This is a genomic window from Cupriavidus sp. CP313, assembly GCF_054072015.1.
This window is the reverse complement of sequence record NZ_JBSVZB010000007.1, coordinates 55,185-166,542: the sequence shown is the minus strand read 5'-3', so window position 1 is coordinate 166,542 and position 111,358 is coordinate 55,185. Positions and strand designations below refer to the sequence as shown.

Annotated in this window: 106 protein-coding genes and 1 tRNA gene (2 of these 107 only partly in view); 53 read left to right on the top strand and 54 right to left on the bottom strand. The window is 67.2% G+C overall.

The window, feature by feature from the left end; genetic code table 11:
- Both ACW4E8_RS12920 and ubiA read left to right on the top strand, forming a co-directional pair.
- Positions 1–366, top strand: partial view of a Dps family protein gene (locus tag ACW4E8_RS12920; RefSeq protein ID WP_041228123.1) — the 3' portion only. 120 nt of this gene lie to the left of the window's left edge; only the last 366 of its 486 coding nucleotides appear in the window; its start codon lies off the left edge, out of view; it ends in the stop codon at positions 364–366.
- A gap of 141 nt (positions 367–507) precedes the next feature.
- Positions 508–1,365, top strand: coding sequence for a 4-hydroxybenzoate octaprenyltransferase (gene ubiA / locus ACW4E8_RS12915; protein ID WP_041228121.1), 858 nt, complete (start codon positions 508–510; stop codon positions 1,363–1,365).
- A 506-nt stretch (positions 1,366–1,871) separates the two neighbouring features.
- Here ubiA and proC read toward each other — a convergent pair.
- A complete protein-coding gene (gene proC / locus ACW4E8_RS12910) occupies positions 1,872–2,708 on the bottom strand; it encodes a pyrroline-5-carboxylate reductase (RefSeq protein WP_456804873.1) in 837 nt (278 codons plus the stop codon).
- 46 nt (positions 2,709–2,754) lie between these two features.
- Complete coding sequence (locus tag ACW4E8_RS12905; protein WP_456804872.1) at positions 2,755–3,450, bottom strand: YggS family pyridoxal phosphate-dependent enzyme; 696 nt, start codon at positions 3,448–3,450, stop codon at positions 2,755–2,757.
- Positions 3,451–3,514: 64 nt separating this feature from the next.
- Between ACW4E8_RS12905 and ACW4E8_RS12900 the strand changes: the two genes are divergently transcribed.
- The 3 genes from ACW4E8_RS12900 to ACW4E8_RS12890 are packed head-to-tail and all read left to right on the top strand — an operon-like array spanning position 3,515 to position 6,275.
- A complete protein-coding gene (locus ACW4E8_RS12900) occupies positions 3,515–4,558 on the top strand; it encodes a type IV pilus twitching motility protein PilT (protein ID WP_456804871.1) in 1,044 nt (347 codons plus the stop codon).
- Between the two features lie 26 nt (positions 4,559–4,584).
- A complete protein-coding gene (locus ACW4E8_RS12895; protein ID WP_456804870.1) occupies positions 4,585–5,724 on the top strand; it encodes a PilT/PilU family type 4a pilus ATPase in 1,140 nt (379 codons plus the stop codon).
- A 56-nt stretch (positions 5,725–5,780) separates the two neighbouring features.
- Entirely contained in the window at positions 5,781–6,275 is a 495-nt protein-coding gene (locus tag ACW4E8_RS12890; protein WP_456804869.1) for a glutathione peroxidase, read from the top strand.
- Positions 6,276–6,277: 2 nt separating this feature from the next.
- Here ACW4E8_RS12890 and ACW4E8_RS12885 read toward each other — a convergent pair whose 3' ends face one another.
- The 11 genes from ACW4E8_RS12885 to ACW4E8_RS12835 form a co-directional block, all read right to left on the bottom strand.
- Positions 6,278–6,967, bottom strand: coding sequence for a helix-turn-helix transcriptional regulator (locus ACW4E8_RS12885; protein WP_456804868.1), 690 nt, complete (start codon positions 6,965–6,967; stop codon positions 6,278–6,280).
- 22 nt (positions 6,968–6,989) lie between these two features.
- Positions 6,990–7,361, bottom strand: a complete 372-nt coding sequence (locus tag ACW4E8_RS12880) for a VOC family protein (protein ID WP_456804867.1) — start codon at positions 7,359–7,361, stop codon at positions 6,990–6,992.
- A gap of 85 nt (positions 7,362–7,446) precedes the next feature.
- Positions 7,447–8,172, bottom strand: a complete 726-nt coding sequence (locus ACW4E8_RS12875; RefSeq protein ID WP_078197799.1) for an LrgB family protein — start codon at positions 8,170–8,172, stop codon at positions 7,447–7,449.
- Complete coding sequence (locus tag ACW4E8_RS12870; protein WP_456804866.1) at positions 8,169–8,546, bottom strand: CidA/LrgA family protein; 378 nt, start codon at positions 8,544–8,546, stop codon at positions 8,169–8,171. The genes ACW4E8_RS12875 and ACW4E8_RS12870 overlap by 4 nt, the downstream gene beginning before the upstream one ends.
- A gap of 79 nt (positions 8,547–8,625) precedes the next feature.
- Positions 8,626–9,879 carry a glycolate oxidase subunit GlcF gene (gene glcF / locus ACW4E8_RS12865; RefSeq protein ID WP_456804865.1) on the bottom strand — a complete coding sequence of 418 codons (1,254 nt, stop codon included), beginning with the start codon at positions 9,877–9,879 and terminating at the stop codon, positions 8,626–8,628.
- Positions 9,880–9,921: 42 nt separating this feature from the next.
- Complete coding sequence (gene glcE / locus ACW4E8_RS12860; RefSeq protein ID WP_456804864.1) at positions 9,922–11,025, bottom strand: glycolate oxidase subunit GlcE; 1,104 nt, start codon at positions 11,023–11,025, stop codon at positions 9,922–9,924.
- A gap of 27 nt (positions 11,026–11,052) precedes the next feature.
- Positions 11,053–11,970 carry an ion transporter gene (locus ACW4E8_RS12855; RefSeq protein WP_456804863.1) on the bottom strand — a complete coding sequence of 306 codons (918 nt, stop codon included), beginning with the start codon at positions 11,968–11,970 and terminating at the stop codon, positions 11,053–11,055.
- Positions 11,971–11,978: 8 nt separating this feature from the next.
- Complete coding sequence (locus tag ACW4E8_RS12850) at positions 11,979–13,493, bottom strand: FAD-linked oxidase C-terminal domain-containing protein (RefSeq protein WP_456804862.1); 1,515 nt, start codon at positions 13,491–13,493, stop codon at positions 11,979–11,981.
- Positions 13,494–13,745: 252 nt separating this feature from the next.
- Positions 13,746–14,276, bottom strand: a complete 531-nt coding sequence (locus tag ACW4E8_RS12845) for an N-acetyltransferase family protein (RefSeq protein ID WP_456804861.1) — start codon at positions 14,274–14,276, stop codon at positions 13,746–13,748.
- A 12-nt stretch (positions 14,277–14,288) separates the two neighbouring features.
- The gene (locus ACW4E8_RS12840) at positions 14,289–15,179 is read right to left on the bottom strand and encodes a LysR substrate-binding domain-containing protein (protein WP_456804860.1); all 891 of its coding nucleotides are present in this window, start codon (positions 15,177–15,179) and stop codon (positions 14,289–14,291) included.
- A gap of 14 nt (positions 15,180–15,193) precedes the next feature.
- Positions 15,194–16,624, bottom strand: coding sequence for an FAD-binding oxidoreductase (locus ACW4E8_RS12835; RefSeq protein WP_456804859.1), 1,431 nt, complete (start codon positions 16,622–16,624; stop codon positions 15,194–15,196).
- A gap of 328 nt (positions 16,625–16,952) precedes the next feature.
- Between ACW4E8_RS12835 and ACW4E8_RS12830 the strand changes: the two genes are divergently transcribed.
- The 4 genes from ACW4E8_RS12830 to pabB all read left to right on the top strand — a co-directional run bounded on the left by ACW4E8_RS12830 (position 16,953) and on the right by pabB (position 23,015).
- Positions 16,953–17,519 (top strand): cob(I)yrinic acid a,c-diamide adenosyltransferase, encoded by a 567-nt coding sequence (locus ACW4E8_RS12830; RefSeq protein ID WP_456804858.1) that lies wholly within the window; start codon positions 16,953–16,955, stop codon positions 17,517–17,519.
- 190 nt (positions 17,520–17,709) lie between these two features.
- Positions 17,710–19,662, top strand: coding sequence for a molecular chaperone DnaK (gene dnaK / locus ACW4E8_RS12825; RefSeq protein WP_456804857.1), 1,953 nt, complete (start codon positions 17,710–17,712; stop codon positions 19,660–19,662).
- A 171-nt stretch (positions 19,663–19,833) separates the two neighbouring features.
- Positions 19,834–20,970, top strand: a complete 1,137-nt coding sequence (gene dnaJ / locus ACW4E8_RS12820; RefSeq protein ID WP_456804856.1) for a molecular chaperone DnaJ — start codon at positions 19,834–19,836, stop codon at positions 20,968–20,970.
- A gap of 107 nt (positions 20,971–21,077) precedes the next feature.
- Positions 21,078–23,015, top strand: coding sequence for an aminodeoxychorismate synthase component I (gene pabB, locus ACW4E8_RS12815; protein WP_456804855.1), 1,938 nt, complete (start codon positions 21,078–21,080; stop codon positions 23,013–23,015).
- Between the two features lie 9 nt (positions 23,016–23,024).
- Here pabB and ACW4E8_RS12810 read toward each other — a convergent pair whose 3' ends face one another.
- From ACW4E8_RS12810 to ACW4E8_RS12770, 9 genes are all read right to left on the bottom strand, one after another.
- Positions 23,025–23,723 (bottom strand): ATP-binding cassette domain-containing protein, encoded by a 699-nt coding sequence (locus ACW4E8_RS12810; RefSeq protein WP_456804854.1) that lies wholly within the window; start codon positions 23,721–23,723, stop codon positions 23,025–23,027.
- Positions 23,720–24,418, bottom strand: coding sequence for an ABC transporter permease (locus tag ACW4E8_RS12805; protein WP_456804853.1), 699 nt, complete (start codon positions 24,416–24,418; stop codon positions 23,720–23,722). The genes ACW4E8_RS12810 and ACW4E8_RS12805 overlap by 4 nt, the downstream gene beginning before the upstream one ends.
- Before the next feature lie 4 nt (positions 24,419–24,422).
- Positions 24,423–25,244: a 3-methyl-2-oxobutanoate hydroxymethyltransferase gene (panB, locus tag ACW4E8_RS12800; protein WP_114133772.1), complete on the bottom strand. Its 822-nt coding sequence runs from the start codon at positions 25,242–25,244 to the stop codon at positions 24,423–24,425.
- A gap of 99 nt (positions 25,245–25,343) precedes the next feature.
- A complete protein-coding gene (locus ACW4E8_RS12795; RefSeq protein ID WP_456804852.1) occupies positions 25,344–25,985 on the bottom strand; it encodes a deoxynucleoside kinase in 642 nt (213 codons plus the stop codon).
- Between the two features lie 56 nt (positions 25,986–26,041).
- Positions 26,042–26,581, bottom strand: coding sequence for a 2-amino-4-hydroxy-6-hydroxymethyldihydropteridine diphosphokinase (gene folK / locus ACW4E8_RS12790; RefSeq protein WP_456804851.1), 540 nt, complete (start codon positions 26,579–26,581; stop codon positions 26,042–26,044).
- Positions 26,582–28,123 (bottom strand): polynucleotide adenylyltransferase PcnB, encoded by a 1,542-nt coding sequence (gene pcnB / locus ACW4E8_RS12785; RefSeq protein ID WP_456804850.1) that lies wholly within the window; start codon positions 28,121–28,123, stop codon positions 26,582–26,584.
- Between the two features lies 1 nt (position 28,124).
- Positions 28,125–28,799 carry a histidinol-phosphatase gene (locus ACW4E8_RS12780; protein ID WP_035817273.1) on the bottom strand — a complete coding sequence of 225 codons (675 nt, stop codon included), beginning with the start codon at positions 28,797–28,799 and terminating at the stop codon, positions 28,125–28,127.
- A 93-nt stretch (positions 28,800–28,892) separates the two neighbouring features.
- Entirely contained in the window at positions 28,893–29,600 is a 708-nt protein-coding gene (gene hda / locus ACW4E8_RS12775; protein ID WP_456804849.1) for a DnaA regulatory inactivator Hda, read from the bottom strand.
- Positions 29,601–29,644: 44 nt separating this feature from the next.
- Positions 29,645–30,715, bottom strand: coding sequence for an AI-2E family transporter (locus ACW4E8_RS12770; protein ID WP_456804848.1), 1,071 nt, complete (start codon positions 30,713–30,715; stop codon positions 29,645–29,647).
- A 195-nt stretch (positions 30,716–30,910) separates the two neighbouring features.
- Between ACW4E8_RS12770 and purM the strand changes: the two genes are divergently transcribed.
- The 5 genes from purM to ACW4E8_RS12745 all read left to right on the top strand — a co-directional run bounded on the left by purM (position 30,911) and on the right by ACW4E8_RS12745 (position 37,277).
- Positions 30,911–31,963 (top strand): phosphoribosylformylglycinamidine cyclo-ligase, encoded by a 1,053-nt coding sequence (gene purM / locus ACW4E8_RS12765; RefSeq protein WP_013957906.1) that lies wholly within the window; start codon positions 30,911–30,913, stop codon positions 31,961–31,963.
- 330 nt (positions 31,964–32,293) lie between these two features.
- Positions 32,294–33,625, top strand: a complete 1,332-nt coding sequence (locus ACW4E8_RS12760) for an MFS transporter (RefSeq protein WP_456804847.1) — start codon at positions 32,294–32,296, stop codon at positions 33,623–33,625.
- A gap of 34 nt (positions 33,626–33,659) precedes the next feature.
- Positions 33,660–35,096 (top strand): dihydropyrimidinase, encoded by a 1,437-nt coding sequence (hydA, locus tag ACW4E8_RS12755; RefSeq protein WP_456804846.1) that lies wholly within the window; start codon positions 33,660–33,662, stop codon positions 35,094–35,096.
- A gap of 28 nt (positions 35,097–35,124) precedes the next feature.
- A complete protein-coding gene (locus ACW4E8_RS12750; RefSeq protein ID WP_456804845.1) occupies positions 35,125–36,528 on the top strand; it encodes an amidase in 1,404 nt (467 codons plus the stop codon).
- 5 nt (positions 36,529–36,533) lie between these two features.
- Entirely contained in the window at positions 36,534–37,277 is a 744-nt protein-coding gene (locus ACW4E8_RS12745) for an aspartate/glutamate racemase family protein (RefSeq protein WP_456804844.1), read from the top strand.
- Between the two features lie 28 nt (positions 37,278–37,305).
- Here the strand turns inward: ACW4E8_RS12745 and ACW4E8_RS12740 are convergent, their stop codons facing one another.
- The 4 genes from ACW4E8_RS12740 to mutL all read right to left on the bottom strand — a co-directional run bounded on the left by ACW4E8_RS12740 (position 37,306) and on the right by mutL (position 41,830).
- Positions 37,306–38,043 (bottom strand): GntR family transcriptional regulator, encoded by a 738-nt coding sequence (locus tag ACW4E8_RS12740; RefSeq protein ID WP_456804843.1) that lies wholly within the window; start codon positions 38,041–38,043, stop codon positions 37,306–37,308.
- A gap of 101 nt (positions 38,044–38,144) precedes the next feature.
- Positions 38,145–38,645, bottom strand: coding sequence for an N-acetyltransferase family protein (locus ACW4E8_RS12735; protein ID WP_456804842.1), 501 nt, complete (start codon positions 38,643–38,645; stop codon positions 38,145–38,147).
- Positions 38,646–38,726: 81 nt separating this feature from the next.
- Positions 38,727–39,695: a tRNA (adenosine(37)-N6)-dimethylallyltransferase MiaA gene (gene miaA, locus ACW4E8_RS12730; RefSeq protein ID WP_456804841.1), complete on the bottom strand. Its 969-nt coding sequence runs from the start codon at positions 39,693–39,695 to the stop codon at positions 38,727–38,729.
- Between the two features lie 149 nt (positions 39,696–39,844).
- Entirely contained in the window at positions 39,845–41,830 is a 1,986-nt protein-coding gene (gene mutL / locus ACW4E8_RS12725; RefSeq protein ID WP_456804840.1) for a DNA mismatch repair endonuclease MutL, read from the bottom strand.
- Between the two features lie 165 nt (positions 41,831–41,995).
- On the opposite strand from mutL, the gene ACW4E8_RS12720 reads away from it, so the two are divergent.
- On the top strand, positions 41,996–42,649 hold the full coding sequence (locus ACW4E8_RS12720; protein ID WP_018311548.1) for a VTT domain-containing protein: 654 nt from the start codon (positions 41,996–41,998) through the stop codon (positions 42,647–42,649).
- Between the two features lie 27 nt (positions 42,650–42,676).
- On the opposite strand, the gene ACW4E8_RS12715 is transcribed toward ACW4E8_RS12720, so the two are convergent.
- Both ACW4E8_RS12715 and murJ read right to left on the bottom strand, forming a co-directional pair.
- On the bottom strand, positions 42,677–43,525 hold the full coding sequence (locus tag ACW4E8_RS12715) for a SirB1 family protein (protein ID WP_456804839.1): 849 nt from the start codon (positions 43,523–43,525) through the stop codon (positions 42,677–42,679).
- Between the two features lie 96 nt (positions 43,526–43,621).
- Positions 43,622–45,172 (bottom strand): murein biosynthesis integral membrane protein MurJ, encoded by a 1,551-nt coding sequence (gene murJ, locus ACW4E8_RS12710; protein ID WP_456804838.1) that lies wholly within the window; start codon positions 45,170–45,172, stop codon positions 43,622–43,624.
- 327 nt (positions 45,173–45,499) lie between these two features.
- On the opposite strand from murJ, the gene rpsT reads away from it, so the two are divergent.
- The gene (gene rpsT, locus ACW4E8_RS12705; protein ID WP_456804837.1) at positions 45,500–45,766 is read left to right on the top strand and encodes a 30S ribosomal protein S20; all 267 of its coding nucleotides are present in this window, start codon (positions 45,500–45,502) and stop codon (positions 45,764–45,766) included.
- Positions 45,767–45,879: 113 nt separating this feature from the next.
- Here rpsT and ACW4E8_RS12700 read toward each other — a convergent pair whose 3' ends face one another.
- Positions 45,880–46,179, bottom strand: a complete 300-nt coding sequence (locus ACW4E8_RS12700) for a DUF3579 domain-containing protein (RefSeq protein WP_012353767.1) — start codon at positions 46,177–46,179, stop codon at positions 45,880–45,882.
- Positions 46,180–46,617: 438 nt separating this feature from the next.
- Between ACW4E8_RS12700 and argF the strand changes: the two genes are divergently transcribed.
- Both argF and ppnP read left to right on the top strand, forming a co-directional pair.
- Positions 46,618–47,541, top strand: a complete 924-nt coding sequence (gene argF / locus ACW4E8_RS12695) for an ornithine carbamoyltransferase (RefSeq protein WP_035821233.1) — start codon at positions 46,618–46,620, stop codon at positions 47,539–47,541.
- Between the two features lie 79 nt (positions 47,542–47,620).
- Positions 47,621–47,932 carry a pyrimidine/purine nucleoside phosphorylase gene (gene ppnP, locus ACW4E8_RS12690; RefSeq protein ID WP_456804836.1) on the top strand — a complete coding sequence of 104 codons (312 nt, stop codon included), beginning with the start codon at positions 47,621–47,623 and terminating at the stop codon, positions 47,930–47,932.
- A 33-nt stretch (positions 47,933–47,965) separates the two neighbouring features.
- Here the strand turns inward: ppnP and murB are convergent, their stop codons facing one another.
- Positions 47,966–48,976, bottom strand: a complete 1,011-nt coding sequence (gene murB / locus ACW4E8_RS12685; protein WP_456804835.1) for a UDP-N-acetylmuramate dehydrogenase — start codon at positions 48,974–48,976, stop codon at positions 47,966–47,968.
- A gap of 124 nt (positions 48,977–49,100) precedes the next feature.
- Between murB and ACW4E8_RS12680 the strand changes: the two genes are divergently transcribed.
- Positions 49,101–49,586, top strand: coding sequence for a YajQ family cyclic di-GMP-binding protein (locus ACW4E8_RS12680; RefSeq protein WP_316151388.1), 486 nt, complete (start codon positions 49,101–49,103; stop codon positions 49,584–49,586).
- A gap of 52 nt (positions 49,587–49,638) precedes the next feature.
- On the opposite strand, the gene ACW4E8_RS12675 is transcribed toward ACW4E8_RS12680, so the two are convergent.
- From ACW4E8_RS12675 to ACW4E8_RS12665, 3 genes are all read right to left on the bottom strand, one after another.
- A complete protein-coding gene (locus ACW4E8_RS12675; RefSeq protein WP_456804834.1) occupies positions 49,639–50,097 on the bottom strand; it encodes a DUF192 domain-containing protein in 459 nt (152 codons plus the stop codon).
- Positions 50,098–50,286: 189 nt separating this feature from the next.
- On the bottom strand, positions 50,287–50,487 hold the full coding sequence (locus tag ACW4E8_RS12670; RefSeq protein WP_456804833.1) for a hypothetical protein: 201 nt from the start codon (positions 50,485–50,487) through the stop codon (positions 50,287–50,289).
- Positions 50,488–50,592: 105 nt separating this feature from the next.
- Entirely contained in the window at positions 50,593–51,255 is a 663-nt protein-coding gene (locus ACW4E8_RS12665) for a pseudouridine synthase (RefSeq protein WP_456804832.1), read from the bottom strand.
- Between the two features lie 270 nt (positions 51,256–51,525).
- On the opposite strand from ACW4E8_RS12665, the gene icd reads away from it, so the two are divergent.
- Both icd and ACW4E8_RS12655 read left to right on the top strand, forming a co-directional pair.
- On the top strand, positions 51,526–52,776 hold the full coding sequence (gene icd / locus ACW4E8_RS12660) for an NADP-dependent isocitrate dehydrogenase (protein WP_456804831.1): 1,251 nt from the start codon (positions 51,526–51,528) through the stop codon (positions 52,774–52,776).
- Between the two features lie 148 nt (positions 52,777–52,924).
- Positions 52,925–53,386, top strand: a complete 462-nt coding sequence (locus ACW4E8_RS12655) for a VOC family protein (RefSeq protein ID WP_340524293.1) — start codon at positions 52,925–52,927, stop codon at positions 53,384–53,386.
- A 214-nt stretch (positions 53,387–53,600) separates the two neighbouring features.
- Here the strand turns inward: ACW4E8_RS12655 and ACW4E8_RS12650 are convergent, their stop codons facing one another.
- Complete coding sequence (locus ACW4E8_RS12650) at positions 53,601–53,807, bottom strand: cold-shock protein (protein WP_063240199.1); 207 nt, start codon at positions 53,805–53,807, stop codon at positions 53,601–53,603.
- 514 nt (positions 53,808–54,321) lie between these two features.
- On the opposite strand from ACW4E8_RS12650, the gene clpS reads away from it, so the two are divergent.
- From clpS to ACW4E8_RS12630, 4 genes are all read left to right on the top strand, one after another.
- The gene (gene clpS / locus ACW4E8_RS12645; RefSeq protein ID WP_010814998.1) at positions 54,322–54,648 is read left to right on the top strand and encodes an ATP-dependent Clp protease adapter ClpS; all 327 of its coding nucleotides are present in this window, start codon (positions 54,322–54,324) and stop codon (positions 54,646–54,648) included.
- A complete protein-coding gene (clpA, locus tag ACW4E8_RS12640) occupies positions 54,645–56,939 on the top strand; it encodes an ATP-dependent Clp protease ATP-binding subunit ClpA (RefSeq protein ID WP_456804830.1) in 2,295 nt (764 codons plus the stop codon). Before clpS ends, clpA begins: the two co-directional genes overlap by 4 nt.
- A 176-nt stretch (positions 56,940–57,115) precedes the next feature.
- Complete coding sequence (locus ACW4E8_RS12635) at positions 57,116–58,123, top strand: tripartite tricarboxylate transporter substrate binding protein (protein ID WP_456804829.1); 1,008 nt, start codon at positions 57,116–57,118, stop codon at positions 58,121–58,123.
- A 42-nt stretch (positions 58,124–58,165) separates the two neighbouring features.
- Entirely contained in the window at positions 58,166–59,014 is an 849-nt protein-coding gene (locus ACW4E8_RS12630) for a VOC family protein (RefSeq protein ID WP_456804828.1), read from the top strand.
- 53 nt (positions 59,015–59,067) lie between these two features.
- Here the strand turns inward: ACW4E8_RS12630 and dut are convergent, their stop codons facing one another.
- The 5 genes from dut to ACW4E8_RS12605 all read right to left on the bottom strand — a co-directional run bounded on the left by dut (position 59,068) and on the right by ACW4E8_RS12605 (position 65,518).
- Positions 59,068–59,568, bottom strand: a complete 501-nt coding sequence (dut, locus tag ACW4E8_RS12625; protein ID WP_456804827.1) for a dUTP diphosphatase — start codon at positions 59,566–59,568, stop codon at positions 59,068–59,070.
- Positions 59,569–59,639: 71 nt separating this feature from the next.
- Entirely contained in the window at positions 59,640–60,842 is a 1,203-nt protein-coding gene (coaBC, locus tag ACW4E8_RS12620) for a bifunctional phosphopantothenoylcysteine decarboxylase/phosphopantothenate--cysteine ligase CoaBC (RefSeq protein ID WP_456804826.1), read from the bottom strand.
- Between the two features lie 131 nt (positions 60,843–60,973).
- Positions 60,974–61,504: a signal peptidase II gene (gene lspA, locus ACW4E8_RS12615; RefSeq protein ID WP_456804825.1), complete on the bottom strand. Its 531-nt coding sequence runs from the start codon at positions 61,502–61,504 to the stop codon at positions 60,974–60,976.
- Entirely contained in the window at positions 61,504–64,398 is a 2,895-nt protein-coding gene (gene ileS / locus ACW4E8_RS12610; RefSeq protein WP_456804824.1) for an isoleucine--tRNA ligase, read from the bottom strand. Before ileS ends, lspA begins: the two co-directional genes overlap by 1 nt.
- A 124-nt stretch (positions 64,399–64,522) precedes the next feature.
- Positions 64,523–65,518: a bifunctional riboflavin kinase/FAD synthetase gene (locus tag ACW4E8_RS12605; RefSeq protein WP_456804823.1), complete on the bottom strand. Its 996-nt coding sequence runs from the start codon at positions 65,516–65,518 to the stop codon at positions 64,523–64,525.
- A gap of 227 nt (positions 65,519–65,745) precedes the next feature.
- On the opposite strand from ACW4E8_RS12605, the gene ACW4E8_RS12600 reads away from it, so the two are divergent.
- On the top strand, positions 65,746–67,560 hold the full coding sequence (locus tag ACW4E8_RS12600; protein ID WP_456804822.1) for a hybrid sensor histidine kinase/response regulator: 1,815 nt from the start codon (positions 65,746–65,748) through the stop codon (positions 67,558–67,560).
- Between the two features lie 38 nt (positions 67,561–67,598).
- Here the strand turns inward: ACW4E8_RS12600 and ACW4E8_RS12595 are convergent, their stop codons facing one another.
- Positions 67,599–68,258: a response regulator gene (locus ACW4E8_RS12595; RefSeq protein WP_011615962.1), complete on the bottom strand. Its 660-nt coding sequence runs from the start codon at positions 68,256–68,258 to the stop codon at positions 67,599–67,601.
- Between the two features lie 257 nt (positions 68,259–68,515).
- On the opposite strand from ACW4E8_RS12595, the gene purN reads away from it, so the two are divergent.
- From purN to nadC, 6 genes are all read left to right on the top strand, one after another.
- Complete coding sequence (purN, locus tag ACW4E8_RS12590; protein WP_456804821.1) at positions 68,516–69,184, top strand: phosphoribosylglycinamide formyltransferase; 669 nt, start codon at positions 68,516–68,518, stop codon at positions 69,182–69,184.
- Positions 69,181–70,575 (top strand): RsmB/NOP family class I SAM-dependent RNA methyltransferase, encoded by a 1,395-nt coding sequence (locus ACW4E8_RS12585; RefSeq protein WP_456804820.1) that lies wholly within the window; start codon positions 69,181–69,183, stop codon positions 70,573–70,575. The genes purN and ACW4E8_RS12585 overlap by 4 nt, the downstream gene beginning before the upstream one ends.
- A gap of 65 nt (positions 70,576–70,640) precedes the next feature.
- On the top strand, positions 70,641–72,047 hold the full coding sequence (locus ACW4E8_RS12580) for a mechanosensitive ion channel family protein (protein WP_456804819.1): 1,407 nt from the start codon (positions 70,641–70,643) through the stop codon (positions 72,045–72,047).
- Positions 72,048–72,432: 385 nt separating this feature from the next.
- On the top strand, positions 72,433–73,623 hold the full coding sequence (locus ACW4E8_RS12575) for a DesA family fatty acid desaturase (RefSeq protein WP_013957873.1): 1,191 nt from the start codon (positions 72,433–72,435) through the stop codon (positions 73,621–73,623).
- Positions 73,624–73,750: 127 nt separating this feature from the next.
- Positions 73,751–74,905, top strand: a complete 1,155-nt coding sequence (gene nadA, locus ACW4E8_RS12570; RefSeq protein ID WP_456804818.1) for a quinolinate synthase NadA — start codon at positions 73,751–73,753, stop codon at positions 74,903–74,905.
- Complete coding sequence (nadC, locus tag ACW4E8_RS12565) at positions 74,902–75,765, top strand: carboxylating nicotinate-nucleotide diphosphorylase (RefSeq protein WP_456804817.1); 864 nt, start codon at positions 74,902–74,904, stop codon at positions 75,763–75,765. The genes nadA and nadC overlap by 4 nt, the downstream gene beginning before the upstream one ends.
- A gap of 73 nt (positions 75,766–75,838) precedes the next feature.
- On the opposite strand, the gene nadB is transcribed toward nadC, so the two are convergent.
- From nadB to radC, 4 genes are all read right to left on the bottom strand, one after another.
- Complete coding sequence (gene nadB / locus ACW4E8_RS12560) at positions 75,839–77,431, bottom strand: L-aspartate oxidase (protein ID WP_456804816.1); 1,593 nt, start codon at positions 77,429–77,431, stop codon at positions 75,839–75,841.
- A gap of 194 nt (positions 77,432–77,625) precedes the next feature.
- A complete protein-coding gene (gene rpmG, locus ACW4E8_RS12555) occupies positions 77,626–77,796 on the bottom strand; it encodes a 50S ribosomal protein L33 (protein ID WP_010814980.1) in 171 nt (56 codons plus the stop codon).
- A 13-nt stretch (positions 77,797–77,809) separates the two neighbouring features.
- Positions 77,810–78,043: a 50S ribosomal protein L28 gene (gene rpmB / locus ACW4E8_RS12550; RefSeq protein ID WP_006575661.1), complete on the bottom strand. Its 234-nt coding sequence runs from the start codon at positions 78,041–78,043 to the stop codon at positions 77,810–77,812.
- 191 nt (positions 78,044–78,234) lie between these two features.
- Positions 78,235–78,921: a RadC family protein gene (gene radC, locus ACW4E8_RS12545; protein ID WP_456804815.1), complete on the bottom strand. Its 687-nt coding sequence runs from the start codon at positions 78,919–78,921 to the stop codon at positions 78,235–78,237.
- A gap of 104 nt (positions 78,922–79,025) precedes the next feature.
- Here radC and ACW4E8_RS12540 point away from each other — a divergent pair, with 104 nt between their 5' ends.
- From ACW4E8_RS12540 to ACW4E8_RS12510, 7 genes are all read left to right on the top strand, one after another.
- The gene (locus ACW4E8_RS12540; RefSeq protein WP_456804814.1) at positions 79,026–79,514 is read left to right on the top strand and encodes an FKBP-type peptidyl-prolyl cis-trans isomerase; all 489 of its coding nucleotides are present in this window, start codon (positions 79,026–79,028) and stop codon (positions 79,512–79,514) included.
- Between the two features lie 39 nt (positions 79,515–79,553).
- The gene (gene ispH / locus ACW4E8_RS12535) at positions 79,554–80,519 is read left to right on the top strand and encodes a 4-hydroxy-3-methylbut-2-enyl diphosphate reductase (protein ID WP_456804813.1); all 966 of its coding nucleotides are present in this window, start codon (positions 79,554–79,556) and stop codon (positions 80,517–80,519) included.
- Positions 80,520–81,085: 566 nt separating this feature from the next.
- Positions 81,086–82,282, top strand: a complete 1,197-nt coding sequence (locus tag ACW4E8_RS12530) for a branched-chain amino acid ABC transporter substrate-binding protein (RefSeq protein WP_456804812.1) — start codon at positions 81,086–81,088, stop codon at positions 82,280–82,282.
- Between the two features lie 214 nt (positions 82,283–82,496).
- Positions 82,497–83,432 (top strand): branched-chain amino acid ABC transporter permease, encoded by a 936-nt coding sequence (locus tag ACW4E8_RS12525; RefSeq protein ID WP_022536455.1) that lies wholly within the window; start codon positions 82,497–82,499, stop codon positions 83,430–83,432.
- Positions 83,433–83,445: 13 nt separating this feature from the next.
- On the top strand, positions 83,446–84,603 hold the full coding sequence (locus ACW4E8_RS12520; RefSeq protein ID WP_456804811.1) for an ABC transporter permease subunit: 1,158 nt from the start codon (positions 83,446–83,448) through the stop codon (positions 84,601–84,603).
- 13 nt (positions 84,604–84,616) lie between these two features.
- Entirely contained in the window at positions 84,617–85,393 is a 777-nt protein-coding gene (locus ACW4E8_RS12515) for an ABC transporter ATP-binding protein (RefSeq protein WP_456804810.1), read from the top strand.
- A 14-nt stretch (positions 85,394–85,407) separates the two neighbouring features.
- Positions 85,408–86,124: an ABC transporter ATP-binding protein gene (locus tag ACW4E8_RS12510; protein WP_456804809.1), complete on the top strand. Its 717-nt coding sequence runs from the start codon at positions 85,408–85,410 to the stop codon at positions 86,122–86,124.
- 226 nt (positions 86,125–86,350) lie between these two features.
- Here ACW4E8_RS12510 and ACW4E8_RS12505 read toward each other — a convergent pair whose 3' ends face one another.
- Together ACW4E8_RS12505 and ACW4E8_RS12500 are read right to left on the bottom strand one after the other, a co-directional pair.
- Positions 86,351–87,538: an acetylornithine transaminase gene (locus ACW4E8_RS12505; RefSeq protein ID WP_456804808.1), complete on the bottom strand. Its 1,188-nt coding sequence runs from the start codon at positions 87,536–87,538 to the stop codon at positions 86,351–86,353.
- A gap of 284 nt (positions 87,539–87,822) precedes the next feature.
- The gene (locus ACW4E8_RS12500) at positions 87,823–88,887 is read right to left on the bottom strand and encodes a CDP-6-deoxy-delta-3,4-glucoseen reductase (protein ID WP_456804807.1); all 1,065 of its coding nucleotides are present in this window, start codon (positions 88,885–88,887) and stop codon (positions 87,823–87,825) included.
- Between the two features lie 9 nt (positions 88,888–88,896).
- Between ACW4E8_RS12500 and ACW4E8_RS12495 the strand changes: the two genes are divergently transcribed.
- The 11 genes from ACW4E8_RS12495 (at position 88,897) to hutG (ending at position 101,117) form a co-directional block, all read left to right on the top strand.
- Entirely contained in the window at positions 88,897–89,904 is a 1,008-nt protein-coding gene (locus tag ACW4E8_RS12495) for an NAD-dependent epimerase/dehydratase family protein (RefSeq protein ID WP_456804806.1), read from the top strand.
- Positions 89,905–90,213: 309 nt separating this feature from the next.
- On the top strand, positions 90,214–91,182 hold the full coding sequence (locus tag ACW4E8_RS12490; protein WP_456804805.1) for an ABC transporter substrate-binding protein: 969 nt from the start codon (positions 90,214–90,216) through the stop codon (positions 91,180–91,182).
- A 27-nt stretch (positions 91,183–91,209) separates the two neighbouring features.
- On the top strand, positions 91,210–92,079 hold the full coding sequence (locus ACW4E8_RS12485; RefSeq protein ID WP_456804804.1) for an ABC transporter permease: 870 nt from the start codon (positions 91,210–91,212) through the stop codon (positions 92,077–92,079).
- Positions 92,076–92,855: an ABC transporter ATP-binding protein gene (locus ACW4E8_RS12480; protein ID WP_340530174.1), complete on the top strand. Its 780-nt coding sequence runs from the start codon at positions 92,076–92,078 to the stop codon at positions 92,853–92,855. Before ACW4E8_RS12485 ends, ACW4E8_RS12480 begins: the two co-directional genes overlap by 4 nt.
- 16 nt (positions 92,856–92,871) lie before the next feature.
- Complete coding sequence (hutC, locus tag ACW4E8_RS12475) at positions 92,872–93,633, top strand: histidine utilization repressor (RefSeq protein WP_456804803.1); 762 nt, start codon at positions 92,872–92,874, stop codon at positions 93,631–93,633.
- 62 nt (positions 93,634–93,695) lie between these two features.
- The gene (hutH, locus tag ACW4E8_RS12470; protein WP_456804802.1) at positions 93,696–95,270 is read left to right on the top strand and encodes a histidine ammonia-lyase; all 1,575 of its coding nucleotides are present in this window, start codon (positions 93,696–93,698) and stop codon (positions 95,268–95,270) included.
- Between the two features lie 48 nt (positions 95,271–95,318).
- Positions 95,319–97,019 (top strand): urocanate hydratase, encoded by a 1,701-nt coding sequence (gene hutU / locus ACW4E8_RS12465; RefSeq protein WP_456804801.1) that lies wholly within the window; start codon positions 95,319–95,321, stop codon positions 97,017–97,019.
- Positions 97,016–97,618: a HutD/Ves family protein gene (locus tag ACW4E8_RS12460; protein WP_456804800.1), complete on the top strand. Its 603-nt coding sequence runs from the start codon at positions 97,016–97,018 to the stop codon at positions 97,616–97,618. The genes hutU and ACW4E8_RS12460 overlap by 4 nt, the downstream gene beginning before the upstream one ends.
- Positions 97,615–98,868 (top strand): imidazolonepropionase, encoded by a 1,254-nt coding sequence (gene hutI, locus ACW4E8_RS12455; protein ID WP_456804799.1) that lies wholly within the window; start codon positions 97,615–97,617, stop codon positions 98,866–98,868. Before ACW4E8_RS12460 ends, hutI begins: the two co-directional genes overlap by 4 nt.
- Positions 98,865–100,271, top strand: coding sequence for a formimidoylglutamate deiminase (locus ACW4E8_RS12450; RefSeq protein WP_456804798.1), 1,407 nt, complete (start codon positions 98,865–98,867; stop codon positions 100,269–100,271). Before hutI ends, ACW4E8_RS12450 begins: the two co-directional genes overlap by 4 nt.
- Before the next feature lie 33 nt (positions 100,272–100,304).
- Positions 100,305–101,117 (top strand): N-formylglutamate deformylase, encoded by an 813-nt coding sequence (gene hutG / locus ACW4E8_RS12445; protein ID WP_013957849.1) that lies wholly within the window; start codon positions 100,305–100,307, stop codon positions 101,115–101,117.
- A 42-nt stretch (positions 101,118–101,159) separates the two neighbouring features.
- Here the strand turns inward: hutG and ACW4E8_RS12440 are convergent, their stop codons facing one another.
- From ACW4E8_RS12440 to loiP, 5 genes are all read right to left on the bottom strand, one after another.
- Positions 101,160–102,068 carry an SMP-30/gluconolactonase/LRE family protein gene (locus tag ACW4E8_RS12440; protein WP_456804797.1) on the bottom strand — a complete coding sequence of 303 codons (909 nt, stop codon included), beginning with the start codon at positions 102,066–102,068 and terminating at the stop codon, positions 101,160–101,162.
- Between the two features lie 40 nt (positions 102,069–102,108).
- Complete coding sequence (locus ACW4E8_RS12435) at positions 102,109–103,482, bottom strand: GntT/GntP/DsdX family permease (protein ID WP_456804796.1); 1,374 nt, start codon at positions 103,480–103,482, stop codon at positions 102,109–102,111.
- A 2-nt stretch (positions 103,483–103,484) separates the two neighbouring features.
- A complete protein-coding gene (locus ACW4E8_RS12430) occupies positions 103,485–104,342 on the bottom strand; it encodes a cytochrome b561 domain-containing protein (RefSeq protein WP_456804795.1) in 858 nt (285 codons plus the stop codon).
- Between the two features lie 37 nt (positions 104,343–104,379).
- The gene (locus ACW4E8_RS12425; protein WP_456804794.1) at positions 104,380–105,309 is read right to left on the bottom strand and encodes a YncE family protein; all 930 of its coding nucleotides are present in this window, start codon (positions 105,307–105,309) and stop codon (positions 104,380–104,382) included.
- Positions 105,310–106,261: 952 nt separating this feature from the next.
- A complete protein-coding gene (gene loiP / locus ACW4E8_RS12420) occupies positions 106,262–107,005 on the bottom strand; it encodes a metalloprotease LoiP (RefSeq protein ID WP_456804793.1) in 744 nt (247 codons plus the stop codon).
- A gap of 217 nt (positions 107,006–107,222) precedes the next feature.
- On the opposite strand from loiP, the gene ACW4E8_RS12415 reads away from it, so the two are divergent.
- Positions 107,223–108,296 carry a type IV toxin-antitoxin system AbiEi family antitoxin gene (locus ACW4E8_RS12415; protein ID WP_456804792.1) on the top strand — a complete coding sequence of 358 codons (1,074 nt, stop codon included), beginning with the start codon at positions 107,223–107,225 and terminating at the stop codon, positions 108,294–108,296.
- Complete coding sequence (locus tag ACW4E8_RS12410; RefSeq protein WP_456804791.1) at positions 108,284–109,156, top strand: nucleotidyl transferase AbiEii/AbiGii toxin family protein; 873 nt, start codon at positions 108,284–108,286, stop codon at positions 109,154–109,156. Before ACW4E8_RS12415 ends, ACW4E8_RS12410 begins: the two co-directional genes overlap by 13 nt.
- A 79-nt stretch (positions 109,157–109,235) precedes the next feature.
- On the opposite strand, the gene ACW4E8_RS12405 is transcribed toward ACW4E8_RS12410, so the two are convergent.
- Positions 109,236–109,320 (bottom strand) — tRNA-Leu (locus ACW4E8_RS12405).
- A 150-nt stretch (positions 109,321–109,470) separates the two neighbouring features.
- Here ACW4E8_RS12405 and ACW4E8_RS12400 point away from each other — a divergent pair.
- On the top strand, positions 109,471–110,391 hold the full coding sequence (locus tag ACW4E8_RS12400; protein WP_456804790.1) for an alpha/beta hydrolase: 921 nt from the start codon (positions 109,471–109,473) through the stop codon (positions 110,389–110,391).
- Positions 110,392–110,413: 22 nt separating this feature from the next.
- Here ACW4E8_RS12400 and ACW4E8_RS12395 read toward each other — a convergent pair whose 3' ends face one another.
- Together ACW4E8_RS12395 and ACW4E8_RS12390 are read right to left on the bottom strand one after the other, a co-directional pair.
- A complete protein-coding gene (locus tag ACW4E8_RS12395; RefSeq protein ID WP_340528281.1) occupies positions 110,414–111,295 on the bottom strand; it encodes an NAD(P)-dependent oxidoreductase in 882 nt (293 codons plus the stop codon).
- Between the two features lie 29 nt (positions 111,296–111,324).
- On the bottom strand, positions 111,325–111,358 hold the final stretch of the coding sequence (locus tag ACW4E8_RS12390; RefSeq protein ID WP_456804789.1) for an ABC transporter substrate-binding protein. 1,130 nt of this gene lie beyond the right edge of the window; only the last 34 of its 1,164 coding nucleotides appear in the window; its start codon lies beyond the right edge, outside the window; the stop codon is at positions 111,325–111,327.

Here is a 111,358-nt window from a genome sequence, read left to right as displayed (position 1 = left end):
AACTTCCACTGGAACGTGACGGGTCCCATGTTCAATACGCTGCATCTGATGTTCGAGACCCAGTACACCGAGCTGGCGCTCGCCGTGGACTCGATCGCCGAGCGTATCCGCGCGCTGGGCTACCCGGCACCGGGCACCTACAAGGAATACGCCCGCCTGTCATCGATCGCGGAGGAAGAGGGCGTGCCCGAGGCCACCGACATGATCCGCAAGCTGGTCGAAGGCCAGGAAGCCGTGGTGCGCACCGCGCGCTCGCTCTTCCCGGTAATCGACGCCGCCGGCGACGAGCCGTCGGCCGACCTGCTGACCCAGCGCATGCAGACGCATGAAAAGACCGCGTGGATGCTGCGCGCGATGCTGGCCTGAGGCCTGCTGGCCACCTCCGGCTGCCCTTCTGCGGCGGCCGGCACTGCGCGTCGCAACCGTCCGGGCTGCGGCGCGTTTTCATTGAATCCTCCTTCCCGGATCCGCGCTGTGCAGACCCTCTCGCCGTTGCCGCCCACGCCCATGCTTGAACGCCTTTCCCTCTACGCGCGCCTGGTGCGCATCGACAAGCCGATCGGCACGCTGCTGCTGCTGTGGCCGACGCTGTGGGCCATGTGGATGGCTGCGGGCGGGCCGCCGGCATGGGGGCTGTTCTGGATCTTCGTGGCGGGCACCTTCCTGATGCGCTCGGCTGGCTGCGCCATCAATGACTGGGCCGACCGCGACTTCGACAAGCACGTCAAGCGCACCAGGGAGCGGCCGCTGACCGCGGGCAAGATCGCCGCATGGGAAGCGCTGGCCGTGGCCGCCGTGCTGGCGCTGGTGGCCTTTGCGCTGGTGCTGCCGCTCAATGCGCTGACCAAATGGCTGGCGGTGGTGGCGGCGGTGGTGGCGGGCACTTACCCGTTCTTCAAGCGCTTCTTTGCGATTCCGCAGGCTTATCTTGGCATCGCGTTTGGCTTTGGTATCCCGATGGCGTTTGCCGCGATCCAGGACCAGGTGCCGCCGGTGGCGTGGATGATGCTGCTGGCCAATGTGTTCTGGGCGGTGGCGTATGACACGGCGTATGCGATGGTCGATCGTGACGACGACCTCCTGATCGGCATGAAGACTTCAGCCATTACCTTTGGCCGCTTCGACGTGGCGGCGATCATGCTCTGCTACGCTGCTTTCCTGGCGCTGATGGCGTGGGCGGGGGTGCTGCTGGGGCTGGGGTGGCCTTACTGGGTGGGGCTGGTGGCGGCTGCGGGTTGCGCCGGGTATCACTACACGCTGATTCGCGATCGGGACCGGATGCGGTGTTTTGCGGCGTTCCGGCATAACAACTGGCTGGGGGCCTGTGTGTTTGCGGGGACGGCGGTGGCTTATGCGATTCGGTGATGCTTGCCGGGTGGTTTGAGTTGTTGTCGTCCTTGGCGGGCGTGGCTGTTTCGCCGGCGTAGCCGGCGAGTCACTTTCTGTCCGAGCGACAGAAAGCTGGAATGAACGCGCCCCGCTCTCGGGCCGTGAGATGTCGTGGGAGCTGGCAAGCGCCCAATGACCGTCAACGCATATTGAGCCTGCGTAGCAGCCGTAGGCGTCCCCGCGATGCCGTTTGCAGCAGGCGGCCTACACCCTGCATGGGGATCGTTCAATAGTGGGTTAACGGAGGCACTGTCCCTGACTCACATGGCGTAGCAGGGTCGAACGGGCAACCACGCCAGAACGGCAAGCACCACCGTGTGAACTACCAACGCCGTGCAATTGATTGCCAGCCGCATAGGCGACGCGTTTTTGCCTACTTTTGTCGCTTGGACAAAAGTAGGTCGCCCCTTTAGGGGCGAAACCGGGGCCGGCAACTCATCGCCAGATGCCCGCCGCAAGCACAGCGCCCCGAAACCACACCCTCAATCCTTCCCGAACTCCGTCCCCATCTCCTTGCCGCGTGCGGCAGCCGCATGCATGGCGCGCACGAAGGAATCACTGATACCCGAAGCCTCCATCGCCGTCAGCGCCGCATAGGTGGTGCCGCCCTTGGACGTCACGCGCTCACGCAGCGTCGACACCGGCTCGGAAGACTGCCCGGCCAGGGTAGCAGCGCCACGGAAGGTCTCCACTGCCAGTTCGCGGCCTTGCTCCGCCGTCAGGCCCAGCTCCGTGGCAGCGCGTTCCATCGCCTCGATAAAGTAGAAGACATAGGCCGGCCCACTGCCGGAAATGGCGGTGACCGCATCGATCTGGTCATCCCCATCCACCCACACGCACTTGCCGACGGCCCCGGCCACGGCGCTGGCAATCGCGCGGTCTTCGGCCGACAGCCCGGCCGGCGCGGCCAGCCCCGTCATGCCCATGCCAGCCAGCGCCGGCGTATTCGGCATTGCCCGCACCAGCCGGGTGCGCCCGTCCAGCCAGCGCTGCATGTCCTGCAGCCGGATGCCGGCGGCCACGCTGATCACCAGGTTGCCCTTGCCGCTGGCCGGCAGGATCGGCAGCAACTGCGCCGCGGCGTCGCGGAACTGCTGCGGCTTGACCGCCAGCACCAGCACGTCGCTGGCGCCGAAGGCGGCATCCGGCGCCCCCGCGGCATGCACGCCGAGGTCGCGCGCCAGGCGTTGCTGGGCCTCGGGGAAGGGGTCGACCACGCGGATCGAGCCGGCCGGCACGCCGCGGGCGATCAGGCCGCCGATCAGTGCGGTGGCCATATTGCCGCCGCCGAGAAAGCCAAAGGTAAGGGTATCGAGCATGGGGATCCGTTGGGGGCTTTGAAGGGAATGGACTGGGCGCGCCGGGCTACCGGTACTGGCGCGCTCCGAAGATGGCGGTGCCGATCCGCACCAGGTTGGCGCCCTCGGCGATGGCGGCTTCCATGTCGCCAGACATGCCCATCGACAGCGTGTCGAGATGCAGGCCGTCGGCGCGCAGCGCCTGCAGCATGGCGCGCATGGCCGCGAACGGGCGGCGCTGCGCGGCGGGTTCGTCCTCGGGCTCGGGGATCGCCATCAGCCCGCGCAGGCGCAGGCCGGGCAGCGCGGCGACGGCATGTGCCAGGGCGGGTACCTCTGCCGGGGCGACGCCGCTCTTGCTGGCTTCGCCGCTGATATTGACCTGGATGCAGACCTGCAGCGCCGCCATGCCGGCCGGGCGCTGGGCCGACAGCCGCTCGGCGATCCTGAGCCGGTCGACGGCGTGCGCCCAGTCGAAATGCTCCGCCACCAGGCGGGTCTTGTTGCTTTGCAGCGGGCCGATGAAATGCCATTGCAGGCGGTGGCGCAGGTCGGCCAGCGCGGCGATCTTGTCGACGCCTTCCTGGACGTAGTTTTCGCCGAAGGCAAACTGTCCGGCGGCGTATGCGGCCCTTATGCGGTCGGGGGGAACGGTCTTGGAAACGGCCAGCAGGGCGATGTCCGCGGGCTGTCTGCCGGCTTGTTGTGCGGCCGCCGCGATGCGCTGGTGAACGGCTTGCAAGTTGGCGGCAATTACAGACATAATCCGGCGAACATACAAAAGAAAGTACGCAAAGTACTGATAACTCAGGGTGGGGTCATTATAGATGGACATCGCGCAGCTATTGGCTTTCGCTGTCAAGAACAAGGCGTCTGATCTTCATCTCTCCGCGGACATGCCGCCGATGGTGCGGATCCACGGCGACATGCGCCGGATCAACGTCGCCTCGATGACGCACAAGGATGTCCACGCCATGGTGTACGACATCATGAGCGACACCCAGCGCAAGGCCTACGAAGAACGCCTCGAAATCGATTTCTCGTTCGAGATCGCCGGCCTGTCCCGCTTCCGGGTCAATGCCTATAACACCCAGCGCGGCGCCGCCGCGGTGTTCCGTACCATTCCCTCCAAGGTGCTCTCGCTCGAAGAGCTGCGCGCGCCCGCGGTGTTTGCCGACCTGTGCATGAAGCCGCGCGGGCTGGTGCTGGTGACGGGCCCGACCGGCTCGGGCAAGTCCACCACGCTGGCGGCGATGGTCGACCATCGCAACGACAACGACATGGGCCACATCCTCACGGTTGAGGACCCGATCGAATTCGTGCACAGCTCCAAGAAGAGCCTGATCAACCAGCGCGAGCTGGGGCCGCATACGCATTCGTTTGCCAACGCGCTGCGCTCGGCACTGCGTGAAGACCCCGACGTGGTCCTGGTGGGTGAGTTGCGCGACCTGGAAACCATCCGCCTGGCGCTGACCGCGGCCGAGACCGGCCACCTGGTCTTCGGCACGCTGCACACCAGTTCCGCGGCCAAGACCATCGACCGCGTGGTCGATGTGTTCCCGCCCGAAGAGAAGGACATGGTGCGCACCATGCTGTCGGAATCGCTGGAGGCGGTGATCTCGCAGACGCTGCTCAAGACCCGCGACGGCAATGGCCGCACCGCCGCGCACGAGATCATGATCGCCACGCCCGCGATCCGCCACCTGATCCGCGAGAACAAGATCGCGCAGATGTACTCGATGATGCAGACCAGCAGCGGGCTGGGCATGCAGACGCTGGACCAGTGCCTGTCTGACCTGATCAAGCGCAGCGTCATCAGCTACAACGACGCGCGCGCCATCGCGAAGAACCCCGACGCGTTCATGGGCTGAGGCCCGCTCCCTTGCAGGACACCGCCATGCTCGATCGCGAATCCGCCGCCAAGTACATCAACGACCTGCTGGAGCTGATGGTCAGCAACCGCGGCTCGGACCTGTTCATTACCTCTGACTTCCCGCCTGCGATCAAGGTCGACGGCAAGATCAAGCCGGTGTCGCAGCAGCCGCTGAACCCGACCCAGGCGCTGGGCCTGGTGCGCTCGGTGATGAACGAGCGCCAGGTGCAGGACTTCGACACCAGCCGCGAATGCAATTTTGCGATCACCGCGCCCAAGGCCGGGCGCTTCCGCGTGTCGGCCTTTATCCAGCAGGGCAAGGCCGGCATGGTGGTGCGCACCATCAATACGCGCATCCCCTCGGTGGCCGACCTGGACCTGCCGGCGACGCTGCATGAGGTGGTGATGGGCAAGCGCGGGCTGGTGATCGTGACCGGCGCCACCGGCTCGGGCAAGTCGACCACGCTGGCGGCAATGCTCGACCACCGCAACGCGCATTCGTACGGCCATATCATTACCATCGAGGATCCGATCGAGTACGTGCATGCGCACCAGAACTGCATCGTCACGCAGCGTGAGGTCGGCATCGATACCGAGTCCTGGCACGTGGCGCTGAAGAACACGCTGCGCCAGGCGCCCGACGTGATCCTGATCGGCGAAATCCGCGACCGCGAGACCATGGAGTACGCGATGCAGTACGCCGAGACTGGCCACCTGTGCCTGGCCACGCTGCACGCCAACAACGCCAACCAGGCGATCGACCGCGTGGTCAACTTCTTCCCCGAGGAAAAGCGCCAGCAGCTGCTGATCGACCTGTCGCTGAACCTGAAGGCGATGATCTCGCAGCGCCTGCTGCCGCGCGCGGGCCGCAAGGGGCGGGTGCCGGCGGTGGAGATCATGATCGGCACGCCGCTGGTGGCCGACCTGATCTTCAAGGGCGAGATCCACGAGCTCAAGGAAGTCATCAAGAAGTCGCGCGAGCAGGGCATGGTCTCGTTTGACCAGGCGCTGTTCGACCTGTACGAGGAAGGCAAGATCACCTACGAGGACGCGCTGCGCAACGCCGACTCGCTCAACGACCTGCGCCTGATGATCAAGCTGCACAGCGCGAGCGCCAAGGACACCGACCTGGGTGCCGGCACCGAGCATCTCAACGTCATCTGATTCGTGCACGCCAGTGCGCATGGCGGTATGCTTGGGCCACGCACAAGGAGTCTGCCATGACCAATGTCTACCAGTTCGAAGCCAACTCGCTGGCCGGCCAGCCGGTACCGCTGTCGCAGTTCCAGGGCAAGGTGATGCTGGTCGTCAACACCGCCAGTGAATGCGGGTTCACGCCGCAGTACGAGGGCCTGCAGAAGCTCTACGACGAATACCACGGGCGCGGCCTGGCGGTGCTGGGCTTCCCGTGCAACCAGTTCGGCAAGCAGGAACCGGGCGATGCGCAGCAGATCGGCCAGTTCTGCGAAACGCGCTTTGCGGTGCGCTTCCCGATGTTCGCCAAGATCGACGTGAACGGCGCCGACGCCCATCCGCTGTACCAGTGGCTGACCACGGAGAAGCGTGGCGTGCTCGGTACCCAGGGCATCAAGTGGAACTTCACCAAGTTCCTGCTGCGCCGCGACGGCACGGTGTTCAAGCGCTATGCGCCGACCACCAAGCCCGACGAGCTGCGCGCCGATATCGAGAAGCTGCTGTCCGACCCGGCTGCCTGAGCCTAGGTGCCGCTGGCGCGCACCGCGCGCAGGAAACCATTGAGCGAGCGGTCGGGCGTTTCGTGGAAGTGGTCGTCCAGCATGCGGATGGCACGGCAGCGGTCCAGCCGGAAGCTGCGGTAGTCCGAGCGCGTGGTGCACCACGCCGCCAGCAGCCAGGCATTGCCCCAGAAGAACAGGCCCAGCGGCATCACCACGCGTTCGGTGATGCGCTGCTGCACGTCGCAGTAGTCGAGCAGCAGCAATTTCTGCTCGCCCAGCGCGCCATGCACCACGTCGAAGGCCTCGCGCACATGCGCCTGGTTGACGTATTCCGGTGCGAACACGCGGCTTTGCTGCGCCGCCAGCCGGCGCGGCGGCGGCAGCGCGGCCATCAGTTTTTCAAGCGCGGGATCGGCCGCGGCGGCCAGCGCGCCGCCGCCCCAGGCTTTCAGCAGGCGCAGGCCGGCGACCAGCGCTTCCACTTCCATGGCGGTGAACATCAGCGGCGGGACATCGAAGTCGGCGCGTAGCCGGTAGCCGATGCCGGCCTCGCCCTCGACCGGCACGCCTGACAGCGACAGCGCCTGGATATCACGGTAGACGGTGCGTTCCGACACCCCGAGCCGCTGCGCCAGCAGCGCCGCCGTGGTCAGGCGGCGGCCGCGCAGCACCTGCACGATCTGGAACAGGCGGTCGGCGCGGCGGCTCATCGGGGGTGGCTTGCCATCGGGGTCAAGCGGCCACGGGCTCGTGCAGCCCGATGCGGTTGCCTTCGCTGTCGGTGATATGGGCGATGCGGCCGATCTCGCCCGGCAGGCGCAGCGGCCCGAACACGGTCTTGCCGCCGGCGCGCGCGGCGCGCTCCAGCAGCACATCCAGTTCCGGCGCATGCAGGTATGGCACCGCGCCGTAGTAGTTGCTGGGGCGGTAGCCCTCGCCGGCCACCAGCGCGCCGCCCGGGTCGGGGTGCGGGAACACGGCCATATCGACCTGGCTCATGGTCTCGCGGCGCAGCTGGATATTGAACACCTCCTCGTAGAAGCCGACCGCGCGGTTCATGTCGACGACGGGGATTTCCAGCCAGTTGATCAGACGGTTGCTCATGACAGACTCCTTGGTTCCAGGTGAAGGGGAGTGAGGAGTTCGCATCATGCGCGGGGGCTGCTGACAGCGTCCTGTCAGGAGCGTGTCAGTGTGGCATCCACGCCGCCATCACCGGCACCATGATCGCCGTCAGCACGCCGTTCAGGCCCATGCCCAGCGCGGCAAAGGCGCCGGCTTCCTGGTTGACCTGGAAGGCCCGCGCGGTGCCGATGCCGTGCGCCGCCACGCCGGTGGCGAAGCCGCGCACGGTGTAGTCGCGGATGCGCAGCAGGTTCAGCACGCTGGTGGCGCTGACCGCGCCGATGATGCCGGTGGCCATCACCAGCACCGCCGTCAGCGACGGCAGCCCGCCGATCTTCTCGGCCACGCCCATGGCGATCGGGATCGTCACCGACTTGGGCGCGAGCGAGCGCACGGTCTCGGGCGATGCGCCCAGCAGCCAGGCAATGCCCACCGCCGACACCACCGCCACCACCGAGCCCGCCACCAGCCCCGCCAGCAGCGGGAACACATGGGTGCGCAGCTTGGGCAGCTGCAGGTACAGCGGCACCGCCAGCGCCACCGTGGCCGGCCCCAGCAGGAAGTGCACGAACTGCGCGCCGTCGAAGTAGGTCTTGTAGGGCGTGCCGGTGACGGTCAGCACCGTGACCAGCAGCGCCACCGCGATCATCACCGGATTGGCCAGCGGCGAGAAGCGCGAACGCTCATAGATGCGGAAGGCGAACACGTAGGCCAGTAGCGTAGCGGTCAGCCCGACCAGCGGGCTCGCGGCCAGGTAGACCCAGATCTCGTTGAGGCGGGGCGTCATCATGCCTGCTCTCCTTTCGCATCGGCGGGCGGGACATCGGCGCGCTTGCGCATCAGCATGCGCGTGACCACGGCGGTGGTGGCGATGGCCAGCCACGTGGACACCAACAGCGCCACCAGGATCGGCATCCATTCGCCCTCGATGCGGTTGGCATGGACCATGATGCCGACGCCGGCCGGCACGAACAGCAGCGACAGGTGCTTGAGCAGCTCAGTGGTGGTGCCCTGGATGATGGGCAGCAGGCGGTCGTCGAAGGCGAGCCAGCCGAACAGCAGGATCATGCCGAGCACGGGGCCGGGCACGGGCAGGGTCAGCGCGTAGCTGATCACCTCGCCGACGGACTGGAAAACCAACAGGATTGCAAAGCTTTGGAGCATGGGGGCGTGGCGTTTGGTCGCAGGTGCGCGGCGCGCGTCCGGAAGGGATGCGCGCTGCCGCCCATGCTGCCCGCCCGCACTAGCCGAGCATCTTGTCGACCAGTTCGATCCAGTGCATCACCGGGGTGCCGGTGCCGCTCTGCAGGTGCGAGATGCAGCCAATATTGGCCGAGACGATGGCTTCAGGCTGCGTGGCCTGCAGTTTGGCGAGCTTGTCGTCGCGCAGGCGGTAGGCCAGTTCCGGCTGCAACACCGAATAAGTGCCTGCCGAGCCGCAGCACAGGTGGCTGTCAGCGCAGAGTTTGACTTCCACGCCGAGGCCGGTCAAGAGCGCTTCGACTTTGCCGCGGATCTGCTGGCCGTGCTGCAGCGTGCAGGGCGGGTGGTAAGCCACGCGCCGGTTGTCGCGCGGGACTGCGCCGGCCAGGGCGTGCAGCGCTTCGGCAAAGTCCGGCAAGACTTCGGACAGGTCGCGCGTCAGCGCCGATACGCGGCGGGCGCGCTCGGCGTACTTCGCATCGTTGCGCAGCAGGTGGCCGTAGTCCTTGACCATCGCGCCGCAGCCCGAGGCGGTCATCACGATGGCTTCGGCGCCGTCCTCGATATGCGGCCACCAGGCGTCGATATTGCGGCGCATATTGTCGAGGCCGCCGTCGTGGTCGCCGGTGTGGAAGCGGATCGCGCCGCAGCAGCCGGCTTCGCGTGCCACCAGCAGTTGTACGCCAACACGGTCGAACACACGCGCAGTGGCGGCATTGATGTTGGGCGACATTGCCGGCTGCACGCAGCCGTCGAGCAACAACATCTTGCGTGCATGCACATTGCGCGGCCACGTGCCGGGCGCGGCGGTGCTGGACAGCGCCGGCACCTTGTTGCGCAGCGTGCCCGGCAGCAGTGGCCGCACCATCTGGCCCAGGCGCAGCGCCGTGCCGAACAGCGCCGGGCGCGTCAGTCCCTCGCGCAGCGCCCAGCGCGTGATGCGCTCGCTGGCGGGGCGCTGCACGCCTTCGGCCTTGAGCTTGTCGTCGACCAGCTTGCGGCCGATATCGACCAGGCGCCCGTAGCGCACGCCCGACGGGCAGGTCGATTCGCAGTTGCGGCAGGTCAGGCAGCGGTCCAGGTGCAGGCGCGTGCTTTCGGTGATGGCATGGCCTTCCAGCACCTGCTTCATCAGGTAGATGCGCCCGCGCGGCCCGTCCAGCTCGTCGCCGAGCAACTGGTAGGTGGGGCAGGTGGCGGTGCAGAAGCCGCAATGCACGCAATTGCCGACGATGGATTTGGCTTCCTCGCCTTCGGGCGTGTTGCGAAGAAAATCGGCCAGGTTCGTTTGCATGGTGTGGGGAGGTTGTGCCTGGGGGTGCCTGGACGTGCCGGATCAGAGCCCGGGGTACATGCGCTGCGGGTTGAAGATGCCGGCCGGGTCGAAGGTCTCTTTCAGGCGGCGGTGGATCGCGGCTAGCGGCGAGGCCAGCGGCGTAAACACGCCCACTGACTTGTCGCCGTTGCGGAACAGCGTGGCATGGCCGCCGGCGGCCTGCGCCACGGCGCGCACGCTTTCGGCATCGGTTTTGTCGGTGCCGTCCTCGGGCAGCCACCAGCGCTGGCCGCCGCCCCATTCGATCAGTTGTGAGCCGGGCAGCTCCAGCGGCGCGGCGATGGTGGGCACCGCCAGGCGCCACAGCGCGCGGCCCGCCTGGGCGGGGGCGAAGAACGGGTGGGTCTGGTCGCGCAGCGATTGCCACAGCGCCGCGGCTTGCCCGGCGTCCACGCGCTCGCCGCCCAGCCTGGCGCACGCGGCACGCACGGCGGCGGTGGCACCGGCCAGGCGCACATGCAGCACGCCCCCGTGCCAGGCCGAAGATGCCAGCGGCAGCGGCTGGCCGCCCCACAGGTTCAGTTGCCGGATGGCCTCCGCCTGCGCCAGCTCGAAGCGCAGCGTGGCCTCGTCGAACGGTGCCGGCAGCACCTTGACCGACACCTGCAGGATCAGCCCGAGCGTGCCGAGCGAGCCCGCCAGCAGCCGCGACACGTCATAGCCCGCCACGTTCTTCATCACCTGGCCGCCGAAGTCCATCACCTCGCCGCGTCCGTCCATCAGCTGCGCGCCCAGCATGAAGTCGCGCAGCGCGCCCACCGACTGCCGGCGCGGGCCCGACAATCCCGCGGCCACGGCGCCGCCCAGCGTCGCGGTGCTGGCCTGGCCCGGCAGTGCGAAATGGGGCGGCTCGAAGGCCAGCATCTGGCGCTTTTCGGCCAGCGCCGCCTCGATCTCGGCCAGCGGCGTGCCGCAGCGCGCGGTGATCACCAGCTCGGCCGGGTCATAGTCGACGATGCCGGCATAGGCGCGCGTGTCCAGCAGCTGGCCTGCGGCGGGCTGGCCGTAGAAGTCCTTGCTGCCGCCGCCGCGCAGCCGCAGCGCGGTGCGGGTCTCGGTGGCTTGCCTGACGGCGTCGCGGATGGCGTCGAGGGTGGCTTGCATATGCGTCGTGGGGTAGGGAAGGCCGGCTCAGGAGCCGGCAGGTCCGCCGGGCACTTCCGGCCGGTCGTTCTGGTATTCGGGCAGTTGGCTGCCGCAATGCTTGCAGTAGCCGGCGTCGGGTTCGTGGCCCTCGGTCAGGCAATGGGTACAGTTGCGCGTGGTGAGCGGCCGCTTCAGGATGCTGGCAGCCAGCTCGGCGCCGACGATGCCGGTGGGGAAGGCGATGATGCCGTAGCCCAGCAGGATGGTCAGCGAGGTGATGAACTGCCCCAGCGGGGTCTTGGGCACCATGTCGCCGAAGCCCGTGGTGGTCAGCGTCACCACCGCCCAGTACATGCTGACCGGGATGCTGGTGAAGCCGTGCTGCGGACCTTCCACCACGTACATCACCGTGCCCAGGATCACCGTGATGATGAACACCGTGCCCAGGAACACGAAGATCTTGCGCCGGCTGTTGACCAGTGCGCGGTACAGGATCTCGGCTTCCTCGAAGTACACAGTCAGCTTCAGGATCCGGAACACGCGCAGCAGCCGCAGCAGGCGCACGTCGATCAGGAAATGCAGCTCGGGCAGGAAGAAGGCCAGCCAGGTCGGCATGATCGAGACGAAGTCGATGATGCCGTAGAAGCTGAACACATAGCGCCACGGCCGGCGCACCACCAGGATGCGCATCACGTACTCGGCCGTGAAGAACAGCGTGAACATCCATTCCAGCACGGTGAACGGCAGCCCCAGGCGGTTGTTCACCGCGGGCAGGCTGTCGAGCATCACCACCATCACGCTGGCGACAATGGCCAGCAGCAGCGCGACATCGAAGAGCCGGCCCTCGCGGGTATCGGCCTCGAAGATGATGGTGTACCAGCGCTGGCGCCAGCCGGTCTCGGGCTGGCCCAGGCGCTGGCGGATGAACGCTTCCTGCTGCTGGCGTCGGCGTGGGCTGGACATGGCGTGGCTCAGAAGCGCGGCAGCTCTGGGTGCGGCAGCAGGCCCCGCTTCACATGCATCTTGCCGTATTCCGCGCAGCGCGCCAGCGTGGGGATGGCCTTGTCCGGGTTGAGCAGCCGTGCCGGGTCGAAGGCGGCCTTGACGCCGAAGAAGGCGTCGCGCTCGGCGGGCGAGAACTGCACGCACATCGAGTTGAGCTTCTCCACGCCCACGCCGTGCTCGCCGGTGACGGTGCCGCCCAGTTCCACGCAGGTTTCAAGGATGTCGGCGCCGAACAGCTCGGCGCGGTGCCATTCGTCCTGGTCCGAGCCATCGAACAGCACCAGCGGGTGCATGTTGCCGTCGCCGGCATGGAACACGTTGATGCAGCGCAGGCCGTACTTGCGCTCCATGGCTTCGATGCGCCTGAGCAACGTGCCGATGTGCTTGCGCGGGATGGTGCCGTCCATGCAGTAGTAGTCCGGCGAGATCCGGCCGGCTGCGGGGAAGGCGTTCTTGCGGCCGCTCCAGAAGCGCAGGCGCTCGGCTTCGTTCTGCGAGACCACGATGCGGGTGCAGCCCGATGCCGTCAGCACCGCGCTCATGCGTTCGATCTCCTCGGCCACTTCTTCCGGGGTGCCGTCGGATTCGCACAGCAGGATGGCGGCGGCATCCAGGTCATAGCCCGCATGCACAAACTGCTCGACCGCGGCGGTGGCGGGCTTGTCCATCATTTCCAGCCCGGCCGGGATGATGCCGGCGGCGATCACGTCGGCCACCGCATTGCCACCCTTCTCGACATCGTCGAAGCAGGCCATGATCACCTGCGCCAGCTGCGGCTTGGGAATCAGGCGCACCGTGACCTCGGTGACCACGGCCAGCATGCCTTCGGAGCCGATCAGCACCGCCAGCAGGTCCAGGCCCGGCGAGTCGGGGGCCTCGGAGCCGAATACCACCACCTCGCCCTCCATCGTCACCGCGCGCACGCGCAGCACGTTATGCACGGTCAGGCCGTACTTCAGGCAGTGCACGCCGCCGGAGTTCTCGCTGACGTTGCCGCCGATGGTGCAGGCGATCTGCGAGGACGGGTCCGGCGCGTAGTACAGGTTGTGGGGTGCGGCGGCGTCCGAGATCGCCAGGTTGCGCACGCCCGGCTGGACCACCGCGGTGCGCGAGTACGGATCGACCGACAGGATGCGCTTGAACTTGGCCAGCGACAGCACCAGGCCCTCGGCGATCGGCATGGCGCCGCCCGACAGGCTGGTGCCGGCGCCGCGCGGCACCACCGGCACGCCCAGCTTGTGGCACAGGCGCAGGATCGCGCAGACCTGTTCCTCGGTATCGGGCAGGGCCACGGCCATCGGCACCTGGCGGTACGCGGCCAGGCCGTCGCATTCATAGGGGACGGTGTCTTCCGGCTTCCACAGCAGCGCGGCATCCGGCAGGATCTGCGCCAGGCCGGCCAGCAGCGCGCTGCGGCGGCCTTCGGCCGTGGCATGGGCGCCGTCGGGGGCGATGGTTTGGGCTTCGTGCGGGGCATTCATGAACGACTCCTGTGGGGCCTCCTGGATGGCGGCCGGTGCGCGGCCTGCCGGTCGCGGCAATGCAGGGCCTGCCGCGGGGGACGGGTGACTATAGCGCAGGGCACCTGGCGCGGGCACCACGGGAGACGTGAATTCCGCATGGCAGGCCGATCAAAAATGCTCATCATGGCTGCGCGGGAAATCACTCCTGGCATGGGACGCAAGTCCAGCGTACACCGCGGCGCGGGTGCAGGGAAGGCGGCCCGGCCGGACTCAGCGTGCCGGCGGCTGCGGCAGGAAGCAGACCATGTCGAGCTTGTCGTGGAAGTGCGGCGCGACGTACAGCGCATCCGGCTCCAGCCCCGTGCGCACGAAGCCGAGCGACTCATACAGCCGCACCGCGCCCGCGCTGCCGGCATTGACGCACAGCGTCACCTGGCGCACGCCCGGCATGGCGGCGGCCTGTTCCATGGCCCGGTCCATCAGCGCGCGGCCGAGCTTGCGGTCGCGCCAGCCCGGGGCCACGTACATGCCCCAGATAAAGGCCTTGTGCCGGTGCTTGGCGTTTTCCTCGCGCATCACCCCGACCACGCCGGCCAGCGCGGTGTCGTCGGTGCCGTCAACGAAGGCGCCGAACACGGCCTTGCCCTCGGTCGCGTCCAGGCGCCCGGCGACGGCTTCCAGCGGCCGGTCCTGTTCCTCCTCCAGGCTGGCGGCGAAGGCCTCCGGCGCTTCGGCCAGGCCTTGCAGCCGCAGCGCCTGGAAGGCGGCGGCATCGGCGGGGGTCAGCAGGCGGATTTCCATGGGGGCGGTCTCCTACCAGTCCAGGCTCAGCAGCCAGTCGACGAAGTAGCGCGCCTCGGGCTTGAGCGGGGCCTGTTCGCGCTCGACGATGTAGTAGCCGTGCGGCGAGACCGATTCCACATCGAGCAGCCGCACCATCTGCCCCAGCGACAGCCAGTGCCGCGCCATGCGCTGGCGTACCAGCGCCACGCCCTGGTTGGACGCGATCGCCTCCAGCATCAGGCCGATGTCGTTGAACTGCGGGCCGGTCTGCGGCTCGGCCCAGTCCAGCCCGGCGCTCTCGAACCACGGCTTCCACGGCTCCAGCGGGCTGCGCAGCAGCACCAGGCCGTGCAGGTGCTCGGGTTTGGTGATGGCGCGGCCGTTGACGCGCTCGTAGTACTCGCGGCCGCAGGCCGGGAACACCGGCTCGACCAGCAGCCGGGTGGTCTTCAGGTCGGGGTAGCGGCCGGTGCCGTAGCGGATCTCGACATCGGTGTCCTCGGCCTTGACGTCCAGGAACGGGATCGCCAGGTGCAGCTCGAGGTCGATATGCGGATACAGCGCGCCGAACTCAGGCAGGCGCGGCACCAGGTGCTGGCGCCCGAAGGTGGGCGGGATCGCCACCCGCAGCCGGGTGCGCAGCTTGTTGTACTCGGGCCGCGCCAGCTCGTTGAGCGACTTGAGCGCGTCCTGCACGTTGCGCAGGTAGCGCGTGCCGGCGGCGGTCAGCCGCAGCGCCGCGTTGGCGCGCACGAACAGGTCTTCGCCCCACAGCTCCTCAAGGTTCTTGATGCGGTGCGAGACCGCGCTGGGCGTGACCGACAGCTCTTCGGCCGCGCGCGCGAAGCTGCCCAGGCGCGCCGCGGCCTCGAAGGCGATCAGCAGGTGCAGCGGCGGGACGCGGTTGAACATGGAGGCCATCTGCCCGGTACGCCTTACTGCGTGCCCGCGCGCGTGGCGCTGAAGATCTTGCCCGGGTTCAGGATGTGGTTGGGGTCCAGCGCATCCTTGATCGCGCGCATCAGGTCGAGCGCGTCCTCGCCGTGTTCTTCCACCAGGAAGCGCTGCTTGTGCAGGCCCACGCCGTGCTCGCCGGTGCAGGTGCCGCCCATCGCCAGCGCGCGCTCGACGATGCGCTGGTTGATGGCCTCGGCCTCGGCCATTTCCTCGGGCTTGCCGGGGTCGACCAGGATCGCCACGTGGAAGTTGCCGTCGCCGACATGGCCGACGATGGGGCAGGGCAGCGCCGAGGCGTTCAGGTCCTTCTCGGTCTCGGTGACGCAGTCGGCCAGGCGCGAGATCGGCACGCACACGTCGGTGGTCACCGACTTGCAGCCCGGCTTGAGCTGCAGCATGGCGAAGTACGCGGTATGGCGTGCGTTCCACAGCCGGCTGCGGTCCTCCGGGCGGGTGGCCCATTCGAAGCCCTGGCCGCCGTACTCGGCGGTGATCTGCTGCACGGTCTCGGCCTGCTCGCGCACGCCGGCCTCGGTGCCGTGGAATTCGAAGAACAGGTGCGGGGTCTCGGGCAGGGTCAGGCTGTCGTGGCGGTTGATGGCGCGGATCGCCAGCGCATCGACAAACTCCACGCGCGCCACCGGCACGCCCAGCTGGATCGTCTGGATCACCGCCTGCACCGCGCTGCCCATGCTGGGGAAGGCGCACACCGCGGCGGAGATCGCCTCGGGCTGCGGGTAGAGCCGCACCGTCACCTCGGTGATGATGCCGAGCGTGCCTTCGCTGCCGATAAAGAGCCGGGTCAGGTCGTAGCCCGCCGCCGACTTGCGCGCCTGCGTGCCGGTGCGGATCACGCGGCCGTCGGCGGTCACCACCGTCAGCGCCAGCACGTTCTCGCGCATGGTGCCGTAGCGCACCGCGTTGGTCCCGGAGGCGCGCGTGGCGCACATGCCGCCCAGCGAGGCGTCGGCGCCCGGGTCGATCGGGAAGAACAGGCCGGTGTCCTTGATTTCCTGGTTCAGCTGCTTGCGCGTGACGCCGGGCTGCACGGTCACGGTCAGGTCCTCGGGCTGCACCGCGAGCACGCGGTTCATCTGCGACAGGTCCAGGCTGATGCCGCCTGCCACGGCCAGCAGGTGGCCTTCCAGCGACGAGCCGGCGCCGTACGGGATCAGCGGCACGCCATGCTGGTTGCACAGGCGCGCCACCTCGGCCACTTCCTCGGTGCTGTGGGCGAAGACCACGGCGTCGGGCGCGGCCGGCGGGAACGGGGATTCATCGCGGCCGTGGTGTTCGCACACGCCGGCGGAGTTGGTGAAGCGGTCGCCGAAGCGCGCCGCCAGGGCTTCGCTGAAGGCGGGCGGCAGCGGACGGCGGGCGAGGGTGGCGGGCGGCGTGGGGTGGTTCATGCGGGTCTCCGGCGGGTCGGCGCGACGGTGGTGCCGGCGGCGGCGCTCCGGAGCAAGCTCCGGTCTGGCCGGCAGGGGCGCGACCCGGTTATCGAATGGACGATGAATGGGGGCTACCGGCATTCTACGCCGCGCGGCGGCTCATGCACCCTGGCGGGGCGCCGCGGCGGCCGGCGGCCGGCAGGTACTGGCCGATAGCCGCACAGCAAGCGCCGGGACACAAGAGCTTGGCCCGCCGAGGCGGTCCGGCGCGATAATGCGTCTTTCCCCCTGGCGCCCCGCGTTGCAGGGCGGACCACGACTACCACACGCTTACGAGGAGACCGGCATGGGCCACCGCCTGTCCAAGATTGCCACCCGCACCGGCGACGCCGGCACCACCGGCCTGGGCGACGGCAGCCGCACCGGCAAGGACAGCCTGCGCATCGCCGCCATCGGCGACGTCGACGAGCTCAACTGCCACGTCGGCGTGCTGCTGACCGAGGTCCTGCCGGACGACGTGCGCGCCGCGCTGCTGCATATCCAGCATGACCTGTTCGACCTGGGTGGCGAGCTGTCCATTCCGGGCTATACCCTGCTCAAGGCCGAACAGGTGGCGCAGCTCGACACCTGGCTGGCCGACTACAACGCCAACCTGCCGCGGCTGGCCGAATTCATCCTGCCGGGCGGCAGCCGCGCCGCGGCGCAGGCCCATGTCTGCCGCACCGTGTGCCGCCGTGCCGAACGCGCGCTGGTGGCGCTGGGCGCGGCCGAGCCGCTGAACGAGGCCCCGCGCCAGTACCTGAACCGGCTGTCGGACCTGATGTTCGTGCTGGGGCGGGTGCTGAACCGGGCCGGGGGCGGTTCGGACGTGTTGTGGCAGCGCGATCGCGACGCGCCTGGAGGTATGGAGTAAGCCACTTGCGACGACCGCGCCGCGTCGCCGGCTTAACCTGCGGCGGCGGATGCCGTTGTAAGCGTGCAGAAACCGAGAAAATTACTCGGATTTGCCGGTTCTGCCCTTGAAAAGCCCCCGGACGGCCACATTTCGGCCTCAGGATGAATTGCAGCCGCGCGGTTAGCGCTGGCTCAAGAGGAGAGAATAAATGGGTAAGATCATCGGTATCGACCTCGGTACCACCAATAGCTGCGTCGCGATCCTGGAAGGCAACACCCCCAAGGTCATCGAAAACTCGGAGGGTGCCCGCACCACTCCGTCGATCATCGCCTACATGGAAGACGGCGAAATCCTGGTCGGCGCGCCGGCCAAGCGCCAGGCCGTCACCAATCCGCGCAACACCCTGTACGCGGTCAAGCGCCTGATCGGCCGCAAGTTCGAAGAGAAGGAAGTCCAGAAGGACATCGGCCTGATGCCGTACTCCATCGCCCGCGCCGACAACGGCGACGCATGGGTGTCGGTGCGCGACCAGAAGCTGGCGCCGCCGCAGGTGTCCGCCGAAGTGCTGCGCAAGATGAAGAAGACGGCCGAGGACTACCTCGGCGAGCCGGTGACCGAAGCCGTGATCACCGTGCCGGCCTACTTCAACGACTCGCAGCGCCAGGCCACCAAGGATGCCGGCCGCATCGCCGGCCTGGACGTCAAGCGCATCATCAACGAGCCGACCGCGGCTGCGCTGGCGTTTGGCATGGACAAGAACGAGAAGGGCGACCGCAAGATTGCCGTGTATGACCTCGGCGGCGGCACCTTCGACATCTCGATCATCGAGATCGCGGACGTGGACGGCGAGAAGCAATTCGAAGTGCTGTCGACCAACGGCGACACCTTCCTGGGCGGCGAAGACTTCGACCAGCGCATCATCGACTACATCATCAGCGAGTTCAAGAAGGACCAGGGCGTGGACCTGTCCAAGGACGTGCTCGCGCTGCAGCGCCTGAAGGAAGCCGCTGAAAAGGCCAAGATCGAACTGTCGAGCTCGCAGCAGACCGAGATCAACCTGCCGTACATCACGGCCGATGCCTCGGGTCCGAAGCACCTGAACCTGAAGATGACCCGCGCCAAGCTCGAATCCCTGGTGGAAGAGCTGATCACGCGCACCATCGAGCCGTGCCGCATCGCCATCAAGGACGCGGGCGTCAAGGTCAGCGACATCGACGACGTGATCCTGGTCGGCGGCATGACCCGCATGCCCAAGGTGCAGGAGCAGGTCAAGGAGTTCTTCGGCAAGGAAGCGCGCAAGGACGTGAACCCGGATGAAGCCGTGGCCGTCGGTGCCGCGATCCAGGGTTCGGTGCTGTCGGGCGACCGTACCGACGTGCTGCTGCTGGACGTGACACCGCTGTCGCTGGGGATCGAGACCCTGGGCGGCGTGATGACCAAGATGATCACCAAGAACACCACCATCCCGACCAAGCATGCGCAGGTGTTCTCGACCGCCGACGACAACCAGCCGGCGGTGACCATCAAGGTGTTCCAGGGCGAGCGTGAAATGGCCTCCGGCAACAAGCTGCTGGGCGAGTTCAACCTGGAAGGCATTCCGCCCGCAGCGCGTGGCACGCCGCAGATCGAAGTGTCGTTCGACATCGACGCCAACGGCATCCTGCACGTGGGCGCCAAGGACAAGGCGACCGGCAAGGAAAACCGGATCACCATCAAGGCGAACTCGGGCCTGTCGGAAGACGAGATCCAGCGCATGGTCAAGGACGCCGAGGCCAACGCCGAGGAAGACAAGAAGGCCCGCGAGCTGGCTGACGCCCGTAACCAGGCCGACGCGCTGATCCACTCGACCAGGAAGGCGCTGACCGAGTACGGCGACAAGCTGGACGCGGGCGAGAAGGAAAAGATCGAAGCCGCGATCAAGGCACTGGAAGACGCCGCACGCGGCGGCGACAAGGCCGAGATCGACGCCAAGGTCAATGCGCTGTCCGAAGTCAGCCAGAAGCTGGGCGAGAAGGTCTACGCCGACATGCAGGCCAAGGCTGGCGAAGGTGCCACGGCCGGTGCTGCTGCCGGTGCCGGCGCGGCCGGTGGCCAGCAGGCGCAGCCGCAGGACGACAACGTTGTGGACGCCGAATTCAAGGAAGTCAACGACAAGAAGTAATCGGGACACGCGGGCGGCGGTGCAGGCACTGGCCGGCACCGCTCCCGCCCCGACGCCGGGCGCGGCCATCGGACCCAGCGGGAAACCGCCGTCGGATGCCTCGCTCGGCTTTTTTGCTATTCGCCGGTATCGCTCCGCATGCGCGTGCCGGCCAAAAGGGTTTGAGCCACCATGGCAAAACGTGACTATTACGAAGTGCTCGGGGTAGGCAAGAACGCGAGCGACGAAGAGATCAAGAAGGCTTATCGCAAGCTCGCGATGAAGTACCACCCGGACCGCAATCCGGACAACAAGGAATCCGAGGAAAAATTCAAGGAGGTCAAAGAGGCCTACGAGATGCTTTCCGACGCCGAGAAGAAGGCAGCCTACGACCAGTATGGCCATGCCGGCGTGGATCCGAACATGGCTGGCGGCTTCGGCGGCGGCCAGGGCTACGGCGGCTTTGCCGAGGCCTTCGGCGACATCTTCGGCGACATCTTCGGCCAGCAGGCCGGTGGCCGCCGCGGTGGCGGCGGCCCGCAGGCCTATCGCGGCGCCGACCTGCGCTACAGCATGGAGATCTCGCTGGAGCAGGCCGCGCACGGCCACGAGGCGCAGATCCGCGTGCCGCACTGGGACGATTGCGACCACTGCCACGGCAATGGCGCGGAGCCGGGCTCGAGCGTGGAAACCTGCCCGACCTGCCACGGCGCCGGCCAGGTGCGCGTGTCGCAGGGCTTCTTCACCATGCAGCAGACCTGCCCGAAGTGCCACGGCAGCGGCAAGTTCATCCCCAAGCCCTGCACCAAGTGCCACGGCCAGGGCAAGCTGAAGTCGCAGAAGACGCTGGAAGTGAAGATCCCGGCCGGCATCGACGAAGGCATGCGCATCCGCTCGTCGGGCAACGGCGAGCCGGGCATCAACGGCGGCCCCCCGGGCGACCTGTATGTGGAAGTCCACATCAAGCAGCACCCGATGTTCGAGCGCGACGGCGACGACCTGCACTGCCAGATGCCGATCTCCTTCGCCACCGCGGCGCTGGGCGGCGACCTGGAAGTGCCGACGCTGAGCGGCAAGGCCACCTTCCCGGTGCCTGAAGCCACCCAGTCCGGCAAGACCTTCCGCCTGCGCGGCAAGGGCATCAAGGGCGTGCGCTCGGGCTATCCGGGCGACCTCTATGTGCATGTGAACGTGGAGACGCCGGTCAAGCTGACCGAGGCGCAGAAGGACATGCTGCGCCAGTTCGACCGCTCGGTGCATGAGGGCGGCTCGCGCCACAGCCCGCAGGAGCAATCCTGGCTGGACAAGGTGAAGAGCTTCTTCAGCTGACCGGGTTTGCAGTATCGGACCGGCCACGTGCGAGCGTGGCCGGTTTTGTTTTTGGCGCGCGATAATGCCAGGGTTGGCCCCGCCGCTTCTTTTCAGACGATTTCCCCGTGGTAGCAAGCATCCAGCCCCCGCCCTCACCCCCGGTATCCCCGGCCCCTCTCCCGCGAGCGGGAGAGGGGGGCACCCAGCCAGGGGGAGGAGAAGTCTTCGCTCTTCTCGACGACGCCACGGCCCCGGCGGCGCAAGCCGCATCACGCCTCTACACCGGCCTCATCCGCGAAGACGTGCTGCCCGCCGGCAGCGACATCGCGCAGCTCGACGCGATGCTTGCCGACGGCTGGCGCCAGGGCTGGCATGCCACCCTGTTTGCCCCCTACGAATTCGGCGGCGCACTGGTCGATGCCCCGGTGCATACCGGTAACGAGATGCCGTTCCACGACGGCGCGCTGCGCCTGCTGTGGTTCCGCAACCTGCGCCGGCTCGATGCCGCGGCGGTCACGGCGTGGCTGCAGTCGAAAGCCGACCCGAAGCCAGCGGGCCTGATGGACGTGGCCTCCGATACCTCCCGCGAGGCCTTCGACGACGCCATCGCCCGCATCCACCAGTGGATCGAAGCCGGCGACACCTACCAGGTCAATTACACCCAGCGCCTGCACTTCGATGCCTTTGGCGACCCGGTGGCGCTGTATGCCGCGCTGCGCGCCGCGCAGCCGGTGCCGTATGGCGTGCTGGCCAGCCTGCCGGATGGCGCCACGGTGCTGTCGCTGTCGCCCGAGCTGTTCGTGCGCCACGACGGCCAGGGCCACCTGCTGACCCGGCCGATGAAGGGCACCGCGCCGCGCTCGGGCGATGCCGCGCGCGACGCGCAGGCCGCCGCCGCGTTGGCCGCCGATGCCAAGAACCGCGCCGAGAACGTGATGATCGTCGACCTGCTGCGCAACGACCTGGGGCGCATCGCGCAGCCGGGCAGCGTGGCGGTGCCGGAGCGCTTTGCGGTGCAGCCGTTTGGCGCGGTGCTGCAGATGACCTCCACCGTGACCGCGACGGCGCGGCCCGGCACGCGCTTTGGCGCGCTGATGGCGGCGCTGTTCCCGTGCGGTTCGATCACCGGCGCGCCCAAGCGGCGCACCATGCAGATCATTGCCGAACTGGAAGGCACGCCGCGCGGGCTGTACACCGGGGCGATCGGCTGGATCGATGCACCGGCCGGTGATGCCGCAGCCGGCCAGTTCGCGCTGTCGGTGGCGATCCGCACGCTGGTGCTGGCACCCGCCGCGGCCAACCGCCTGCGCGCCGGCGAGATGGGCGTGGGCGGCGGCATCGTCCATGACAGCGTGGCGGCGGAGGAGTTTGCCGAATGCGGCTGGAAGGCGCGCTTCCTGACCCGGCACGACCCCGCCTTCACGCTGTTCGAGACCATGCGCGTGCAGGATGGCGAGTGCCGCTACCTGGCGCGGCACCTGGCGCGGATCGGGGCCTCGGCGCTGGCGTTCGGCTTTGCCTTCGATGCCGACGCGGCGCGCGCGGCCGTGGCCGCACAGGTGGCGCAACTGGGCGCAGGCACGTGGCGCCTGCGCCTGAGCGTGGCCAAGGCCGGCACGCTCGCGTTTGCCAGCGGCGCGCTGGCGCCCATGCCGGCGGGGCCGGTCGGGATCGACATCGCCCCGGAACCGCTGCCCGCCGCCGATCCGCTGCGCCGCCACAAGACCAGCGCGCGCGCAGTGTTCGATGCGGGCTGGCAGGCCGCCGAGCGTGCCGGCGGCTTTGACCGCCTGTTCTTCAACACGCGCGGTGAACTGCTGGAAGGCGGGCGCAGCTCGGTCTTTGTCCGCATCGATGGCCGCTGGCTGACGCCGCCGCTGTCGGCCGACATCTTGCCCGGCGTGATGCGCGCGGTGGTGCTGGACGAGGGTGGGGCGGCGCTGGGCGCCCCGGGCGAAGCGGTGACGGAAGCCGTGATCACGCGCGCGATGCTCGCGCGCGCCGAGGCCATCGTCCTGGTCAACGCCTTGCGCGGCGCGATGCCGGCGACGCTGAGTCAGTAAGCCCGAAGACTAAGGGTGGTGCGTGTCCAGCACGCCGTCGCCCAGCTTCCAGCGCACCACGCCCGGCAGGTTGATCAGCTCGCGGTCGTGGCAGATCATCACCACGGTGCGGCCTTCGGCGGCCAGGTCGCCGACCAGCGCAATCACCTGCTCGCGCGCATGGCCGTCCAGGCTCGAGGTGGGCTCATCCAGCAGCAGCAACTCCGGCTCCAGCACCTTGGCGCGCGCCAGCGCCACGCGCTGGATCTCGCCGCCGGACAAGTATTCGGGCGCGGTGTCCTGCAGGTGCGACACGCCGGCCCAGCCCAGCGCTTCGCCCACGCGGCGGGCGATCTCGTCGCGCGGCAGCCCGCGTGCGTGCAGGCCGTAGGCGATGTTTTCGCGCACCGAGGTGCGGAACAGGTAAGGGTGCTGGTGCAGGTAGGCAATGCGCTGGCGCAACGCCGGCGGCAGCGGGGTGAGGGGTGCGTCGCGCGCCTGGCCCTGGGCGTCGGTCCACTGCGCGCTGGCGCCGGGTGCCGGCTCCAGCCCGGCCAGCATGCGCAGCAGCGTGGTCTTGCCGGCGCCGTTCATGCCGGTCAGCACGATCGCGGTGGCGCGCGGGATCACCAGCCTGTCGATCGCAAAGAGCTTGCGCAGGCCGATGGTGCGCGCCAGCCCGCGCACGGTCAGCAGCGGGCTGTGGTCATGGGCAGCGGAGGGTGTCATCGGCGGAAGCCTCCGGCACCCTGCAGCCAGGCCATGCCGATATTGACCAGCAGCGCCAGCGCCACCAGCACGATGCCCAGCGCAATGCCCTGCGCGAACTCGCCCTTGCTGGTTTCCAGCGCAATGGCCGTGGTGATGGTGCGGGTGGAGCCTTCGATATTGCCGCCGATCATCAGCGCCGAGCCGACCTCGGCAATCACGCGCCCGAAGCCGGCGACCACCGCCGCCATCAGCCCGAAGCGCAGCTCGCGGATCACGGTCACGAAGGTGCGCCAGCGCCCCGCGCCCAGCACCCAGGCGGTCTCGCGCAGGCGCACGTCGGCGCCCTGCAGGGTCGACAGCGCAAACGCCAGCACCACCGGGAAGCCGATCACCGCCTGCCCCAGCACCATGCCCGCCGGCGTGAACAGCAGGTGCAGGCTGCCCAGCGGGCCCTGGCGCGTCAGCAGCAGGTAGAGGACCAGCCCGACCAGCACGGTCGGGAACGACAGGAAGGCCTGCGCCACCACCACCACCGCGCGCCGGCCGGGAAACTGCCGCGTGGCGATCAGCCAGGCCGCGGCGATGGCCGGCACCGTGGCGAGGGCCAGCCCCAGCACCGCCACCATCAGCGAGGTCCAGACGATGAACCACAGGCCGGCGTCGCCGCTGGCCAGCAGGCGGAAGGCGTCGGCGGTGGCGGTGCCGATCTCCACCGGGTCAGGCGGAGAAGGTGTGCTCGGCGGCGGGGAAGCTGCCGTCCTTGACGGCGGCCACGTAGGCGCGCACGGCTGCCTCGATCGAGGTCTGGCCGTCCATGAAGTTGCGCACGAACTTGGCCTTGCGGCCCGGGTAGATATTGAGCATGTCCTGCAGCACCAGCACCTGGCCGGTGCAGTCCGCGCCCGCGCCGATGCCGATGGTGGGCACCGTCAGCGATTGCGTGATCTCGCCGGCCAGCGCCGCGGGCACCGCCTCCATCAGCACCACCTGCGCGCCGGCGGCCTGCAGTGCCAGCGCGTCGCGCTTGAGCTGGGCCGCGCCGGCGTTGGTCTTGCCCTGCACCTTGAAGCCGCCCAGCGCGTGCACCGACTGCGGCGTCAGGCCGATATGCGCGCATACCGGGATGCTGCGCTCGACCAGGAACTTGACGATGGGCGCCAGCCAGTCGCCGCCTTCGAGCTTGACCATCTGCGCGCCGGCCTTCATCAGCGTGACCGCGCTGGCAAACGCGGCCTCAGGCGTGGGATAGGTGCCGAACGGCAGGTCCGTCAGCAGCAGCGCGGTCTGGTTGCCGCGCGCCGCGCATTCGGTGTGGTAGGCCATCTGTTCCAGCGTGACCGGCAGCGTGGTCTGCTGGCCCTGCATCACATTGCCCAGCGAGTCGCCGACCAGGATCATTTCCACGCCGCAGTAGTCGAGCAGCGCGGCGAAGCTGGAGTCGTACGCGGTCAGCATGGCGATTTTCTCGCCGGCGTCACGCATTGCCTGCAGTTTGGGAATCGTGATGGTCTTGCGGGAGGGATCGAGGAGGTAGCTCATGGCAGTGCCCGTATAGGACGGCTTTGCCGGTGCCGGGAGGGCCGCCCGCGCGGCAACGACAGCCGTCGTTATTGTGTTGGGTCTGGCAGGCGGAGCCTGTCAGGGCGCAGCGAGATTAAGAAAAGCCTTGCGGCCGCGCATGTGTTCGATGCGCGACAGTAGTGTACGGAAATCGTCATCATTGTCCACCGGATTGAAGTGGGCGGTGTCGATGACCAGCACCGGGGCGTCGTCGTACCGGTGGAACAATTCGCCGTAGGCGCCGGCCAGGCGCTGCAGGTAGTGTTCGTCGATGCCGGCCTCGCCAGGCTCGCCGCGGCGCACGATGCGCTCGCGCAAGAGCGACGGGGTGGCCTGCAGCACGATCACTAGGTCGGCGCGCTGCGGCGGCAGGTCAAGGCGTGCGGCGATGGCGTCGTAGAGCGCCAGTTCGTCGTCGGACAGCGTCAGCGCCGCGTGCAGCCGGTCCTTGGCCATCAGGAAATTGGTGACCATGCGCTGGCCGGCCAGCACCCCCGCCTGCCATTGCTGCAGCTGCACCGCGCGCTGGGTCAGGCACCACAGCTGCAGCGCCAGCGCATGGCGCGCGGGGTCCCGGTAGAAGGGTTCGAGGAAGGGGCTGCGGCGCGCGCTGTCGGGCAGTTCCTGGGCGTGCAGCGTGCGCGCCAGGCGCTGGGCCAGCGAGGTCTTGCCGGATCCGACGGGGCCTTCGACGACGATGCGGCGCAGGTGATCGAGCATGGCGCTCCGGGCTTCAGTGGGGTGGATGGCAGCGCCGCGGGCGCCGCCGGGCGGGGTCAGCCAGGGGTGCCGCCATTGCCGGTCCCGCCAGCGGCGGCCTGCATGCGCAGGCACTTGCAGGTGGACACCTTCTCGATGCGCTGTGCGCCCACGCCGGACAGGTAGTCGGCGGCGCGTCCGCGGCCGGGGATGGCCAGCGCGGCGTCCAGCTCCAGCAGCGGCACCAGCGTGAAGGCGCGCTCGGTCAGGCGCGGGTGCGGCACCGTCAGGTGCTCGTGATCGTGCTGCTCGTCGCCGAACAGCAGCAGGTCCAGGTCCAGCGTGCGCGGCGCGTTGCGGAACGGCCGCTCGCGGCCGAACTGGTCTTCGATATGGTGGCAGATGCGCAAGAGTTGCGCCGCGGTGAACGAGGTCTGCACCTTGACCACCGCGTTGTAGTAGTCGTCGCCGCCGGCATCGACCGGGGCGGTGCGATAGAGCGATGAGCGCGCCAGCACCGTGATGCCGACCTGCTGGGCCAGACACACGATGGCGTCCTTGATGGCCTGGCGGGCATCGCCAAGATTGGCCCCGATGCCGATGAAGGCAAGCGTCATTTAGGTTTCCTCTGGCTGGCCGGGGCCGGCATGTGCTGCCTCGCCCGCGTCCGTGTCGCTCCGGGAGGACACTTTATCCGATTTCCGCGGACTGCGCCGGCGGCGCTTCTTGCGTGCCGGGCCTTCGCCCTCGGCGCCCTGGCCACCTTGACCGCCCTGGCCGCCTTGACCACCCGGGCCGCGCGCGCCGCGTACCACGTCGATCAGGTCCTCGCGCTCGCCCGGGTCGGCGTCCTGGAAGTCTTGCCACCAGGTGGCCAGTTCCTCGGGCAGCTCGCCCGACTGGCAGCGCAGGTGCAGGAAGTCGAAGCCGGCACGGAAGCGCGGCGACTCCAGCAGCCGGAACGGCATGCGGCCCACGCGCTTTTCAAAGCGCGGCTGCATGCCCCAGATATCGCGCATGTCGGTGACAAAGCGGCGCTGGATCGCCAACTGGCCGGTCTGCTTTTCCAGCACCATGTCCATGGCGGTGTTCAGCGCGGCGATGGCGTGCTCGCCTTCTTCGCGCAGCTTGGCCCAGCGCTGCAGCACGTGGTGCCACAGCAGCGCGGCAAACAGGAAGCCCGGCGAGACCGGCTTGCCGGCCTGCACGCGGCGGTCGGTGTTGTCCAGCGCCAGCTGCACGAAGCGCTGGCCCATGGGCTGCTCCAGCGCCACGTCCAGCAGCGGCAGCAGGCCCTGGTGCAAGCCGGCCTTGCGCAGCTCCTGCAGCGAGGCCCAGGCGTGGCCAGACATCAGCAGCTTGAGCATCTCGTCGAACAGGCGCGCGCTGGGCACGTTGTGGATCAGCGAGGCCAGGCCGGCGATCGGGTGGCGCGTGGCCTCGTCGATCTCGAAGCCGGTCTTGGCGGCGAAGCGCACCACGCGCAGCATCCGTATCGGGTCTTCGCGGTAGCGCGTGACCGGGTCGCCGATCATGCGCAGCGTGCGCGCGCGGATGTCTTCCATGCCGTGATGGTAGTCATGCACGGTCTGCGCGGCCGGGTCGTAGTACATCGCGTTGATGGTGAAGTCGCGGCGTTCCGCGTCTTCGGCCTGCGAGCCCCACACGTTGTCGCGCAGCACCCGGCCCGAGGCATCGATCGCATGGGTCTTGCTGTCGAGCTCGGCGCGCTTCAGGCGGCGGCCTTCGGGCAGGGTCTCGCTGGCGATGGCGTCGACCAGCGCGCGGAAGGTCGAGACTTCGATGATTTCCTGCTCGCGCCCGCCGTAGAAGGTCACGTGCACGATCTGGAAGCGCCGGCCGATGATGCGCGAGCGCCGGAACAGCGCCTGCACCTGGTCGGGCGTGGCGTTGGTCGCGACGTCGAAATCCTTGGGCTTGATGCCGAGCAGCAGGTCGCGCACCGCGCCGCCCACGATGTAGGCCTGGTAGCCGGCCTGCTGCAGCGTGGAGGTGACCTTGACGGCATTGCGCGACAGCAGCGCGGGGTCGATCTGGTGTTCGTCGGCGCCGACAATGCGCGGCGTATGGGCATGGCCGGTGCGGCGCAGCTTGGGGCCGGGTTTGCCCAGCAGCCGGGTAATGAGCTTCTTGATCACGTCAGAACAGATCCATGATGCGCCAGCCTGCCGCGGCGGCGTGGTGGCGCAGGCGATCGTCCGGGTTAGTGGCGATCGGCTCGGAGACTTTTTCCAGCAAGGGCAGGTCGTTGGCCGAGTCGCTGTAGAAGGTGGTTTTCTCGAAATGGTCCCACTGCGCGCCCTGGCTCTTGAGCCAGGCCTCGACGCGGGTGATCTTGCCTTCGCGGAAGCTGGGCACGCCCTCGACCTCGCCGGTGTACTGGCTCTCGGGCTTGCCGTCGACGGTGGCCGGCTCGGTCGCGATCAGGTGCTTGATGCCGAAGGCCGTGGCGATCGGCGCGGTGACGAAGCTGTTGGTGGCGGTCACCACGGCGCACAGGTCGCCGGCTTCCAGGTGCTTGTAGACCAGCGCGCGCGCCTGCGGCGTGATCACGGGGTCGATCACCTCGTGCATGAAACGCACCCGCATGGCATCGAGCCGGTCGCGCGGGTTGGCCGCCAGCGGCGCCAGCGCAAAGCGCAGGAAGGCCTGGATATCGAGGGTGCCGGCCTTGTAGTGGCCGTAGAACTCGTCGTTCTTCTGCCGGTAGGTTTCCTCGTCGACGACGCCCAGGCGGACCAGGAAGCGGCCCCATTCATGGTCGCTGTCGGTCGGGATCAGGGTGTGGTCGAGATCAAAGAGTGCCAGATTCATGGGCGGCGATTTTACCTTAAGGCGAGAGGTCGGGCGGGCAGACAGGCAGGCGCCGTGGCCGCGTTGGGTGCGATTTGGGCGCCGATGCCGGCGCTAATCCCGGAATTCAGCAAACATTTCACGCAGCAGCGGCAGCGTCACCGGCCGCTTGCGTTCCAGCGAGTAGGTGTCGAGCGCGTCCAGCAGCGCCATCAGGCTTGGCATGTCGCGGTAATGCCGCGTCACCAGCCAGTGCGTGATCTCCGGCGACAGCTGCAGGCCGCGCTCGCGTGCTGCATGCAGCACAGCGGCCTTCTTGTCGTCGTCCGACAGCGGCGCGACCTGGTACACCAGGCCCCACCCCAGGCGCGTGCGCAGGTCTTCGCGCACCGGCATCGCGCGCGGGGCCAGGCCGCCGGCCACCACCAGCGCGGTGCGCACGTGGGCGCGCACCTCGTTGTAGAGCGAAAACACCGCGATCTGGCGCGCTTCATCCAGCAGCTCGACGTCATCCACGGTGTAGAGCTGGCACCAGGGGTCGAACAGGAAGTCCGACAGCGGGTGGTGCGGGCTCAGGTAGCGGCTGCGGATGCCGTACTGCGGCCCGGCCTCGCATACCGCGTGCAGCAGGTGGGTACGGCCGCAGCCGACCTCGCCCCACAGGTAGACCAGCCGGTCGCTGGCGTGCTCCTGGGCGAGCGCGGCGGGCAGCTCGCGCAGGCGCTGCACCGCCTCGCGGTTGGATGCCACCACGAAATTCTCGAAGGTCGAAGGCGGCGGGCTGCCCAGCTCGAGCGACAGTTGCTTGGGACGCGGGGACATGACGTATGGCTAACTTGCAGGTGTGGGCAGCAGTGGGGCAGCCGTTATTTTCGGTACAGGTCGCTGGCCAGGTAAACCCGCCGCAGCTGCCGCGCACCGACCAGCAGCACGGCACAGGTCGGCAGCGCCAGCAGCACGCCGAAGAAGCCGAACAGCTGGCCGAAGGCGAGCAGCGCGAAGATCACCACCAGCGGGTGCAGGCCGATGCGTTCGCCCACCAGGCGCGGGGTCAGGTAAAAGCTCTCGATAAACTGGCCGAAGCCGTAGACCACTGCCACCGCGGCCAGCCCGTACCAGTTGCCGAACTGCAGCAGCGCGGCCAGGACCGCCATGACCAGCCCGACACCAAAGCCAATATACGGGATAAACACCGCCAGCCCCGTGAAGACCCCGACCGGCACGCCGATATCGAAGCCGGCGATGGTCAGCCCGATCGAGTAGATCGCCGCCAGGATCACCATCACCAGGATCTGGCCGCGCAGGTATTGCGACAGCAGCGCGTCGGTCTCGTTGGTCAGTTCGCGCACCTTGGGCACCCAGCGGCGCGGCACCACGCCCTCGATGCGGCGCATCACCATGTGCCAGTCCATCATCAGGTAGAACATGACGATGGGCACGATAAAGACGATGCCGGCCACCGTGATCAGCGCCGAGCCCGACATCTTGACGTAGTTCAGCAACACCACCAGCAGGTCTTCCGGGCTGGCCGAGAAGCGGTCCGACAGCATGTTGCGCAGGCCGGGGAAGTCAAAGCGCACGCGCACGCCGAACTCGGCCAGCCGGGGCGAAACCACCGAATTGAGCTTCTTCAGCAGGATCGGCAACTGCTCGCGCACCTGCGGGATCTCGCGCTGCAGGACTGCAATCAGCAGCAGCAGCAGCAGCACGCAGATCACCGTCAGCAGCAGGATCATCAGCGTTACGCCCACCGCGCGCGGCACGCGGCGGCGCTGCAGCCAGTCCACGCCCGGATTCAGGATATAGGCGAAGATGAACGCGAACAGGAACGGCGTCAGCACCGGCGCCAGCGCGATGATGGCGGCGAACAGCGCAACGGCCACGACGATCCAGAGCAGGATGCGCTTGGCCTCTTGGTTCAACAGCGGGGCATTCATCAATAGTTGGGGGGGAACGGGCGACAGCGCCGTTTGCGGCGGAATCTCGCCGGAAACTGGAAGCGGGGGGCCTCTATCCGTTAAAATTGCAATTCTACTGGACTCGCGCCCGCCTTCCGATGCCAAGCAACGGAAGCCGCAGTGGCCCGAGCGCCGAATTCCTCACTTTATTTCCTCCAGGACAAGCAGGTTCCCATGAGCGCATCCCCGACCGCCGGCCAGGCAGGCCTTTCCTACCGCGACGCCGGTGTTGATATCGATGCCGGCGACGCACTGGTCGACCGCATCAAGCCGTTTGCCAAGCGCACCATGCGCGAGGGCGTGATGGCGGGCATCGGCGGGTTCGGTGCGCTGTTCGAACTGTCGAAGAAGTTCCAGGAGCCGGTGCTGGTATCGGGCACCGACGGCGTGGGCACCAAGCTCAAGCTCGCCTTCCAGCTCAACCGCCATGACACCGTCGGCCAGGACCTGGTCGCCATGAGCGTCAACGACATCCTGGTGCAGGGTGCCGAGCCGCTGTTCTTCCTCGACTACTTCGCCTGCGGCAAGCTGGACGTGGACACCGCCGCCACCGTGATCCAGGGCATCGCCCGCGGTTGCGAACTGGCCGGCTGCGCCCTGATCGGCGGCGAAACCGCCGAAATGCCGAGCATGTACCCGGACGGCGAATACGACCTGGCCGGCTTTGCCGTCGGCGCGGTCGAAAAGAAGAAGATCATCGACGGCAGCACCATCACCCCGGGCGACGTGGTGCTGGGCCTGGCTTCGTCGGGCGCGCACTCCAACGGTTATTCGCTGGTGCGCAAGATCATCGAAGTGGCCAAGCCGGACCTGAACGCCGACTTCCACGGCCAGCGCCTGCAGGACGCGATCATGGCGCCGACGCGGATCTACGTGAAGCCGCTGCTGTCGCTGATCGAAACCCTGCCGGTCAAGGGCATGGCCCATATCACCGGCGGCGGCCTGACCGAGAATGTGCCGCGCGTGCTGGCGCAGGACGTCACCGCCGTGCTCAAGCGCGATGCCTGGACGCTGCCGCCGCTGTTCCAGTGGCTGCAGGCGCAGGGCCGCGTGGCCGACGACGAAATGCACCGCGTGTTCAACTGCGGCATCGGCATGGTGGTGATTGTGGCCAAGGAAGATGCTGAGCGTGCTATTCGTCACCTTCAGGCGGCTGGTGAGGCAGTGTGGGAGATTGGTGAGATCCGCGCACGTGCGGAAGGCGAGGCGCAGACGATCGTGGTCTGATCTGTTTCTGTGGTTTTGCTGTGAGAGCGGCGCATGCCTTTGGGTGTGCGCCGTTTTTGTTTTTTGGCTTGGCGCTATGCGGTTGCATCGGCGCCAACCCCAAACAACGACCGCCAATCCCCCCCATCCTGGTGCACTGCACCAAAACCCAACATGCACCCACACCAAACCTGACAAACAAAATTCAACTTGATTGTATGGCGGTTTATATCCTAATGTACTGAGCAAAGACGCCGCACACGCATGCTGCGTCGGAGACAACGCCCGAATGCGACGCCGGGGACCACCACCGCGCGCCAGGGCAGGCCAGGGACCATTGGAGGATCCACCATGCAAGCAGTCAGCATCGACGCACCAGCCAAGAACGGCGCGTCGCCCCAGAAGCAATCCGTCGCGCGTGTCGCCGGGGCCAGCCTGGCCGGCACCACGCTTGAGTTCTACGACCACTTCATCTACGGATCGGCCGCCGCGCTGGTCTTCCCCAAGTTGTTCTTCCCGCAGAGCGATCCGCTGACCGCGACGCTGCTGTCCTTTGCCAGCTACGGCGTGGCCTTCGTGGCGCGGCCGCTGGGTGCGGCGATCTTTGGCCACTTCGGCGACAAGATGGGCCGCAAGTCCATCCTGATCATCACCCTGCTGATGATGGGCCTGGCGACCTTCGGCATCGGCCTGTTGCCGACCTATGCCGCCGCGGGCGCGCTGGCGCCGGCGCTGCTGGTGCTGCTGCGCGTGGTGCAGGGCCTGGCCCTGGGCGGCGAGTGGGGCGGGGCCGCGATCATGGTCAATGAGCTGGACCCTGAAGGAAAGCGGCGCGGCATCCTCGGCAGCCTGGTGCAGCTGGCGGCGCCGATCGGCCTGCTGCTGGCCAACGGCGTGTTCGCGCTGGTGACCTGGCAGGTGTCGGAAGAAGCGTTCCTGAGCTGGGGCTGGCGCGTGCCGTTCCTGCTGTCGGCGCTGCTGGTCGGGGTCGGGCTTTATATCCGCTCCAACGTGCGTGAATCCGGCATGTTCGAGAAGCTCGAGGAATCGCATGCCGAAGCGCGCGCGCCGATCATGGAAGTGCTGCGCAACTACAAGAAGCAGCTGCTGATCGCCTTCGGCGCGCGGCTGGGCGGCGATATCGCCTTCTACGTGTTCACGCTGTTCCTGCTGTACTTCGTGCCGACCAAGCTGGGCCTGCCCAAGAGCATCGCGCTCAATGCCGTGCTGCTGGGCGCGCTGGCGCAGATCCTGTTCATCCCGATCGCCGGCCTGCTGGCGGACCGCATCGGGCGCCGCCCGGTGCTGATGATCGGCGGCATCGGCGGCGCGGTGTGGGCCTTTGCCTTCTTCGCGATGATCAAGACCGGCAACCCGGCGCTGATCATGCTGGGCTCGTTCGTCGGCATGGTGCTGGTGTCGTTCATGTTCTCGCCGCTGGCCTCGTTCCTGCCCGAGCTGTTCGCCACCCGGGTGCGCGTGACCGGTGCCTCGCTCGGCTTCCAGTTTGCCGGTGTGTTCGGCGGCGCGCTGGCCCCGCTGATCGCGGTGGGCCTGCTCGACCGCTTCGGCAGCACCACGCCGATAGCCCTCTACCTGGCGGCGGTGTGCGCGCTGATCGCAGTGGCCGCTGCCGCCGCGCGCGAAACCGCACACATGCACCTGTCCGACGCGGACCACTGAGCGCCGCCGTCCCAACCTTTTCGTGAGCAGTATCGTGAAACAGTTCGACCTGATCATCCGCAACGGCACCGTGGTGACCGCCAGCGACACCATGCAGTGCGATATCGGCATCGCCGGCGGCCGCATCGTGCAGCTTGGCCTTGACCTGGGCGAGGCGGCGCAGACCATCGACGCCAGCGGCAAGCTGGTGCTGCCGGGCGGTGTCGATGCGCACTGCCACCTGGACCAGCCCATGCCGGATGGCCTGAAGATGGCCGATGGCTTCCGCACCGGCTCGGTCTCGGCGGCGTGCGGCGGCACCACCACGGTGATCCCGTTTGCCGCGCAGCAGAAGGGCCATTCGCTGCGCGCCGCGGTCAGTGACTACCACCGCCGCGCCGATGGCCAGGCCGTGGTCGACTACGCCTTCCACCTGATCGTGGCCGACCCGACCGAGGCGGTGTTGAACGACGAGCTGCCTGGCCTGATCCGTGAGGGCTATTCGTCGTTCAAGATCTACATGACCTACGACGACCTCAAGCTGAACGACCGCGAGATCCTTGAGGTGCTGTCGGTGGCGCGCCAGGAGGGCGCGCTGGTGATGGTGCATGCCGAGAACTCGGACTGCATCGCCTGGCTGACCGAGAAGCTGGGAGCGGCGGGCAACACCGCGCCGAAGTTCCACGCGCTGGCCCGGCCGATGGCGATCGAGCGCGAGGCCACGCACCGCGCTATCACGTTCTCCGAGCTGGTCGACGTGCCGATCCTGATCGTCCATGTATCGGGCAAGGAAGCGGTGGAGCAGATCCGCTGGGCGCGCAACCGCGGCATGAAGATCTTTGCAGAGACCTGCCCGCAGTACCTGTTCCTGACTGCCGAAGACCTCGACCAGCCCGGCTACCACGGCGCCAAGTGCGTGTGCAGCCCGCCGCCGCGCGACCGCAGCAACCAGGAAGTGATCTGGGACGGCCTGGCCGACGGCCTCTTCACCGTTTTCTCGTCCGACCATGCACCGTTCCGCTACGAAGACGCGCAGGGCAAGAAGCCTGGCGGCAAGGAAGTCCCGTTCCAGTACATCCCCAACGGCATCCCCGGGCTGGAAACCCGGCTGCCGCTGCTGTTCTCGGCTGGCGTGGTGGGCGGCCGCATCTCGGTCAACCAGTTCGTCGCGCTGACCTCGACCAACCCCGCCAAGCTCTACGGCCTGCATCCGCGCAAGGGCACCATCGCCATCGGCGCCGATGCCGACCTGGCGATCTGGGATCCGCAGCGTGAAGTGACGATCCAGAACACCGACCTGCACCATGCGGTCGACTACACCCCGTATGAAGGCCTGCGCGTGACCGGCTGGCCGGTGACCACGCTGGTGCGCGGCAAGGTGGTGGCGCATGAGGGCGAGGTGCTGGCCGAGGCCGGCCACGGCCAGTTCCTGCCGTGCGGGCTGCCGGAGATGGCCAGGCCGCGCTATCGCACCTCGGGCGGCAGCCTGTGACGGCGGCCGTGCCGATGCTTTGACTGACATGACTGATATGGAACTGACCAACCGCCTGGACGCCGCCACCATCGCGGCCCGCGTCGCCGCCGGCCGCCTCGATCCCGCCGAGGTGGTCGCAGCCTTCCAGGCCCGCATCGCGGCGCGCAATGACCAACTCAACGCCGTGTTCGAGCAGCGCCAGGAGCTGGTCGATGCCGACCTGGCGCAGCTGCGCGCGCGCCTGGCGCAGGGCGAGCGCCCGCTGCTGGCGGGTGTGCCGGTGATCGTCAAGGACGTGATCTGGAGCCAGGGCCGCCGCGTCACGCAGGGCTCGCAGCTGTACCGCGACTTCATCGCGCCGGCCGACGCCATTGCGGTCGAGCGCCTGCGCCAGGCCGGCGCGATCGTGCTCGGCATGGGCAATACCTCGGAGTTCGCCTGCAAGGGACTGACCACCAACAAGGTCTACGGGCTGACACGCCATCCGCTCGATGCCACGCTGACCGCGGGCGGCTCGTCTGGCGGCTGCGCGGTGGCGGTGGCGGCCGGCATGGCGCCGCTGGCACTGGGCACCGACGGCGGCGGTTCCAGCCGGCGCCCGCCCGCGCATGCCGGCGTGGTCGGTTTCAAGCCTTCCTACGGCGCGATTCCCGATTCGGTCGGCTTTCCCCATGCCTTCAACGGCATCCAGGTGATTGCGCCGATCACGCGCACGGTGGCCGATGCCGAACTGATGTTCGAGGCGCTGGCCGGCGCCGATCCGCGCGATCCCGATACGCTGGGCTTCTCGCTTGGCGCCGCGCGCCAGCTGCATACGCTGAAGATCGCGGTCAGCCCGCGCCTGGGCCTGGACACGCCGGTCGACGACGATGTCGCGCAGGCCTTTGAGCAGGCCGTGGCCCGGCTGCAGGCCGCGGGCCTGACCATCGAGCGTGCCGACCCGGCCTGGCCGAAGGGCGCCGATGAGGCCGCGCTGATGCCGCTGCAGCATGTCGGCCTGGCCAATCTCTACGGCGAGGCCTGGCGCCGCGACCCGGAGGTGTTCGATCCCGACATCGCGCGCCAGATCGAGCGCGGCCTGGCCTGGAGCGGTGCCGATGTGGCGCGCGCCCGCGAGGCCAGCCACCAGATCGCGCTGGCCGTGGCCGGGTTCTTTACCCGCTATGACCTGCTGCTATGCCCGACCACCCCGTGCGTGGCGTGGCGCAACGACCGGCTGGGGCCGGAGCGGATCGGCGGCGTGGCGGTGGAGCCGCGCGCCCATGCGCTGTTCACGCCCTTCTTCAACCATGCGCTGGCACCGGCAATCTCAGTGCCCTGCGGCCACGGCCGCGACGGGCTGCCGGCCGGCCTGCAGATTGCCGGCCCGCGCAGTGCCGACCGCAACGTGCTGGCCGCGGCCAGGCTGGCCGAAAGCGTGCTGGCGCCGCTGCTCAACCCTGCCGGATAACCGTCATGCGAATCCTTGTCCTGAATCCGAACACCAGCGAAGGCATTACCGCGCGGCTGATGGCGGCGGCCACCGAGGCCGCGGCCCCCGGCACCGAGCTGGTGCCGCTGACCGCCAGCCGCGGCGTGCCCTATATCGCCACGCGCGCCGAGGCGCAGATCGGCGGCGCCATCGCGCTGGAGATGCTGGCCGAGCACCATGGCCAGTTCGACGCGGCCATCATCGCGGCCTTTGGCGACCCCGGCCTGATGGGCGCGCGCGAACTGTTCGACCTGCCGGTGGTGGGCATGGCCGAGGCGGCGATGCTGTCGGCCTGCATGCTGGGCCGGCGCTTTGCCATCGTGACCTTTGCGCGGGCGCTGGGGCCCTGGTATGAGGAGTGCGTGGACATGCATGGCCTGCGCAGCCGGCTGGCCGGCATCCGCATGCTGGACGGCAGCTTTGCCTCGGTGTCGGACGTGCAGGAAGAGAAGGAAGCCGTGCTGGTGGAACTGGCCAACCGCGCCGTGGCGGAGGATGAAGCCGACGTGGTGATCCTCGCCGGCGCGCCGCTGGCCGGCCTGGCCGCGCGCGTGCGCGACCGCATTCCGGTGCCGGTGGTCGACCAGATGGCCGCCGCCGTCAAGCAGGCCGAGGCGCTGGTCGCGCTGCAGCCGCGCAAGGCCACCGCGGGCACGTTCCGCCGCCCGGATGCCAAGTCCACGCTGGGTTTGCCCGCGGCGCTGGCGGCGCGCATCGAGCACCGCTAAGCCGCCTCGCTGCCGATGATGCCGCGACTCAGACCGCGGCGAACACCGCTTCCAGATCGACCTTTTCCTCGGCCGGCGCCTGCAGCCGCAGGGTGCTCTCGACATGGCCGAGGTGCTCGGTCATCAGCCGCGCGGCGCGCTCGCCGTCGCCGGCTTCCAGTGCATCGACGATGTCGTCGTGTTCATGGTGCGGGCAGGACGGCACGCCCGGCGCGTCATAGAGCGCGATGATCAGGCAGGTCAGCGAGCACAGCTCGCGCATGTACTTGCCCAGGTACTGGTTGCCGGTCATTTCGGCCAGCTTGCAGTGGAACTCGCCCGACAGCCGGATGATGGCGCGGCGGTCGTTGCTGTCGCGCGCCTGTGCTTCCTGGCGCGTGGTCTCGCGCAGCGCGCGCACGCCCGGCGCGCCGATGGCGCCGGCCAGGTCGCGCACCAGCGCGGGTTCCAGCAGGTGGCGTGAATGCAGCACCTGGCGCGCTTCGGCCACGCTCGGGCTGGAGACGAAGGTGCCGCGGTTGGGATGCACCGTCAGCACGCCTTCATGCGCCAGCTTGGCGAAGGCCAGCCGCACCTTGGTGCGGCTCACGCCGAACACGCCGCCCAGCTTTTCCTCGACCAGCTTGGTGCCCGGCGGCAGCCGGTGCTCCCAGACCGCGGTCAGGATGCGGTCCGCGATTGCCTCGACCGACGCGCCGCGCGCGCTGTCCGCGTCGGTCTCATTGATACCGTCGGTGGCGGGCAGGTCGGCTTTGGTTCGTGGCATGGCGGTTGGCCTTGGCGGTCCGGAAAAAAGACAGTCGGTGTCGTTATTGTATGGCGGCTCGCCATCAAGTGTATAACACCGGCGTTGGACCGGTTGCCGTCTTACTGCGCGCCGAGCTTGTCCAGCGCCTCGCCGGTCACGCGGCAGATGCGCCAGTCGGGCAGCACGTCGGCGCCCATGGCCTGGTAGAAATCGATCGACGGCTGGTTCCAGTCCAGCACCGACCATTCGAAGCGGCCACAGCCGCGCGCCACCGCCAGCGCCGCCAGGTGCTTGAGCAGCGCCTTGCCCAGGCCGTGGCCGCGCCAGGCCGGGTCGACGTACAGGTCTTCCAGGTACAGGCCGGGCTTGGCCAGGAAGGTCGAGAAATTGTGGAAGAAGAGGGCAAAGCCGACGGCTTGCCGGCCGCCATCGGTGTCGGCTTCGACCAGCACCGCCTCGGCATGCGGCGTGGCGCCGAACAGTGCATCCTGGATCTTCTGCGGCGTGACTTCGACGATATGCGTCAGCTTTTCGTATTCGGCCAGCGCCAGGATCAGGTTGAACAGCGTCTCGCTGTCGGCGGCGGTGGCGGGGCGGAGCGTGAAGGCGGGCTTGGACATGCTGGGTCGGCTTTCCGGAAAACAGGGATTCGGAATTATCGCCTGTGCGTCACTTGCCGCGCCAGTTTGCATGCAATCGGGTCAGTGCCCGAAGTCCGCCAGCTTGCGCACCTGGTCGACATACCCGGGCGCCAGGCAATCCACCACCAGCCGCTCCGGCGTGCTGCGCAGCCAGGTCAGCTGGCGCTTGCATAGCTGGCGCGTGGCGGCGATGCCGCGCTCGCGCATGGTGGCGAAATCGGCGTCGCCGTCCAGGTACTCCCATACCTGCCGGTAGCCGACGCAGCGGATCGACGGCAAGCCCGGATGCAGGTCGCCGCGCCTGCGTAGCCGCTCGACTTCCTCGATAAAGCCGTTGGCCAGCATCGCGTCATAACGCTGCGCGATGCGCGCGTGCAGCGCCAGGCGGTCCGATGGCTCCAGCGCAATCACGCGGAAGCGCTGGTCCGCCGCGCCGGCAAAGGTGCGCCCCTCGGCCTGGCGCGCCAGCAGCGCCGACATCGGCTGGCCGGACAGGCGATGGATTTCCAGCGCGCGCTGGATGCGCTGCGCGTCATTGGGCGCAAGCCGCGCCGCGGTGACCGGGTCGACCTCGGCCAGCATCGCATGCAGCGCCGGCCAGCCGCGCTCTGCGGCAAGCTGGTCCAGCTCCGCGCGCAGCGCGGCATCGGCCTGGGGCAAGTCATTGAGCCCCTGCGTCAGCGCCTTGTAGTACAGCATGGTGCCGCCGATGATCAGCGGCACATGGCCGCGTGCGCGGATCTGTGCGATCAGCCGTTCGGCATCGGTGACGAACTGCGCCGCGGAGTAGCTGTCGGCCGGGTCGATGATGTCGATCAGGTGGTGCGGCGCGGCGGCCAGTTCTTCGCGCGTGGGCTTGGCGGTGCCGATATCCATCTCGCGGTACACCAGCGCCGAATCCAGGCTGATGATCTCCACCGGCGCGTCGGCCGCCAGCGCCAGCGCGGCGGCGGTCTTGCCCGAGGCGGTGGGGCCGAGCAGGCAGACCACGGGCGGATGCGTGGCGGAATCGTGGGGTACGGCGGACATGGAAAGTCTGGGCTAACAGTTCGGGGCGGGCGGCTTAGAGACGCTATCAAAAGGAAGCGAAGCGGTTCTGGCTAGGCGCGCGGCCGCACACAGTACAAGTGGTACGGCAAGGCCGCGCAACGACGCCAGAATCATTTTGATAGCGTCTCTTATTGCCCGCGCAGGAACAGCCGGTCCAGCTCGGTCACGGTCAGTTGCACCCAGGTCGGGCGGCCGTGGTTGCACTGGTCGGCGCGCTCGGTCTGCTCCATCTGGCGCAAGAGCGCGTTCATTTCCTCGAGCGTGAGCTTGCGGTTGGCGCGCACCGCGCTGTGGCAGGCGAGGGTGGCCAGCAGTTCATTGCGGCGCTCGGCCAGCACGCGCGAGCCGCCATAGGCATGCAGGTCGCGCAGCACGTCGCGCGCCAGCGCTTCGGCATCGGCCTGCTGCAGCAGCGCCGGCACCGCTCGCACCGCCAGCGTTGTGGGCGACACCGGGGCGATATCGAAGCCCAGCAGCGTCAGCGTCTCCTGGTGTTCTTCGGCCACGCCGATCTCGACCGGGCTGCCGGGCAGCGTGACCGGGATCAGCAGCGGCTGCACCGCCAGGTCGCGCGCGTCCAGGCCGGCCTTGATCTGCTCGTACAGGATGCGTTCGTGCGCGGCATGCATGTCCACCAGCACCAGCCCGCGCGCGTTCTGCGCCAGCACATAGATGCCATGCAGTTGGGCGATGGCGTAGCCGAGCGGGTGGTCGTCGGGGGCGTCGGCAGGATCGGCAAAGCCGGCGTGCGCGGCCGGCGGCAGCCGGTCCAGCAGGCCGGGCGGGTCGTCGGCGCGTGCCGCCTGGGCGTCGGCCAGCCAGGCTGGCGCTTGCGCCGGGGTGCCGGGCATGGCGCCATAGGGCCGCGCTGCCGGTGCGGCGGCATCACGCACCATGCCCAGGTAGGCCTGGCGTGGCTGGGCGATGCCGAGTTCGGTCTGGCGTGCCGCAGAATAGTTGATCCACTGGCCGCCGCCGCCACCACTGCCGCCACCATAGCCCGGCCGTGCGCCGCCCGCCGGTGTCGCGCCGCCAGGCGGCAAGGCGATCTCGCCGTCGGCGTCGGTATGCAGGCTGTCGCCGTTCTCGCCGGCCTGCCGCGCCAGGCAGCGCTGCACCGCGTGGTAGACGAACTGGTGCACGGCGCGCGATTCACGGAAGCGCACTTCGATCTTCGACGGGTGCACGTTGACGTCGACCATCTCCGGCGGCAGGTCCAGGCACACCACATAGGACGGGAAGCGGTCGCCGTGCAGCACGTCCTGGTAGGCGCTGCGCACCGCGTGGTTGAGCAGCTTGTCGCGCACGAAGCGGCCGTTGACAAAAAAGTACTGCTGGTCCGGCCGCCCGCGCGAGGCCGTGGGCAGCCCGGCAAAGCCATACAGGTGCAGCGTATCGGCCTCTTCGTCCAGTGGCAGGCGGGCACGGGCAAACTCATTGCCCAGCACCTGCGCGGTACGGGTGGCGACGTCGCCGGCATTCCAGTGCTCCAGCGGCTTGCCGTTGTGGTGGACCGAGATGGTCACGTCGGGCCGCGCCAGCGCCACGCGCCGCACCATCTCCAGGCAGTGCCCCAGCTCGGTTTGCTCCGATTTGAGGAACTTTCGGCGCGCTGGCGTGTTGAAGTAGAGATGCTGCACGTCGACGGTGGTGCCGACCCCGCCCGAGGCAGGCTGCACCGTGCCGGTATCGGCGCTGACCTGGGTGGCATGGGCATCGGCCGCGGTGCGGCTGGTCAGGGCCAGCTGGGACACCGAGGCGATCGAGGCCAGGGCCTCGCCGCGGAAGCCCAGCGTCAGCACCGATTCCAGTTCGTCGAGCGACGCAATCTTGCTGGTGGCGTGGCGCATCAGCGCGACCGGCAACTCGGCCGCAGGGATGCCGCAGCCGTTGTCCGTGATGACGATGCGCCGCACGCCGCCTTCTTCCAGCCGGATGCCGAGCTGCGTGGCGCCGGCGTCGAGCGCGTTTTCCAGCAACTCCTTGACCACCGAGGCTGGTCGTTCCACCACTTCGCCGGCGGCGATCTGGCTGATGAGCTGGTCCGGCAGCGGCCGGATCGGGCGCGGCTGCTGGGTGGTGCGCAGGGCGGTGCTGGAGGCGGAGGCAGGCATCCGGCGATTATACGTGGACGCCCGCACGGATTCGGACGCGCAAAGGCGCCGCAGGTGACGGATTGGCGCGGCGGCTCTTGTATGATTCAGGCCAGGGCGGCCCAGGCCGCATCGGACAGAACGCAGTCAACCAAACCATCAACGGGGAACGACTTGGATCTCGCTTTGCAGCTTATCGACATGCTGGTGCATGTCGACAAATATCTCGGCACGGTCATCGAGCAGTATGGCCACTGGGTCTATGCCATCCTGTTCCTGATCGTCTTTGCCGAAACCGGTCTGGTGGTCCTGCCGTTCCTGCCGGGCGACTCGCTGCTGTTTATCGCGGGCGCCTTCTGCGCAACCGGCGCCATGAACGAGTGGGCGCTGATCGGCCTGCTGCTGGTGGCGGCGATCTCCGGCAATACCGTCAACTACCTGGTGGGCAGCTGGATCGGGCCCAAGGTGTTCGACCACCAGTGGCGCTTCCTGGACCAGGATGCGCTGCGCCGCACCCATGACTTCTATGAGCGGCACGGCGGCAAGACGCTGGTGATGGCGCGCTTCGTGCCGATCGTGCGCACCTTCGCCCCGTTCGTGGCGGGCGTGTCGCAGATGACCTTTGCGCGCTTCCAGATGTTCAACGTGGTCGGCGCCGTGGCCTGGGTGGTCGGCCTGGTCTTTGCCGGCTACTTCTTCGGCAACCTGCCGTTCATCCGCCAGTACCTGAACCTGATCGTGCTGGCCGGCATCGGCGCGGCCGTGGTGCCGCTGGTGCTGGGCGGGCTGTGGAAGCTGGTGCGCGGCAACCGCCGCCGGCCCACGCGCGTGGAGCGCTGAGCCGCTGGCGGCTTGCCCGCGGACTCGTCAGTTGAGGCTGCGGCTCATCATCCGCAGCGCGGGCATGCGCTCGCGGATCTGGCCGATATCGGCGGCATCGGGTCGGGCCTGGACATAGGCTTCCAGGTCGGCCAGCGCCGGGCGGAAGCACTCCAGGTTGGCGTACGCCAGCCCCCGGTCGCGCACTTCCTCGATCGAACCCGGCAGCAGGATCACCAGGCGGTTCTGCACCGCCAGCAGCCGCTGCCAGCGCGACTCCTGCAGGTAGATTGCCTTCAGGTTGCGCAGTATGCGCGCGACGATCTCGCGGTGGCTGGCCGCGCGCAGGAACAAGCCCAGCGGCACCTGGCTGGCATCGCTGATGCCTTCACGCTCCAGGTACGGATCCAGCATTTCCTGCAGCTGTCCCTTCGACAGGGTCTCGCCGGTGAGCGGGTCCAGTATCACCTCGCCGGCCGGGATCGTCATGCGCAGCAGGAAATGGTTGGGGAACGACACGCCCTTGAGCGGCAGGCCGATCTGCTGGCCCAGCTCCATGAACAGCACCGCAAGCGAGATCGGGATGCCGCGGCGCTGGCGCAGCACCACGTTCAGGTAGGAGTTGTCGGGGTCGTAGTAGTCGTTCGCGTTCGGGCCGAAACCCAGGTCGCGATAGAAGAAATGGTTCAGCAGGCGCAGCCGCTGGATCGCGGGGGTGCCTTCGGCGATCCGGCGCTTCAGGCGCAGCGCCAGCACGTCCAGCGCCGCAAGCTCGGCCTGCAGGTCCAGGTCGGGGTAGGCGTCCTGCGCGATGGACAGCGCGGTTTCGGTCAGCGGGATGCCGTTTTCGTCAGCCACGAGGCTGGCGAAATAATCCAGGACTTTGGTGGATGTCATGTCGGTTTCCCGGTGCAGCCGCCGGCACCGCGCGCAGCGTGGGTCACCATTGCTGGCGCATTAGGTGGCCCATGCGTTGGCAGATTCGCTGGCCCATCAGCCGGCGCGGCGCCTGAAGGCAGAGTAGCGCAGTCCCATGAGCCACAGTGTACCGAAGTAGACCACCGCTGCAAGTACCAGGCACGAAGCCAGCAGCGCAATGCGCAGGAGCGGCGTCGCGCCCAGCCCGATCCAGTCGAAGTTGCGCGCGAACCAGAGCAGCATGCCGGACAGCAGCAGCACCGAGGCGCACAGCTGCGCCAGGAACAGCCACCAGCCCGGCGCCGGCCGGTACAGGCCGCGTCGGCGCAGGCCGAAGAACAGCAGCAGCGCGTTGATGGTGGCGCCGGCACTGATCGACAGCGCCAGCCCGGCATGGCCGATCCACGGCACGAACGCATAGTTGCAGGCCTGCGTGATCACCAGCACCAGCAGCGCGATCTTCACCGGCGTGCGGATATCCTGGCGCGCATAGAAGCCAGGCGCCAGGATCTTGATCGAAATCAGCCCCATCAGGCCGACGCCGTATGAAACCAGCGCCTGGCGCGTCATCTCGACCGCGTGGGCGTCGAACTTGCCGTAGTTGAACAGCACGGCGGTCAGCGGCGCGCCGAACACGAACAGCCCTACCGCGCAGGGCACCGCCAGCAGGAAGGTCAGGCGCAGGCCCCAGTCGAGCAGGCTGGAGTATTCGGCATGGTCGCCCGAGGCGTTGGCCTTGGACAGGCTCGGCAGCAGGATCGTGCCCAACGCCACGCCCAGCAGCGCGGTCGGGAATTCCATCAGCCGGTCGGCATAGGTCAGGTAAGAGACGCTGCCCGCGGCCAGCCGCGAGGCGATATTGGTATTGATGATCTGGCTGATCTGCGCCACCGACACGGCCAGCAGCGCCGGCCCCATCTGCCGCAGGATGCGGCGCACGCCGGGATCGGACCACGCCGCGCGCAGGTTGAAGCCCAGCCGCGGCATCATGCCCAGGCGCCGCAGCGCCGGCACCTGGATCGCCAGCTGCAGCACGCCGCCAACCAGCACGCCCCACGCCTGCGCGTAGATGGGCTGGTCCATGTGCGGGCCGACGAACAGGGCCGCGATGATCAGGCACAGGTTCAGCAGCACCGGCGTGAAGGCCGGCACCGCGAACTTGCGCCAGGTATTAAGGATGCCGGACGCCAGCGCCACCAGCGAGATCAGGCCGATATACGGGAACATCACCCGCGTCATGAACACGGCTGCGGTATAGGTCTCGCTTTGCCCGCGGAAGCCGGTGGCGACCGCAGTCATCACGAGCGGCGCCCCGATCACGCCAAGCAGCGACACGCCCATCAGCACCCAGGTCATGACCGTGGCGACGGCGTCGATCAGTGCCTTGGTCGGCTCGTCGCCGCGCTTGGCGTGGTATTCGCCCAGGATCGGCACGAAGGCCTGCGAGAACGCGCCTTCGCCGAAAATGCGGCGCAGCAGGTTGGGAATGCGGAAGGCCACGTTGAACGCGTCGGTCATCTCCGACGCGCCAAAGGCGCGGGCGATCAGGATCTCGCGCACGAGGCCGGTGATGCGCGAGAGCATCGTCAGGCTGCTGATGGTGGCGAGCGCTTTGAGCAGGTTCAAGGTGCGGGTCGGTGCGGGACGGTGGATCGGTGCGGGCGCACCGCATGCCTGGGACGCCTCTGAGACGCGGTCCGGGCGATAAAGTTGCCGGCGCGCCACGTGCCCCGGCACAATGTGGCGCTTATTATACGGACCGGCCCGGTGCCCGCCCGGCCTGAGCTGGCAAAGTGTCCGCCGTGTTGCTTTGTGGGCCGGCATCTGTGTATAATTGCGGATTCACAAGGACAGTTGCGTTCCGGATTCGTGTGTCAGTGCATCCCGGGTCGCTCGATATGACTTAATTGTTGTGTCCCCCGCGGCACGCATCTGAATTCAGGATATTTTTACATGGCAAATTCCGCACAAGCTCGCAAGCGCGCCCGTCAGGCCGTTGTCCAGAACGCTCACAACTCCAGCCTGCGTTCGCGTCTGCGCACCGCCGTCAAGGCCGTCCGCAAGGCCATTGGCGCTGGCGACAAGGCCGCTGCCGCCGAGATCTTCAAGAACTCGCAAGCCGTGATCGACAGCATTGCCGACAAGAAGATCGTGCACAAGAACAAGGCCGCCCGTCACAAGTCGCGCCTGTCGGCTGCCATCAAGTCGATGGCTGCCTGATCGCTGCCAGGGCCGCCCCGGCGGTCCAGCAGAGGCGGGTGCCCAGGCATCCGCCAACAAAAAAGCTCGTCATCCGACGAGCTTTTTTGCTTTCCGGCGCCAGGCCGGCAGGCTTATTCCAGCGAACAGGCTTCCACCAGCTGCAGGTTGTTGTCGCGCGCGAAATTCAGCACGAAATCCAGCGCCTTGGGTTCAATGTCGCGCAGCCGCACGTCCACCACCACGCATTTGACGTTGCCGGCGAAGATCGGCCGCACGTAAGGGGAGTAGGTCAGGCGCGGGTCGCCGCTGTCGCCCTCGGGGCGGAACTGCGCCATCACGCCGCACAGCCGCTCGGCCCAGTCGCTCGGGCGGAAGGTCTTGCCTTCCTTGGTAATGCCTTGGATAAAGTATTCGCGAACGTTGGGGTTCATGAGGCTGGACACTGCGGGTGAGGCGGATGACTCGACGGTAAACCCGCTGGACGGGCGCCCGTTTGACGCGGCCGGGGCGCGTTTGGTTCGCGCTGGTTCCAGCCGGAAGGCGGGGCGTCGGTGTCTTGCGGGGGCACTTTTGATGCCGGCGGCGGGCAGCGGCATGGGTATGCCGGGCCCCGCGTGAATCAGCGGGTATTATATCTTATATAAGAGTTGCGCATAAGGGCGAAATCCTGTCGGGAACCTGTCAGCGGCACCGGGCCGGGGTAGGACGCAAGTCCGTGCCGGGTTGTCCCGGACTCGCCAAAGCAGAAATAATCCCTTATGATTCTTGCAGTTAAATTGCGTATGCGACGCGAAAGGCGGCTCCGCGGCGCGCTTGAGTCATGAACACTTCGTGACGGCGCGTCCCCACCGAGCCGCCTTCTTTGTTTTATGAGCTCAACCCCGATCAAGCATTACCTCCAGTTCAGCGACTTCACTCCCGACGAGTATGAGTATCTGCTGGATCGCGCGCGGATCCTGAAGGCCAAGTTCAAGAACTACGAGACCTGGCACCCGCTGCACGACCGCACGCTGGCCATGATCTTCGAGAAGAATTCCACGCGTACGCGCCTGTCGTTCGAAGCCGGCATCCACCAGCTGGGCGGCCACGCGGTGTTCCTGAACACGCGCGACTCGCAGTTGGGCCGCGGCGAGCCGATCGAGGATGCGGCGCAGGTGATCTCGCGCATGGTCGACATCATCATGATCCGCACCTTCGGCCAGGACATCATCGAGCGCTTTGCCGCGCATTCGCGCGTGCCGGTGATCAACGGCCTGACCAACGAATACCACCCGTGCCAGGTGCTGGCCGACGTCTTCACCTACATCGAGCAGCGCGGCAGCATCCGCGGCAAGACGGTGGCGTGGATTGGCGATGCCAACAACATGGCCTATACCTGGATCCAGGCCGCCGAGCGTCTGGGCTTCACCTTCCATTTCTCGGCGCCGCCGGGCTACCAGCTCGATCCGGCCATGGTGCCGGCGTCCGCCGCCGGCCTGGTCAAGGTCTTCGACGATCCGCTCACGGCCTGCCAGGGCGCCAGCCTGGTCACCACCGATGTCTGGACCAGCATGGGCTTCGAGGCCGAGAATGACGCCCGCAAGCGCGCCTTCAAGGACTGGATGGTCACCACCCCGATGATGGACCGCGCCGAGCCCGACGCGCTCTTCATGCACTGCCTGCCGGCGCACCGCGGCGAGGAAGTCGAGGCCGCCGTGATCGACGGTCCCAAGAGCGTGGTCTGGGAAGAGGCCGAGAACCGCCTGCACGTGCAGAAGGCGCTGATGGAATACCTGCTCTGCGGCCGCTACTGAGCGCGCCCGGGGTGAACAGGGGAGGGGCCGCGATGGCCCCTCTTTTTACGTCTTTCGCAAGACACCCAAGGAGATGGAAGTGAGCCAGTTCGACAACGTGTCGGTCGTCAAGAAAGCCAACCTGTACTTTGACGGCAAGTGCGTCAGCCACACCGTGCTGTTCGCGGACGGCACCCGCAAGACGCTGGGCGTGATCTTCCCGGCCGCGCTGACCTTCAACACCGGCGCGCCCGAGATCATGGAAATCAACGCCGGCAGCTGCCGCGTGCGCCTGGCCGGTTCGGAAGACTGGCAGACCTACGGCGCGGGCCAGCAGTTCAGCGTGCCGGGCAACAGCAGCTTCGATATCGAGGTGCAGGAAACGCTGGACTACGTCTGCCACTTCGCGTGACAGGCGCGGCGGGTCAGTCCTGACCCGCCTGCTTTACAGCACCACCGGTTCCGGTTCGATGCGCACGCCAAAGCGTGCCTGCACCGCATCGGCGATGCGGTTGGCCAGTGCCAGCAGCATCGCGCCGGTGCCGCCGCCGTGGTGCACCAGCACCAGCGCCTGCTTGCCGTAGACCCCCACCGGGCCATCGGTCACGCCCTTGAAGCCGCAGCGGTCGATCAGCCAGCCGGCGGCCAGCTTGTACGAGCCGTCCGGCTGCGCATAGCTGACCAGGTCCGGGTTGGCCTGCAGCAGCGCGTCGCGCTGCGCGGCGCTGACGAGCGGATTCTTGAAGAAGCTGCCCGCATTGCCCAGCTGTGCCGGGTCGGGCAGCTTGCGCGAACGGATCGCGACCACGGCGTCGCGCACCATGGCCGCATCGGGCGCGGCCTGTCCGTCGAGTTCGCGCGCCAGTTCCCCATACGACAGCACCGGCTGCCACGCCTTGGGCAGGCACAACGTCACCGCCGTGATGATGTAGCGGCCGGCGCCGGCGCGCTTGAACAGGCTGTCGCGGTAGCCGAAGCCGCACGCCCGCAGGTCCAGCCAGACGAATGCGCCGGTGTGGCGGTCATAGGCGCGCACGCCTTCGAAGCGCTCGCGCAGCTCCACCCCGTAGGCGCCGATGTTCTGGATTGGCGCCGCGCCCGCGGTGCCGGGGATCAGCGCCAGGTTTTCCAGCCCGGGCATGCCGTCGGCGATGGTGCGGTTGACCAGCGCGTTCCAGTTTTCGCCGGCGCCGGCGGTGACCAGCCAGGCATCGCCAGTCTCCTCCGGCTGGTAGCCGGGGATTTCCATCAGCAGCACCAGCGCGTCCAGGTCGCCGGTCAGCACCACATTGCTGCCGCCGCCCAGGACCACCAGTGGCAGGCCGTCGGCACGCGGGTCGGCCAGTGCCGCGGTCAGGTCGGCTTCGCTGCGCACATGCACCGCAAAGCGCGCGCGCGCGTCGAATCCGAATGTATTGTGGCGACGCAGGGGATAGAATTCGTGGAAATCTGCCATGCAAGGGAAAGGTGACGCGGCCGCCGCTGGAGGGCAAGCGACCGGAACTGCGAGGTAGGCTGGATTATACGGAAGGCGCCGTGCGCGGCCGGCTTCCGGGCATACGGATCACAAGGAGAATGCAATGCCGTCGTTTGATGTAGTGTGCGAAGCGAACATGGTCGAGGTGAAGAATGCCGTCGAGCAGGCCAACAAGGAAATCTCGACGCGCTTCGATTTCAAGGGCTCGGACGCCCGGGTCGAGCAGAAGGAAAATGAACTGACTGCCTTTGCCGACGATGATTTCAAGCTGAGCCAGGTCAAGGATGTGCTGATCAACAAGATGGCCAAGCGCAACGTGGACGTGCGCTTCCTGGACTACGGCAAGATCGACAAGATCAGCGGCGACAAGGTCAAGCAGGTGATCACGATCAAGAAGGGCGTGACCGGCGACCTGTCCAAGAAGATCGTGCGCATGATCAAGGACAGCAAGATCAAGGTGCAGGCCAGCATCCAGGGCGATGCGGTGCGCGTGTCGGGCGCCAAGCGCGACGACCTGCAGAGCGTGATGGCGATGCTGCGCAAGGACGTGTCCGAGGCGCCGCTGGACTTCAACAACTTCCGCGACTGAGTCTTGCCTCCCGCGCCGGCGCTCCTGCCGGCGCCGCCTGGCGCTGCCGCAATCAGCGAGGCTGCGGCAGTCCGCCGATTTTCGCGCCGGCCTTGATGCCTTTCTGCGTGAACCATCCCTTGTTCATTTCCAGCGCATAGCGGATCGCTGCCTTCGGGCAATGGTTGTTCTCCGTGCGCGGCGCCATGTCCTCGATATTGACGATGGTGCCGTCATCGGCCAGGAAGGCGATCGACAGCGGCAGCTCGGTATTGCGCATCCAGAAGCAGTGACCCGCCTTCTGCTCGAACACGAACAGCATGCCGGCGTTGGGGGCCATGGTCGTGCGGTACATCAGTCCCTGCTCGCGCGCTGCCGGCGTGGCGGCAACCTCCGCCTGGATCGCAAACATGCCTGCGGTGAGCGGCACCACCGGCAGCGCGGCCTGCGCGTGCGCGAGCCCCGCGCTCAACGCGAGCAGGCCGGCAATTGAGGAGCATCGTGACAACAGCGTCTTGGACAGGAAGGACATGGTGTTCAGTCTGAAATGGCGCGGGCAGCGGCAGCCGCAAGCATAGCGCACGCGCGGCGTGCCGATGTGCGGCGGGCGGTACGTCGCGCATCACGATCCATCGCGGCAACAAAAAAGGCAGGCGCCTGGCGGCAGCCTGCCTTCTCTTTCCTGCCTCGCGAGCGCACGGGGCAGGGAGGGCGCCAGCGATTACTGGGCGGCCGGGGCCGAAGCGGCGGCAGCCTTCTTCTTGTTGTGCTTCTTGGTCGTGGTCTTCTTCTTGGTCGTGGTCTTCGGGGCTTCCTTGGTGGCCGCGGGCGCTGCAGCGTCGGCGGCAGCAGGTGCCGAAGCCTGGGCGAAGGCGCCGGTGGCGAACAGGCCAACAACCAGAGCAGCGATCAGTTTTTTCATGGCGTATTACCTCGAAGGATGAGAACAGTCGGAAAGATTGACGCGTGATAGGACGTGTCCCCGACAAGAACGAGGCCGCTGCCGCCAGCGTTGACCCGCGACTTGTTAGTTTTTGTAACGAGAACGCCGCTTGATGTCGTTCGCCTGTCTGGTCTTTGAGACATGGGCGGGCGGTGCCGGATCCTGGCGCACGCGCGGTGCTGCCGGTGCCAGTCCCAGTTGCGCGGGCAACACCTCGCAGCATGCCCCCGGAGCCAGGCCGAGCGCGCGCAGGTCGAGCGGGCCGATCCCGACTCGCACCAGCCGCAATGTGGGAAAGCCGACCGCGGCGGTCATGCGGCGCACCTGCCGGTTCTTGCCCTCGCGGATCTTCAGTTCCAGCCACGCGGTCGGGATCGCCGCGCGAAAGCGCACCGGCGGCTGGCGCGGCCACAGCCAGTCTGGCGCGTCGATCGCGCGTACCCTGGCCGGCTGCGTGACGAAGTCGCCCAGGTCTACCCCGGCGCGCAGCCGGGCCAGCGCGGCGGCATCGGGAATGCCTTCGATCTGTGCCAGGTAGGTCTTCTCCAGCTTGTGGCGCGGGTCGGCGATGCGGGCCTGCAGTGCGCCGTCGTCGGTCAGCAGCAGCAAGCCCTCGCTGTCGGCATCGAGCCGCCCGGCCGGGTAGACGCCGGGCACGCTCACGCACGCGGCCAGCGTCGGGCGCGTCGGGTGTTCGGAGAACTGGCTCATGGTGCCAAACGGCTTGTTCAGGGCAATCAGGGTCATGGGGCGCAAGTATGCCGCAGCGGCGCGCCGGGCCGGGGGATCGGAGGATCTGGGGTCCGGCCCGATTGGCGGATGATGAAAAATTGCTGCATAATACGAAATTAGTCTTGTGTCTTATATAAGACTGAAGGCAGCCCAGGGTGCAAGTGTGGTGCAATGCAGCACGGGCGCGCGGTAAGGCCCGCTACAATGCCACAGCGCCATCTCCCCGAATCTCGCCGACCGGCCACGAACCGGCGGCAGTCACAACCGTTCCGTACTGGAGACGTCATGTACCAACATATCAAGGTTCCGGCCGGCGAAAAGATCACGGTCAACCAGGACTTTTCGCTGAATGTCCCGGACAATCCGATCATTCCTTACATCGAAGGCGACGGTACGGGCCTCGATATCACCCCGGTGATGATCAAGGTGGTCGACGCGGCCGTGGCCAAGGCCTATGGCGGCAAGCGCAAGATCGCCTGGATGGAGATCTACGCCGGCGAGAAGTCGACCAAGGTCTACGGCCCGGACGTGTGGCTGCCGGATGAAACCCTGGACGTGCTCAAGGACTATGTGGTCTCGATCAAGGGCCCGCTGACCACGCCGGTGGGCGGCGGCATCCGCTCGCTGAACGTGGCGCTGCGCCAGCAGCTGGACCTGTACGTCTGCCTGCGCCCGGTGCGCTACTTCAAGGGCGTGCCCTCGCCGGTGCGCGAGCCGGAAAAGACCGACATGGTGATCTTCCGCGAGAACTCGGAAGACATCTACGCCGGCATCGAATGGGCGGCCGAGAGCGACCAGGCCAAGAAGCTGATCGCCTTCCTGCAGAACGAGATGGGCGTGAAGAAGATCCGCTTCCCGGAGACCTCGGGCATCGGCATCAAGCCGGTCTCGCGCGAGGGCACCGAGCGCCTGGTGCGCAAGGCGATCCAGTACGCCATCGACAATGACAAGCCGTCGGTGACGCTGGTGCACAAGGGCAACATCATGAAGTTCACCGAAGGTGGCTTCCGTGACTGGGGCTACGAGCTGGCGCAAAAGGAATTCGGCGCCGAGCTGGTCGACGGCGGCCCGTGGTGCAAGTTCAAGAACCCGCGGACCGGCAAGGACATCGTGGTCAAGGACGCCATTGCCGACGCCTTCCTGCAGCAGATCCTGCTGCGTCCGGCCGAATACTCGGTGATCGCCACGCTGAACCTGAACGGCGACTATGTCTCCGACGCGCTGGCAGCGCAGGTCGGTGGCATCGGCATCGCCCCGGGCGCCAATATGTCTGACTCGGTCGCCATGTTCGAGGCCACCCACGGCACCGCGCCGAAGTACGCTGGCAAGGACTACGTCAACCCGGGCTCTGAAATCCTGTCGGCCGAAATGATGCTGCGTCACATGGGCTGGACCGAAGCCGCGGACCTGATTATCTCGTCGATGGAGAAGTCGATCCTGTCCAAGAAGGTGACGTACGACTTCGCTCGCCTGCTGGAAGGTGCGACGCAGGTGTCGTGCTCGGGCTTTGGCCAGGTGATGATCGACAATATGTAAGCACGGACTCCCGCTGCGGCGGGCGACCTGCCAAGGAAAACCCCGGTGCCGCCTGGTCGGCGCCGGGGTTTTTTCTTGCCCCGCGCGTCAGTGTTGCCTAGAACGTCAGGGGTTGGACTGACGGGCCTGGCGGCCCCAGGAGACAGGCATGGACGATCCCTTCCGCCGCACCGCGTTCGGTGCGGCCATCTTCTACAAGGACCCGCTGGCGGCCCTGGACTGGCTGGAGCGCGCCTTCGGCTTTGAGCGGGTCATGGTGATCCGCGACCAGCAGGACCAGCTGGTGCATTCTGAAATGCGTTTCGGCGACAGCTACCTGATGGTGGGCAGCGAGTGGGCGGACTTTACCGCCAGCCCGGCCTCGATCGGGGGCAAGAATACCCAGACCCTGCACGTACACCTGCAGGAAGGGCTGGACCAGCATTGCGAGCGCGCGCGCGCCGCCGGGGCCGTGATCCTGCGCGAGCCGCAGGACGAGTTCTATGGCGACCGGACCTACACGGCCCGGGACGCGGAGGGCCATGTGTGGACCTTTGGCCAGACTGTGCGCAAGGTGACCAGGGAAGAGGCCGAGCAGGCCAGCGGGCTGAAGATCGACGGCTGGGCCTGATGGCCCGGACCCCGGGGGGCCAAAAGCAGAAAGCCCGGCGCGAGGCCGGGCTTTCCGTCGGATGTGGTGCGTGCAGCTGATCCGAGCCGGCCCCCGCCGCGCCGCCGTGGCGGCAACGCGGGGCGCTGGCATCGATCCCGTCCCGGGGGAGCTCCCCCCACACCCTGGTTGACCGCTCCGCGGCTCTGCGGCCGGGATGCGGTCGCGGCGCGCTTTAGCCCGCGTCCTGGATATTGGTGGCTTGCTTGCCCTTGGGGCCCTGGACCACCTCGAACGAGACGCGTTGACCTTCCTTCAGCGTCTTGAAGCCGGACATCTGGATAGCCGAAAAGTGCGCAAACAGTTCTTCTTCGCCCTCGTCCGGCTTGATGAACCCGAAGCCCTTGGCGTCATTGAACCATTTGACGATACCGCTTGCCATATACTCCCCCAACGAAATAGCAGATTTCAAAGCGGGGAAGCCTTACCGGCCAGACGGCACGGACTGCGGCGCCATGACCTGCCGCGTCCTGAGGTGCGGCCGGCGATGACGCGCGGCGAGGTGCAATCGCGTGGCGGCCAGTCTCGATGCTGACTCGCCGCCGCGGCGGCCGTGGCCTCCCTGCTCACGGATCACCTGCCTCGGCTGTTGCTTTGGCTCGCTGGCCGTCGGCAGGTGTGCGAACGATTCTTCTGGCAAAGCCGGATACTGTCAAGTTGGCGGATTCCCCACTGCCAGCAGGGTGTGGCGGGAATGGGACGGCACCTGGTGGTACCTTGGCGGCATGCGCCAGGGCTGCCGTGCATGCTGTCCCGCCCGCGCCGGCCACGTGCCTTGCAATGCCTCCCGCGTGAAATCCCGCGTCCATCCACCACCGGAAACAGGTGACCCGGCTCTTGAATCCGGCGCCTTTTCCCCAAATTGCAGAGTTGCGAGTAAGGGTTAGAATAAAGCCATGGCTACACGGCTTGCGAATGTCCCACAACGCGAAGCAGGCACCATCCTGGAGCGGAAAGAGCAGGCGCTTAAACCGCCCGCCATGTTCAAGGTGGTGCTGCTTAATGACGACTACACTCCGATGGAGTTTGTAGTGATGATCCTGCAGCAGTATTTCAGCAGGGACCGGGAAACGGCGACGCAGATCATGCTCACCGTGCACCGGGAAGGAAAGGGCGTCTGCGGTATCTACACCAGGGATATTGCAGCGACTAAGGTCGAGCTGGTGTCAACGCACGCGCGGCAGGCGGGGCATCCCCTGCAGTGCGTGATGGAGGAAGCATGATTGCGCAAGAATTGGAAGTGAGCCTGCATATGGCGTTTGTCGAAGCCAGGCAGGCACGCCACGAGTTCATTACCGTGGAGCACCTGCTGCTGGCATTGCTAGACAATCCCACGGCAGCGGAAGTCTTGCGCGCCTGCGCGGCCAATATAGAAGACCTGCGCACCAGCCTGAAGAACTTCATCGCGGACAACACGCCGGTGGTGCCGGGTACCGACGAGGTCGATACCCAGCCCACGCTCGGTTTCCAGCGCGTGATCCAGCGCGCGATCATGCACGTCCAGTCCACTTCCAACGGCAAGAAGGAAGTGACGGGTGCCAACGTGCTGGTCGCGATTTTCGGCGAGAAGGATTCGCACGCGGTCTATTACCTGCAGCAGCAGGGCGTGACGCGCCTGGACGTGGTCAATTTCATCAGCCACGGCATCCGCAAGGACCAGTCCGAGCCCGCCAAGCATGGCGATGCCGCCGGCGAAGGCGAGGGCGGCGACGGCAAGGAAAGCCCGCTCGAGCAATACACCCAGAACCTGAACACGCTGGCCAAGGCCGGCAAGATCGACCCGCTGATCGGCCGCGAGAGCGAAGTCGAGCGCGTGGTGCAGGTGCTGTGCCGCCGGCGCAAGAACAACCCGCTGCTGGTGGGCGAGGCCGGCGTCGGCAAGACCGCGATCGCCGAGGGCCTGGCGTGGCGCATCACCAAGAACGAGGTGCCGGACATCCTGGAAAAGGCGACCGTCTACTCGCTCGACATGGGTGCGCTGCTGGCCGGCACCAAGTACCGGGGTGACTTCGAACAACGCCTGAAGGGCGTGCTGAAGTCGCTCAAGGACAATCCGAACGCGATCCTGTTCATCGACGAGATCCACACGCTGATCGGCGCGGGCGCTGCATCGGGCGGGACGCTGGACGCCAGCAACCTGCTCAAGCCGGCGCTGTCGTCGGGCCAGCTCAAGTGCATCGGCGCGACCACCTTCACCGAGTACCGCGGCATCTTCGAGAAGGACGCGGCGCTGTCGCGGCGCTTCCAGAAGATCGACGTGGTCGAGCCTTCGGTCGACCAGACCGTGCAGATCCTGCGCGGCCTGAAGTCGCGCTTCGAGGAGCACCACGGCGTCAAGTACGCGGCCGCGGCGCTGACCGCGGCAGCGGAGCTGTCGGCCCGCTTCATCACCGACCGTCACCTGCCCGACAAGGCGATCGACGTGATCGACGAAGCCGGCGCGGCGCAGCGCATCCTGCCGAAGTCCAAGCAGAAGAAGACCATCGGCAAGGGCGAGATCGAGGACATCGTCTCGCGCATTGCGCGCATCCCGCCGCAGAGCGTGAACCAGGACGACCGCAGCAAGCTGCAGACGCTGGACCGCGACCTGAAGTCGGTGGTGTTCGGCCAGGACCCGGCGATCGAGGCACTGGCCTCGGCGATCAAGATGTCGCGCGCCGGCCTGGGCAAGACCGACAAGCCGATCGGCTCGTTCCTGTTCTCGGGCCCCACCGGCGTGGGCAAGACCGAGGTCGCCAAGCAGCTGGCCTTCATCATGGGCATCGAGCTGCTGCGCTTCGACATGTCCGAGTACATGGAACGTCATGCGGTGAGCCGCCTGATCGGCGCGCCGCCGGGATACGTGGGCTTTGACCAGGGCGGCCTGCTGACCGAGGCCGTCACCAAGAAGCCGCACTGCGTGCTGCTGCTGGACGAAATCGAGAAGGCGCACCCGGATATCTTCAATATCCTGCTGCAGGTGATGGACCATGGTTCGCTGACCGACAACAACGGCCGGCGCGCCGACTTCCGCAACGTGATCATCATCATGACCACCAACGCGGGGGCGGAGACCATGAACCGCGCCACCATCGGCTTCACCAGCTCGCGCGAGCAGGGCGACGAGATGGCCGACATCAAGCGCATGTTCACGCCGGAATTCCGTAACCGTCTGGATGCCATGATCAGCTTCCGCTCGCTGGATGAGGAGATCATCCTGCGCGTGGTGGACAAGTTCCTGATGCAGCTGGAAGAGCAGCTGCACGAGAAGAAGGTGGAGGCCAGCTTTACCGAGAAGCTGCGCAAGTTCCTGGCGCACAAGGGGTTCGATCCGCTGATGGGGGCGCGTCCGATGCAGCGCCTGATCCAGGACATGATCCGCAAGGCGCTGGCCGACGAACTGCTGTTTGGCAAGCTGGTGTCGGGCGGCAAGGTGGTGGTGGACCTGGACGAGAAGGACCAGATCAAGCTCGATTTCTCCGAGATCGAGCCGGAACCGCCCGAGGCGCCCGAGGAACAGCGCGCCGAAGCCTGAGCGGTTATCGGCCGCGTTGCCTGCAACGTGGCCGGTCATCGGGCAAAATACGGGGGCGGCAGTCATGCCGCCCCTTTTCTTTTTGTCCCGGCGGCCGCCGGCCATGCCCGTCGGGGCACGGGTTTGCGGCCGCAGCTGGCCGCGCAATTGGCCAGGAATCCAGCCTGAAAACCCTGATGTCCTCTGCCGAACGCACGCGGCGCCGCCGCCTGCTGCTCAAGATCCTGCCGCTGGGCGCCATGCCTGTCCCGATGCTCCACGCCGCTGCCGCCACCGGCGCCGAACCGCTGGCGGGCAACCACCCGATCGCGCTGGTGCTGCCGTTCCCGCCTGGCGGGAGCGTCGACATCGTGGCCCGGCAGCTGCAGCCCGGGCTGAAGGCGGCGCTGGGGCAGACCGTAGTGGTCGACAACAAGCCGGGTGCCGGCGGCCTGATCGCATCGAGCACCGTGGCGCGCGCGAAGGCGGACGGCACCACCCTGTTGATGGCCTTCGACACCCACGCCATCAACCCTTTCGCCTACAAGCAGCTGCCCTACGACACCTTCCGCGATTTCTCGCCAATCTCGCAGCTGGTACGCTTTCCGCTGGTGATTGCCGCCAATCCCGCGCTGCCCGTGGCCAATGTGCGCGAGCTGGTGGCGCTGGCCAAGGCCAGGCCCGACGGCGTGCGCTATGCCTCGTCCGGCATCGGCAGCCTGAACCAGCTGGCGGCCGAGGCGCTGGCGACCGAAGCCGGCGTGCGTATGCTGCACGTGCCCTACAAGGGCGGCGGCCCGGCCGTGCAGGCGGTGCTGTCCAACGAGGTCGATATTTTCTTCAGCAGCTACGCCGCCGTGCAGGCGCACGTGGCCGCACGCACCATCAAGGTGCTGGGCGTGACCGGCACCAGCCGGCTACGCCAGCTGCCGCAGGTGCCGACGGTGGCCGAGCAGGGGCTCAAGGGCTTCGAGGCCTACTCCTGGATCGGCGTGTTCGGCCCGGCCGGCCTGCCGGCACCCACGGTCACGCGCATCCACGACGCGCTTGTCGAATCGCTGCGCCAGCCGCGCGTGGTCGATGCGCTGGCCGCGCAGGGTTTCGAGATCGTGGGTGGCAGCCCGGCCGACCTCGGCAACCTGGTGCGCCGCGAGCATGACAAATGGCAGGCCGTGGCGCGCAAGGCCAATATCCAGTTCGAATGACGATGTCCGGCGCCGGTGCGCCGTGAAACCGAGAGGATGCCGATGGCAACGCAAGCGGAATTGTTCGACCACGCCGTGGTGGTGTGCCCAGACCTCGATGCCGGGGCCCAGGCCTGGCGCCGGCTCGGCTTTACGCTGACGCCGCGCGGCTACCACACGCTCGGCTCGCAGAACCACTGCATCATGCTGCGGCGGGACTACCTGGAGCTGCTCCATGTCACCGCGCCCAACCCCGGCCGCCAGTACTACTGGGATGCGCAGGCGCACGGCGGCGGCTGCGCGGCGATGTCGTGCAAGAGCGCCGACGCCTTTGCCACCGCGGCACGGCTGCGTGCGGCGGGCTGGCACACCTCGGACCCGATCGAGTTCTCGCGTCCGGTGCGGCTGGATGACGGCAGCGAGCACCCGGCCACCTTTCGCGTGACCGCGCTCGACGATGCGCCGGGCGCGCGCTACTTCGTCTGCGAGCACCGTACGCCCGAACTGCTGTGGCGGCCCGAATGGACCCGCCATGCCAACGGCGCGCAGGGCATCGCCACCATGTTCCTGGTGGTGGCGCCCGCGCTGGTGGACGCCGCAGCGCGCGCCTACGCGGAGCTGACCGGCGGCGAGCTGACGCAGCTGAGCGAACATGTCTGCAGCCTGGCGCTGGACGATGCCACGCTGGTGGTCAGCACGCCGCAGGCGCTGGCTTCGGCCACCGGCACCGCGCATATCCGGCGTGCGGGGCCGGGCTACGCGGCGATCCGCCTGCACACCGATGACCTGGCGGCGGCGCGTGCCGGCTGGCGCGAACAGGGTGTGCCGACCCACGACCTGGGCCCGCGCGAGACCCTGGTGCTCGCGGATGCTGCCAGCGGCGTGGCGCTGCTGTTCGAACAGCAGGGCTGAAAAGCAAACTGGCGCCCCGCGGGGCGCCAGTTCTTGTGTTGCCGGAGGCTGCGTCAGGCGCTGGCCTTGGCGTGATGCACGCCGGTCGAGCCAAAGCCGCCCGCGCCGCGTTCGCTGTCTTCGCTGAATGCTTCCACCGTCGAAAACACCGGCCGCAGCACCGGCACGAACATCATCTGCGCGATGCGCTCGCCCGGCTGGATCACGACCGGCTCGGTGCCGGGCGCGTTGCGGTTCCACACGCTGACCATGATCTGGCCCTGGTAGTCGGCATCGATCACGCCGATCGAATTGCCCAGCACCAGGCCCTTCTTGTGGCCCAGCCCAGAGCGCGGCACGATGGTCGCGGCCATGTACGGGTTGCCCATGTGCACGGCGATGCCGGCCGGCACCAGTTGCGCGGGCGTGCCCGGCGCGATCGATACCGGGGCGTCGACGCAGGCATGCAGGTCGATGGCGGCGGCCATTTCGCTCTGGTAGGCGGGCAGGCCCCATTCATTCAGGCGCGCATCGAGCACCTTGATTTCAACGGTCGGGTTCAGTGGCTGGGTCATGGGGATCCTGGGGGAAATCGGTTCAACGGAATAGGTGGCAGCCGCGCATGATACCGGACGCGCGCCCGCCATCAGGGCCGTGCGCGCCCAGGCAGGCGCTGGCCGATCGCCGCCACCAGCTGGCGCGCCAGCGACAGCTTGTCGGCACGCGGCAGCCGCGTCATGCCAGCGGCGTCGAACAGCACGATCTCGTTGTCGTCCAGGCCGAAGGTATGGTGGCCGATATTGCCGACCAGCAGCGGCACGCCCTTGCGCTGGCGCTTCTGCTCGCCGTAGTGCTCCAGGTTCTCGCTCTCGGCGGCAAAGCCGACGCAGTAGGGCGCGTCAGCCCGCGCCGCAACCGAGGCCAGGATGTCGGGGTTCTGCACGAACTGCAGCGTGGGGGTGTCGGTATCGTTGGCCTTCTTCAGCTTCTGCTGCGCGACTTCAGTCGGGCGCCAGTCTGCCACCGCGGCCACGGCGACAAAGACATCCACGCCGTGCAGCTGCGCGATCACCGCGTCATGCATCTGCTGCGCGCTGCGCACGTCGGTGCGGACCACGCCGCGCGGGGTGGGCAGGCCGGTGGGGCCGGCCACCAGCAGCACCTCGGCGCCGGCCTCGCGCGCCGCGCGCGCGATCGAGAAGCCCATCTTGCCGGACGACAGGTTAGTGATGCCGCGCACCGGATCGATCGCCTCGAAGGTCGGGCCGGCGGTGATCAGCACGCGCTTGCCTTGCAGCGGCTTGGGCTGGAAGAAGGCGATGATGTCGTCGAGCAGCTCTTCGGGCTCCAGCATGCGGCCGTCGCCGACCTCGCCGCAGGCCTGGTCGCCGCTGCCAGGGCCCAGGATCATCACGCCGTCGGCGCGCAGCTGCGCGGCGTTGCGCTGGGTGGCGGGGGCAGCCCACATCTGGCGGTTCATCGCCGGTGCCACCAGCAGCGGGCAGTCGCGCGCGATGCACAGGGTGCTGAGCAGGTCGTCGCACAGGCCGTTGGCCAGGCGCGCCATGAAGTCGGTCGAGGCCGGGGCGATGACGATGGCATCGGCCTCGCGCGACAGGTCGATATGCGCCATGTTGTTGTCGATGCGGGCATCCCACTGCGACAGGAAGACCGGCCGGCCGGACAGCGCCTGCATCGTCACCGGCGTGATGAAATGCGTCGCCGCCTCGGTCATGGCCACCTGCACGGTGGCGCCGGCCTTGGTCAGCAGGCGGACCAGTTCGGCCGACTTGTAGCAGGCGATGCCGCCGGTCAGGCCGAGAACGATGTGCTTGCCGCGCAAATCCATGGTAAGTCTCGTCAAAAGGTGGGAATCGGCATGATACCGGCTGAGCCTCCTGGCCGCTGCCGGCACCGGCACCGGATGGCATCAGGGCCGCATTCGCGGCCCTGGCATCACCTGCTGTGGTCTGGCAGTGCTCAGTGCCGCCGCACCCGCCGCAGCTCGTCCACGATCAGCAGCACCGCGCCGACCGTGATCGCGCAGTCGGCCACATTGAAGGCCGGCCAGTGGTAGTTGCGCACATAGAAATCCAGGAAATCGACCACGTGCCCGTAGACCACGCGGTCGATCACGTTGCCCACTGCGCCGCCCAGGATCAGCGACACCGCGAAGCAGAACATGCGCTGGCCGGTATGGCGGTACAGCAGCCAGACGATGAACGCGCCCACCACGAGGCCAAGGCCGGTGAAGAACCAGCGCTGCCAGCCGCCGGCATCGGCCAGGAAGCTGAACGCCGCGCCCTTGTTGTAGACCAGCACCAGGTTGAAGAAGCCGGTCACCGGGCGCGATTCACCATAGGTGAAGGTGCGCACGATGACGATCTTGAAGAACTGGTCGAGCACCACCACCAGCAGCGCGAAGGCCATCCATAGCAGCGGCGTGGTGCTGCCGGCGGCCTTGTTGTTGCGGCGGGCCGGGCGGGCGGAACGGGACGTGGTCGATGCCATCAGGCATGGCTCCTGTGTTCACCGGCGCCGAACAGGTTGCTGTCGCAGCGCCCGCAGAGGGTCGGATGGTCCGGGTTGTGGCCGACATCGGCGCGGTAGTGCCAGCAGCGCTCGCACTTGGCATGGGCCGACGGGGTCACCGTGACCAGCAGGTCGCCGGCCTCGGGCGCGTGCGTTACCTTGGCCGACGAGGTCAGCAGCACGAAGCGCAGGTCGTCGCCCAGGCTCTGCAGCGCGTCCAGCACCGGGCCGCCGGCCTGGATCGTCAGCTCGGCCTGCAGCGACGAGCCGATCTCGCCTTCCACGCGCACCGCTTCCAGCTGCTTGGTGACCTCGGCGCGCACTTCGCGCAGCGTGTGCCACTTCTGCAGCAGGTCGTCGGCGCCATCGTCGACTTCCGGCACCGCGTAGTAGGTGCTGGTGAAGATGGTGTCGGTGTGCTCGGTGCCGTGGGCGAAGATCTGCCACGCTTCCTCGGCGGTGAACGACAGGAACGGCGCCATCCAGTGCAGCATCGCCTGGGTGATGTGGTACAGCGCATTCTGCGCCGCACGGCGGGCCTTGGAGTCCGGCGCGGTGGTGTACAGGCGGTCCTTCAGCACATCGAGGTAGAAGCCGCCCAGGTCCTCGGAGCAGAAGGTCTGCAGCTTGGACACCACCGGGTGGAATTCATACGACTCGTAGTGCGACAGCACTTCCTGCTGCAGTTGCGCGGTCAGCGCCACGGCGTAGCGGTCGATCTCCAGCCATTCCGACGGCGGCAGCGCATGCCTGGCGTGGTCGTAGTCGGACAGGTTGGACAGCAGGAAGCGCAGCGTATTGCGGATGCGGCGGTAGCCTTCCACCACGCGCTTGAGGATCTCGTCCGAGATCGACAGCTCGCCGGAGTAATCGGTCGAGGCCACCCACAGGCGGATGATCTCGGCGCCCATCTTGTTGGTGATGTCCTGCGGTGCCACGGTGTTGCCGACCGACTTGGACATCTTGCGGCCCTCGCCGTCGACGGTGAAGCCGTGCGTCAGCAGCGCCTTGTAGGGCGGCTTGCCGTACAGCATCGACGCGGTCAGCAGCGACGAGTGGAACCAGCCGCGGTGCTGGTCCGAGCCTTCCAGGTACAGGTCGGCGAGGCGGCCATCGGGCGTATCGGCAGACGGATCGTACAGGTCGTCGCGGTGCGAGCCGCGGATCACGGACCAATGGGTGGTGCCGGAGTCGAACCACACGTCCAGCGTGTCGCGGTTCTTTTCATACTGGCTGGCCTCGTCGCCCAGCAGCTCGGCCGGGTCCAGCGACTGCCAGGCCTCGATGCCGTGCTGTTCGACGCGCCTGGCCACTTCTTCCAGCAGCTGCGGCGTGCGCGGGTGCAGCGCGCCGGTTTCCTTGTGCAGGAAGAAGGCCATCGGCACGCCCCACTGGCGCTGGCGCGAGAGCGTCCAGTCCGGCCGGTTGGCAATCATGTTGTGCAGGCGCTGCTTGCCCCAGGCCGGGAAGAACTCGGTGGCGTCGATGCCGGCCAGCGCGGTCTCGCGCAGGGTGGGGCCGGTCTTGCCGTTCTCGTCGGCAGGGTCCACGTCCATGCCCGCGAACCACTGCGAGGTGGCGCGGTAGATGATCGGCGTCTTGTGGCGCCAGCAGTGCATGTAGCTGTGGGTGTACTTGTGCGAATTGAACAGGTTGCCCGAGGCCTGCAGCACCTCGACGATCTTCGGGTTGGCGTCCCAGATCGACAGCCCGCCAAAGAGCGGCAGCGTGCCGGCATAGACGCCGTTGCCCATCACCGGGCTGATGATGTCCGAATCGGCCATGCCGTGCGCCTTGCACGACTGGAAGTCTTCCACGCCGTAGGCCGGCGCAGAGTGCACGATGCCCGAGCCGGTATCGGTGGTGACGTAGTCGCCCAGGTAGACCGGCGACAGGCGGTCATAGCCCGCATCCATCTTCGCCAGCGGGTGGTGGAAGCGGATTTCCGACAGTGCCGCGCCGGTGGTGGTGGCCACGACCTTGCCTTCCAGGCCGTAGACCTTGAGCTGCTCCTCGACGCGCTCGGTGGCCAGGATCAGGTAGCCGCGCGGGGTCTCGACCAGCGCGTATTCCACTTCCGGGTGCACGTTCAGCGCCTGATTGCTCGGGATGGTCCACGGCGTGGTGGTCCAGATCACGATCCAGCCGGGCTTGCCGTCGAGCTGCTCGAAGGGCACCTTGAAGGCGTGCGCCAGCTTGTCGGCTTGCGCGAACGGGAAGCCCACGTCGATCGACAGGTCGACCTTGTCCTTGTATTCGACCTCGGCCTCGGCCAGCGCCGAGCCGCAGTCGAAGCACCAGTTCACCGGCTTCAGGCCGCGGAACACATAGCCCTTCTCCATGATCTTGCCGAGTGCGCGCAGTTCATCCGCCTCGTTGCTGTAGTTCATGGTCAGGTAGGGGTGGTCCCAGTCGCCCAGCACGCCCAGGCGTTCGAAATCCACCATCTGGCGCTTGATCTGCTCGGTGGCGTAGGCGCGCGCCTTGGCCTGGACCTCCTGCACCGGCAGGCCCTTGCCGAACTTCTTCTCGATCTGGATCTCGATCGGCATGCCGTGGCAGTCCCAGCCCGGCACGTAGACGGCGTCCAGCCCGGTCAGGCCGCGCGCCTTGATGATCATGTCCTTGAGCACCTTGTTGACGGCGTGGCCGATATGGATGTCGCCGTTGGCATACGGCGGGCCGTCATGCAGCACGAACTTCTTCGCGCCCTTGCGCGCCGCGCGGATCTTCTTGTAGAGCTGCTTGTCCTGCCACTGCTTGACCCACTGCGGCTCGCGCTTGGGCAGGTCGCCACGCATCGGGAAGGGCGTGTCGAGCAGGTTGACCGGATATTTGCTTTTCTCGGGCTTGGCGCGTTTGTCGTCAGACATTTCGATTCTCAGGGCGATTCGGGTTGGCGCGCGGGCGGCGGCAGGCCGGCGGGCGCGGGAAAGACTGGGGCAGGCGGCGTGCGTGCCGGGCCCGCGCCACTGGCATGCGGGCAGGCGCCGGCCGCTACCTAATTCGGTCGGTGGCGGAGGTGGCGAAGTCGCGCCCGCCGCTGCCTTCGGCCGCGCCCGGGGCGGTCAGGCCGAAGAAGGCGCGCGCATCGGCGCTGTCCTTGGCGATGGCGGCGGTGAGCTCGTCCAGGTTGTCAAAGCGCGCTTCGTCGCGCAGCTTCTTCATGAATTCAACCCGCACCAGCTTGCCGTACAGGTTCTCTTTGAAATCGAACAGGTGGACTTCCAGCAGCACCCGGCCGGCGTCCTCGATGGTGGGGCGCACGCCGATGCTGGCCACGCCCGGCAGGGGCTGGTCGGCGATGCCGTGCACCTGCACCACGAAGATGCCGCTGACTGCCGGCCGCTTGTGCGACATGCGCAGGTTCAGCGTCGGGAAGCCCAGGTCGCGGCCCAGCTTGCGGCCGTGGATCACGTGGCCGCTGATGGCATAGCCGTGGCCGAGCAGGCGCCGGGCATGCTCCAGGTCGCCGTCGGCCAGCGCCTGGCGCACGGCCGAGCTGGAGATGCGGATGCCGCCTTCGGACACCGAGCCCATCTGCTCGACATCAAAGCCGTAGCGGCGCCCGGCTTCCTGCAGGTAGGCAAAGTCGCCGGCGCGCTTGGCGCCGAAGCGGAAGTCGTCGCCGACCAGCACCCAGCGCGCGTGCAGGCCATGCCACAGCACGTTCTCGACGAAGTCCTGCGGCGACTGGGCGGCAAAGTGGGCGTTGAAGTGCTCCACCACCACCCGGTCCACGCCGTTGCGGCGCAGGCTTTCCAGCTTGTCGCGCAGCAGTGCGATGCGGGTGGGGGCCTTGTCCGGGGTGAAGAACTCGCGCGGATGCGGCTCGAAGGTCATCACGCACAGCGGCAGGCCGCGTGCGTCGGCGGCTGCGCGCGCGCGCGCGAGCAGCGACTGGTGGCCGCGATGCACACCGTCGAAATTGCCGATGGTGAGCGCGCAGGGCGCCCGGCTTTCGGCGTTGGGCAGGCCGCGGAAGACTTTCACGGGGACGGCGGGAAACGTTTCAGGTAAAGCGAGCATTATAAGGCGAATGGGTCCGCTTGCCGCTCCCGCCGCCCGCGGCCGGTGCCGCGCTGCTGTTTTTGTGCCGCAACCGGCCCTCGCGGCATGGCGCGATGCCGCGAAAGGCGGCATGATATGGGCCACTTCGACCACACTTCGGCCCTGGCACCTGCTGCCCCCGATATCCGCCCATTCCAAGCCAGCCACACTTGAAAGCGCTGCCCAACCGGTTCTTTTCCCGGCTCCTGCCCCGAGTCCTGCCTCAGGCGACCGCCCAGCTCGACGTCGAAACGCGCGCCAAGCTGATGGCCATCGTGCACAAGAACTCGCCTACGGCGATCGTGGCCTCGGTGCTGCTGCCCGCGCTGACCACACTAGGGTTCTGGAACGACGTGAGCCGCTCGGCCTTGCTCGGCTGGTGCGCGGTGATGCTGCTGCTGACGGCCGGCGGCCTGTGGTTCTACGTCGGCTATCAGCGCGACCATGCCTCGATGAGCCGTTCCGCGCACACGCGCAAGTGGTGGAACAATATGCGCGCGGTTGCCTTCCTGACCGGCGTGACCTGGGGCAGCTCGGCGCTGCTGCATTTGTATACAGGCTCGGCGGTGTTCTCCAGCGTGCTGTACCTGCTGACCCTTGGGGTGCTGGCAGGCGGCGCGGTGTCGCAGGCGCCGGTGCCGTCGAACCTGGTCTATGCCGGCGTGCCGATCCTGGTGCCCAACATCCTGATGGCGGAATTCGCCTTCCCCGGCCATGGCGCCTATGTGCAGGGGCTGCTGGTGATCTATGGGGGGATGCTGTCGCGCCATGCCTTCAACCTGCAGGTCACGCTGGTGCGCGCCATCCAGCTCGAGGGCGACAGCCGCCGCCTGGCCAAGCAGTTCCAGGATGAAAAAGAGCGCGCGCTGCATGCCAGCGAGGAGAAGTCGCGCTTCCTGGCGGCCGCCAGCCACGACCTGCGCCAGCCGGTGCATGCCCTGGTGATGCTGGTGGAGGCGTTGCGCGCGCGCAACCAGTCGTCGGCGCTGCATCCGCTGGTGGAGCAGGTGGCGGCGGGCACCCAGACCATCGACCTCTTGTTCCGTTCGCTGCTGGACCTGTCCAAGCTGGAAGGGCGCAAGGTGCTGCCGACGCTGGAGCCATGCGAGCTGGGCGCGCTGATCCGCGACGTGATGAGCCAGTTTGCCGCCGATGCGCGCGAAAGCGGCCTGACCCTGACCCCGCGCGTGCCCGACGAGCTGTACGCCATGGCCGAGCCGGTGCTGTTGCGCCGGGCCCTGTTCAACCTGGTGCAGAACGCGCTGCGCTACACCGAGCGCGGCGGCGTGCTGGTGACCGCGCGCCAGCGCCGCAAGAATGTGCGGCTGGAAGTCTGGGATACCGGCGCCGGCGTGACACCCGAGCACCTGCCCGACATCTTTTCGCCGTACTACCAGGTCCATAACCCGCAGCGCGACCCGTCGCAGGGCCTGGGCCTGGGGCTGGCAATCTTCAAGGAATGCGTGCGCCTGATGCGCGGCACTTACGGCGTGCGCTCGGTGCCGGGCAAGGGTTCGGTGTTCTGGTTCGCGCTGGCGACGGTGCCGGCCGAGACCGTCGCCAGCGTGCGCGAGATGCGCGCGATGGCGCAGGCGGAAGAGGCCAAGCCCGACCGCCTGCAGGGCACGGTGCTGGTGGTCGACGACGACAGCCAGATCCGCAAGGCCTGGATCGCGCTGATGGAGGCCTGGGGCATCCGCGTGGCCTGCGCCGCGCACGGCGCCGAGGCCGACAAGCTGTTTGCCAAGGGCCTGCGCCCGGACATCATCTTTTGCGACCTGCGCCTGCCCGGCAGCGAGAACGGACTGGATTTGCTCGAGCGCTGGCAGAACACGCAGCCGCAGGCGCGCAGCGCGCTGCTGACCGGCGACTTGAAATCCGCCGCGCTGGCGGCGGCGGAAGAGGCGGGGTATTTCGTGCTGCCCAAGCCGGTGGACCCGGCTTCGCTGCGCCTGCTGCTGCGCCGCTGGCTGCGGCCGGCGTAGGGCGGGGGGCGAAGGACGGCGAAGGGTGCCGGCCTGCGTTACTGGCGCAGGCGGAACCGCTCCATGCGCGACATCACCTGCATGCGCGTGCGCACGCCCAGGCGCTGCAGGATGGCCGACACGTGTTCCTTGACGGTGTTCTCGGTCAGCCCCAGGCGGCGCGCGATCACCTTGTTCGGCAGGCCTTCCAGCACCAGCGCCAGCACCGAGCCCTGGCGCGGTGTCAGGCCGAGCTCGGCCGGCGTGACCGGAATGCCGTGGGCGGGCCCAAACGACTGCGCGCGGCCGTTCAGGGCCTCATCGGTGGGGAAGGAGGTGTCGCCTGCCAGCACCTTGCGCACCGCGGCGGTGAAGGCATTGGCATCAAGGTGCTTGCCGACGAAGCCGCAGGCCGACAGCGCGCGGGCGCGGCCGACGATCTCGGGGGTGGCTTCGGCGGACATGAAGATGAAGCGTGCGCCAGGAATGACCGTCTTGAACGACTGCATGGCGTCGAAGCCCGTGCCATCGTTCAGCCAGATATCGAGCAGCACGATATCGGGGCGCAGCCCCTGCTGCAGGCTTGTCAGGGCTTCGCGGGCACTGCCGGCGGCATGGACTGCCACATCCGGCATGACTTCGGCGAGAAAAGCCGTAGTGCCTGACAAAGCCATAGGATGATCATCGACCACCAACAACGTCGGTGCAGCGTTCGACATGCGAATTCCCGTTCAAATTCCCGTTTCGTCCTTGTTGTCACCAGCTCTTGACAAGCACTGTGTCATGCACAGGGTTGGCGCGTGGACGTAGCGCCCACTCTAGCAGAGGGGGCGAAGCGTCACAATCCATCAAACGGGGGTATACGGTCATGCCGTCACATGTTAGAGACATCGCGCCCTGTCCGAATCTCGTGAATTAAGCACGTAATGCGTTGGCTTTACCGGAGTTTAGCGCCTTGCCTTGGTAGAATTGCGCGATGAAAAAAATTGTCATCTTGATTTCCGGGCGAGGCTCCAACATGGAAGCCATCGTCCGGGCCTGCGCGGGGGGCGGCTGGCCTGCCCGGGTGGCGGCAGTACTGTCGAACCGGCCGGATGCCGCCGGGCTGCAATTCGCGCAGCAGCAGGGCATCGAAACCGGCGTGGTCGACCATCGCCAGCACCCTGACCGTGCCGCTTTTGATGCGGCTTTGGCCGAGACCATCGACGCCTACGCGCCCGACCTGGTGGTACTTGCCGGTTTCATGCGTATACTCACGCCCGGCTTCGTCGACCGCTATGCGGGCCGGCTGCTGAATATCCATCCGTCGCTGCTGCCATGCTTCCCGGGCCTGAACACCCACAAGCAGGCGCTGGACGCCGGCGTCAAGCTGCATGGCGCCACCGTGCACTTTGTCACCCCTGAACTCGACCATGGCCCGATCGTGATCCAGGCTGCACTTGATGTGCAGCCCGCGGACACGCCCGAGAGCCTGGCCGCGCGCCTGCTCGATTGCGAGCATGTGATCTATCCCCGCGCCGTGCAATGGTTCGTCGAGGACCGCCTGCAGCTGCAGGACGGCGTAGTCAACGTTATCAACCCGGCCGAATCGCAATTGCTGATGGCCATCTCCGCCAATACCCCGGCGGGAGGAGTCAAGGCATGAGTCGTACCCAGGCAGGAACCCGATCCCCGCGCAGCGAAGGACGTGCCCCCGCGCGCAGCAAGGGCAAGGGCAGCCCCATCCGCAAGTCGCCCAATGCCGACGGCGCCGCGGTCCGCTCGCACGGCGGCCTGCATGCCACCCATATCCAGCATATCGACCGCCTGCTCGGCAAGGTCATGCTGTTTGCGCGCCCGGCCGATGCCGTGGTGAGCTACTACTTCCGCGAGAACAGTAAGCTTGGCCACCGCGAGCGCGGCATCATCGCCGAGGCGATCTACGCGGTGCTGCGCCGGCGCGTCGAGTTTGCGCAGTTTGCCGAAAGCGGCACGGGCGCGACCTCGCGCCGGCTGGCGCTGCTGGGCCTGGCCGCGACCCTGGGCCGCGACACGCTGACGCCGTTCCTGCATCCCGAAGAAGCCGAGTGGCTGGACCGCCTGACCACGATCGAGCGCTCCAGCCTGGCGCCGCGCGTGCGCGCCAACCTGCCCGAGTGGCTGTACGACGAACTGGTGCGCGGCCACGGCGAGGCCTTTGCCGCGGCCCTGGGCGACGCGCTGCTGCGCCCGGCGCCGCTGGACCTGCGCGTCAACCTGGCCAAGACCAGCCGCGAGGCCGCACTGGCCGAGTTGCAGGCCGCCGGCCTGGGCGCCGAGCCCACGCCGATGGCGCCGGCCGGCATCCGCATGGCCGGCAAGCCGGCGCTGAACCAGCTGCCGATCTTCGTCAACGGCCTGGTCGAGGTGCAGGACGAGGGCAGCCAGCTGCTGTGCAACCTGGTCGCACCCAAGCGCGGCGAGATGGTGGTCGACTTCTGCGCCGGCGCGGGCGGCAAGACCCTGGCGCTGGGCGCAGCGATGCGCTCGACCGGCCGGCTCTATGCCTTCGACGTATCGGAAAAGCGCCTGGCCAACCTGAAGCCGCGGCTGGCGCGCAGCGGGCTGTCCAACGTCCATCCGGTGCTGATCGACTCCGAGCGCGACGCCAAGATCAAGCGCCTGGCCGGCAAGGCCGACCGCGTGCTGGTCGACGCGCCCTGCAGCGGGCTGGGCACGCTGCGCCGCAACCCCGACCTGAAGTGGCGGCAATCGCCGGAGTCGGTGCTGGAACTGACTGCCAAGCAGAGCGCGATCCTGGACTCGGCCGCGCGGCTGGTGAAGGGCGGCGGCCGCATGGTCTACGCGACCTGCAGCGTGCTGGAAGCCGAAAACGAGCAGATCGTGCGCGACTTCCTGGCTGCGCACCCCAACTTCCGCCTGGTGCCGGCCGCCGAAGTGCTGGCCGAGCAGAAGATCGAAGTGACCGGGCTGCCGGACAACGGCATGTTTGCCCTGTATCCGCACCTGCACCAGACCGACGGCTTCTTTGCCGCGGTGCTGGAACGCACCAGCTGAGCGCCGGTGCCTGCCGGGCCGCCCGCCGATCGCGCGGGCGGCCGCGCCAACCCTGAGTTTCCTCCATGAACGGTGAGACCCTGTCCGACCTGGGTGGCCTGAAGGACCTGAAGGCCTCCCATTCGATGTTCGGCAAGATGCTGGACGACCTGATCCGCGACGCAGGCGGGCCAGGCTTCTTCTGGCAGCTGCTGGTGCTGGCCGGCTGCCTGCTGGTGGCGTGGCCGCTGGCGCGCTTCGTGGTGCGGCGCCTGGAAGCGCGCTATGAAGGATCGAGCTTTTCCGTGCGCTTTGCCGCCGCCAGCCTCGAGCGTGCCATGTTCCCGCTGGCCGGCTGGGTGCTGGTGCTGATCGCCCGCTTTGCGCTGGAGCCGCTGATCCCGATCAGCGTGCTGCGCCTGGCGCTGGTGCCGCTGTTCGGCATCACCTTCCTGAATTTCACCTTCTATGTGCTGCGCCGGGTGATGTCGGGCAGCGGCCAGCTGCACGGCATGCTGCTGCTGGTGGAAAAGGTGCTGACCACGCTGGTGTGGGTCGGCATGGCGCTGTACGTGGTGGGCGTGCTGGCGGACGTGGTGGCGTGGATGGAGGGCGTGCGCTTCTCGATCGGCGGCAAGCAGAAGATCAACCTGGCCGACACCCTGATGGCGGTGGTCTGGATCCTGCTGACGGTGCTGGTGGCGCTGTGGTTCGGTTCCTGGCTGGAAGAGCGGCTGATGCGCTCGGCCAACCTCGACGGCAACCTGAAGGTGGTGCTGACGCGCATCTCCAAGGCCTTGCTGCTGCTGGTGTCGCTGCTGCTGAGCCTGTCGCTGGTGGGGATCGACCTGACCGTGCTGTCGGTGTTCGGCGGCGCGCTGGGCGTGGGCCTGGGGCTGGGTTTGCAGAAGATCGCCAGCAACTACATCTCCGGCTTCATCATCCTGCTGGACCACTCGGTCAAGCTGGGCGACCAGATCACGGTGGACAAGTACACCGGCATCGTGTCGCAGATCCGCACCCGCTACACGGTGGTGCGCAACGGCGATGGCGAAACCCTCGTGCCGAACGAGCAGCTGGTGGCGCAGCCGGTGCAGAACCATTCGTTCTCCAACACCAATGTGCGCGTGGCTACCCGGGTGCAGGCAGACTACAACGCCGATCCGGAAACGGTGATCGCGCTGCTGACCGCGTGCGTGCGCGACCTGCCGCGCGTGCTGCCCGAGCCGGAGCCGGCTGCCTTCCTGGTGCTGTTTGCCGACAGCGGCATCGAATACGAAGTGGCGGTCAACATCGCCGATCCGCAGAACGGCAAGCTGGGCGTGCAGTCCGCGATGAACCGCGCGATCTGGCGCACGCTGCGCGAGCATGGGATTTCCATCCCCTATCCGCAGCGCGAACTCCGCGTGCTGGGCGAAGCACCCTTGTCCGGCACCGATCTGCCCCCATCTAAGACCGTAGCGGATACAGCGAATGTGGCGAGTGCCGCATAGGCCGCCAGACGGGCGCAGCATGCGCCACCCACGGAACGAAAACCGTTGCGCCCCGTCAAAATCCGGGAAATAGCGTATGCTTTCGCGTCCCGCGATCCGGTAGAATGCCGGGTTGTCGCGGGTTGCAGCCTCAGGTTGCAGGCGCACGCTCCCATATCAGACAGCCGCCAGATTGCAGCGGCTCGTACCTTGTCCCGCCAGCGGAGGGTCATCCCAGCGCCGGCGCGAGACTCGTGTGCCTGGGAGCCCGGAATGACTTCGGGTCCCGTGGCAGGCGCCAGAAAGCTATCGCAATCACTTGGATTCGCAGCCTTTTTTCTGCGCGTTGCGTGCACCGGCCCCAGGCCTGCACGGGAAAGTCCCTGTTTAACCGACGGAGAACAGTTTGTTCGACACTATTCTTGACTGGGCCGCCAACGGCCTTGCCAACTGGACCTGGTGGGAGATCGTCATCTACACGCTCGTGATGACGCATATCACGATCGCCGGCGTCACCATCTTCCTGCACCGCTGCATGGCGCACCGGTCGCTGGATCTGCACCCGATCGCCCAGCATTTCTTCCGCTTCTGGCTCTGGCTGACCACGGGCATGGTCACGCGCGAGTGGACCGCCATCCACCGCAAGCACCACGCCAAGTGCGAAACCGAAGAAGATCCGCACAGCCCGCAGACCCGCGGCATCCGCAAGGTGCTGCTGGAGGGCGCGGAGCTGTATCGGGCCGAATCCAAGAACAAGGAAACCATCGCCAAGTTTGGCCATGGCTGCCCCAATGACTGGGTCGAGCGCAATGTGTACTCGCGCTTCGGCTGGCAGGGTGTCGGCCTGATGCTGATCATCGACCTGGCGCTGTTCGGCGTGATCGGCATGACCGTGTGGGCCGTGCAGATGCTGTGGATCCCGATCCATGCCGCCGGCATCATCAATGGCCTGGGCCACTGGTGGGGCTATCGCAACTACGATTGCGAGGACGCCTCGACCAACGTGTCGCCGTGGGGCCTGATCATTGGCGGCGAAGAGCTGCACAACAACCACCACACCTACCCGACCTCGGCCAAGTTCTCGATCAAGTGGTATGAGTTCGATGTGGGCTGGGGCTATATCCGCGCGATGCAGGCGGTCGGCCTGGCCAAGGTCAAGAAGACCCCGCCCAAGGCACGCCTGGTGGAAGCCCGCCCGGTTGACCACAACACGCTGGAAGCGATCATCGCCAACCGCTATGACGTGATGGCGCGCTACGCCAAGGCCGTCAAGGGCGCGTTCCGCCAGGAACTGGACAAGCTCAAGGAAGGCGGCGTGGCCGAGTACCGCAGCTTCAAGCCCGCCAGCAAGTGGTTCCACCGCGAGGAAACCAAGCTGGCCGCGCCGCAGCGCGAACAGCTGGCCAGCATCGTCGAACAGAACAAGGCGCTGCAGACTTTCGTCGAAATGCGCCGTGAACTGGCCGCCATCTGGGGCCGTTCCAACCTGACGCGCGAGCAGCTGCTGCAGCAGCTGCAGGCCTGGTGCCATCGTGCCGAGGCCAGTGGCATCCAGGCGCTGCAAGATTTCTCGCTGCGCCTGCGCCGCTACGCCTGATACAATCCGGCCGTGCCGTATGGTTTGACAAAGCCCCGCCCATGGCGGGGCTTTTGTTTTAGATAAACTCCCCAATATTCTGGCCGGGCCGCACCCTTGCTGGCGAAGGTCTAGAGGAGTACCGGAGATGACCCCACAATCGATCAAGACCGTCGAGTTCGAAAAGCCGAACCTGGCGGATGCCGAAAACGCCACTGGCGGTAGCTGCGTGGCACATGCCTGGGCCAAGGTGCCACCGGTGCTGACGCCCGACGAGCGCCAGTCCCTGAAGACGCGTATTCGCCGCCTGCTCAAGGAGCGCAATGCGGTGCTGGTGGCGCACTATTACGTCGACGCCGACCTGCAGGACCTGGCCGAGGAAACCGGCGGCTGCGTCTCCGACTCCCTGGAAATGGCCCGCTTCGGCCGCGACCACGAGGCCCAGACCCTGGTGGTGGCGGGCGTGCGCTTCATGGGCGAGACCGCCAAGATCCTGAGCCCCGAGAAGACCGTGCTGATGCCGGACCTGGACGCGACCTGCTCGCTCGACCTGGGTTGCCCGGCCGACGAGTTCGCCGCCTTCTGCGATGCGCACCCGGACCGCACCGTGGTGGTCTACGCCAACACCAGCGCCGCCGTGAAGGCGCGCGCGGACTGGATGGTGACCTCCAGCATCGGCCTGAAGATCGTCGAGCACCTGCATGCGCAGGGCAAGAAGATCCTGTGGGCGCCGGACAAGCACCTGGGCAGCTATATCCAGAAGCAGACCGGTGCCGACATGCTGCTGTGGCAGGGCTCGTGCCTGGTGCACGACGAGTTCAAAGGCATCGAGCTGGACCTGCTGCGCCGCGAATTCCCCAACGCCAAGATCCTGGTGCACCCAGAATCGCCGGAAAACGTGGTGGCGCAGGCCGACGTGGTCGGCTCCACCTCGCAGCTGATCGAGGCGGCGCAGAAGCTGGACGCGACCGAGTTCATCGTCGCCACCGACAACGGCATTCTGCACAAGATGCGCGTGGCGGCGCCCGGCAAGCACTTCATTGAGGCGCCCACGGCCGGCAACAGCGCCACCTGCAAGAGCTGCGCGCACTGCCCGTGGATGGCCATGAACGCGCTCACCAACCTGGCCGAGGTGCTGGAAACCGGCGGCAACGAGATCCATGTCGACCCGGTGACCGGGCGCAAGGCGGTGACCTGCATCAACCGCATGCTGGACTTCGCTGCCGCGCAGAAGCGCAATGTGCGTCCGTCGGCCGACCTGGCCAAGGAACAGGCGCTGTTCCAGGGGATCGGCCCGGCATGAGCGTGAACCCGATGTTCGACAGCTACGGCCCGGCGCTGCAGGCCGCGCTGCAAGCCAATGTGCAGGCCGCCATCGCCGAGGATGTCGGTAGCGGCGACCTGACCGGCCTGCTGGTGCCTGCGGCCAAGGCGGCGCGCGCGCGCGTGATCGTGCGCGAGTCCGCAGTGCTGTGCGGCCAGCCGTGGTTCGATGCCTGCATGCGCGCGGTCGACCCGGCGCTCGAGGTGCACTGGCTGCAGCAGGAAGGTGCCCGCATGGCGCCCGATTCGGTGGTCTGCGAGATCACCGGCCCGGCGCGCTCGCTGCTGACGGCGGAGCGCCCGTCGCTGAATTTCCTGCAGCTGCTGTCGGGCGTGGCCACCGCCACGCGCCGCTATGCCGACCTGATCGCCGGCACCCGCGCGCGCGTGCTGGATACGCGCAAGACGCTGCCGGGCCTGCGCCTGGCGCAGAAGTACGCGGTCCGCATCGGCGGCGGCGAGAACCAGCGGCTGGCGCTGTACGATGGCATCCTGATCAAGGAAAACCATATCGCCGCGGCTGGCAGCATCAGAGCGGCCATGCAGGCGGCGCTGGCGCTGGATACCAAGGCGTCGGTGCAGATCGAGGTGGAAACGCTGGCCGAACTGGAAGAAGCGCTTGCGGCCGGTGCGAAGTCGGTGCTGATCGACAACTTCACCGTGCCGATGATGCAGGATGCGGTCAGGCTCAACCGGGGCAGGGCGCTGCTGGAGGTGTCGGGCGGCGTCAATGCCGACACCATTCGCACCTTTGCCGAAACCGGCGTGGACCGGATCTCGGTCGGTGCGCTGACCAAGGACGTGCGGGCGACGGACTATTCGCTGCGGATCATCGGCTGACGCTTTGCGCGGGACCAGAAAAACGGGGTGGGGCCTTGCGGCGCCACCCCGTTTTTCTTTGCCTGGCCAGCGCTCAGCGCTTCCTTGCGGCTGGCGGCTGCATCACCGTCGGCAGCGCCTTGGGCAGTGCATCCGGATAGTCCCGGCTGAAATGCAGTCCCCGGCTTTCATGGCGCGAGTAGGCGCTGTCCACGATCAGCGAGGCCACCTCGACCAGGTTGCGCAGCTCCAGCAGGTCGCTGGTGACGCGGAAGTGGGCGTAGTACTCGGCGATCTCTTCGCGCAGCAGGCCGATGCGGTGCTGGGCGCGTTCCAGACGCTTGCTGGTGCGCACGATGCCGACGTAGTTCCACATCATGCGGCGCAACTCGTCCCAGTTGTGCGACACCACCACTTCCTCGTCGGCATCGGAGACGCGGCTTTCATCCCAGGCCGGCAGCGTGATGTCCGGCAGGCCGGCCTTGTCCTGGGAAGAAATGTCCTCGGCCGCGGCGCGGCCGATCACCATGCATTCGAGCAGCGAGTTGGAGGCCAGCCGGTTAGCGCCGTGCAGGCCGGTGCAGGCGGTTTCGCCCACGGCGTACAGGCTGCCGATATCGGTGCGCCCGGAGGTGTCGGTGACCACGCCGCCGCAGGTGTAGTGGGCGGCCGGCACCACGGGAATCGGCTCGCGCGTGATGTCGATGCCGAGCTCCAGGCAGCGCGCGTGGATGGTCGGGAAGTGTTCCTTCAGGAAGGACTCGGGCTGGTGGCTGATGTCCAGGTAGACGCAGTCCAGGCCGCGCTTCTTCATCTCGAAGTCGATCGCGCGCGCCACCACGTCGCGCGGTGCCAGTTCGGCGCGCGCATCGTGTTCGGGCATGAAGCGGGTGCCGTCGGGCAGCTTGAGCAGGCCGCCTTCGCCGCGCACCGCTTCGGAGATCAGGAAGGACTTGGCGTAGGGGTGGTACAGGCAGGTCGGGTGGAACTGGATGAACTCCATGTTCGACACCCGGCAGCCCGCGCGCCAGGCCATGGCGATGCCGTCGCCGGTGGCCGTATCCGGGTTGGTGGTGTACAGGTAGACCTTGCCGGCACCGCCCGCGGCCAGCACGGTGTGCGTGGCGGTGAGGGTATGCACCGCGCCGGTGCTGTCGTCCAGCACGTACAGGCCGTAGCAGCGGTTGCCCGGCAGCCCCAGCTTGCGCGAGGTGATCAGGTCGATCGCGAAGTGGTCTTCCAGGATGGTGATGTTCGGGTGTTGCGTGGCCTGCTGCAGCAGCGTGCTGACCACGGCATGGCCGGTGGCATCGGCGGCATGGATGATGCGGCGCCGGCTGTGACCGCCTTCGCGCGTCAGGTGGAAGCCCAGTTCGGCCTGCTCGTCGCGCGTGAACGGCACGCCGCGGTCGATCAGCCACTGGATGGCCTCGCGCCCATGCTCCACGATGAAGCGCGTGGCCTCTTCGTCGCACAGCCCCGCACCGGCAACGAGCGTGTCCTGCGTATGCTCGTCATGGCTGTCGCCGGAATCCAGCACGGCGGCAATCCCGCCCTGCGCCCAGTCGCTGGCGCCCTGGGTCATGGCGCGCTTGCTGAGGATGGCCACCCGGTGGGTGTCGGCCAGTTGCAGCGCGACCGTAAGGCCGGCCAGGCCGCTGCCGACGATGGCGACGTCGAAATTCATGATGCGGAGATGCGCCGGGGGCGCTTGGCAGATGGGGGAAACGGGAAAGTCTACACCTGCGCGCCATGCCGTGCATCAGTGCCGCGGGTGGGGTGGTCGCCTATCGCTCCTGTCGCACCGGCGCGGCGGCACCGCGTGGACAAAACAAAAAGCCCCGCGGCATGGCGGGGCTTTCTGGCGGGAACCGGGATCAATTACTTGATCTTGGTTTCCTTGTAAGCGACGTGCTTGCGGGCGACGGGATCGAACTTCATGATCTCCATCTTTTCCGGCATGGTGCGCTTGTTCTTGGTGGTCGTGTAGAAATGACCCGTACCTGCGGTCGATTCCAGCTTGATCTTGTCGCGGCCGCCCTTGCTTGCCATGATGTGCTCCTAATTAGACTTCGCCGCGTGCGCGCAGATCGGCGAGCACGGAGTCGATGCCTTTCTTGTCGATCAGGCGCAGGCCGGCGTTCGAGACGCGCAGGCTCACCCAGCGGTTTTCGGATTCAACGAAGAAACGACGATTCTGCAGGTTGGGCAGAAAACGGCGCTTGGTCTTGTTGTTTGCGTGGGAAACGTTGTTGCCGACCATCGGCGCTTTCCCGGTCACTTGACAGACGCGTGCCATGAAGCACTCCTAAATCTTCTATTCGTGGACAATGTTCGCAACAGATCAACAAAAGGCGCGCGGGCCCGGACTGCAGCGGTTGAGACTTCAGCAAAACGGGCATTATAGACCGGATTCCCTCGCCGAATCAATGCCTTCTGTGCTTTGACGTTATCCGGTGTTGCTGCGCTGCCTGTGCCGTGGCGTTGGCGTCACAGCCCGGGCAGGCGGTCGCAGCAGTCGGCCAGCGAGCGGATTTCCTGCCCGGCCACGATGAAATGGTCGAGCAGCCGCACGTCGATCAGGTCGAGGGTGCGCGCCAGCTCGCGGGTCAGGTGGATGTCGCTCTGGCTGGGCGCGGTGGTGCCGCGCGGGTGGTTGTGCGCCACGATGATGCCGGCCGCATTATGCACCAGCGCCTGGCGCGCCACCTCGCGCGGGTAGACGGCGGTGCGCGTCAGAGTGCCGCGGAACAGTTCTTCACTGGCCACCATGCGGTTGCGCGGATCCAGGAACAGGCACACGAAGACCTCGTGCGGCAGCGGCGCCAGCGTCAGGCGCAGGTAGTTGCGCACCGCCGCCGGGGAGTCGAAGCCCGTGGGCAGGCGCAGCGATTCGGCCAGCGCGCGCCGTGCCAGCTCCGGAATGGCCTGCAGCTGAGCATACTTGGTCTCGCCCATGCCCCGGACGCTGGTCAGCGCGCGCCCCTCGGCCGCGAACAGGGCTGTCAGCGAGCCGAAGCGGTGCAACAGCTCGCGTGCGAGGTCCACGGCACTTTTGCCGGCCGCGCCCACGCGCAGCAGGATGGCCAGCAGCTCGGCGTCGGACAGGGCGGCGGCGCCGCTTTCCATCAGTTTCTCGCGGGGCCGCTCGCAGGCGGGCCAGTTGGCAATGGTCATGAGCACTCCAGGGTAGTCACGCCGTGATGAGGGTGAGGCCGGGCCGGGGCGGCGGGCGATGGGCCAGTCGAATACAATACGGGTTGTTTACCGGTTGATCACCCATGAATTTGCAAACTTTCGCGTCGGAAACCGACGGCGGCACGGCAGGCCGCAAGACTGTCCAGGCTGACTCTTTCCTGACCCTGCACTACAGCATCGCGCTCGAGAACGGCACCGACGTCGTCAGCACGTTCGAGGAGAAGCCCGCCACGCTGCTGCTCGGCCAGGGCCAGTTCGCGCCGACGCTGGAGCAGGCGCTGCTCGGCATGCCCGAAGGCGAGCGCATGACCTACCGGCTGGCGCCGGAGCAGGCCTTTGGCCCGCGCAACCCCGAGCTGCTGCAGTGGGTGTCGCTGGCCACGCTGCGCGAGAACAGTTCGTTCGAAGAGGACTACAGCCCGGGCGACCTGGTGGAGTTCAACGCGCCCGGCGGCGGCAAGTACGCGGGTGTGCTCAAGGAGATCGGCGAGACCGCTGCGCTCTTTGACTTCAACCATCCGCTGGCCGGGCAGACCATCCTGTTCGACGTGCAGCTGATCGGCATTCTCTGAGCGCGCCGCACGTGTGCCGAACCATCCTGATACCGCAGCATGCCTGACCTGACCCCCGCACCCGACGCAGAAATCCTGATGGCGCAGCCGCGCGGCTTCTGTGCCGGCGTGGACCGTGCCATCGAGATCGTCGAGCGTGCGCTCGAGCGCTTCGGCGCGCCCATCTACGTGCGCCACGAGATCGTCCACAACGCCTATGTGGTGGCCGACCTGCGCCGCAAGGGCGCGGTGTTCGTGCGCGAGCTCGACGAGGTGCCCGCGGGCGCCACCGTCATCTTCAGCGCCCACGGCGTGTCGCGCGAAGTGCGCGCTGACGCCGCCGCGCGCGGGCTGCACGTGTTCGATGCCACCTGCCCGCTGGTGACCAAGGTGCATGTCGAGGTGAGCAAGATGCGCGCCGAGGGCTGCGAGATCGTGATGATCGGGCATCGCGGCCATCCGGAAGTGGAGGGCACCATGGGCCAGGCCAGCGGCGGCATGTTGCTGGTGGAGTCGGTGGCCGACGTCGCCACGCTGCAGGTTGCCGACCCGTCGCGGCTGGCCTACGTGACCCAGACCACGCTGTCGGTGGATGAGACCCGCGAGATCGTGGCCGCGCTCAAGGCGCGCTTCGCGCAGATCCGCGAGCCCAAGAAGCAGGACATCTGCTATGCCACGCAGAACCGCCAGGACGCGGTGAAGCTCATGGCGCCGCAGGTGGAGGTGGTGATCGTGGTGGGCAGCCCCAACAGTTCCAACTCCAACCGCCTGCGCGAGCTGGCCGAGCGCCTGGGCGTGCCGGCCTATATGGTGGATGCCCCCGAGCAGGTGCGCCCCGAATGGATCGCCGGCAAGCGCCGCATCGGCCTGACCGCCGGCGCTTCGGCGCCCGAGGCGCTGGCCCAGTCCATCGTCGACCGCCTGCGTGAGCTTGGCGCGCGCCAGGTGCGCCCGCTTGACGGCATCGAAGAGAACATGGCCTTCCCGCTGCCGCGCGGGCTGCTGCCGGCCAGCGCAGCCGCCTGACCGGTGCGGGCCGCGCCCGCCTGCCAGCCTTGCCTTGAACAAGGGCGCCGCTTGATGCGGCGCCCTTTGTCTTTGGTGCGCCCGATTTGCAGCCGGCCGGTGCGAATAATGCACGCGGATGGTGCAGGTAATACATGGCTGTCCTGCTGACCAGACAAATCAGGGTAATCCCCGGGTCTGGGGTTTTCCCTATTATGGTGCGGCGCTATATTCTGCACATTAGAGATTGGCGCAACTAAATTTAAATGAAACACCTAATTAATAAAGGCGCATTATAGGTGGCGCTGGCGATGCTTATTCGCCTCATCGGGCGCCGCAGGCACGATTCTTGTAAGTAGGTGAGGCGACCGCGTCATGAGAGCGGGAATTGCCGCAATCTGTGCATTGGGGAAATTCCCTAGCTCATTTGACCGGTAAATGGTTAAGGATGTTGCGTCGCGTATTGCATCGACTAAGAAAGGGGATACAATGCGCGCGTTTCAAATTGAAACTAAACAAAGGCGGTCCAGGGAAACGTCCGGGAGGCGTTGAATATCCCTGTTTTTGTGAATCCTAGGAGATCACTCATGCAAATCACGTTTGCCAAGATTCTGCCGATCGCGGCCGCAGTGGCGCTGGTAGCAGCTTGCGGCAAGAAGGAAGAGAAGCCGGCGGATGCAGCTTCTACGGCGCCGGCGGCAACCGCCCCCGCAGCGGGCGACGTCGTCGTCAAGATCGGCCACGCGGCCCCGCTGACCGGCGGTATCGCGCACCTTGGCAAGGACAACGAAAACGGCGCCCGCCTGGCCGTGGAAGAAGTCAACAAGACCGGCCTGGAGATCGGTGGCAAGAAGATCAAGCTGGAACTGGTCGGCGAAGACGATGCCGCCGACCCCAAGACCGGCACCTCCGTGGCGCAGAAGCTGGTCGACGCCAAGGTGGTGGCCGTGGTCGGCCACCTGAACTCGGGCACGTCGATCCCGGCCTCCAAGATCTATAGCGATGCCGGCATCGTGCAGATCTCGCCCTCGTCCACCAACCCGGACTACACCAAGCAGGGCTTCAAGACCACCTACCGCGTGGTGGCCACCGATGCCCAGCAGGGCCCGGCACTGGCGAACTATGCCAGCAAGACGCTCCATGCGAAGAGCGTGGCGATCGTCGACGACGCCACCGCCTACGGCAAGGGCCTGGCCGACGAGTTCGAGAAGACCGCCAAGGCGGCCGGCGTGAACGTGGTGGCGCGCGAGGCCACCAACGACAAGGCCACCGACTTCAAGGCCATTCTCACCAAGATCAAGGGCAAGAAGCCTGACGTGATCATGTACGGCGGCATGGATGCTACCGGCGGCCCGTTCGCCAAGCAAGCCAAGGAACTGGGCATCGGCGCCAAGATCGTTGGCGGCGACGGCGTCTGTACCGACAAGGTGGCCGAACTGGCGGGCGATGCCGTGACCAACATCATCTGCTCCGAGGCCGGCCTGGCCCTGTCGAAGATGGAGCAGGGCGCGGACTTCTCCAAGCGCTACCAGGCTCGCTTCAACGCCCCGGTGCAGATCTACGCACCGTTCACGTATGACGCCGTGATGGTCGTCGTCGACGCCATGAAGCGCGCCAACTCGACCCAACCGGCTGCCATCCTGGCCGAAATGCCCAAGACCAACTACAAGGGCGTGATCGGCAATATCGCCTTTGACGAGAAGGGCGACATGAAGGAAGGTACCATCACGCTGTACGAGTACAAGGACAAGAAGAAGTCCGTCCTCGACGTCGTGAAGATGTAATCTGGGCTTACCGGCCCATCCGAACGGCACCGTGAGTATTTTGCGGTGCCGTTCTTTTTAGCCTCGCCTAATGTAGAAGCATCCTTACCATGGATGGAGCAGGGCAGGCCGCTTACCAGCAAACCAACCACCGCAACGTTACCCATTACACACCATGGTCCCCCCCCGGCATCCACACCATGCCGCAAGGTCCGGGACTGAAGCAGGAGTTTTCATGGATATCTTTATCCAGCAGATCGTGAACGGTCTGGTGCTCGGCAGCATCTATGCGCTGATCGCACTGGGCTACACCATGGTCTACGGTATTCTCGGCATCATCAACTTCGCCCACGGCGATGTGCTGATGATCGGCGCGCTGACCGCCCTGTCAGCCATCCTCGGATTGCAGAAGTTCGCCCCCGGCCTGCCTGAATGGCTGACGCTGGTGATCGCCACGCTGATCGCCATGCCGGTCTGCGCGATCCTGTCCTATGCCATCGAGCGGATCGCCTACCGGCCCTTGCGCAATGCGCCACGGCTGGCCCCGCTGATCACCGCCATCGGTGTCTCCATCATCCTGCAGACGATGGGCATGCTGATCTGGTCGCGCAACCCGCTGACCTTCCCGCAGCTGCTACCGTCTGAGCCGATCGACATCGGCACGACCGGCGCCACCATCACCGGCAAGGAAATGGTCATCATCGGCATGGCCGTGATGGTGATGTCCGGCCTGCTGGCCCTGGTCAACCGCACCAAGCTCGGCCGCGCCATGCGCGCCACCGCCGAGAACCAGAAGGTGGCCGGCCTGATGGGTGTTAACCCCAATTTCGTCATTTCCGCCACCTTCATGATCGGCGCCACGCTGGCCGCGCTGGCCGGCGTAATGATGGCCACCAACTACGGCAATGCCCACTTCTACATGGGCTTCATCCCCGGCCTGAAGGCGTTTACCGCCGCGGTGCTGGGCGGCATCGGCAACCTGGCGGGCGCCATGGTCGGCGGCATGCTGCTGGGCCTGATCGAAGCGCTCGGCGCCGGCTATATCGGCGACCTGACCAACGGCGTCTTCGGTTCGAACTACCAGGACGTCTTTGCCTTTATCGTGCTGATCACCGTGCTCGTCTTCCGTCCGTCCGGCATCATGGGCGAACGCGTGGCGGAACGCGCCTGAGGAGAGCGAATCCATGAATACTCCGATTCCATCCACGGCAGCCGTTGCGGCGCCCACTAAGGTGCCGGCCAAGACCCTGGCCGCACTGATTGGCTTCCTGGTGATCGCCCTGTGCGCACCGTTCTTGGTCCAGACCCTGGGCGGCAACTACTGGGTCCGCGTGCTGGACTTTGCGCTGCTGTACATCATGCTGGCGCTGGGCCTGAATATCGTGGTGGGCTTTGCCGGCCTGCTTGACCTGGGCTATATCGCGTTCTATGCGGTGGGCGCCTACCTGATGGCGCTGCTGGGCTCGCCCCACCTGGCGAACCAGTTCGAGTGGATCCAGCAACTGTTCCCCACCGGCATCCACCTGTCGATGTGGTTCGTGTTGCCGATCGCGATCCTGGTAGCCGCCACCTTCGGCGTGCTGCTCGGGGCGCCAACGCTGAAGCTGCGCGGAGACTATCTCGCCATCGTGACGCTGGGCTTCGGCGAGATCGTCCGCATCTTCATGAACAACCTGGACCGCCCGCTCAACATCACCAACGGACCCAAGGGCATCACCGCGGTGGACCCGGTCCACATCTTCGGCTTCGACTTCTCGAAGACGCACGAGATCCTCGGGCTGAAGTTCTCGCCAGTGTTCATGTACTACTACCTGCTGGTGTTCCTGGTCATCGTGATCGTGTTCGTGAGCCTGCGGCTGCAGACCTCGCGTATCGGCCGCGCTTTCGTGGCCATCCGCGAAGACGAGATCGCCGCCAAGGCGATGGGCGTCAACACCCGCAACATCAAGCTGCTGGCCTTTGCCATGGGCGCGTCGTTTGGCGGTGCCTCGGGCGCGGTGTTCGGGGCCTTCCAGGGCTTCGTGTCGCCGGAATCGTTCACGCTGTGGGAATCGATCTACGTGCTGGCCATCGTGGTGCTCGGCGGCATGGGCCATATCCCGGGCGTGATCCTGGGTGGCGTCCTGCTGGTGGGCTTCCAGGAGCTGCTGCGCGTGGTCGCCGAGCCGATGCAGACCGGCCTGTTCGGCCACGTGATCGTTGATGCCGAAGTGCTGCGCCAGCTGCTGTTCGGCCTGGCCCTGGTTGGCGTCATGCTGTATCGCCCGGCGGGCATCTGGCCGTCGCCGCGCAAGGAAGACCGCCCGGTGGTGCGCCGTGCGGGCAGCGTGGGCCGTTTCTGACCAGGAGGACAATATGAGCAACAACGATTTCCTCCTGTCGGTACAGGGGGTCAACAAGCGTTTCGGCGGCCTGCAGGCGCTGTCCGAGGTGGGCCTGCAGATCAAGCCGGGCGAGATCTATGGCCTGATCGGCCCCAACGGCGCCGGCAAGACCACCTTCTTCAACGTGATCACCGGGCTGTACACGCCGGATTCGGGCGAGTTCGTGCTGGGCGGCAAGGCCTACCAGCCGACCGCCGTGCATGAAGTGGCGAAGGCTGGTATAGCGCGCACGTTCCAGAACATCCGCCTGTTCGGCGAGATGACCGCGCTCGAGAACGTCATGGTCGGGCGCCACGCGCGTACCAAGGCCGGCCTGTTCGGCGCGATCCTCCGTCCGCCTTCGGTACGCCGCGAGGAAGAGGGCATCGAGGACATGGCGCACGACCTGCTCGACTACGTCGGCATCGGCAAGTACGCCAACTTCACCGCGCGCAACCTGTCGTACGGCCACCAGCGCCGGCTGGAGATCGCGCGGGCGCTGGCGACCGAGCCCAAGCTGCTGGCGCTGGACGAACCGGCCGCGGGCATGAACGCCACCGAGAAGGTCGAGCTGCGCGGCCTGCTCGACAAGATCCGCTCCGACGGCAAGACCATCCTGCTGATCGAGCACGACGTGAAGCTGGTGATGGGCCTTTGCAATCGCATGACCGTGCTCGACTACGGCAAGGTCATCGCGCAGGGCCTGCCGCATGATGTCCAGAACAACCCGGCGGTGATCGAGGCCTACCTCGGCACTACGGCCCACTGACGGGGGAGCTGCAGATGAAAGACACAGTATTGAAGATCTCGGGCCTGAAGGTCGCTTATGGCGGCATCCAGGCGGTCAAGGGCATCGACCTCGAAATCAAGGACGGCGAGCTGGTCACGCTGATCGGCGCCAACGGCGCAGGCAAGACCACCACCATGAAGGCCATCACCGGCCTGCAGGGCTGGGGCGGCGGCGATGTCGAGTACATGGGCAAGTCCATCAAGGGCGTACCCAGCTATGCGCTGCTAAAGCATGGCATGGCGATGGTGCCGGAAGGGCGGGGCGTGTTCGCCCGCATGACCATCACCGAGAACCTGCAGATGGGCGCCTACACGCGCAACGACGAGGCCGGCATCAAGGCTGACATCGACCGCATGTTCGGCATCTTCCCGCGCCTGAAGGAGCGTGCCAACCAGCTGGCCGGCACCATGTCCGGCGGTGAGCAGCAGATGCTGGCAATGGCGCGCGCGCTGATGAGCCAGCCGAAGCTGCTGCTGCTGGACGAGCCGTCGATGGGCCTGTCGCCGATCATGGTCGAGAAGATCTTCGAGGTCGTGCGCGACATCTCGGCGCAGGGCGTGACCGTGCTGCTGGTGGAGCAGAACGCGCGCCTGGCGCTGCAGGCTGCCCACCGCGGCTACGTGATGGAGTCGGGCCTGATCACCATGAGCGGGGACGCCAAGCAGATGCTCGACGATCCCAAGGTGCGGGCCGCCTACCTCGGCGAGTAAGGCACGCGCCGCCGCCTCCCACCCCGCCGCAAGAGGGGTGAGGGAGAGGGCAGGCGCACGCAGGCGCAAGGCCTTCTGCCTTGCCGCGGGGCCCCGCGCAACGCCTGCTCAGGCTGGTGTGCGCGGGTTCTGCGGCGCTGGCTCTCTCCCTCACTCCTCTGCGGCACCGCAATGAAAAAAAGCCTCGCGCGAGCGAGGCTTTTTTCCGTCTGGCGAATGACCAGGCTCAGGCCAGCTTCTTCAGCAGCGTGCGCAGCATGCCGATCATCTGGTCGATCTCTTCACGCGTCACGTTCAGCGCCGGCATGAAGCGCAGCAGGTTGGCGCGCGGCGCGTTCAGCAGCAGGCCTTGCGGGGCCATGTCGCGGGCTTCTTCCACCAGTTGCGGGCCGATGTCCTTGCCCAGCATCAGCGCGCGCAGCAGGCCGTCGCCGCGTTCGCCGCCCAGGCCGAACTCGGCGGACAGCGCCAGCAGCTGTTCCCGCAGGTATTCGCCCTTGGCCTTGACGTCGTCGAGGAAGCCCGGCGCGGTCAGCTGCTCGATCACGGCGCTGCCCACCGCGGTCATCAGCGGGTTGCCGTTGTAGGTGCCGCCCTGGTCGCCGGCCTCGAAGCTGGCGACCTCGGCCTTGCACAGCAGCGCCGACAGCGGCACGCCGCCGCCGATGCCCTTGCCCAGCGTCATGATGTCCGGCTCCACGCCCGCCAGCTCGTAGGCGAACAGGGTGCCGCAGCGCCCGCAGCCGGTCTGCACTTCATCGACGATCAGCAGCAGCCTGTGCTTGTCGGCCAGTGCGCGCAGGCCCTGCATGAACTCGCGCGTGGCGGGGAGCACGCCGCCTTCGCCCTGGACTGGCTCGAGCATGATGCCGACGGTCTTGTCGGTGATCAGCTTCTCCACCGAAGCCAGGTCGTTGAGGTCGGCCTTGGGGAAGCCCGACACCTGCGGCGCGAAGATGGTGTCCCAGCCGGCCTTGCCCGACGCGCTCATGGTGGCGAGCGTGCGGCCATGGAAGCTGTGGTCCATGGTGATGATCTCGAAGGCGCCGTCCTTGTGCTTGCGGCCCCATTTGCGCGCCAGCTTGATCGCACCTTCGTTGGCCTCGGCGCCGCTGTTGGCGAAGAAGACCTTGTCGAAGCAGCTGTGGTCGGTCAGCTGCCGGGCCAGCTTGAGCATCGGCTCGTTGTAGAAGGCCGGGCTTGGGTTGATCAGCCGGTGCGACTGGGCCACCAGCGCGTCGATCATGCCCTGGTTGGAATGGCCCAGGCAGTTCACTGCCCAGCCCTGCACGAAGTCCAGGTATCGCTTGCCGTTGTGATCCGTCAGCCAGGAGCCCTTGCCCTCGGTGAACACGAGCTCGGGCCGGTTGGTGATGTACATCAGGGATTGGACGGGATACTCAGCAAATGCCATGGCGGACTCCAGGGGTCGGCTTTAAACGATGGACGGACGGGCGTAACAACCGGGACAAAAACAAAAAGCCACGGGGGTTGCCCGTGGCTCGTTGACATGAACAGACGCAGTCGACGGTCAGCCGCGCGGCACCCCAGCGGGGAGCGACGTACGGAAGCTGCGGCGTCGGTTGAAGGTCATGTGCATGCGGGCAAATATAAGGCGCATGCGCCCGGGTGTCAAAACGAATTTTGGCTGGCCCGGGCATTGTTGCGCTGACGGAACGGCTGGCGGCGGCTCGCGCCTCAGGCCGCCGGTGCCGAGCCGGCCGGGTGCATGTCGGCCTCGGAGGTGAACGAGTCGGCGAAGAACGCGTCCTCGTGCAGCTTGTTCTGGCGGGTGAAGTCGCCGCGCGCGGCATTGATCATCACCGGGGCGCCGCAGGCATAGACCTCGTGGCCCGACAGGTCGGGATGGTCGGCGATCACGGCCTGGTGGACAAAGCCGGTGCGGCCGTGCCAGCTGTCTTCAGGCAGCGCGTCGGAGACCACCGGCACGTACTGGAAGTTGGGCAGCTCGCGCGCCCACTGCTCGCACAGCGCGTGCATGTACAGGTCCTTGGGCCGGCGGCCGCCCCAGTACAAGGTCATCGGGCGCTGGATGCCGGTGTAGGCGGCGTGCTCGACGATGGCCTTGATCGGCGCGAAGCCGGTGCCGGAAGCCAGCAGGATGATCGGGGCCTCGGATTCCTCGCGCAGGAAGAAGCTGCCCAGCGGGCCCTCGAAGCGCAGGATGTCGCGCTCCTTCATGGCCGGCTGGCCTTCCTTGGCGCCGAAGACGTAGTCGGTGAAGGCGCCGCCCGGCATATGGCGGATATGCAGCTCGATCGGGCCGTCTTCATGCGGCGGCGTGGCGATCGAATAGCTGCGGCGCTTGCCGTCGCGCAGCAGGAATTCCACGTACTGGCCGGCCAGGTATTGCATGCGCTCGGTCGCCGGCAGCTGCAGCTTGATGGCGATGACGTCATCGGCCAGGCGCTCGATCGCGGTCACGCGGCACGGCACCTTCTTGATCGGGATGTCGCCCGCGCCGTGGACTTCGCGGCACTCGATGGTGACGTCCGAGGCGGCGTTGGCGCAGCAGAACAGGGCGCGGCCCTCGGTTTTCTCCTGCGCGGTCAGTGCCGCCGGGGCGTGGTCGCCCTGCACGATGGTGCCTTCGAGCACGCGGCCCTTGCACGAGCCGCAGGCGCCGTTCTTGCAGCCGTAGGGCAGCCCGATGCTGTGGCGCAGGGCCGCGCCGAGGATGGTTTCGTCCGCGGCCACTTCAAACTTGTGGCCGCTGGGCATGACGGTTACTTGATAAGCCATAATCGGTCTATGAGCCAAATTCTGTCGAAGCTGCAGCCCTCGCGCCTCCCACAAGTCCCGCGGCTGCCGGCACCTTCGCGCCGGCTGGGCCGCCCGCGCCTGTTGATCGTCGGCTGCGGGGATGTGGGGACGCGCTGCCTGCGAATCCTGTCGTCGCGCATGCGTGTCTTTGCCGTGACTTCACAGCCGGCCCGCCGCGCTGAACTGCGCGCCGCCGGCGCGGTGCCGCTGGTGGCGGACCTGGACCGGCCGGCCACGCTGGCACGGCTGCACGGGCTGGCCACGCAGGTGCTGGACCTGGCGCCGCCGCCCGGGCAGGGCGAAGGCGATCCGCGCACGCGTGCCTTGCTCGCCGCCTTGCGCCGGGCGGCCTGGCGCAAGGCCAGGACGTCGGCCGGCATGCTTCCCGGCGAGCCCGCCATTCTACCCGACCGGGGCAGGCCCCGCGCTGCGTTTGTCTACGCCAGCACGTCGGGTGTGTACGGCGACCGGCAGGGCGCCCGGGTCTCGGAATTCCACGCCGTGCGGCCCCAGACCGCCCGCGCGCGCCGCCGCGTGGCCGCCGAGCGGGCAGTGCGCGGCTTCGGCCGCGGTGCCGGCTGGCGTGCCAGCATCGTGCGCATCCCCGGCATTTATGCCGAAGACCGCCTGCCGCTGGCGCGCCTGCACCGCGGCACGCCCGCGCTGGTGCCGCAGGACGATGTCTACACCAGCCATATCCACGCCGACGACCTGGCGCGCACCATGGTCGCGGCGCTGTTCCGCGGCCGCGCGCAGCGCGTGGTCCATGCCAGCGACGACACCGAGCTGCGCATGGCCGACTACTTCGACCTGGTCGCCGACCGTCGCGGCTTGCCGCGCCCGCCGCGGATCACGCGCGGCGAGGCGCGTGAAGTGATCGACAAGACGCTGCTGAGCTTCATGAGCGAATCGCGCCGCCTCGACAACCGCCGCCTGAAACGCGAGCTGCGCCTGCGGCTGCGTTATCCCACCGTCACCTCCTTCTTCGACGCCTGACCGCCTTGCCGGCGCGCCCCAGTGCGGCTGGCACGGGGTTTGCTGTGACGGTATCTCGTTTTACTCCTGTCTATACAGCAACACTTCCATCGCCCCGGCCTGGTGCTGGCACCGTAATCCGTGAGCCGGGGTGGTGCGAGGCCCATTGAGGGGTTCCCGCTGAAAAGCGCCTTTTAAGGTGTTTATCCGCCTGGTTGCTTGGTGGAAGCCCTACGTTGACTTGTATATACAGGTATTGTTTAATGCCTGAAAACGAGCGCGGCCGCACGCATGGCCTGCCGTCGACGGACACACCAAAGGAGCGTACAGATGAGGAATCACAGCAGGATTCGCGGTCGGATGGCAGTGCAGGCCGCGGTGCTGGTTGCGGCATTGGGGGCTGGTGCGGCCCAGGCGCAGAACACCCAGGTCACGCTGGGCATGAGCGGCTGGACCGGTTTCGCGCCGCTGACGCTGGCCGACAAGGCCGGCATCTTCAAGAAGCATGGCGTGGACGTCGACATCAAGATGATCCCGCAGAAGGACCGCCACCTGGCGCTGGCCTCGGGCGCGATCCAGTGCGCCGCCACCACGGTGGAAACGCACGTGGCCTGGAACGCCAACGGCGTGCCCATCACCCAGATCGTGCAACTCGACAAGTCCTACGGCGCCGACGGCCTGGCCGTGCGCAGCGACGTCAAGAGCTTTGCCGACCTGAAGGGCAAGACCATCGGCGTCGATGCGCCGGGCACCGCGCCGTATTTCGGCCTGGCCTGGATGCTGAAGAAGAACGGCATGACGCTCAAGGACGTCAAGACCACCACGCTGTCGCCGCAGGCGGCCGCGCAGGCCTTCGTGGCCGGCCAGAACGACGGCGCCATGACCTATGAGCCCTACCTGTCGACGGTGCGCCAGAACCCGGACAAGGGCAAGATCCTGGCGACCACGCTCGACTACCCGATGGTGACCGATACGCTGGGCTGCGCGCCGAAGTGGCTTAAAGAGAATCCCAAGGCCGCGCAGGCGCTGGTCGACAGCTACTTCGAGGCCCTGGAGATGATCCAGAAGGAGCCGGCCAAGGCCAACGACATCATGGGCGCGGCGGTCAAGCAGACCGGCGAGCAGTTCGCCAAGTCCTCCGCCTACCTGCGCTGGCAGGACCGCGAGGCCAACCGCAAGTTCTTTGCCGGCGAGCTCGCCAGCTTCAGCAAGGAAGCGGCAGCGGTGCTGCTGGAGATCGGCGTGATCCGCCAGGTGCCGGACGTGACGGCGCTGTATGACGCGCGTTTCCTCAAGTAACCGACAGTCTTCAGGAGGCGTGACGTCATGACGCAAGCCAGACTTGGAACACCCGCCCCGGCCGCTGCCGCGGCGGCCCCTGCCACAGCGACGGCGCCGGTGCGCCGGCGCCACCCGTGGCTGGCCCCGCTGGTGCCGGTGGCGCCCAACACGCGCTGGATGCTGGGCCTGTCCTTCTTCGTGCTGTTCTTCGGCATCTGGGCCGTGGTGACGCTGGGCGGCTTCGTGCCGCGCACGTTCCTGGCCGATCCGATGACGATGGCCAAAGAGGGCTTTATCCTGTTCACGGAGCACAACTTCATCGGCGACATCGGCATGACCGTATGGCGCGTGGTCGGCGGCTTCGTGATGGCCGCGGTGCTGGCGGTGCCGCTGGGCATCTTCATGGGCTCGTACAAGGCGGCCGAGGCGTTCTTCGAGCCCTTCGTGTCGTTCTTCCGCTACCTGCCCGCGTCGGCCTTCATCCCGCTGCTGATCCTGTGGGCCGGCATCGGCGAGACGCAGAAGCTGCTGGTGATCTTTATCGGCTCGTTCTTCCAGATCGTGCTGATGGTGGCGGTGGCCGTCGGCGGCGCGCGCAAGGACCTGGTGGAGGCGGCCTACACGCTGGGTGCCAACAGCGCCGGCATCGTGCGGCGCGTGCTGATCCCCGGCGCCGCGCCCGAGATCGCAGAGATCCTGCGGCTGGTGCTGGGCTGGGCCTGGACCTACGTGATCGTGGCCGAGCTGATCGGCTCGTCGTCGGGCATCGGGCACATGATCACCGACAGCCAGGCGCTGCTCAACACCGGGCAGATCATCTTCGGCATCATCGTGATCGGCTGCATCGGCCTGGTCTCGGACCTTGTCTTCAAGCGCGCCAACCAGCGCCTGTTCCCGTGGAGTTCGATCCAATGAGCGCACTGTCCATCCAGCAGGTCTCGCGCACCTTCTCCAACCCGCGCGGCGGCCAGACCCTGGCGCTGCAGCCGGTTGACTTCGAGGTCCGCGACAATGACTTCGTCACCATCCTCGGGCCTTCGGGCTGCGGCAAGTCCACGCTGCTGCGCATCGTCGCAGGGCTGGATACGCCCACCAGCGGCCGCGTGCTGCTGGACGGCCAGCCGGTGTCCGCCCCCGGCGCGGACCGCGGCATGGTGTTCCAGTCGTACACGCTGTTCCCGTGGCTGACGATCGAGCAGAACGTGCGCTTCGGCCTGCGCGAGCGCGGCATGAGCGCGGCGGAGCAGAAGGAGCGCAGCGACTTCTTCATGCAGCGTGTCGGCCTGCGCGGCTTCGAGCACCACTACCCGAAACAGCTCTCGGGCGGCATGCAGCAGCGCACCGCGATTGCGCGGGCGCTGGCCAACGATCCCAAGATCCTGCTGCTCGATGAGCCTTTCGGCGCGCTCGACAACCAGACCCGGGTGCTGATGCAGGAGTTGCTGCTGGGTATATGGGAGGCGTCGCGCAAGACGGTATTATTCGTGACCCATGATATCGACGAGGCCATTTTCATGGCCAACCGGGTGGCGGTGTTTTCTGCCAGGCCGGGTCGGATCAAGAGCGAGATCGCGGTGGATTTCCCACATCCGCGCCATTACACGGTCAAGACCACTCCGGAGTTCTCCGCGCTCAAGGCGCGGCTGACCGAGGAGATCCGTGCCGAGGCCATGGCCTCGGCCGAGCACTAGGCATCCAACCAACGCCATGAACCACGCCGCCGGCACCCCGACTTCCGCTTCTGCCTCTCCCACCGCGCTCTACCAGCAGGTGAAGGAGTACATCGCCCGCCAGATCCAGAGCGGCGCGTGGCAGCCGGGCGACCGGGTGCCGTCGGAGCAGGAACTGGTGAACCGCTTCGGCGTCTCGCGCATGACCGTCAACCGGGCGCTGCGCGAGTTGCAGGAGCAGGGCCGGGTGGTGCGGGTGGCCGGCGTGGGCACCTTCGTGGCGGAGCACAAGCCGCAGTCGACGCTGCTGTCCGTGGTCAACCTGCAGGACGAGATCCGCATGCGCGGGCATGACTATGCCTGCGACGTGATCCTGGTGGAGCGCGTCTCGGCATCGATCGAGGTGGCCGCCGCGCTGGAGCTGCGCACCGGTGAGTCGGTGTTCCACTCGGTCTGCGTGCATCGCGAGGACGGCGTGCCGGTGCAGTTGGAGGACCGCTACGTCAACCCGCGCGTGGCGCCGGACTTCATCAGCCAGGATTTCAGCGAGACCCAGCCTGGCGAATACCTGCTGCGCCATGTGCCCTACGATCAGGTAGAGCACGTGGTCGATGCCATTGCTGCCACGCCGGAGCAGGCCGCGCAGCTGGAAATGCCGCCCACGCAACCTTGCCTGATGCTGACGCGCCGCACCTGGACCAACGGCGTGCCGGTGACCTTCGTGCGCTGCCTGCATCCGGGCAACCGCTATCGCCTCGGCAGCCGCTTCCGCGCCGACGGCAACCCCGCATTCGGCTGAATCCACAAGATTCGGCCCACGGTCCAACTTTTACTCTAAGCTGTATAGACAGGAACATACAAATGAGCGCCAGCCAACACGACCAAGCCTCCCGCCCGCTGCTGACCCTGCAGCCGGGCCAAGTCACCCTGGCCGACCTGCGCCGCATCTACCGGGGCGAAGTGCGCCTGGCCATGGCCGAATCGGCCTGGGCCGGCGTGCGCGCCGCGCAGGCCACGGTGCAGGACATCATCGACGCCGACGCCGTGGTCTACGGCATCAACACCGGCTTCGGCAAGCTGGCGCAAAGCCGCATCCCGCATGACAAGCTGGCCCAGCTGCAGCGCAACCTGGTGCTGTCGCACAGCGTCGGCACCGGCGCGGACCTGGCCGAAGACACCGTGCGCCTGATCCTGGCGATCAAGGCCGTGAGCCTGGCGCGCGGCCATTCGGGCGTGCGCCCGGAACTGATCGAGGCGCTGCTGGCGCTGGCCAACCACGGCGTGACGCCGTGCATCCCGGCCAAGGGGTCGGTAGGCGCCTCGGGCGACCTGGCGCCGCTGGCGCATATGTCGTGCACGCTGATCGGCGTGGGCGACGTGCTGGTCGACGGCAAGCGCGTGCCCGCCGCCGAGGGCCTGGCGCACGCCGGCCTGCAGGCCTTCGAGCTGGGCCCCAAGGAAGGCCTGGCGCTGCTCAACGGCACCCAGGTGTCGACCGCGCTGGCGCTGGCCGGCCTGTTCGCCGCCGAAGACGCCTTTGCCGCCGGGCTGGTGGCGGGCGCGCTGTCGCTGGAAGCGATCAAGGGCTCGGTCAAGCCGTTCGACGCCCGCATCCATGAGGCGCGCGGCCAGGTCGGCCAGATCGCCGTGGCCGGCGCCGTGCGCGCGATGCTGGACGGCAGCGAGATCGTCGACTCGCACAAGGCCTGCGGCCGCGTGCAGGACCCGTACTCGATCCGCTGCCAGCCGCAGGTGATGGGCGCGTGCCTGGACAACCTGCAGCACGCCGCGCGCATCCTGCAGATCGAGTCCAATGCCGCCTCGGACAACCCGCTGGTGTTCTCCGCGCAGGGCGACGTGGTCTCGGGCGGCAACTTCCACGCCGAGCCGGTGGCCTTTGCCGCCGACATCATCGCGCTGGCGATTGCCGAGATCGGCGCGATTTCCGAACGCCGCCTGGCGCTGCTGCTCGATACCGGGCTATCGGGCCTGCCGCCGTTCCTGGTGCGCGACGGCGGCCTGAACTCGGGCTTCATGATCGCGCAGGTGACCGCGGCCGCGCTGGCCTCTGAGAACAAGTCGCTGGCGCATCCGTCCAGCGTCGACAGCCTGCCGACCTCGGCCAACCAGGAAGACCATGTGTCGATGGCCACCTACGGCGCGCGCCGCCTGGGCGAGATGGCCGCCAACACCGCGGTGGTGGTCGGCATCGAGGCCATGGCCGCGGCGCAGGGCATCGAGTTCCACCGCCCGCTGAAGTCGTCGCCGCTGGTGGAGCAGGAACTGGCCCGCATCCGTGCGCGCGTCGCCTTTGTCGAAGAGGATCGCTACCTGGCGCCGGATATCGAAGCGATGAAGCAATGGGTGGTGCAGGGCGATGCCGGCGCGGGCTGGCCCGACGCCGTGCGCGCGCTCCTGCCGACCAACCTGTCGTAACGCGCGCACCGACTCTGCCAGACCAGACCCGCAGCAGGAGAACAAGACATGAACGCCAACGAAAACCAATTCATCCAGCGCGGCCAGCGCGAGATCCGCGCGCCGCGCGGCAGCCAGCTGCACTGCAAGAACTGGCTGATCGAAGCCGCCTACCGCATGATCCAGAACAACCTCGACCCGGACGTGGCCGAGCGCCCGCAGGACCTGGTGGTCTACGGCGGCATTGGCAAGGCGGCGCGCAACTGGGAGTGCTTCGACGCCATCCTGGACAGCCTGCGCCGCCTGGGTGAGGACGAGTCGCTGCTGGTGCAGTCGGGCAAGCCGGTGGGCGTGTTCCGCACCCATGCCGATGCGCCGCGCGTGCTGATCGCCAATTCCAACCTGGTGCCGCACTGGGCCAACTGGGACAAGTTCAACGAGCTGGACCGTGCCGGCCTGATGATGTACGGCCAGATGACGGCGGGCTCGTGGATCTACATCGGCACGCAGGGCATCGTGCAGGGCACCTACGAGACCTTTGTCGAGGCCGGCCGCCAGCACTACAACGGCGACCTGTCGGGCAAGTGGATCCTGACCGCGGGCCTGGGCGGCATGGGCGGCGCGCAGACGCTGGCGGGCGTGCTGGCCGGCGCCTGCGTGCTGGCGATCGAGTGCCAGGAGTCGCGCATCGATTTCCGCCTGCGCACGCGCTATGTCGACAAGAAGGCCACCACGCTCGATGAGGCGCTGGCGATGATCGCCGAGGCCACGCAGAAGAAGGAAGCGATTTCGGTCGGCCTGCTCGGCAACGCCGCCGAGATCCTGCCGGAGCTGGTCAAGCGCGCGCAGGCCGGCGGCATGCGCCCGGACATCGTCACCGACCAGACCTCGGCGCACGACCTGGTCAACGGCTACCTGCCGTCCGGCTGGACCGTCGATCAATGGGAAGCGGCGCGCACGCAGGATCCCAAGTCGGTGGAAGCCGCCGCGCGTCCGTCCATCGTGAAGCACGTGCAGGCCATGCTCGACTTCCAGAAGATGGGCGTGCCGACGGTCGACTACGGCAACAATATCCGCCAGGTCGCGTTCGACGAGGGCGTGAAGAACGCCTTTGATTTCCCGGGCTTTGTGCCGGCCTATATCCGCCCGCTGTTCTGCCGCGGCAAGGGCCCGTTCCGCTGGGTCGCGCTGTCGGGCGATCCCGAGGATATCTACAAGACCGATGCCAAGATGAAGGAGCTGTTCCCCGAGGACAAGCACCTGCACCGCTGGCTCGACATGGCGCACGACCGCATCGCCTTCCAGGGCCTGCCCGCGCGCATCTGCTGGGTGGGGCTGGATGAACGCCACCGCGCCGGCCTGGCCTTCAACGAGATGGTCAAGTCGGGCGAGCTGAAGGCGCCGGTGGTGATCGGGCGCGATCACCTGGACTGCGGCTCGGTGGCCTCGCCCAACCGCGAGACCGAGGCCATGCGCGATGGTTCGGATGCGGTGTCGGACTGGCCGCTGCTCAACGCGCTGCTGAACACCGCGGGCGGCGCCACCTGGGTCAGCCTGCACCACGGCGGCGGCGTGGGCATGGGCTTCTCGCAGCATTCGGGCGTGGTGATCGTGTGCGACGGCACCGATGCTGCGGCCAGGCGCATCGAGCGCGTGCTGTGGAACGACCCGGCCACCGGCGTGATGCGCCATGCGGACGCGGGCTATGACATCGCCATCGAATGCGCGCACGAGAAGGGCCTGAACCTGCCGATGGTGAAGGGCGCATGAGCCTGACGCTATTTCGACGGTTCGCGCTGGCCGACATCGCGCCCACGCGCTGGAAGAACGGCGGCGGCAACACGCGCGAGATCGCGGTGTGGCCGCCGGGCGCCGGCATGGATGACTTCAGGTGGCGCCTGAGCGTGGCCGATATCGGGCAGGACGGGCCGTTCTCGGCGTTTCCCGGCATCGATCGCCAGATCGTGCTGCTGGAGGGCGCCGGCGTGACGCTGCTTGCGGACGACGCCAGCTTCAGTCATCGCCTTGAACATATCGGCGAGCCGTTCGCCTTCTCCGGCGATGCCAGCCTGCAGGCGACGCTGATCGACGGCGTCACGCGCGACTTCAACGTGATGACGCGGCGCGGCCACTGCCGCGCGCGCGTCGAGGTGTTCCGGCAGGGGTTTGCGCCTGGCACCGGCGGCCATGCCGTCTGCCTGCTGGCCGTCAGCGGCGCATGGCAGGCGCAGGATGCCGGCCTGCTGCTGCAAGCGGGCGAAGGCGCGCTATATGGCGCTGCAGAACCCCCATCCACGCCATCGTTTGAACCTGTGGGTGACGAGGCCCTGTGCCTGTGCGTCACCCTTGAGACGGAGCCCGGTCAATGACGCTGCCCTCTGTATCGTCCGCGCCCAGCGCGGACGGCGTCTGGCACAACTGCCACCTGCTGCCCGATGCCGATCCGGCGCATGCGATCCGCGATGCCGCGCTGGTGGTGGAGCATGGGCGCATCGCCTGGCTGGGCGCCGCCGCGGACCTGCCGGATGCCTATCGCGGCGCGGCGCGCCACGATGCCCACGGGGCATGGATCACGCCCGGGCTGGTCGACTGCCATACGCACCTGGTCTACGGCGGCCAGCGCGCCGACGAGTTCGCGATGCGGCTGGCCGGCGCCGGCTACGAAGAGATTGCGCGCGCCGGCGGCGGCATCGTCTCGACCGTGCGCGCCACGCGTGCCGCAGATGAAGACACGCTGTTTGCCCAGGCCGCCGCGCGCCTGCAGCCGCTGCTGGCCGAGGGCGTCACCGCCATCGAGATCAAGTCGGGCTACGGGCTGAGCCTTGAAGCCGAGCGCAAGCAGCTGCGCGTGGCGCGCCGGCTTGGCGAACACTTTGGCGTCTCGGTCCACACCACCTTCCTGGGCGCACACGCATTGCCGCCGGAATACGCGGGCCGTGCCGACGACTATATCGACCTGGTCTGCAACACCATGCTGCCGGCACTGGCCGGGGAAGGACTGGTCGACGCCGTCGATGCCTTCTGCGAATCGATCGGTTTCTCGATTGCACAGACCGAGCGCGTGTTCGAGGCTGCCGCGCGCCATGGCCTGCGCGTCAAGCTGCATGCCGAACAACTGAGCAACCTCGGCGGCGCCGCGCTCGCCGCTCGCCACCGCGCCTTGTCCGCCGATCACCTCGAGCATCTCGACGAGGCCGGCGTCGCGGCGATGGCAGAGGCCGGCACGGTGGCGGTGCTGCTGCCCGGCGCCTACTACTTCCTGCGCGACACCAAGCTGCCGCCGATCGCGCTGCTGCGCCAGTACGGCGTGCCGATGGCAATCTCGACCGATCACAATCCGGGCACGTCGCCGGTCACTTCGCTGCTGCTGATGATGAATATGGCCTGCACGCTGTTCCGCCTGACCGTGCCGGAAGCGCTTGCCGGCGTGACCGTGCACGCCGCGCGTGCGCTGGGCGTATCGGATCGCCACGGGCGGCTGGAAGCGGGGCGCGTGGCCGACTTCGCGCTGTGGCGCATCGATTCGCCCGCCGAGCTGGCGTACTGGTTTGGCCGCAACCCGGTGGCGACGGTGGTGCGGCAAGGGCGAGTGTATGCGCACGAAGGAGCCTCGGCATGAGCGGCACGCAACTCTTCGCTCCCTTTGCGCTGCTGCCGACCGGCTGGGCGCGCGATGTGCTGCTGGCCTGGGATGAGCAGGGCCGCTTCACCACCGTGCAGACCGGTGTACAGCCGGCCGCAGGTGTGCCGCATGCGGCCGGCCCGGTGCTGCCCGGCATGCCCAACCTGCATTCGCATGCGTTCCAGCGCGGCTTTGCCGGCCTGACGGAATTCCGCAGCCGCCCGCAGGGCGACGATCCGGCTGGTGCCGATTCATTCTGGAGCTGGCGCACGCTGATGTACCGCTTCGCGCAGCGGCTCTCGCCCGACACGCTGGAGGCCATCGCCACCCAGCTTTATATCGAGATGCTGCGCGCGGGCTACACCAGCGTGTGCGAGTTCCACTACGTGCATCACGATGCGGGCGGCACGCCCTATACCGATGCCGCCGAGATGTCGCTGCGGCTGCTGCGCGCGGCCCAGCGTGCCGGCATCGGCATGACGCTGCTGCCGGTGCTGTACCAGACCGCCGGCTTTGGCGGCAAGCCGCCGCTGGCCGAGCAGCGCCGCTTCCTGCACGACACCGATGCGATGCTGCGGCTGCTGGAACGGCTGGCCCCCGCGTGCGCGCAGTCCGGCGCGCGGCTGGGGCTGGCACCGCACTCGCTGCGCGCGGTGCCGGAGGAAAGCCTCGCCCACGCACTGGCGGGACTGCAGGCGATCGACCCGCAGGCGCCCATCCATATCCATATCGCCGAGCAGCAGAAAGAGGTCGACGACTGCATCGCGTGGTCGGGCACGCGCCCGGTGACCTGGCTGTTCGACCACGTACAGGTCGACGCGCGCTGGTGCCTGGTGCACGCCACCCATATGGACTGGGACGAGCGCCGGCGCCTGGCGCACAGCGGCGCGGTGGCCGGCATCTGCCCGACCACCGAGGCCAACCTGGGCGACGGCGTGTTCGAGGCCGCACCCTACCTGGCGCAGCAGGGCGCATGGGGCATCGGCTCCGACAGCCATGCCAGCGTCAGCGTGGCCGAGGAGCTGCGCTTGTTTGAATACGGCCAGCGGCTCGGCCTGCAGCGGCGCAATGTGCTGGCTTCCGATGCGCATGCACAGGTGGCTGACCGGCTGTATCTCGAGGCCGTGGCCGGTGGCACGCGTGCCAGCGGCCGCGCCGTGGCGGGGCTTGTGCCAGGCCAGCAGGCCGATTTCATGGTATTGGATGGCGCGCATCCGACGCTGGCGGGCCTCGACGGGCCGCAGGCGCTGGCCACGCATGTGTTTGCCTGCCACGGTCATGAGACACTAGCGGATGTCCGCACCGCCGGACGCAGCCGCGTGCAGCATGGCGCGCATCCGCTGCAGGCGGATGCGGGGCGCCTGTTCATCGCGGCGCGCGCCAGCCTGCTGGCCGACTGAAACCGGGCGTACGCCCACTGCATCGCAAAGACAATGTCCTTCTCCACCGATACCCCCGCCTTCACCCTGCACCGCGGCACGCGCCCGTTGCTGGTATCGATGCCGCACGTCGGCACGCACCTGCCGGCTTCGGTCTCGCAGCGCCTGACTGCCGAAGCGCGCACCGTGCCCGACACCGACTGGCACCTGGAACGCCTCTACAGCTTCGCCCGCGAGCTGGGTGCGTCGGTGCTGGTGGCCACGCATTCGCGCTACGTGGTCGACCTGAACCGCCCGCCCGACAACGCCAACCTGTATCCCGGCCAGGACACCACGGGCCTGTGCCCGGTCGACACCTTCGACAAGACGCCGCTGTACGCCGACGGCAACGGCCCCGACGATGCGGAAATCGCCGCGCGCCGCGATGCGATCTGGCGCCCTTACCACGAGGCGCTGGCCGCGGAACTGGCCCGCCTGAAGGCGGAGCACGGCACCGTCGCGCTGTGGGATGCGCATTCGATCCGCTCGGTGCTGCCGCGCTTCTTCGAAGGCAGGCTGCCGGACTTCAACCTCGGCACGGCCAACGGCGAGAGCTGCGACGCGTCGCTTGCGGATCAGTTGCTCGAGCAGGCCGGCGCGGTGGCCGGCCATACCGCGGTGCTCAACGGGCGCTTCAAGGGCGGCTATATCACGCGTCAATACGGCAAGCCGCAAGACGGCGTGCATGCGGTGCAGCTCGAGCTGTCGCAGGTCGCTTACATGAGCGAGACGTATCCGTTCGCCTACGACGAGGCGCGTGCGGCGGCATTGCAGCCGGCTTTGCGAGGGATGCTGGCGACGGTACTGGAGTTCGTCGAAACGCGGTAAAGCGCTGGCGCGGCACGATGGCTGCCGCGCGGCGCTACAAGCTCACGTCAAGCGCTGCCCAAGCCGCAGGCGGTAGAGCGAAGTGCTGGCGGCGATAAACAACGCATTGCCCTCGGCGCCGCCGAAGGCAAGGTTGCCGACCTTCTCCGGCACGGGAATATGCGCCAGCCGTGTCCCATCCGGATGGAAGACCTGCACGCCGCTGGCGCTGCTGGTAAAGAGCCAGCCGCGCCGGTCCACGCGAAATCCGTCCGGTAGTCCGGGCTCGATGACGGCGAAGACCCGCGGGTTGGCCAGCACCCGCCCTGCAACGACGTCGAAGGCGACGATGTGGTGATGACCATCGTCGCGCAATGCCGCCGAGGTATCGGAAACATAGAGCACGTCTTCAGCGGGCGAGAATGCCAGCCCGTTCGGCTCTTCGACAAGGTCGCTGGCGACTTCCAGCGCACCGACGGCGGGATCGAATCGAAACACATAGTTGTGCCGCAGCTCGGGATCGGCCCGGTGGCCTTCGCGGTCCGACAGGATGCCATACGGCGGATCGGTGAACCACAAGGTGCGATCGCGCTTGACCACGATGTCATTGGGCGAACTCAGGCGCCGCCCCTGATAGTGGCTGACGACCAGTTCGTCTTCGCCAAGGTAGGCACCGCTGCGGCGCGTCCGCACGATGGCCCGCTGTCCGTGCGAGCAATGCAGCAGCGAACCATCCGCCTCCAGTGCGTGGCCGTTGGTGAACTGGGCGCCCGTACGCCAGACCGACATGCCATCCGCTGCGCTCCAGCGCAGGATGCGGTCGTTGGGTATGTCGCTCCACAGCACCGCACCTTCATCCGGCAACCACACCGGCCCCTCGCTCCAGGTCGCCCCGCATGCCAGCCGCTCGAGCCGTTCGCCCGCCAGCGGCAGCTCGCGTGCGCGCTCATCGAATATCTGAACTGTATCCATGGTCTTCCTTTATCCCGTTGCAAAGACACGCAAGCGGTCTTTACACGAACTGCCATAGCAAGAGGATCAGGCCAAGGGCCGCGATACCGGCCATCGTCGTCAGCACCGTCCAGCTCTTTAGTCCATCGCCGACGCTCAGGCCCAGCATCCGTGTCACGATCCAGAAGCCTGCATCGTTGACGTGGGAGACCGCCATGCCGCCCGCTCCCATCGCCAGGCCGACCAGGGCCAGATGGTTGGGACCGAGCGATGCCTGCGTGACCAGCGGGGCGATGATGCCGGCCGTGGTCATCAGTGCCACGGTGGTGGGCCCCTGTGCCGCGCGCAACAGCATTGCCAGCAGGAAAGCGAGGACGGCCAGCGGCAGACCCGAGGACTGCAGCGAAGCCGCCAGGGCGGGGCCGATTCCGGTCGACACCAGGATCTTGGCGAAAGCGCCGCCGGCGCCGGTGATAAGGATCACCACCGATACGGCCGGGATGGCGGCGCCGGCCACCTCGGACACCGTCGCCAGCGGCGCGCCGCGACGGATGCCCAGCAGGTAGGCACAGAGCATCAGGCCCAGCAACAGCGCGACGTACGGGATGCCGAGAAACATCAGCGCCGAGCGCCCGAAGAAGCCTTCCGGCAGCAGCACCTGGGCCAGCGTCCCGGCCAGGATCAGCACGATGGGCAGCGCGATCAGGCCGGCGACGAGGCGCGCGCTTGGCGGCGCGCCGCTGCCCAGGCTGGCGGATGCCGCATGGATCCTTGGGGCGCTGCCTGTGGCCTGGCCCACTTCGGCGGCGATATCGGCTGCCATATGGAACGGCCGCCTGGTCAGTCGCCGGGATGCCAGGAAAGTCACCAGGCCAGTGACCAGCGCGACCGGCAGGCCGATCAGCAGCAGGCGGCCGATCTCGATGCCGAGTTCCCCGGCCACTGCCACCATGCCGGGGTGCGGCGGCAGCAGGGCATGCACCACCAGCAACACCGCGCATACCGGCAGGCCGATCACCACCAGCGGAATGCCGCGAGTGCGCGTGAGGCCGTAGACCAGCGGCATCAGCATCATGACGCCGACTTCAAAGAACACCGGAATGCCGACGCCGAATGCCGTGCAGGCCATGGCCAGCGGCACGCGTTTGTCGCCGAAGCGCTCGATCAGCCGGTTGGCCAGCACCTGCGCGCCGCCCGACAAATCAATCATGCGCCCGATCATCGCGCCGAAGGCGATGATCACCGCGACATGGCCCAGGGTCTTGCCCAGGCCGCCTTCGACCGCATCGGCAATCTGGCTCACTGGCACGCCGGCCACGACGGCGACGCCCGTGGCCACCAGGAGCAGTGCCAGGAAGGGGTGCAGCTTTGCGATCAGGATCAGGGCGAGCAACAGCAGGATCGCTGCCGCCCCGCCGATTATCAGTATTGCCACGTCTATTCCTTGTGTTCGGTCGGCCATGCCTGCGGCCGGTGCGTGCCGGGCGTCGCTGCAGGCTGTGAGGGCAAGCTGGCGATGCCCCAGCCGATGGGCCGTCGTCGATTGCCTGGGTGCTTGGGATCGGGGCCCCAGATCGCTTGATAGGTGTCGATGCAGAAGCCCGCGCGCTGCAATGCCAGCGCGAGCGCCGCCAGCGTGAGCCACCAGGCGCCCAGCAGCAGCGGCATCCAGCGCGGCGCATCGGCCAGCGCGAGGCCGATGCCGATGGTTGCAATGGCAATCGGCAGTGAACTCCAGCCAATGACCTTGTGCAGCCACTCGAAGACGACCCGGCGCGCGCTCATGTCGTAGTGGTCGCCGCGCAGGCAGTCGCTGGTGGGCCCGCCCTTGCTGCCGCGCAACAGCCCGCCGCCCACCTGCAGCGCGGCGCAGGCCACCAGTGCCCAGCCGCCGAGGTGGTGCCGGCGCGCCAGCGCATCGGGCATGCCGCCGTGGCCCAGGATCAGCAGCACGCCTACCGACATCAGGGCAACGCCGCTGCCTTGCATCCACAAGTGGGCGCGCCACCAGGTCTTGCGATCGAGCACGGCAGGCCAGGCTTGCGATGGCGTCACCTTGAAGAAGCGCGCCACCAGGATGCCGAGCGGCAGCAATAGTCCCCAGCTGAGCACCATCAGGCGCCCATGCCAGGCCACCCAGGGCACGACGTGGTGCGCGGCGGCGGCACCGGACACCGGCCGGCTCAGCCATTGCGCGGGCCAGCCGGGAACGACCAGCGCGGCGAGAATGCCGAGGCAAAGTGTGAGGCCGAGCGGCAGTATCCAGCGCACGGCTGCGGGAAGCGCAGGCGGCATGTCTTATCTCCTTGTGCTTCGCTGACTCGCGGGGTCTTCAGGCCACCAGCACATGGGACACATCGGGTTCGAGCAAGGTATCGATATACCGCTCGAACTGCCGCGTCTGCAGGTTGAGCATGCCCACGCGCTGGTCCGTCAGGGAGATGAAAGCCAGGTCGCGCGTCGGGTGCAGGCTCATGGCGATGGGCGTGCTTTCCAGCGCTATCTGGCCGATCTGCCGCAGCGCCGGGTCGAAGATCGACAACGATTGCTCGCCATAGTTGGTCACGTACAGGCGATCGTGCCGATCGCGGTAGACGCGCGTCGGGTCGCACCCCGTGCGTGCACGGCCGGTGACGCGCAGCGTGCGGGTGTCGATGGCGATGAGGGCGTCGTCGCCGCGGGCGGTGACATAGAGGGTGCGCTCGTCGCGGCTCAGGCAGTTGCCTTCCGGCCTGCTGCCGGGCTGAACCGGCACAGCGGCGACAGTCGGGTCGTGCGGCTGCAGGCGCGTGACGGTGTGGCTCAGCAGATTGAGCGCAAAGGCGGTCGAGCCGTCGCGGGTCAGGGCGAGCAGGTGGCTCTTGTAGCCACCCGAGGGAATCGCCCGGTCCGGCACATCGCTGCGTTGCGGCTGATCGAAAATCAGCAGCGTGGAGCCTGCCTCGCTGAGAACGTAGAGCCGGTCCAGCGCATCCATCGCCAGGCCGTGCGGTCGGCGGTACGGGCCGATATCCAGCGTCCGGACGTGCTCCCGCGTCTGCAGGTCGATCACGAACACCGAGCAGCCGCCTTCGCCCTGATGCGCGGAAGACTCGACCCCATAGTGGCCCACATAGGCATAGCGCTGGCGCGAATCCACGACGAATTCATGCGGGAATTCCGGCAATCGGATATGCCTTAATGCGGCGCCGGATTCGAGATCATAAAAGCTGAATGTGTGGGCGCATTTCTGCACCAGCAAGAGAATTTCCTCAGCTTGCATGATCGAATGTCTCCATCCGCCCGTCCGCTGGGCGGTGATCTTATTGGAATGCGGTGATAGCGGCGCCGCGCAACCGGAATGCGGCTTGAGCCTGCTGCGGAGCTGAAGGCCAGCGCAGGAAAGTGGGGAAACTATAACAATGGGCGGGCCATGCTTCTAATCAATTGATCGAATACCTGATTTACCTCAGGTTATCGCTTATTGATTTCAGAAATCGATGTGGTGGTATTTGTAAAATGATTCGCGTGTAAATAGGTCAAGCCTTATTAATTGAATTTTTCCATCGATCGCGCGTTAGATCGCTCCCCAGCGCCGGACCGGATGAAACCCTGAACGAAAAAAAGCCCGGCTTGAAGCCGGGCTGCTAGGCACGCCTGCGAAGGCTTACTTCTTCACGACATTCTTGTCGGCCTTGCTCCCCGTCGCTGCGCCGATTCGGGCGACTTCTGGAAAATCTCATGCAACCATTCCATCGAAGGCTCCTGAAGCGAGTGATGCGGGTTGGGTGGGTCGTTGCATCGGATTGCGGGGTTGGTGGGAATTCGGGACAGGACGGGGCAGCGCGGGACTACGGGTGCGGGGCGAGCGGAGGCAGGGCATGTCCATGGCGCGGCGGCGTGTCCTTGGGGCATGAAGGTGATCACGGCGATCACGGTGGCGGCGCGCGCACCGCAGCTGGCGGGTGCAGCCTTGGCACCGCGGGTCGCGCATGCAGGGGCGCGACCGCATCAACCGTGCAAATGCAGCGTGAGGCATTATCCCCGCCGGTTTCCGGCCAGCGTAGTGAAAGCTTTTGTCGGCGAATTAAGCGCAGTCAACACACCGCGCGCATGGCGGCGCGAGTGTGGAACTGGTGTCGGGAGCGGTGCGCGAGGGAAGTGAAGCGGGGCAGTCGGGAGGGAGGTGCCGCCTCACCCGAACGGGTGCGGCGGCAAGGGCAAATGCGTCGCTGTCAGCGCCCGCCGGCCAGGCGGGCTTCGATATGCTTGGCGCGCTCCAGCGATCCCGGGTGCGAGCTGAGCATGCTCGACTGCCCGCCATCGAGGGTCGACATCTTGCGGAACGCCGACGCCAGGGCTTGGCGGTTGGCGCCGTTCCTGGTCAGCAGGTCAAACGAATAGTCGTCGGCCGCGGATTCCTGCCGTTGCGAGAACTGCGCATTGACGAACTGCTCGGCGAGCGCGCCGATCTGCGACGACGACAGCGCCGTCAGCGAAGCCACGCCAGTCGACCCCAGCAGCCCGCGCGCCGCCGCCGTGGTGTAGGCCACCTGCATCGCGGCCTTGGTATGGCCCAGCGCCACATGGCCGATCTCATGGCCCACCACGCCACGCACTTCATCGTCGCTCAGCAGGTCCATCAGGCCGCTGTAGACCCGCACGCAACCGTTGGCCATGGCCCAGGCATTGACGTCCTTGGTCACATACACCTTGGCATTGAGTGGCAGCCCGGTGTTGCCCAGCCCGCCCATCACGTTGGCCAGGCGCTTGGCGTAGGTGCTGTCCGCCGGCGCGATGGTGTTCTTCTGGTCCATTTCCGCGCAGGACTGGTCGGACAGCGTCTTGACGTTGCTGTCCGACAGCGTGGCGGCGGTAAAGAGGCTGCCGCCGGCCTGCGTCAGGCTTTCCATATTGGCGCCGGCACAGCCGGCCAGCAGCGCGGAACAGGCGAGGGCGGAAAGGGCGAGTCGCTTCATGGGTTGCTCCGGGAACGGGAGTTGGCAATGCCATAGGATAGGAAGCCGGGCGAGGGCGCGCCAGTGGGCGCTGTCCGACAGCACCACGATAAAGTGTTGAATGCTGCATATTAACGCAACCATTTTCACTGAATCCATGATTTTCACCGATTGCTGAAAATGTCAATTATGGTGAAATTTCGGGTCATGCTTTCACCATATCCCCATATTTCAGCGTATGCTGAAAGCCATGGATCTGATGAAAGTAGCGGCCCAATCGGCGATGGATCTGCGCCAACTGCTGGAGCAGGTGCCCGTGATCGAGCGCCTCGATATCCGGCGGCATGTCCGTGCAGCCGAGCACGACATCGTTGTTCGGGCCGATATCCTCGGCAAGCGCCACGTACTGGTATGTGAAGTCAAGACCAGCGGTCAGCCACGCCATGCGCGGATGGCCCTGGTTCAGCTCCGGGACAGGCTGGGCCATCATGGGACGGACGCGACAGCCGTTCTGGTCGCACCGTATCTGTCTGCGGAGGTGCAGGCCATGTGCCGCGAGCAAGGGGCGGGCTATCTTGACCTGCAAGGCAATGCTCGCCTGGTGTTCGGCAGCGTGTTCATTGAGCGCCAGGTGGCCAGCAAGCCCGCCGTCGAACGGCGCGCATTGCGCTCGCTGTTCAAGCCGAAGTCTGCACAGGTGTTGCGCACGATGTTGCGCGGTCCCGGTCGAGCATGGCGGGTCGCCGAACTGGCCGAAGCTGCCGGAGTCAGCCTGGGCCATGCCAGCAACGTGCGGGCTGGCTTGCTGGATCGGGAGTGGGCGCGATTGTCGGTCGACGGCTTGTCGCTTGCAGATCCTGATGCCTTGCTGAACGCGTGGCGCGATGCCTATGAGCCGCCGGCAGGCAAGCGGCAGGGCTTCTATACGACTTTGCACGGCGCCGCCTTGGAGCAGGCCGTGCGAAACACCTCGCCCGCCGGGGGCGCGGGTGGGCTGGCAGCGCTGGCGTCGTTCTCGGCGGCGCAGTGGTTTGCGCCGTACGGCCGCACGGGAGTGCAATATTTCTATGCTGACGAGGCAGGGCTCGAACGATTGCGGTTAGTCTTGAAGCTGTCGTCGCCAGCAAAAGGCGAGAACGTTGTCGTGACGGTACTCGAAGACCTTGGCGTATTCCGCGACATCGTTGAGCCGGCCCCGGGTGTCATGTGTACCAGTCCCGTCCAGACCTATCTCGATCTGGCTGCAGCTGGTGAGCGAGGGCTGGAAGCGGCAGAGCATTTACGAAGAGAAAGACTGGCATGGCAGCAATGACCTCAGGTGAGCCGCAATCCGCCACAGACTACGACGATCGCACGGCAGCAGCGGTCAAGGCGGTGCTCATCGAGATGGGTCAGATACTTGGCAGCTTCAAAGGCAAGTTCGCCATTGTCGGGGGGGCCGTTCCGTGGCTGCTGCTGGGCGATAACGACGACATGCCGCATGTCGGCACGCTGGACGTGGATCTGGGGCTGGATGCCGAAGCCTTGGCCGAGGGCGAGTACGCCACGCTGGTGGATGCGCTACTGGGGCACGGTTATGCGCAGCGCAGGGGGCTTCGGCGGTTTCAGCTGGTGCGCCAGGTGCCTGCGCAAGATGGCGGTGCACCCATTGACGTCATCGTCGACTTCCTGATGCCGCGCAACGCTGAGATCGTCAGGCATGTGCCGCCGCTGATCAGCGACTTCGCCGTTCAGCGTGCCGATGGGGCGGACCTGGCGGTGCGCTTCCATCAACTGGTGGTGATTGCCGGCCCGATGCCCGCTGGCGGTACGAACCGCGTTGAAATTGCAGTCTGCTCGATCCCTGCGTTGCTTGCCATGAAGGGTCATGCAATCGTGGGGCGCTACAAGCAGAAGGATGCCTACGACATCTACTACTGCATCCGGAACTACCCTGGCGGGCCGGAGGCATTGGCGCAGGCATGTTTGCCGCTGCTCAACTACACCAGTGGCGCGGCCGGTTACAGGTTTATTGCCAGCAAGTTCGATACCGTGGAAGGCTTCGGGCCGTCCTGTGTCCGCCGCTTTGTCGAGGACACGCAGGTGCTCGGAGGGCACAGCCCGGAACAGTGGCAACAAGACGCGTTTGGTCAGGTTGACGCGTGGCTTCGGGCACTTGGCTTGAGAGGCTGAGTGCGCACAGCCACGCAGCGCCGGGCGCCGCGGAAGCAAAAAAGCCACTCCGTCAGGACAGGAGTGGCTCTTTTCGAATTGGTGCCCGGGGTCGGACTCGAACCGACACGCCTTGCGGCGGGGGATTTTGAGTCCCCTGCGTCTACCTGTTTCACCACCCGGGCAGGGTGTAGGGCGCCGGAACCGGTGCCTTGCTGAGCCGGGGATTATGCCGGAAATCCCGTCGTCGGACAACCGGCGCGGGGCCGCGCAAATCCGGTAGCATGGCGCCCAGCCTCTCACACGCCCACCGTCCCCATTATCCCCGAACCGCCATGACCGACCAAGCTTCGCTGGCGCGCCTCGCCAGCCTGCCTTCGCAGGACCCCGGCTTCTACGACCGGGAATACAACAACCGCGCCAATGTGCCGGACAACGCAGTGCATATGGCGCGCTGGGCGCAGTGGTCCGCCGGAGTGCGCGCACGCAGCCCTTATCTGGCGGACCTGAGCTATGCCGGCGAGGACTCGCGCCATGCGCAGGGCGAGACGCTGGACTACTTCCCCGCGCAGCGGGCCAACGGGGCGCTGCCGCCGCTGCTGGTCTTCGTGCACGGCGGCTACTACCGGGCGCTGGACAAGCACGACCACAGCTTTGCCGCCAGCGCGCTGCCGGCGCTGGGGGTGTCGGTGGCGGTGGTGAACTACACGCTGGTGCCTGCGGTGACGGTGCCGGAGATCGTGCGGCAGGTGTTGCGCAGCGTCGCCTGGCTGTACCGGCAGGCGGACCGGCTGGGCCATGATCCGGACAAGCTCTTCCTGGCGGGGCATTCCGTCGGTGGCCACCTGGTGGCGATGCTGATGGCCGCACGCTGGCCGCAGCTGGGTGCGGACCTGCCGGCCGACCTGGTCAAGGGCGGGCTCTCGGTCAGCGGGCTGTACGACATGGAGCCGCTGCGGCGCGCGGCCTTTTTGCAGCGCGACCTGCAGTTCTCGGAAGACGATGTCGCGCGGCTGTCGCCCGCGTATATGCCGCCGGCCAGCGGTGCCCCGCTGGCCATCGCGGTGGGGGAACTCGAGGCCGCCGAATACCACCGCCAGCACGCGCTGATCCGCGCGGCGTGGCCGGCCAAGGTGGCGCATCCGGCCGCGAGCGACCTGGTGCTGCCGGACTGCCATCACTTCAATGTGCTGGACAGCTTTGCCAGCCCGGACGGTGCCCTGACGCGCGCGGTGCTGCGGCTGATGGAGCGCTGAGCGCGCACTGGGCGCAAGGGCGTCAGCCCTCCAGTACGCGCAGCAGCGACGAGGTATCGTCCTTGCCCCAGCCGTTGGCCATCAGCGTGCGCAGTTGCGCCGAGGTGGCCTGCATCGCGGGCAGGTCCAGGCCGATTTCTTCGGCGATATCGCGCGCCAGCCCGAAGTCCTTGTCGTGCAGCCGCGCCTCGATGCCGGCGGCGAAGTTGCGCGCCACCATCTTGGGGCCCATCAGGTCGAGCATGCGGCTGCCGGCCATGCCGGTCGCCATGGCTTCGAACACGCGGCCGGTGTCGACGTTCTGCGCGGCGGCAAAACGCATGGCCTCGGCAATGCCTTCGATATTGACCACCTGCGCGATCTGGTTGCACAGCTTGGCAACCTGGCCCGCGCCGTGGTCGCCGATATGGGTGATGGTCTTGCCCAGCCGCTGCAGCAGCGGGCGCACGCGCTCGAGCATCTCGGGCTTGCCGCCGACCATGATGGTCAGCGTGCCCGCCTCGGCGCCCATGGTGCCGCCCGAGACCGGGCAGTCCAGTGCTTCGATGCCGCGCGCGGCCAGCGCCGCGGCGATCTCGCGCGTGACGATCGGCGAGATGGTGCTGTGGTCCACGCAGATGGTGCCCGGCGCCGCGCCGTGGACCACGCCCTGCTCGCCCAGCAGCACTTCGCGCACGTCTTCGGACGAGGTCACGTTGGTGAAGACGACGCTGGCGCCGCGCGCCGCTTCAGCCGGGGTGAAGAAGGGCTCAGCCCCCAGCGCGCGCGCGGCCTCGGCCGCTTCCGGGCGGCGCACGAAGGCGCGCACGGTGTGGCCGGCGGCCAGCAGGTGGCGGACCATGTGCGAGCCCATGGCGCCCAGGCCGATGAAAGCGACGGTGGTGGGGGTGTGGCTGATGCTCATGTCGATGCTTCCTTTCGTATTGCAGTGGACTACTTTTCGCCCGCATAGGCGAACTTGCCGTTG

What these genes read in the sequence shown, in the direction of transcription:
- icd (WP_456804831.1), top strand. Translation starts at nt 51,526, where the DNA reads ATGTACCAACATATCAAGGTTCCGGCCGGCGAAAAGATCACGGTCAAC.
- ACW4E8_RS12495 (WP_456804806.1), top strand. Translation starts at nt 88,897, where the DNA reads ATGAGCCAAATTCTGTCGAAGCTGCAGCCCTCGCGCCTCCCACAAGTC.
- ACW4E8_RS12885 (WP_456804868.1), bottom strand. Translation starts at nt 6,967, where the DNA reads ATGAGCCGCCGCGCCGACCGCCTGTTCCAGATCGTGCAGGTGCTGCGC.
- ACW4E8_RS12830 (WP_456804858.1), top strand. Translation starts at nt 16,953, where the DNA reads ATGGGCCACCGCCTGTCCAAGATTGCCACCCGCACCGGCGACGCCGGC.
- glcE (WP_456804864.1), bottom strand. Translation starts at nt 11,025, where the DNA reads ATGCAAGCCACCCTCGACGCCATCCGCGACGCCGTCAGGCAAGCCACC.
- ACW4E8_RS12595 (WP_011615962.1), bottom strand. Translation starts at nt 68,258, where the DNA reads ATGTCGAACGCTGCACCGACGTTGTTGGTGGTCGATGATCATCCTATG.
- ACW4E8_RS12670 (WP_456804833.1), bottom strand. Translation starts at nt 50,487, where the DNA reads ATGAAAAAACTGATCGCTGCTCTGGTTGTTGGCCTGTTCGCCACCGGC.
- ACW4E8_RS12895 (WP_456804870.1), top strand. Translation starts at nt 4,585, where the DNA reads ATGCTCGATCGCGAATCCGCCGCCAAGTACATCAACGACCTGCTGGAG.
- ACW4E8_RS12520 (WP_456804811.1), top strand. Translation starts at nt 83,446, where the DNA reads ATGAATACTCCGATTCCATCCACGGCAGCCGTTGCGGCGCCCACTAAG.
- ACW4E8_RS12665 (WP_456804832.1), bottom strand. Translation starts at nt 51,255, where the DNA reads ATGACCCTGATTGCCCTGAACAAGCCGTTTGGCACCATGAGCCAGTTC.
- coaBC (WP_456804826.1), bottom strand. Translation starts at nt 60,842, where the DNA reads ATGGATTTGCGCGGCAAGCACATCGTTCTCGGCCTGACCGGCGGCATC.
- ACW4E8_RS12460 (WP_456804800.1), top strand. Translation starts at nt 97,016, where the DNA reads ATGAGCCTGACGCTATTTCGACGGTTCGCGCTGGCCGACATCGCGCCC.
- lspA (WP_456804825.1), bottom strand. Translation starts at nt 61,504, where the DNA reads ATGGCATCGACCACGTCCCGTTCCGCCCGCCCGGCCCGCCGCAACAAC.
- ACW4E8_RS12395 (WP_340528281.1), bottom strand. Translation starts at nt 111,295, where the DNA reads ATGAGCATCAGCCACACCCCCACCACCGTCGCTTTCATCGGCCTGGGC.
- ACW4E8_RS12580 (WP_456804819.1), top strand. Translation starts at nt 70,641, where the DNA reads ATGAACGGTGAGACCCTGTCCGACCTGGGTGGCCTGAAGGACCTGAAG.
- ACW4E8_RS12585 (WP_456804820.1), top strand. Translation starts at nt 69,181, where the DNA reads ATGAGTCGTACCCAGGCAGGAACCCGATCCCCGCGCAGCGAAGGACGT.
- loiP (WP_456804793.1), bottom strand. Translation starts at nt 107,005, where the DNA reads ATGAAGCGACTCGCCCTTTCCGCCCTCGCCTGTTCCGCGCTGCTGGCC.
- ACW4E8_RS12740 (WP_456804843.1), bottom strand. Translation starts at nt 38,043, where the DNA reads ATGCCACGAACCAAAGCCGACCTGCCCGCCACCGACGGTATCAATGAG.
- ACW4E8_RS12540 (WP_456804814.1), top strand. Translation starts at nt 79,026, where the DNA reads ATGAATTTGCAAACTTTCGCGTCGGAAACCGACGGCGGCACGGCAGGC.
- ACW4E8_RS12835 (WP_456804859.1), bottom strand. Translation starts at nt 16,624, where the DNA reads ATGAACCACCCCACGCCGCCCGCCACCCTCGCCCGCCGTCCGCTGCCG.
- ACW4E8_RS12760 (WP_456804847.1), top strand. Translation starts at nt 32,294, where the DNA reads ATGCAAGCAGTCAGCATCGACGCACCAGCCAAGAACGGCGCGTCGCCC.
- ACW4E8_RS12430 (WP_456804795.1), bottom strand. Translation starts at nt 104,342, where the DNA reads ATGCCGCCTGCGCTTCCCGCAGCCGTGCGCTGGATACTGCCGCTCGGC.
- ACW4E8_RS12875 (WP_078197799.1), bottom strand. Translation starts at nt 8,172, where the DNA reads ATGATGACGCCCCGCCTCAACGAGATCTGGGTCTACCTGGCCGCGAGC.
- nadB (WP_456804816.1), bottom strand. Translation starts at nt 77,431, where the DNA reads ATGAATTTCGACGTCGCCATCGTCGGCAGCGGCCTGGCCGGCCTTACG.
- ACW4E8_RS12410 (WP_456804791.1), top strand. Translation starts at nt 108,284, where the DNA reads ATGGCAGCAATGACCTCAGGTGAGCCGCAATCCGCCACAGACTACGAC.
- nadA (WP_456804818.1), top strand. Translation starts at nt 73,751, where the DNA reads ATGACCCCACAATCGATCAAGACCGTCGAGTTCGAAAAGCCGAACCTG.
- rpmB (WP_006575661.1), bottom strand. Translation starts at nt 78,043, where the DNA reads ATGGCACGCGTCTGTCAAGTGACCGGGAAAGCGCCGATGGTCGGCAAC.
- ACW4E8_RS12510 (WP_456804809.1), top strand. Translation starts at nt 85,408, where the DNA reads ATGAAAGACACAGTATTGAAGATCTCGGGCCTGAAGGTCGCTTATGGC.
- radC (WP_456804815.1), bottom strand. Translation starts at nt 78,921, where the DNA reads ATGACCATTGCCAACTGGCCCGCCTGCGAGCGGCCCCGCGAGAAACTG.
- ACW4E8_RS12735 (WP_456804842.1), bottom strand. Translation starts at nt 38,645, where the DNA reads ATGTCCAAGCCCGCCTTCACGCTCCGCCCCGCCACCGCCGCCGACAGC.
- ACW4E8_RS12450 (WP_456804798.1), top strand. Translation starts at nt 98,865, where the DNA reads ATGAGCGGCACGCAACTCTTCGCTCCCTTTGCGCTGCTGCCGACCGGC.
- ACW4E8_RS12635 (WP_456804829.1), top strand. Translation starts at nt 57,116, where the DNA reads ATGTCCTCTGCCGAACGCACGCGGCGCCGCCGCCTGCTGCTCAAGATC.
- nadC (WP_456804817.1), top strand. Translation starts at nt 74,902, where the DNA reads ATGAGCGTGAACCCGATGTTCGACAGCTACGGCCCGGCGCTGCAGGCC.
- glcF (WP_456804865.1), bottom strand. Translation starts at nt 9,879, where the DNA reads ATGCAAACGAACCTGGCCGATTTTCTTCGCAACACGCCCGAAGGCGAG.
- purN (WP_456804821.1), top strand. Translation starts at nt 68,516, where the DNA reads ATGAAAAAAATTGTCATCTTGATTTCCGGGCGAGGCTCCAACATGGAA.
- ACW4E8_RS12440 (WP_456804797.1), bottom strand. Translation starts at nt 102,068, where the DNA reads ATGGATACAGTTCAGATATTCGATGAGCGCGCACGCGAGCTGCCGCTG.
- ACW4E8_RS12530 (WP_456804812.1), top strand. Translation starts at nt 81,086, where the DNA reads ATGCAAATCACGTTTGCCAAGATTCTGCCGATCGCGGCCGCAGTGGCG.
- ACW4E8_RS12850 (WP_456804862.1), bottom strand. Translation starts at nt 13,493, where the DNA reads ATGAATGCCCCGCACGAAGCCCAAACCATCGCCCCCGACGGCGCCCAT.
- ACW4E8_RS12900 (WP_456804871.1), top strand. Translation starts at nt 3,515, where the DNA reads ATGGACATCGCGCAGCTATTGGCTTTCGCTGTCAAGAACAAGGCGTCT.
- ACW4E8_RS12750 (WP_456804845.1), top strand. Translation starts at nt 35,125, where the DNA reads ATGACTGATATGGAACTGACCAACCGCCTGGACGCCGCCACCATCGCG.
- ACW4E8_RS12675 (WP_456804834.1), bottom strand. Translation starts at nt 50,097, where the DNA reads ATGTCCTTCCTGTCCAAGACGCTGTTGTCACGATGCTCCTCAATTGCC.
- ACW4E8_RS12855 (WP_456804863.1), bottom strand. Translation starts at nt 11,970, where the DNA reads ATGTCCAGCCCACGCCGACGCCAGCAGCAGGAAGCGTTCATCCGCCAG.
- hutC (WP_456804803.1), top strand. Translation starts at nt 92,872, where the DNA reads ATGAACCACGCCGCCGGCACCCCGACTTCCGCTTCTGCCTCTCCCACC.
- ACW4E8_RS12810 (WP_456804854.1), bottom strand. Translation starts at nt 23,723, where the DNA reads ATGACACCCTCCGCTGCCCATGACCACAGCCCGCTGCTGACCGTGCGC.
- ACW4E8_RS12490 (WP_456804805.1), top strand. Translation starts at nt 90,214, where the DNA reads ATGAGGAATCACAGCAGGATTCGCGGTCGGATGGCAGTGCAGGCCGCG.
- argF (WP_035821233.1), top strand. Translation starts at nt 46,618, where the DNA reads ATGAGCTCAACCCCGATCAAGCATTACCTCCAGTTCAGCGACTTCACT.
- ispH (WP_456804813.1), top strand. Translation starts at nt 79,554, where the DNA reads ATGCCTGACCTGACCCCCGCACCCGACGCAGAAATCCTGATGGCGCAG.
- hutH (WP_456804802.1), top strand. Translation starts at nt 93,696, where the DNA reads ATGAGCGCCAGCCAACACGACCAAGCCTCCCGCCCGCTGCTGACCCTG.
- proC (WP_456804873.1), bottom strand. Translation starts at nt 2,708, where the DNA reads ATGCTCGATACCCTTACCTTTGGCTTTCTCGGCGGCGGCAATATGGCC.
- ACW4E8_RS12655 (WP_340524293.1), top strand. Translation starts at nt 52,925, where the DNA reads ATGGACGATCCCTTCCGCCGCACCGCGTTCGGTGCGGCCATCTTCTAC.
- ACW4E8_RS12505 (WP_456804808.1), bottom strand. Translation starts at nt 87,538, where the DNA reads ATGGCATTTGCTGAGTATCCCGTCCAATCCCTGATGTACATCACCAAC.
- hutI (WP_456804799.1), top strand. Translation starts at nt 97,615, where the DNA reads ATGACGCTGCCCTCTGTATCGTCCGCGCCCAGCGCGGACGGCGTCTGG.
- ACW4E8_RS12715 (WP_456804839.1), bottom strand. Translation starts at nt 43,525, where the DNA reads ATGACATCCACCAAAGTCCTGGATTATTTCGCCAGCCTCGTGGCTGAC.
- ACW4E8_RS12415 (WP_456804792.1), top strand. Translation starts at nt 107,223, where the DNA reads ATGCTGAAAGCCATGGATCTGATGAAAGTAGCGGCCCAATCGGCGATG.
- clpA (WP_456804830.1), top strand. Translation starts at nt 54,645, where the DNA reads ATGATTGCGCAAGAATTGGAAGTGAGCCTGCATATGGCGTTTGTCGAA.
- miaA (WP_456804841.1), bottom strand. Translation starts at nt 39,695, where the DNA reads ATGTCCGCCGTACCCCACGATTCCGCCACGCATCCGCCCGTGGTCTGC.
- ACW4E8_RS12870 (WP_456804866.1), bottom strand. Translation starts at nt 8,546, where the DNA reads ATGCTCCAAAGCTTTGCAATCCTGTTGGTTTTCCAGTCCGTCGGCGAG.
- ACW4E8_RS12880 (WP_456804867.1), bottom strand. Translation starts at nt 7,361, where the DNA reads ATGAGCAACCGTCTGATCAACTGGCTGGAAATCCCCGTCGTCGACATG.
- ACW4E8_RS12515 (WP_456804810.1), top strand. Translation starts at nt 84,617, where the DNA reads ATGAGCAACAACGATTTCCTCCTGTCGGTACAGGGGGTCAACAAGCGT.
- ACW4E8_RS12840 (WP_456804860.1), bottom strand. Translation starts at nt 15,179, where the DNA reads ATGGCCTCCATGTTCAACCGCGTCCCGCCGCTGCACCTGCTGATCGCC.
- mutL (WP_456804840.1), bottom strand. Translation starts at nt 41,830, where the DNA reads ATGCCTGCCTCCGCCTCCAGCACCGCCCTGCGCACCACCCAGCAGCCG.
- ACW4E8_RS12770 (WP_456804848.1), bottom strand. Translation starts at nt 30,715, where the DNA reads ATGAATGCCCCGCTGTTGAACCAAGAGGCCAAGCGCATCCTGCTCTGG.
- ACW4E8_RS12780 (WP_035817273.1), bottom strand. Translation starts at nt 28,799, where the DNA reads ATGAATCTGGCACTCTTTGATCTCGACCACACCCTGATCCCGACCGAC.
- ACW4E8_RS12700 (WP_012353767.1), bottom strand. Translation starts at nt 46,179, where the DNA reads ATGAACCCCAACGTTCGCGAATACTTTATCCAAGGCATTACCAAGGAA.
- ACW4E8_RS12745 (WP_456804844.1), top strand. Translation starts at nt 36,534, where the DNA reads ATGCGAATCCTTGTCCTGAATCCGAACACCAGCGAAGGCATTACCGCG.
- ACW4E8_RS12525 (WP_022536455.1), top strand. Translation starts at nt 82,497, where the DNA reads ATGGATATCTTTATCCAGCAGATCGTGAACGGTCTGGTGCTCGGCAGC.
- ACW4E8_RS12680 (WP_316151388.1), top strand. Translation starts at nt 49,101, where the DNA reads ATGCCGTCGTTTGATGTAGTGTGCGAAGCGAACATGGTCGAGGTGAAG.
- dnaJ (WP_456804856.1), top strand. Translation starts at nt 19,834, where the DNA reads ATGGCAAAACGTGACTATTACGAAGTGCTCGGGGTAGGCAAGAACGCG.
- ACW4E8_RS12630 (WP_456804828.1), top strand. Translation starts at nt 58,166, where the DNA reads ATGGCAACGCAAGCGGAATTGTTCGACCACGCCGTGGTGGTGTGCCCA.
- ACW4E8_RS12650 (WP_063240199.1), bottom strand. Translation starts at nt 53,807, where the DNA reads ATGGCAAGCGGTATCGTCAAATGGTTCAATGACGCCAAGGGCTTCGGG.
- murB (WP_456804835.1), bottom strand. Translation starts at nt 48,976, where the DNA reads ATGGCAGATTTCCACGAATTCTATCCCCTGCGTCGCCACAATACATTC.
- ACW4E8_RS12845 (WP_456804861.1), bottom strand. Translation starts at nt 14,276, where the DNA reads ATGGAAATCCGCCTGCTGACCCCCGCCGATGCCGCCGCCTTCCAGGCG.
- clpS (WP_010814998.1), top strand. Translation starts at nt 54,322, where the DNA reads ATGGCTACACGGCTTGCGAATGTCCCACAACGCGAAGCAGGCACCATC.
- hutU (WP_456804801.1), top strand. Translation starts at nt 95,319, where the DNA reads ATGAACGCCAACGAAAACCAATTCATCCAGCGCGGCCAGCGCGAGATC.
- purM (WP_013957906.1), top strand. Translation starts at nt 30,911, where the DNA reads ATGAGCGCATCCCCGACCGCCGGCCAGGCAGGCCTTTCCTACCGCGAC.
- ACW4E8_RS12905 (WP_456804872.1), bottom strand. Translation starts at nt 3,450, where the DNA reads ATGTCTGTAATTGCCGCCAACTTGCAAGCCGTTCACCAGCGCATCGCG.
- ACW4E8_RS12480 (WP_340530174.1), top strand. Translation starts at nt 92,076, where the DNA reads ATGAGCGCACTGTCCATCCAGCAGGTCTCGCGCACCTTCTCCAACCCG.
- ubiA (WP_041228121.1), top strand. Translation starts at nt 508, where the DNA reads ATGCTTGAACGCCTTTCCCTCTACGCGCGCCTGGTGCGCATCGACAAG.
- ACW4E8_RS12890 (WP_456804869.1), top strand. Translation starts at nt 5,781, where the DNA reads ATGACCAATGTCTACCAGTTCGAAGCCAACTCGCTGGCCGGCCAGCCG.
- hutG (WP_013957849.1), top strand. Translation starts at nt 100,305, where the DNA reads ATGTCCTTCTCCACCGATACCCCCGCCTTCACCCTGCACCGCGGCACG.
- hda (WP_456804849.1), bottom strand. Translation starts at nt 29,600, where the DNA reads ATGTCCCCGCGTCCCAAGCAACTGTCGCTCGAGCTGGGCAGCCCGCCG.
- dnaK (WP_456804857.1), top strand. Translation starts at nt 17,710, where the DNA reads ATGGGTAAGATCATCGGTATCGACCTCGGTACCACCAATAGCTGCGTC.
- folK (WP_456804851.1), bottom strand. Translation starts at nt 26,581, where the DNA reads ATGACGCTTGCCTTCATCGGCATCGGGGCCAATCTTGGCGATGCCCGC.
- rpmG (WP_010814980.1), bottom strand. Translation starts at nt 77,796, where the DNA reads ATGGCAAGCAAGGGCGGCCGCGACAAGATCAAGCTGGAATCGACCGCA.
- ACW4E8_RS12425 (WP_456804794.1), bottom strand. Translation starts at nt 105,309, where the DNA reads ATGCAAGCTGAGGAAATTCTCTTGCTGGTGCAGAAATGCGCCCACACA.
- rpsT (WP_456804837.1), top strand. Translation starts at nt 45,500, where the DNA reads ATGGCAAATTCCGCACAAGCTCGCAAGCGCGCCCGTCAGGCCGTTGTC.
- ACW4E8_RS12500 (WP_456804807.1), bottom strand. Translation starts at nt 88,887, where the DNA reads ATGGCTTATCAAGTAACCGTCATGCCCAGCGGCCACAAGTTTGAAGTG.
- dut (WP_456804827.1), bottom strand. Translation starts at nt 59,568, where the DNA reads ATGACCCAGCCACTGAACCCGACCGTTGAAATCAAGGTGCTCGATGCG.
- ACW4E8_RS12795 (WP_456804852.1), bottom strand. Translation starts at nt 25,985, where the DNA reads ATGCTCGATCACCTGCGCCGCATCGTCGTCGAAGGCCCCGTCGGATCC.
- panB (WP_114133772.1), bottom strand. Translation starts at nt 25,244, where the DNA reads ATGAGCTACCTCCTCGATCCCTCCCGCAAGACCATCACGATTCCCAAA.
- ACW4E8_RS12400 (WP_456804790.1), top strand. Translation starts at nt 109,471, where the DNA reads ATGACCGACCAAGCTTCGCTGGCGCGCCTCGCCAGCCTGCCTTCGCAG.
- ACW4E8_RS12485 (WP_456804804.1), top strand. Translation starts at nt 91,210, where the DNA reads ATGACGCAAGCCAGACTTGGAACACCCGCCCCGGCCGCTGCCGCGGCG.
- ileS (WP_456804824.1), bottom strand. Translation starts at nt 64,398, where the DNA reads ATGTCTGACGACAAACGCGCCAAGCCCGAGAAAAGCAAATATCCGGTC.